At 46.2% G+C, this 85,188-nt stretch carries 81 protein-coding genes, 1 tRNA gene, 1 rRNA gene and 1 pseudogene (1 of these 84 cut by a window edge); 23 read left to right on the plus strand and 61 right to left on the minus strand.

Annotation, left to right across the window (positions count from 1 at the left end):
* Window positions 1-883, plus strand: partial view of a LysR family transcriptional regulator gene (locus A3GW_RS0101085; RefSeq protein WP_018367471.1) — the 3' portion only. Its footprint begins 47 nt before the window's first position; the window shows 883 of its 930 coding nt (coding positions 48-930); its start codon lies off the left edge, out of view; the stop codon is at window positions 881-883.
* Between the two features lie 112 nt (window positions 884-995).
* Here the strand turns inward: A3GW_RS0101085 and A3GW_RS0101090 are convergent, their stop codons facing one another.
* From A3GW_RS0101090 to rpiA, 8 genes are all read right to left on the minus strand, one after another.
* The gene (locus A3GW_RS0101090) at window positions 996-1,511 is read right to left on the minus strand and encodes a hypothetical protein (protein ID WP_018367472.1); all 516 of its coding nucleotides are present in this window, start codon (window positions 1,509-1,511) and stop codon (window positions 996-998) included.
* 351 nt (window positions 1,512-1,862) lie between these two features.
* Window positions 1,863-2,636, minus strand: coding sequence for a hypothetical protein (locus A3GW_RS0101095; RefSeq protein WP_018367473.1), 774 nt, complete (start codon window positions 2,634-2,636; stop codon window positions 1,863-1,865).
* Window positions 2,626-3,336 (minus strand): purine-nucleoside phosphorylase, encoded by a 711-nt coding sequence (gene deoD, locus A3GW_RS0101100; RefSeq protein ID WP_018367474.1) that lies wholly within the window; start codon window positions 3,334-3,336, stop codon window positions 2,626-2,628. Before deoD ends, A3GW_RS0101095 begins: the two co-directional genes overlap by 11 nt.
* 390 nt (window positions 3,337-3,726) lie before the next feature.
* Window positions 3,727-4,536: a purine-nucleoside phosphorylase gene (locus A3GW_RS0101110; RefSeq protein ID WP_018367476.1), complete on the minus strand. Its 810-nt coding sequence runs from the start codon at window positions 4,534-4,536 to the stop codon at window positions 3,727-3,729.
* A 21-nt stretch (window positions 4,537-4,557) separates the two neighbouring features.
* Window positions 4,558-4,923 (minus strand): MmcQ/YjbR family DNA-binding protein, encoded by a 366-nt coding sequence (locus A3GW_RS0101115; RefSeq protein ID WP_018367477.1) that lies wholly within the window; start codon window positions 4,921-4,923, stop codon window positions 4,558-4,560.
* 12 nt (window positions 4,924-4,935) lie between these two features.
* Window positions 4,936-5,280 (minus strand): ArsC/Spx/MgsR family protein, encoded by a 345-nt coding sequence (locus A3GW_RS0101120; RefSeq protein ID WP_018367478.1) that lies wholly within the window; start codon window positions 5,278-5,280, stop codon window positions 4,936-4,938.
* Complete coding sequence (locus A3GW_RS0101125) at window positions 5,280-6,491, minus strand: phosphopentomutase (RefSeq protein ID WP_018367479.1); 1,212 nt, start codon at window positions 6,489-6,491, stop codon at window positions 5,280-5,282. Before A3GW_RS0101125 ends, A3GW_RS0101120 begins: the two co-directional genes overlap by 1 nt.
* A gap of 10 nt (window positions 6,492-6,501) precedes the next feature.
* Entirely contained in the window at window positions 6,502-7,173 is a 672-nt protein-coding gene (gene rpiA / locus A3GW_RS0101130) for a ribose-5-phosphate isomerase RpiA (RefSeq protein WP_018367480.1), read from the minus strand.
* A gap of 151 nt (window positions 7,174-7,324) precedes the next feature.
* On the opposite strand from rpiA, the gene A3GW_RS0101135 reads away from it, so the two are divergent.
* Window positions 7,325-8,167 carry a DUF368 domain-containing protein gene (locus A3GW_RS0101135; protein ID WP_018367481.1) on the plus strand — a complete coding sequence of 281 codons (843 nt, stop codon included), beginning with the start codon at window positions 7,325-7,327 and terminating at the stop codon, window positions 8,165-8,167.
* Complete coding sequence (locus A3GW_RS0101140) at window positions 8,164-8,634, plus strand: aminoacyl-tRNA deacylase (protein WP_018367482.1); 471 nt, start codon at window positions 8,164-8,166, stop codon at window positions 8,632-8,634. The genes A3GW_RS0101135 and A3GW_RS0101140 overlap by 4 nt, the downstream gene beginning before the upstream one ends.
* A 516-nt stretch (window positions 8,635-9,150) precedes the next feature.
* Here A3GW_RS0101140 and mraY read toward each other — a convergent pair.
* The 20 genes from mraY to A3GW_RS0101245 form a co-directional block, all read right to left on the minus strand.
* Window positions 9,151-10,161, minus strand: coding sequence for a phospho-N-acetylmuramoyl-pentapeptide-transferase (mraY, locus tag A3GW_RS0101145; RefSeq protein WP_018367483.1), 1,011 nt, complete (start codon window positions 10,159-10,161; stop codon window positions 9,151-9,153).
* 15 nt (window positions 10,162-10,176) lie between these two features.
* Complete coding sequence (pbp2x, locus tag A3GW_RS0101150) at window positions 10,177-12,429, minus strand: penicillin-binding protein PBP2X (RefSeq protein WP_018367484.1); 2,253 nt, start codon at window positions 12,427-12,429, stop codon at window positions 10,177-10,179.
* A 2-nt stretch (window positions 12,430-12,431) separates the two neighbouring features.
* The gene (gene ftsL, locus A3GW_RS0101155) at window positions 12,432-12,755 is read right to left on the minus strand and encodes a cell division protein FtsL (protein ID WP_018367485.1); all 324 of its coding nucleotides are present in this window, start codon (window positions 12,753-12,755) and stop codon (window positions 12,432-12,434) included.
* Window positions 12,756-12,760: 5 nt separating this feature from the next.
* Window positions 12,761-13,711: a 16S rRNA (cytosine(1402)-N(4))-methyltransferase RsmH gene (gene rsmH, locus A3GW_RS0101160; protein ID WP_026216530.1), complete on the minus strand. Its 951-nt coding sequence runs from the start codon at window positions 13,709-13,711 to the stop codon at window positions 12,761-12,763.
* Window positions 13,712-13,975: 264 nt separating this feature from the next.
* Window positions 13,976-14,800, minus strand: a complete 825-nt coding sequence (gene nadE / locus A3GW_RS0101170; protein ID WP_018367488.1) for an ammonia-dependent NAD(+) synthetase — start codon at window positions 14,798-14,800, stop codon at window positions 13,976-13,978.
* Window positions 14,797-16,266, minus strand: coding sequence for a nicotinate phosphoribosyltransferase (locus tag A3GW_RS0101175; RefSeq protein WP_018367489.1), 1,470 nt, complete (start codon window positions 16,264-16,266; stop codon window positions 14,797-14,799). The genes nadE and A3GW_RS0101175 overlap by 4 nt, the downstream gene beginning before the upstream one ends.
* Before the next feature lie 113 nt (window positions 16,267-16,379).
* Window positions 16,380-17,294 (minus strand): thioredoxin-disulfide reductase, encoded by a 915-nt coding sequence (trxB, locus tag A3GW_RS0101180; RefSeq protein ID WP_018367490.1) that lies wholly within the window; start codon window positions 17,292-17,294, stop codon window positions 16,380-16,382.
* 23 nt (window positions 17,295-17,317) lie between these two features.
* On the minus strand, window positions 17,318-17,542 hold the full coding sequence (locus A3GW_RS0101185; RefSeq protein WP_018367491.1) for a DUF4059 family protein: 225 nt from the start codon (window positions 17,540-17,542) through the stop codon (window positions 17,318-17,320).
* Between the two features lie 77 nt (window positions 17,543-17,619).
* Window positions 17,620-18,363: an amino acid ABC transporter ATP-binding protein gene (locus A3GW_RS0101190; protein ID WP_018367492.1), complete on the minus strand. Its 744-nt coding sequence runs from the start codon at window positions 18,361-18,363 to the stop codon at window positions 17,620-17,622.
* Complete coding sequence (locus A3GW_RS0101195) at window positions 18,356-19,144, minus strand: amino acid ABC transporter permease (protein ID WP_018367493.1); 789 nt, start codon at window positions 19,142-19,144, stop codon at window positions 18,356-18,358. Before A3GW_RS0101195 ends, A3GW_RS0101190 begins: the two co-directional genes overlap by 8 nt.
* Window positions 19,145-19,319: 175 nt before the next feature.
* The gene (locus A3GW_RS0101200) at window positions 19,320-19,529 is read right to left on the minus strand and encodes a hypothetical protein (protein WP_018367494.1); all 210 of its coding nucleotides are present in this window, start codon (window positions 19,527-19,529) and stop codon (window positions 19,320-19,322) included.
* 14 nt (window positions 19,530-19,543) lie between these two features.
* Complete coding sequence (locus A3GW_RS11760; protein WP_169333167.1) at window positions 19,544-19,690, minus strand: hypothetical protein; 147 nt, start codon at window positions 19,688-19,690, stop codon at window positions 19,544-19,546.
* Window positions 19,691-19,705: 15 nt separating this feature from the next.
* Window positions 19,706-19,939: a hypothetical protein gene (locus A3GW_RS0101210; RefSeq protein WP_169333168.1), complete on the minus strand. Its 234-nt coding sequence runs from the start codon at window positions 19,937-19,939 to the stop codon at window positions 19,706-19,708.
* A gap of 200 nt (window positions 19,940-20,139) precedes the next feature.
* Complete coding sequence (locus A3GW_RS0101215; protein ID WP_018367497.1) at window positions 20,140-21,483, minus strand: DEAD/DEAH box helicase; 1,344 nt, start codon at window positions 21,481-21,483, stop codon at window positions 20,140-20,142.
* 681 nt (window positions 21,484-22,164) lie between these two features.
* The gene (gene alaS, locus A3GW_RS0101220; protein ID WP_018367498.1) at window positions 22,165-24,783 is read right to left on the minus strand and encodes an alanine--tRNA ligase; all 2,619 of its coding nucleotides are present in this window, start codon (window positions 24,781-24,783) and stop codon (window positions 22,165-22,167) included.
* A 14-nt stretch (window positions 24,784-24,797) separates the two neighbouring features.
* A complete protein-coding gene (locus tag A3GW_RS0101225) occupies window positions 24,798-25,298 on the minus strand; it encodes an LURP-one-related/scramblase family protein (protein ID WP_018367499.1) in 501 nt (166 codons plus the stop codon).
* 193 nt (window positions 25,299-25,491) lie between these two features.
* Window positions 25,492-26,460 carry a peptidyl-prolyl cis-trans isomerase gene (locus A3GW_RS0101230; protein WP_018367500.1) on the minus strand — a complete coding sequence of 323 codons (969 nt, stop codon included), beginning with the start codon at window positions 26,458-26,460 and terminating at the stop codon, window positions 25,492-25,494.
* A 60-nt stretch (window positions 26,461-26,520) separates the two neighbouring features.
* Window positions 26,521-27,228: an O-methyltransferase gene (locus tag A3GW_RS0101235; RefSeq protein ID WP_026216531.1), complete on the minus strand. Its 708-nt coding sequence runs from the start codon at window positions 27,226-27,228 to the stop codon at window positions 26,521-26,523.
* Between the two features lie 21 nt (window positions 27,229-27,249).
* Complete coding sequence (locus A3GW_RS0101240; protein ID WP_018367502.1) at window positions 27,250-27,873, minus strand: HAD-IA family hydrolase; 624 nt, start codon at window positions 27,871-27,873, stop codon at window positions 27,250-27,252.
* Between the two features lies 1 nt (window position 27,874).
* Window positions 27,875-28,201, minus strand: a complete 327-nt coding sequence (locus A3GW_RS0101245; protein ID WP_018367503.1) for a winged helix-turn-helix transcriptional regulator — start codon at window positions 28,199-28,201, stop codon at window positions 27,875-27,877.
* Window positions 28,202-28,345: 144 nt separating this feature from the next.
* Here A3GW_RS0101245 and A3GW_RS0101250 point away from each other — a divergent pair, with 144 nt between their 5' ends.
* A complete protein-coding gene (locus tag A3GW_RS0101250; protein WP_018367504.1) occupies window positions 28,346-28,978 on the plus strand; it encodes an NAD(P)-dependent oxidoreductase in 633 nt (210 codons plus the stop codon).
* A gap of 42 nt (window positions 28,979-29,020) precedes the next feature.
* Here the strand turns inward: A3GW_RS0101250 and A3GW_RS0101255 are convergent, their stop codons facing one another.
* From A3GW_RS0101255 to A3GW_RS0101270, 4 genes are all read right to left on the minus strand, one after another.
* Complete coding sequence (locus tag A3GW_RS0101255) at window positions 29,021-29,530, minus strand: GNAT family N-acetyltransferase (RefSeq protein ID WP_018367505.1); 510 nt, start codon at window positions 29,528-29,530, stop codon at window positions 29,021-29,023.
* Window positions 29,531-29,578: 48 nt separating this feature from the next.
* Window positions 29,579-31,381, minus strand: coding sequence for an oligoendopeptidase F (pepF, locus tag A3GW_RS0101260; protein ID WP_018367506.1), 1,803 nt, complete (start codon window positions 31,379-31,381; stop codon window positions 29,579-29,581).
* 3 nt (window positions 31,382-31,384) lie between these two features.
* A complete protein-coding gene (locus tag A3GW_RS0101265; RefSeq protein WP_026216532.1) occupies window positions 31,385-32,335 on the minus strand; it encodes a competence protein CoiA in 951 nt (316 codons plus the stop codon).
* A gap of 169 nt (window positions 32,336-32,504) precedes the next feature.
* Window positions 32,505-33,209, minus strand: coding sequence for a glucosamine-6-phosphate deaminase (locus A3GW_RS0101270; RefSeq protein ID WP_018367508.1), 705 nt, complete (start codon window positions 33,207-33,209; stop codon window positions 32,505-32,507).
* Window positions 33,210-33,319: 110 nt separating this feature from the next.
* Between A3GW_RS0101270 and queA the strand changes: the two genes are divergently transcribed.
* From queA to A3GW_RS0101295, 6 genes and pseudogenes are all read left to right on the plus strand, one after another.
* A complete protein-coding gene (gene queA / locus A3GW_RS0101275; RefSeq protein ID WP_026216533.1) occupies window positions 33,320-34,348 on the plus strand; it encodes a tRNA preQ1(34) S-adenosylmethionine ribosyltransferase-isomerase QueA in 1,029 nt (342 codons plus the stop codon).
* A gap of 55 nt (window positions 34,349-34,403) precedes the next feature.
* Window positions 34,404-34,982, plus strand: coding sequence for a TetR/AcrR family transcriptional regulator (locus A3GW_RS0101280; RefSeq protein ID WP_018367510.1), 579 nt, complete (start codon window positions 34,404-34,406; stop codon window positions 34,980-34,982).
* Between the two features lie 110 nt (window positions 34,983-35,092).
* Entirely contained in the window at window positions 35,093-35,467 is a 375-nt protein-coding gene (locus A3GW_RS0101285) for a nuclear transport factor 2 family protein (RefSeq protein ID WP_018367511.1), read from the plus strand.
* Window positions 35,468-35,898: 431 nt separating this feature from the next.
* Window positions 35,899-36,135: a nuclear transport factor 2 family protein gene (locus A3GW_RS12145; protein WP_018367512.1), complete on the plus strand. Its 237-nt coding sequence runs from the start codon at window positions 35,899-35,901 to the stop codon at window positions 36,133-36,135.
* A 15-nt stretch (window positions 36,136-36,150) separates the two neighbouring features.
* Window positions 36,151-36,327: pseudogene (locus A3GW_RS12150) on the plus strand (nuclear transport factor 2 family protein); the annotation flags it as partial.
* Between the two features lie 29 nt (window positions 36,328-36,356).
* Window positions 36,357-37,214 (plus strand): aldo/keto reductase, encoded by an 858-nt coding sequence (locus A3GW_RS0101295; protein ID WP_018367514.1) that lies wholly within the window; start codon window positions 36,357-36,359, stop codon window positions 37,212-37,214.
* A gap of 203 nt (window positions 37,215-37,417) precedes the next feature.
* Here the strand turns inward: A3GW_RS0101295 and pepV are convergent, their stop codons facing one another.
* The 3 genes from pepV to uvrC form a co-directional block, all read right to left on the minus strand.
* The gene (pepV, locus tag A3GW_RS0101300) at window positions 37,418-38,821 is read right to left on the minus strand and encodes a dipeptidase PepV (RefSeq protein ID WP_018367515.1); all 1,404 of its coding nucleotides are present in this window, start codon (window positions 38,819-38,821) and stop codon (window positions 37,418-37,420) included.
* A gap of 142 nt (window positions 38,822-38,963) precedes the next feature.
* A complete protein-coding gene (locus tag A3GW_RS0101305; protein ID WP_018367516.1) occupies window positions 38,964-39,566 on the minus strand; it encodes a nitroreductase family protein in 603 nt (200 codons plus the stop codon).
* Window positions 39,567-39,789: 223 nt separating this feature from the next.
* Complete coding sequence (uvrC, locus tag A3GW_RS0101310; protein WP_026216534.1) at window positions 39,790-41,571, minus strand: excinuclease ABC subunit UvrC; 1,782 nt, start codon at window positions 41,569-41,571, stop codon at window positions 39,790-39,792.
* Window positions 41,572-41,818: 247 nt separating this feature from the next.
* On the opposite strand from uvrC, the gene A3GW_RS0101315 reads away from it, so the two are divergent.
* The 8 genes from A3GW_RS0101315 to A3GW_RS0101350 all read left to right on the plus strand — a co-directional run bounded on the left by A3GW_RS0101315 (window position 41,819) and on the right by A3GW_RS0101350 (window position 48,235).
* On the plus strand, window positions 41,819-42,019 hold the full coding sequence (locus tag A3GW_RS0101315) for a F0F1 ATP synthase subunit C (protein WP_018367518.1): 201 nt from the start codon (window positions 41,819-41,821) through the stop codon (window positions 42,017-42,019).
* A 33-nt stretch (window positions 42,020-42,052) separates the two neighbouring features.
* Window positions 42,053-42,760, plus strand: coding sequence for a F0F1 ATP synthase subunit A (gene atpB, locus A3GW_RS0101320; RefSeq protein ID WP_018367519.1), 708 nt, complete (start codon window positions 42,053-42,055; stop codon window positions 42,758-42,760).
* Window positions 42,761-42,768: 8 nt separating this feature from the next.
* Window positions 42,769-43,275, plus strand: a complete 507-nt coding sequence (gene atpF / locus A3GW_RS0101325; RefSeq protein ID WP_018367520.1) for a F0F1 ATP synthase subunit B — start codon at window positions 42,769-42,771, stop codon at window positions 43,273-43,275.
* Window positions 43,275-43,814, plus strand: a complete 540-nt coding sequence (locus A3GW_RS0101330; RefSeq protein ID WP_018367521.1) for a F0F1 ATP synthase subunit delta — start codon at window positions 43,275-43,277, stop codon at window positions 43,812-43,814. The genes atpF and A3GW_RS0101330 overlap by 1 nt, the downstream gene beginning before the upstream one ends.
* 57 nt (window positions 43,815-43,871) lie before the next feature.
* Complete coding sequence (atpA, locus tag A3GW_RS0101335) at window positions 43,872-45,380, plus strand: F0F1 ATP synthase subunit alpha (RefSeq protein WP_026216536.1); 1,509 nt, start codon at window positions 43,872-43,874, stop codon at window positions 45,378-45,380.
* A gap of 12 nt (window positions 45,381-45,392) precedes the next feature.
* Window positions 45,393-46,271 (plus strand): F0F1 ATP synthase subunit gamma, encoded by an 879-nt coding sequence (locus A3GW_RS0101340; protein WP_018367523.1) that lies wholly within the window; start codon window positions 45,393-45,395, stop codon window positions 46,269-46,271.
* 120 nt (window positions 46,272-46,391) lie between these two features.
* Window positions 46,392-47,798 (plus strand): F0F1 ATP synthase subunit beta, encoded by a 1,407-nt coding sequence (atpD, locus tag A3GW_RS0101345; protein ID WP_018367524.1) that lies wholly within the window; start codon window positions 46,392-46,394, stop codon window positions 47,796-47,798.
* Window positions 47,799-47,809: 11 nt separating this feature from the next.
* Window positions 47,810-48,235 carry a F0F1 ATP synthase subunit epsilon gene (locus tag A3GW_RS0101350; protein ID WP_018367525.1) on the plus strand — a complete coding sequence of 142 codons (426 nt, stop codon included), beginning with the start codon at window positions 47,810-47,812 and terminating at the stop codon, window positions 48,233-48,235.
* A gap of 37 nt (window positions 48,236-48,272) precedes the next feature.
* On the opposite strand, the gene A3GW_RS0101355 is transcribed toward A3GW_RS0101350, so the two are convergent.
* The 6 genes from A3GW_RS0101355 to trmL form a co-directional block, all read right to left on the minus strand.
* Entirely contained in the window at window positions 48,273-48,530 is a 258-nt protein-coding gene (locus A3GW_RS0101355) for a DUF896 family protein (protein WP_018367526.1), read from the minus strand.
* A 276-nt stretch (window positions 48,531-48,806) separates the two neighbouring features.
* Window positions 48,807-50,846 (minus strand): glycine--tRNA ligase subunit beta, encoded by a 2,040-nt coding sequence (glyS, locus tag A3GW_RS0101360; protein ID WP_018367527.1) that lies wholly within the window; start codon window positions 50,844-50,846, stop codon window positions 48,807-48,809.
* A 351-nt stretch (window positions 50,847-51,197) separates the two neighbouring features.
* Window positions 51,198-52,112: a glycine--tRNA ligase subunit alpha gene (glyQ, locus tag A3GW_RS0101365; protein ID WP_018367528.1), complete on the minus strand. Its 915-nt coding sequence runs from the start codon at window positions 52,110-52,112 to the stop codon at window positions 51,198-51,200.
* A 75-nt stretch (window positions 52,113-52,187) separates the two neighbouring features.
* On the minus strand, window positions 52,188-52,454 hold the full coding sequence (locus A3GW_RS0101370; protein ID WP_018367529.1) for a hypothetical protein: 267 nt from the start codon (window positions 52,452-52,454) through the stop codon (window positions 52,188-52,190).
* Window positions 52,455-52,878: 424 nt separating this feature from the next.
* Entirely contained in the window at window positions 52,879-54,027 is a 1,149-nt protein-coding gene (gene nagA / locus A3GW_RS0101375; RefSeq protein WP_026216537.1) for an N-acetylglucosamine-6-phosphate deacetylase, read from the minus strand.
* 134 nt (window positions 54,028-54,161) lie between these two features.
* The gene (gene trmL, locus A3GW_RS0101380) at window positions 54,162-54,671 is read right to left on the minus strand and encodes a tRNA (uridine(34)/cytosine(34)/5-carboxymethylaminomethyluridine(34)-2'-O)-methyltransferase TrmL (RefSeq protein ID WP_018367531.1); all 510 of its coding nucleotides are present in this window, start codon (window positions 54,669-54,671) and stop codon (window positions 54,162-54,164) included.
* A gap of 294 nt (window positions 54,672-54,965) precedes the next feature.
* On the opposite strand from trmL, the gene lysS reads away from it, so the two are divergent.
* Complete coding sequence (gene lysS, locus A3GW_RS0101385; protein WP_018367532.1) at window positions 54,966-56,456, plus strand: lysine--tRNA ligase; 1,491 nt, start codon at window positions 54,966-54,968, stop codon at window positions 56,454-56,456.
* 306 nt (window positions 56,457-56,762) lie between these two features.
* Here lysS and A3GW_RS0101390 read toward each other — a convergent pair whose 3' ends face one another.
* The 18 genes from A3GW_RS0101390 to pbp1b form a co-directional block, all read right to left on the minus strand.
* Window positions 56,763-57,038 carry a PspC domain-containing protein gene (locus A3GW_RS0101390; RefSeq protein ID WP_018367533.1) on the minus strand — a complete coding sequence of 92 codons (276 nt, stop codon included), beginning with the start codon at window positions 57,036-57,038 and terminating at the stop codon, window positions 56,763-56,765.
* Between the two features lie 75 nt (window positions 57,039-57,113).
* Window positions 57,114-57,539, minus strand: a complete 426-nt coding sequence (locus A3GW_RS0101395) for a SprT family protein (RefSeq protein WP_018367534.1) — start codon at window positions 57,537-57,539, stop codon at window positions 57,114-57,116.
* Complete coding sequence (locus A3GW_RS0101400; RefSeq protein ID WP_018367535.1) at window positions 57,526-59,652, minus strand: Tex family protein; 2,127 nt, start codon at window positions 59,650-59,652, stop codon at window positions 57,526-57,528. Before A3GW_RS0101400 ends, A3GW_RS0101395 begins: the two co-directional genes overlap by 14 nt.
* Before the next feature lie 214 nt (window positions 59,653-59,866).
* Window positions 59,867-60,919 carry an LLM class flavin-dependent oxidoreductase gene (locus tag A3GW_RS0101405; protein WP_018367536.1) on the minus strand — a complete coding sequence of 351 codons (1,053 nt, stop codon included), beginning with the start codon at window positions 60,917-60,919 and terminating at the stop codon, window positions 59,867-59,869.
* Between the two features lie 414 nt (window positions 60,920-61,333).
* Entirely contained in the window at window positions 61,334-62,137 is an 804-nt protein-coding gene (locus tag A3GW_RS0101410) for an ABC transporter ATP-binding protein (RefSeq protein ID WP_018367537.1), read from the minus strand.
* Between the two features lie 9 nt (window positions 62,138-62,146).
* Window positions 62,147-63,031, minus strand: a complete 885-nt coding sequence (locus A3GW_RS0101415) for an ABC transporter permease (RefSeq protein ID WP_018367538.1) — start codon at window positions 63,029-63,031, stop codon at window positions 62,147-62,149.
* Between the two features lie 22 nt (window positions 63,032-63,053).
* The gene (locus tag A3GW_RS0101420) at window positions 63,054-64,001 is read right to left on the minus strand and encodes an ABC transporter substrate-binding protein (protein WP_018367539.1); all 948 of its coding nucleotides are present in this window, start codon (window positions 63,999-64,001) and stop codon (window positions 63,054-63,056) included.
* Complete coding sequence (locus A3GW_RS0101425; protein ID WP_018367540.1) at window positions 64,001-64,960, minus strand: ABC transporter substrate-binding protein; 960 nt, start codon at window positions 64,958-64,960, stop codon at window positions 64,001-64,003. The genes A3GW_RS0101420 and A3GW_RS0101425 overlap by 1 nt, the downstream gene beginning before the upstream one ends.
* 391 nt (window positions 64,961-65,351) lie before the next feature.
* Complete coding sequence (gene ldcB / locus A3GW_RS0101430; RefSeq protein ID WP_018367541.1) at window positions 65,352-66,158, minus strand: LD-carboxypeptidase LdcB/DacB; 807 nt, start codon at window positions 66,156-66,158, stop codon at window positions 65,352-65,354.
* A gap of 18 nt (window positions 66,159-66,176) precedes the next feature.
* Window positions 66,177-67,487, minus strand: a complete 1,311-nt coding sequence (gene der, locus A3GW_RS0101435; protein ID WP_018367542.1) for a ribosome biogenesis GTPase Der — start codon at window positions 67,485-67,487, stop codon at window positions 66,177-66,179.
* Window positions 67,488-67,500: 13 nt separating this feature from the next.
* On the minus strand, window positions 67,501-68,400 hold the full coding sequence (dnaI, locus tag A3GW_RS0101440) for a primosomal protein DnaI (protein ID WP_018367543.1): 900 nt from the start codon (window positions 68,398-68,400) through the stop codon (window positions 67,501-67,503).
* Window position 68,401: 1 nt separating this feature from the next.
* On the minus strand, window positions 68,402-69,559 hold the full coding sequence (locus tag A3GW_RS0101445) for a DnaD domain protein (protein ID WP_018367544.1): 1,158 nt from the start codon (window positions 69,557-69,559) through the stop codon (window positions 68,402-68,404).
* Window positions 69,549-70,037 (minus strand): transcriptional regulator NrdR, encoded by a 489-nt coding sequence (gene nrdR / locus A3GW_RS0101450; RefSeq protein ID WP_018367545.1) that lies wholly within the window; start codon window positions 70,035-70,037, stop codon window positions 69,549-69,551. Before nrdR ends, A3GW_RS0101445 begins: the two co-directional genes overlap by 11 nt.
* Window positions 70,038-70,142: 105 nt before the next feature.
* Entirely contained in the window at window positions 70,143-73,778 is a 3,636-nt protein-coding gene (rpoC, locus tag A3GW_RS0101455) for a DNA-directed RNA polymerase subunit beta' (RefSeq protein ID WP_018367546.1), read from the minus strand.
* Window positions 73,779-73,826: 48 nt separating this feature from the next.
* Window positions 73,827-74,120 (minus strand): DUF2500 domain-containing protein, encoded by a 294-nt coding sequence (locus A3GW_RS0101460; RefSeq protein ID WP_018367547.1) that lies wholly within the window; start codon window positions 74,118-74,120, stop codon window positions 73,827-73,829.
* A 69-nt stretch (window positions 74,121-74,189) separates the two neighbouring features.
* Window positions 74,190-77,819, minus strand: a complete 3,630-nt coding sequence (gene rpoB / locus A3GW_RS0101465; RefSeq protein ID WP_018367548.1) for a DNA-directed RNA polymerase subunit beta — start codon at window positions 77,817-77,819, stop codon at window positions 74,190-74,192.
* Between the two features lies 1 nt (window position 77,820).
* Window positions 77,821-77,964 (minus strand): hypothetical protein, encoded by a 144-nt coding sequence (locus tag A3GW_RS11765; protein WP_211205387.1) that lies wholly within the window; start codon window positions 77,962-77,964, stop codon window positions 77,821-77,823.
* A 153-nt stretch (window positions 77,965-78,117) separates the two neighbouring features.
* On the minus strand, window positions 78,118-80,508 hold the full coding sequence (pbp1b, locus tag A3GW_RS0101475) for a penicillin-binding protein PBP1B (protein ID WP_018367550.1): 2,391 nt from the start codon (window positions 80,506-80,508) through the stop codon (window positions 78,118-78,120).
* A 377-nt stretch (window positions 80,509-80,885) separates the two neighbouring features.
* Here pbp1b and A3GW_RS0101480 point away from each other — a divergent pair, with 377 nt between their 5' ends.
* The 4 genes from A3GW_RS0101480 (at window position 80,886) to A3GW_RS0101495 (ending at window position 84,641) form a co-directional block, all read left to right on the plus strand.
* Entirely contained in the window at window positions 80,886-81,788 is a 903-nt protein-coding gene (locus A3GW_RS0101480) for an HAD family hydrolase (RefSeq protein WP_018367551.1), read from the plus strand.
* 357 nt (window positions 81,789-82,145) lie between these two features.
* Window positions 82,146-82,877 carry a metal ABC transporter ATP-binding protein gene (locus tag A3GW_RS0101485; RefSeq protein ID WP_018367552.1) on the plus strand — a complete coding sequence of 244 codons (732 nt, stop codon included), beginning with the start codon at window positions 82,146-82,148 and terminating at the stop codon, window positions 82,875-82,877.
* The gene (locus A3GW_RS0101490; RefSeq protein WP_018367553.1) at window positions 82,870-83,712 is read left to right on the plus strand and encodes a metal ABC transporter permease; all 843 of its coding nucleotides are present in this window, start codon (window positions 82,870-82,872) and stop codon (window positions 83,710-83,712) included. The genes A3GW_RS0101485 and A3GW_RS0101490 overlap by 8 nt, the downstream gene beginning before the upstream one ends.
* On the plus strand, window positions 83,709-84,641 hold the full coding sequence (locus A3GW_RS0101495) for a metal ABC transporter substrate-binding protein (protein ID WP_018367554.1): 933 nt from the start codon (window positions 83,709-83,711) through the stop codon (window positions 84,639-84,641). The genes A3GW_RS0101490 and A3GW_RS0101495 overlap by 4 nt, the downstream gene beginning before the upstream one ends.
* 193 nt (window positions 84,642-84,834) lie before the next feature.
* Here the strand turns inward: A3GW_RS0101495 and A3GW_RS0101500 are convergent.
* A tRNA-Asn gene (locus A3GW_RS0101500) sits at window positions 84,835-84,907 on the minus strand.
* Window positions 84,908-84,912: 5 nt separating this feature from the next.
* Window positions 84,913-85,028, minus strand: a 5S ribosomal RNA gene (rrf, locus tag A3GW_RS0101505).
* Between the last annotated feature and the right edge of the window lie 160 nt (window positions 85,029-85,188).

The raw sequence follows: 85,188 nt of genomic DNA on the forward strand, positions 1-85,188 counted from the left end.
GTCAATGAACGAGGCGGCTAAGCAACTCTTTATCACTCAGCCGAGTCTATCCAATGCCGTCAGAGAGCTCGAGAAGGAATTGGGGATTACTGTTTTTATCAGAAATTCCAAAGGCATCAAACTGACCAAGGATGGCGTCGAGTTTCTGTCCTATGCCCGTCAAGTCGTCGAACAAACAGTTTTGCTCGAAGAGCGTTACAAGGGTAAAAATAAGCACCGCAAGCTCTTTAGTGTCTCTGCCCAGCACTATGCTTTTGTAGTCAACGCCTTTGTCTCTCTTCTCAAACAGACCGATATGAGTCAGTACGAACTTTTCCTGAGAGAGACCAAGACTTGGGATATTATCGACGATGTCAAACATTTTCGCAGTGAAATCGGTGTGCTGTTTCTGAGCGCCTATAACCGAGATGTGTTGAGTAAATTGCTTGAAGACAATCGACTTTCCGTTATCCCCTTGTTTAAAGCACATCCTCATATCTTTGTCAGTCGTCATCACCCTTTGGCTGGTCGAAAAAAGGTGACCTTAGAAGACCTTGTAGACTTCCCTTATCTCAGTTATGACCAAGGCATCCATAACTCCTTTTACTTTGCTGAAGAAATCCTCTCTCAGCTTGAGCACAAAAAGTCCATCGTGGTCAGCGACCGTGCTACTTTATTCAATCTTCTGATTGGTCTAGATGGTTACACTATTGCCACTGGTATTTTGAATAGCAATCTTAACGGCGACAATATCGTCTCAATTCCGCTTGACAGCACGGACGAGATCGACCTTGTTTACATCAAACACGAACAGGCCAATTTATCAAAAATGGGCGAACAATTTATCCAGTATCTCCTAGACGAGGTGCAGCCCGAAAAGATTACTCCCAAATATGACTATTGATACCGACTACTTTTTTAGGAATAATCAAGAAGAGAATCACATCAAATTAGACATAGAAAAATAGAGACTCACGCAAAAGGTGAATCTCTATTTTTCTTAGGCCAGATTTCTTTTATCTATTTTTTTGATATGAAATATGACAATCATCCTGTCCGCACATTTTACGATTGTAAATTTTATTTATCTTTCCCTCCCAATGATAGCCACAACTTTGGCAACAAAAATACCCCTTAGACTTATTATTTGGAACACGCCCAAGAAAGATAATATTCTGCAAGATTTCATCCATTTTAGCTTGGATAGCTTTTTCTTCCTCTGAAAGGGAAGCCCCAGTCGCTTTTGCCTGTTCAATCTTCTGTTGTAATATTTTGTATTTTTGACGAGCTTGGCGGCTGTCTTCTATAAATTTAAAGAAAGCCCACCAGAGAACGATCGAGGAGAGAATCAGGAAATAGTTATTAGTCCCACCATGACTTAAGTCATAATGGATAAGTCCACCTTTAGCTTCAATAGTGTCTTTGATGACAAAAAAGGGAACAATCAATAAAACGATAATCGAAACAAGAATTAAGAAAGTGCTCCCCACTATTGCACCAAGTAGCTCTTTGAAAGTTTTTTTGTACTTCAAACATTCTCCTCCATTTGTTTTTCAGCCAGATGTATTGTAAAAACGGATACTCTTGCAAATCAAGGTGGTTTCAATAGCACTTTGAAAGAAGGTACTCTGAAAAAAACTGCAACAAAAGGTCTAAGCTTTTTAACAAGTGCTCATCATCTGTCCGATAGGCAACTATCTTGTTTTTATTTCTTCACTTTTTCAACGTTTGGACTACATTTTTAGTAAGACTTATGAGGATGGGAGTGAAACAGGTTTGGAGACGATTTCAGCCCAATCCCTAGAAGTAGGGTAGGTGAGGAGAACTCTCTTTCCATCTATCGAGTTTTTGTCTGGCTCCCTTTCATTCTCTTTTATCATATTCTAATCCTGATTCTGGATGAGTTTTAAGATGGCTAAATTAGCTCGGTCAAAGTAAAAAACTGCCCTGTCATAGGTTAGGTCACAAGCTTCTGCAAGAGCGATGATGTGATCAAGAAAAACTTGTGACGAAAAACCTGTTGTCCGATGTAACTCTTCTTCGTCAAATGGTTTAATCAGATGTGCCAAGGGGTTTCGAACATTTTTTTCAAATTGTCGCAAGAGTTGAACCGTTTGTTTTGTGTCCTGTGGCAAGTTCGTTTCCATAATTAAGTCAACTAAACTACTGGACATGACCCGACTGTCTCGTCTACGCTGGATAAAAGATTGAATGGCTGGATGAGGACTGTTACTCATCTGATCAAAACGCCATCTGTCATACTGGTCACTTTTTGAGTTATGAATATAGTCATCCAAGTCTGGAATAAGCTGATAAAGCAAGCGACGATAGAGCCTGTAAATGATTGGGCTGACGGCTCGAACAAAGTCAATCAACTGACCTGTTTTAACCTTGGCTTCGAGGTCATAAAGGTAATTGATGAGTTGCTCAGCTTCTTGAGTAGGGGCTAACGGAGGGAGACTAAACCGCTCTGACAGCTCTGCTATTTTCCCTGAATGCCTATAAAGATAGGCAACGTTCAACTCCCTGCGCTCCACTAAGGTCGTCAATAATAAGTGAGCATCTGCCGGTAGGTCAGTTGCAAGTAGCAAAGCCTGACGATAGGCATAGGTTGCAAGCAGACCTTCAAATGCTGTATACGCAGGCTTAATCGGCAATCAAGGTCTCCAATCCTACCGCCATCATATCGGTGAACGTATTTTGACGCTCTTCAGCGGTCGTGTCCTCATCTGGGTTGACGAGACTGTCCGAAATCGTCATGATACCAAGTGCTTTTACCCCATGCTGCGCTGCCAAATAGTAAAGAGCTGCCGCTTCCATCTCGATGGCTTTAACACCAAGCTCACCCAATTTCATGTTGCGTTCGGGCATGTTTGAGTAGAAAACATCAGAAGACAAAACAGAGCCCACATGGGTTATCAACCCCATGTTTTTGGCGATATGATAGGCCTTATCAAGAAGACCAAAATCCGCGATTTGAGGGAAGTCAAATTCTGGGAAATCGTTGCGAATGATATTGGAGTTTGTTGCCGCAGCTTGAGCTAAGACCAATTCGCGGACATGAACATTGGGGTCGATCGACCCTGCTGTTCCCACACGAATCAGTTTTTTCACGCCGTAGTCGACAATGAGCTCACGCGCATAAATAGAGATGGACGGCATGCCCATCCCTGTCCCCATGACAGAGACACGGTGCCCCTTGTAAGTCCCTGTGTAGCCAAACATGTTGCGCACTTCGTTGAAGCAGACGGCGTCCTCAAGGAAGTTTTCTGCAATAAATTTAGCGCGGAGTGGGTCTCCAGGAAGTAAAATTTTATCGGCGATATCGCCTGGTTTTGCTGAAATATGGATGGACATAATAATATGTTCCTTTCTTTATATAAAAAATATACTACTAATAATATTGTGTCACCAAATGACTAATTTTTTCTTTTTCCAAAAGCTAGATTGAGGAAAAAAGAAGGTAAAGAAGATAGCAAGCCAAGGGACGTCCCCTTGAAACAGCCCAAAGAGAACTTGGACAAAACTCGCACCAGCTAATCCTACAAAAAGATACTTCAAAAACGGGTTCATACTCTTTTTTCTTTCTTATTTTTTCTTACCGTCTTGAGCAGCTAAAGTGATAAAAATCATACCTGAACTCATAAAAAGGAGGCCAGAAGTCTTATTATTACTTGTAAGAAATATAAACAAACCCACTAGCATCTGTATCAGACCACTAAAAAGGGAGATCTTTTTTTATCCATCCTACAACTCCGCCAAGATCGCCTTGACCAAACCTTTGAAATTACCCTTGATTTGCTGGGTGACTTCGACCACTTCTTCGTGGTTGAGTTCGGCTTGGAAACCTGCCGCCTTATTGGTGATGGCAGAGATACCGAGGACTTTTAGCCCTGAATGGACAGCGACGATGACTTCTGGCACAGTTGACATGCCGACCGCATCTGCTCCCATGCCCTTAAAGGCGCGGATTTCAGCTGGGGTCTCATAGTTTGGTCCAGCGTAGCCACAGTACACACCTTCATCCAGTTTAAGGCCCTGCTCTTCTGCCACTCGGTGAGCAATCTCGCGCCAAGCTTTGGTGTAAGCATCTGACATATCTGGGAAGCGCGGACCAAAGTCATCTAAGTTTGGACCAAATAGGGGGTTGTGCCCTGTCATGTTGATGTGGTCAGAAATAGCCATCAAGGTTCCTGGTCCAAAGTTAATGCCACCTGCGGCATTGGTGACGAGAACTCCCTCACAACCCAGAGCCTTCATGACACGGACAGGGAAAGTTACTAACTCAAGGCTATTGCCCTCGTAAAAATGAAAGCGTCCTTGAAGAGCCAAGACCTTGCGGCCTGCGAGATCTCCGTAGACCAGCTTGCCTGCGTGTCCAACGACATGCGACTGCCCCCAGTTGGGAATATCTGCATAGTCAAGGATGATGCTGTTTTCGATTTCGTCTGCCAGCTCACCCAGACCAGAGCCCAAGATGAGACCAAATTCTGGCTTAATCATGCCTTTTTCTTCTAAAAAAGCTTGCGTTTCTCTAATTTTTTCTAGTAATGACATACCTATTCCTTTCAACATTTATTATATAGTATCCCTAATTTTCTTAGGAAGCTTAGCAACAACCAACTGATAAGAGGTCTCTATTAAAGCAGCCAACATGTCTTGACTCACCTCATCAGTTGTGACATCAATAGAGTTCCAATGGGCTTTGTTTGTATAATATCCTGGCACAATGGACTTATAGGTTGATCGTAGTACTTCATTCCTTCCAGGGAGATTTTTTAGGGTGATAAAACTCCCTTTTTCTGAATGGTTTGAGAGGAGCCCAAAAAATTTTCCGGCAACATCAAAATAGTAACATTCCCAATCCTCTCGATAATAAACCCGAGCACCTGTTAGCTTCTCGCCTTCAGCAATGCAAAAATCTATTTTATCTTGAATCGACATTGTTTTCTTCCTCTATGTCTTTTCAACCAACTCCCAAACTCTTTCAGGTGGGCGACAGATGAGGGCTTGCCCTTTGTAAACTACGATAGGACGCTCAATGAGACTCGGATGCTCTGCCAAGAGGGCAAAAATCTCTTGGTCAGATAAATCTTCTGGTAGCTCCAAGTCTGTGTAGAGCTGATCTGTGCTTCGCAGCAAGTCTTTGGCATTCAAGCCTAGGCTAGCGAGTTCTGCTTGTGATGGTGTTTTGGTTAAATAATTAATCACCCTTGGTTCGTAGCCTGCCTCTCTCAGCAACTCAAGGACAGCTAAGGACTTGCTGCAAGTCTGGTTGTGGTAGATGGTTAGCTCTGCCATTAGACCAAAGCCTCCAAGAAGCTTTCGCCAATCATGGCTGTATCAACACCAAAGTTTTCAGCAACTGTGGCTGAGATGTCGGCAAAATGCCCTTGTGGGATGACACCGTTGCCCTTGAAAGCAGGACTGTAAGCCAAGAGTGGGATATACTCACGGGTATGGTCTGTCCCAGCGTAGGTCGGGTCATTGCCATGGTCAGCTGTGATCAACAGCAAATCATTCTCACGCATGGCGGCGATGATTTCTGGTAGACGTTCATCAAATTCATGCAAACAATCACGGTAGCCGTGGGCATTGCGACGGTGACCATAAAGGGCATCAAAGTCAACCAAATTGGTAAAGGAGAAGCCTTTCTCAAACTCAGGCAAGCCCATGGTCTTGATTAAGGTATCCACACCGTGGTTGTTGTCCTTATTGTGTCCCATGTCATTGGTGATGCCTGAACCATTGAAAATATCGTTGATTTTCCCAACGGAATAAGTCGGCACGCCTGCGACTGCTAGCTTGTTCAAGACAGTATCTTCAAATGGCGATACTGCATAGTCGTGGCGGTTAGCCGTACGGGTAAAGTTGCCAGGAGTGCCCACATAAGGACGAGCGATAATCCGACCAAGCAGTGCAGGGCGCTCCAGCGTAATGGAACGTGCATACTCACAAATGCGGTAGAGCTCCTCCAGCGGAATGATGTCTTCATGGGCAGCGATTTGAAGGACTGGGTCTGCCGAAGTGTAAATAATCAGCTCGCCTGTTTCCATCTGACGCGGTCCAAAATCATCAATAACAGCTGTTCCAGAATATGGCTTGTTGGCTTCACGAATAACCTTGCGACCAGAAAATTCTTCAATCTTGGTCAGAATTTCCTCAGGGAAGCCATCCCAGAAGGTATCAAATGGCTCGGTGATATTGAGCCCCATGATTTCCCAGTGACCTGTCATGGTATCTTTACCGAGTGAGACTTCTTCCAACTTAGTCACATAACCAGTTGGATGTTCCTCAGCAGGGACCGTTTTCAGAGCTTGTGGACGGGGGATATTCCCCAGACCAATTTTTGCCATGTTAGGCACATCTAGCCCCACTGTTTTGGAAATATGCCCCAGCGTATCAGACGCGCCATCTGGCACACCGGCATTGACAAAGTTATTAGCATCGGGTTGCGCCCCAATCCCTACTGAATCTAGTACCACTAGATGAATTCGATCAAATGTTGGCATAACACCCTCCTTATTTTTCTAAAATCCTAATACCGTCCTTGCCCGCTGCAATCACGGTATCGACCATGCCATTAAAGAGCCCGTGCTCCACGACACCGACCGTTGTATCCAGCTCCAGCGCCAAAGCCACAGGATCAGCAATCACTTTGAGGTCGAGGTCAATGATAAAGTTCCCCATATCCGTGACATAGCGCTCACCATCTGCCTCACGAAAAGCTGGCGAGTAGCCTTTTTGGGCAAAATGACGCAGCAGTCGCTCAGCGCCGTAGGGAACCACCTCGACAGGGAGCTTGAACGCTCCTAGTTGGCTGACGAGCTTGGTCTCATCGACCACCCAGATATAGTGCTGGGTCGGAACGGCGACGACCTTTTCCATGAGGAGGGCACCGCCCCCACCCTTGATGCCATTAAAAGCTGGGTCAACCTCATCCGCCCCATCGACCGTCACATCAATGCGGTCAATCTTATCTATCGAGGCCAGCGGAATCCCAAGGCTTTCTGCCTGAGCCGTCGTGCGACTGGAGGTCGTCACCCCCACCATCTGCAAGCCCTCTTCCTTGACCCTGCGCCCCAACTCCTCGACAAAATAATAAGCTGTCGAGCCTGTCCCGAGACCTACCGTCATGCCATCTGTGACATACTGGGCAGCCCTGACGCCAGCCTGTTTTTTCAGTTCTTCCATACTTGCCTCCATTCACTCATTTGTTATTTCCAGTATACCATATTTTCAAGAAATTTGAAAGCGGTCTTAAATCTAGCAACAACACCATTCGCCCGAAATTGATAAAACTATGCTATAATATTAGAGTTATAAAATACAGAATGGAGTATCTATGATTTCTTGGATTAGTCGCCTGATTAAAGGCATCATCATCGCACTAGGCTTTATTCTGCCAGGGGTTTCTGGTGGCGTTTTGGCTTCCATCTTGGGGCTCTATGAGCGTCTAATTGGCTTTTTGGCCAATATCCGAAAGGATTTTGTTCAAAATGTCCTCTTTTTCCTACCTGTTGGTATCGGTGGGATTTTGGGGATTGCCCTCTTTTCAGCCCCTTTAGAATACTTGCTTGAACACTACCAAGTCCCCGTTCTTTGGGCGTTTACAGGAACCATCGTCGGAACATTTCCAACTCTCTGGGCAGAAAGCACACAAAACAGGCAACGTGATTTGGCCGACTGGCTTTGGCTTGTAGTGACTTTTGTCGTTTCAGGACTCTTGCTCTTTTTCCTCAGCGACTTGGTCGGTACTATTCCTGCTAATTTCCTAGGCTTCGTGCTGGCAGGTAGCCTGATTGCCTTGGGTATTCTCGTCCCTGGTCTCAGTCCGTCCAACCTCCTGCTCATCATGGGGCTCTACACACCTATGCTGACAGGCTTCAAAAAACTGGATTTACTGGGTGTCTTCCTGCCTATCGCCATCGGCGGTGCGCTTGCCATGGTGCTCTTTTCAAAAGCCATGGACTACGCCCTCAAAACCTATCACTCTCGCGTCTACCACTTTATCATGGGGTTGGTTTTAGCCAGCACACTCCTCATCGTGCTACCTAACCCACGCAGCGCTGAGTCCATCAGCTATGCCGGTTTAGGCTTTGGGACAATAGCTAGCGCAGCTCTGCTATTTCTGGCAGGTATCGCCCTAGGAGCATGGATGACCAAGCTGGAGGAAACCTACAAATGAGCCGAGCTAAAAAGTTGAAAAAGACTCTAGTAGAGCAGATATTAGATAAAGCTGGTATTGCTCACGAGGGACTTGCGCTCAATGCTCTTGAAGGAAAGCTAGATGACCTTCCTAGAGAGCACATCTTTAAAACTCTTGCCCTCAACGGTGATAAGACTGGACCACTGATTGGTATCGTCCCTATCACCAGCCACCTGTCTGAGAAAAAACTGGCTCAGGTCTCTGGCAATAAAAAAGTGACCATGATTCCCCAGAAAGACCTTCAGCAAACGACAGGCTATGTCCATGGCGCTAACAATCCTGTCGGCATCCGCCAAAAGCACCGTTACCCTATCTACATTGATCAAGTAGCACTCGAGATGGGGGAAATGATTGTGTCAGCAGGCGAGATTGGACGTTCTGTCAGACTCAACAGCCAGCAACTAGCTAGTTTTGTCGGTGCTGATTTTGCTGATTTGATGGAGTAACTCATGGTGATTTAAGGACTAGATGACTAACCACAGACTTCTTAGCAGTGGTTGGTCTTATAAAACTCTTCCTACCTGGCGGTAGGGAGAGTTTTTATATAGAAATCAGAGGTAGTCTCTTGTACAATATGCTATATTTAATCAAGACGATTCTACTGGGCTTTGTGAGGATAGTAGCGGATAGCTCTAGTTTCTTCATCAATAGGATGATGGCGTCAGCTGAGTATAAGCCCTGCTCAAATTTTCAGGGGTGGGAGTGAAACAGTCTGAGAAACGGTTTTAGCCCGAGCCCTAGAAAGTTGACAGGTGAGGGAAAATCGAATGCTACAAATTGCCAACTGAGACCCACTCTCCTTAAGATGATTCAACTCTGTATCGGCAACTTTAACAGAGCAACTTAGAACGACAACGTATGCTCACTGGCGAAAATCAAAAAACGAAGCGACCTCTCTAGGCATCTAGAGAAATCACCTCGCTATGAAACCATAATCGTCTGTCTCAGTCATCTGTTTTTACTCAAAAGAGATAGAGACCTGCTAGCACAAGGAGACTTGACAGCGCCCCCAGTGACCAGAGGAAGGCATCAACCTGCCATTCACTCCACTTATCCCCTTTGCCTGACAAACCACCGAGTTCTAGGTGATGATGAAAGGGGGTCATGCGGAAAATACGTCGCCCTTCACCATATTTTTTCTTGGTGTACTTGAAGTAGGTAACCTGTAACATGACCGAAAGAGTTTCAATCACATAGACAAGACCAATCAGTAGCAAGGTCCACTCTTGGCGCAAGGTAATGGAAATAGACGCTAATAAGGCACCCAGAGCAAGGCTCCCCACATCTCCCATGAAAACCTTGGCTGGCTTTTTATTAAAGACAAAGAAGCCCAGAAGACCACCTACCACAGTCAGATTGAGCAAAAGAATATCAAACTGCTTTTGCTGCACAGCGATAACACTATAAGCCAGAAGACTAATCACCACCGAAATTGACGAAAGACCATCGATGCCATCTGTCAGGTTAACCGCATTTGAAAAACCGACCAACCAAAACAAGAGAAATGCCAGATAAAAGATGCCAAGATGGAGCTCAATCCCCAAAATATTGAGACTATCTGTACCGCTTGGTAGCACATGCACCAGATAAAACACGAGACCACCAAAAATCTGTAAGGCTAACTTTTGCTTCGGTGTCAGGCCTTCGTTGATTTTTTTGAAAATTTTCAGAAAATCGTCCAAAAACCCGATAGTGCCGTAAATGAAAAGCACCAGCAGATTGCCAAAAATCGCCCCCAGCTGAGGTGTTCCCTTATAAAGAAGCACACCAAAAATACCTGCCACCAAGAGAGAAACGAGGATAAAGACAGTGCCTCCCATAGTAGGGGTCCCAGCTTTTTCAAGATGCTGTTTCACATCGGCGTGCATCTGCTGACCACCGATTTTTTTGAGCTTGTAAAACCTCATAAACGAGGGCATAAGGAGAACTACTAGCCCAAAAGCTACTAGTCCTGCCACAATACCTGCAATCATCATTATTCCTTTCATCTAATCATCATCAAGTGTAACGGTTAATTTTTTCACCGTTGACAAGGTCGTCCCTAAGGCCTGATTTTGTTTAACCACACGACCAGTTCCCTTGATTTCTAGTTCAATCCCTGTCCACTCTGCAAACAGCTTGACATTTTCTTCGGTCCAGCCATAAAGATCTGGCATGGTGTCGAATTTGTTGGTCAAGAGCAAAATCTGATGACCTGGTGCCAAGTCTGTTCCTTCCTGAGCTGACACCTTACTAATTTTATTACCATTTCCTAAAATAACCGGGTGTAGCAAGTGACGCCGCAATTCATCTTCTGTATCCCCTGGGTTTTCTCCTTTTAGTTTGGGCAGTTTGTAGGCTGTCACGCCTGTCTCGTCCGAGTGGTCAGTTGTATCGAGACTGTCTTTAATAAACATGGCTTCTTCCAAGATTGGATTTATCAGGTTTTGCCAGTAGATACCTGACCATTTTTCTCGTGGCTGCTGAACAGTCGTATACATGATAAACTCTGGGTCTTCAGCAGGCAACATGGCAACCACTGAATGGATATAGTCGTTTTCCCCGGTCAAATACCCACCGCCATCTGGGTTAGCTATCTCAGCTGTCCCCGACTTAACCGCAATCGAATAACCATTGACCTGAATCAAAGGTCCACCTGCACTCGGGTAGAACATGGTACCAAAGTAAGGGTCGGTTCCGACCTGTACCATGTATTCGAGGGTTTTATCTGTTGATTCCTTGGATACTGGATTCCCCATCACTTCAGTTGTTGCAACACGGTTGGTGTCGGTATTAGGATCGTACAGACGTTTGATAAACTGTGGTTGCACCATCACACCATCGTTTGAGATAGCTGTAAATGCGCGTAGCATCTGAAGCTGCGTTACCGAAATTCCATGACCAAACGAACTCATGGCATAGGTCACAATGTTATCTTCCGGAAGCAAGCCTGTCGCTTCGCCTCCAATTCCGATTCTTGCTGGCAAGCCAAAGCGAAATTTCTCAAGGTAATTCAACCAGCGGGCATCTCCTAGTTTTTGTTGCAACAGGGTCATTCCGATATTACTTGAAAATGGCAGAGCGTTGGCCATCGTCATGTATCGCCCTTCACTGATACCCGAATTGACATCCCAGTCCTTAATGATGGCATCTGCAATCTGGATTTGATTGTTAAAATAAGCTTGGTTGGGGTCAAAAACTCCTGCGTCAATGGCTGATGCTGTCGTTATGGTCTTAAGTGTAGAACCTGGTTCGTAATTGGTCTGGTAAAGGACGTTATTCCACGAGAAGCCCTCTGCATCCAGACCTTCCTTGGTGTCCGAATTAAAGCTAGGGCGTTGAGTTGTTGCCAAAATTTGCCCTGTTTTAGCATGGATTAAGGTTGCACTGGCAAAAACACCATTGGCTTTGGATTGAAACTCATCCATAGCTGTTTCAAGGTTAATCTGTAAAGGTGCTGATAAGGTTGTATAAACATCTTGCCCATCTTTGACTTGCCGTTTAACCTGACCTGAACCCAACTGAGGTAAACCAGCTCGGTCCTTTTCATAAATAACGATACCGTCTTGCCCCGCTAGAATACTGTTGAGCGAAGCCTCCATGCCTGTTGTACCGATAAGGCTTTTACTGCCGTCTTTATTTTCTTGTTGCTGTGCCAAGCCGATAAACTGCGAAGCAAAAGCACCGTTTGGGTACATTCGATTAGCACTGCCTGTAAAATGAACTCCCTGAATCTCACGTTCTTTCAGAGCGTCGGTAATGGCTTTCATATTACTGTAGGAGATGTTGCTCCCTCCGACACCAAAAGAAACCTGAACGAGCCCATCTTGACTGAGCTGGCTGATGGTGTAGTCTTTTTCGATGCCTAGAACATCATGAAAAACATCTGCAACAGCCTGAAAATGTTTACCTTCAACATACAGAGGCTTTTCATCAATATCTATGTGCTTTTTATCAATCACGGCATGGACAGTATAGGTCGTTGAGGCTTCTGCAATCGGCACTCCATTACGGTCATAAATTGTTCCTCGCTTAGCAGGAATGAGTTGCTCAACTTGATGAACCTGTTTAGCAGGTTCAGATAACTTGACCCCAAACTTACTGTCTGTTCCGATGATCACTGCAAAATTGATAATGAAGACAAAGAAAATCACAATGGTCAACATCATCAGATTTTGTGCGACACGTTGCCTGTTTTCTTTTGGCGTTTGGCGACGATCCGTCAAGACAAAACTCAAGAACCATTTCTTAAATCTATTCATGCTTAATCCACTTTCTGTAAATTACCACTTTGTGTTTTTATATCTGATTTGGTCACAATGTCGGTAATGCGTTCCAGCCGTGTTAATTCGTTAACCTCTTGCTTGGCATCGTTCAACTCATCCTGCTGGTCATTGATCTTGTTGTTGAGGACAGTAATATCTTGTTGTAGTTGCTGATGTCGAATTTGCATGTAGACCACACTCACTGCCATAATAATCCCAGTGATCACCAGACACAGGTAAAAGGTCTTCTCAATTCTTGAAAAGGTTCTAATCTTATCCCCCAGCACTCGTCTGAGGTCCTCAGTATACTTTTCCTTAGCCATTTGCTTTACTTCCTTATTTTTTCAGCCACCCGTAATTTTGCGGAATGGGCTCGATTGTTTGTCATCAATTCAGCCTCAGATGGTAATATCGGTTTTCTATTGACCAAACGAACCATGGGCTGGAGGTCTTCTGGGATAAAGGGGAGGCCTTTTGGTACTTCAACAGTTGAAGCCTCCTTAAACAACTGTTTGGTCAGTCGATCTTCTAAGGAGTGGAAGGTGATGACGGAAATTCTTCCCCCAACAGCTAGCAGTTCCAAGGCCTGCTGAATAGAGGCGTCCGCTGCACCTAATTCATCATTGACCTCGATTCGAATAGCCTGAAAAATTTGCTTGGCAGGATGCCCTTTTTTCTTGAGTTCTTTGGCTGGTTTGGCAGATTTGATGATATCCGCCAGTTCTGTTGTGGTCTCGATTGGTTTGACTTGCCTGATTTGCTCGATTTTTCTAGCAATCTGTTTGGCAAATTTATCCTCACCATACTTGAAAAAAATCCTTACTAAATCATGGTAGTCATAACCATTAACCACATCATAGGCAGAAAAAGCTTGGTCGCGGTTCATCCGCATATCCAACGGCGCATCTTTTTTATAGGAAAATCCTCGCTCCCGCTCATCCAACTGCGGACTAGATACCCCTAAATCATAGATAATGCCATCAATTTCTGCCACACCATGTGCTGCTAAAGCCTGCTTCAACTGGCGAAAATTGGCTCGGATAAAGGTCACCTGCCCTTTTTCAACGTATGGCTTAAGCCTTATCTTTGCATGGTCGATTGCTGTCTGATCTTGATCGAAACAATACAAATGCCCCTTATCGCTCAGTTGAGATAAGAGGTAACTGGAATGCCCAGCGCCACCCAAGGTCGCATCAACATAGATACCGTCAGGCTTAATAGCAAGACTATCCACAGTCTCTTTTAGAAGTACTGTCACATGATGAAATTCTACTGTCATAACCTTTATTGTACCATATTTCCAATTTTTTATAAAAGGAAAGGCTGAGTTTTTGACGTAGCAATGAATTTGTTATGTTTTCGATAAGGCATTGTCATCACAGCCAATGTCAGTTTTGACCAGCGACTCTACGAAAGCCTCTGAATCTGCTGACAAACTTTTCACCACAACACTAAAAAATTTGGCTTTAGACAATCAAAGCCAAATCTCTTTATATATTTGTTACTTCATCATATTAGACTAAGACACCGAGAGGCCGCTCAGCTATTTCCAAAACTCATCAAAAATTGTAATCGGCAGATGGCGTTTGTGCTGGGTCTTATGCCACCAACTTTCAATAATCTGGCGGTCTTGCTCTGCGATGGTCTTGCCTTCAAGATAGTCGTCAATAGCCGTGTAGGTGACACCGAGCGCTACTTCGTCAGCCTGCTGAGGTTTGTTTTCCTCAAGATCTGCAATTGGGACTTTGTTGTAAAGGGCAGGGTCTGCTCCTAGTTCCTGCAAGAGTTGCTTCCCTTGGCGTTTGTTGAGACGAAACAGGGGCAGAATGTCTGCGCCGCCATCACCAAACTTGGTAAAGAAACCTGTGATATTCTCAGCAGCATGATCCGTTCCGATGACAGCACCCTTGTTATCCCCTGCAATAGCGTACTGGGCAATCATGCGCATTCTGGCCTTGATATTGCCCTTATTGAAGTCAGAGATGGACTGTCCAGCTGCTGCTAAACCAGCAACCATGCCATCAACACCTTCTTTGATATTGACCGTCAGGGTTTGGTCCGGTTGGATAAAGGCTAAGGCTTTTTGGGCATCGGCTTCATCTGCCTGGACACCATAAGGCAAGCGCACAGCGATGAACTGATAACTGTCATCACCGGTCTCCTGACGGAGCTCTGCGATGGCGAGCTGGGCCAGGCGCCCAGCGAGGGTCGAATCCTGCCCACCTGAAATGCCCAATACCAAACTTTTAAGAAAGGGGTGTTTGCGCAGATAAGCCTTTAGAAAGTCGATGGAGAGGCGAATTTCTGTTGCTGGGTCAATGATGGGTTTGACCCCCAGTTGGTTGATGATGTCATCTTGTAAACTCATTGCCCGTTCTCCTTTGCTTGTTCTTGTGCTTTCTTGCGGAGGTCATCGATAATCTTCATCTTGTTATCCCAGACGTCTTGAGCGAGGTCAACTGGATAAGGCTGCGGGTTGAGAATCCGCTTGTACTCGTCCCAGAGTTGGTCGTACTGCTGGCGGCTGTACTCTTTAATCTCCTCAAGGATCGGCAGGTCATAGACCAGCTCGCCGTCTCTGAAAATGTCAATCAAGAGCGGCCTGGCTTCGAACTCACGCACCGTCTTATTGATGTAGGTGTAGACGGGATGGAACATAAAAATCTCATCCATACTGGTCACATCAACATCAGCATAGGTGATGTAATCCCCTTCTGACTTGCCTTTGGCACAGCTGGTGATGCGCCAGACTTGTTTCTTACCTGGTGTGGAGACTTTTTCGGCGTTGCTGGAGAGCTTGATGGTATCAACCATGCGCCCTTCGTCGTTTTCGATGGAGACAATCTTATAAACCGCACCAAGAGCTGGCTGGTCATAGGCAGTAATCAGTTTGGTGCCGACGCCCCAGACATCAATTTTGGCCTTTTGCATCTTGAGGTTGAGGATGGTATTCTCATCGAGGTCGTTTGAGGCGTAGATTTTGGCATTTGGGAAGCCAGCATCGTCTAGCTGTTGACGGACTTTCTTAGACAGGTAGGCCATATCACCCGAATCCAGTCTCACTCCTTTAAAGTTAATCCTATCCCCGAACTCTTTAGCGACAGCGATGGCCGCAGGCACCCCAACTCGAAGGGTATCATAGGTGTCAACGAGGAAAACACAGTCGTAGTGGGTCTCGGCATAGGCCTTAAAGGCCTTGTAATCATCACCATAGGTCTGAACCAAAGCGTGAGCATGGGTTCCAAGGACAGGAATGCCAAAAATCTTGCCTGCCCGCACATTGCTGGTGCCGTCAGCCCCACCGATAACAGCTGCTCGTGTTCCCCAGATGGCAGCGTCCATCTCCTGAGCCCGACGTGTTCCAAATTCCAATAAAGGCTCGTCCTCGATAACAGCCTTAATCCGAGCTGCCTTGGTCGCAATCAAGGTCTGGAAGTTTACGATGTTGAGCAGGGCGGTTTCAATCAACTGGCAATGGGCTAGCGGTCCTTCAATCTGCACCAAGGGCTCATTGGCAAAGACCAAGTCCCCCTCACGCGCCGACCGAACCGTTAGCTGGAGCTTGAAGTCCGCTAGATAAGCTAGATAGTCCTCATCATAGCCCATCTCCCGCAGGTAAGCGATGTCTGTCTCCGTAAAACGCAAATTCTGCAGATACTTGACCAAGCGCTCCAAGCCCGCAAACACGGCATAACCATTGTTAAAGGGGAGCTTTCGGAAGTAAGCCTCAAAGACCGCATGCTTGTTGTGAATACCTTGCTTAAAATAGACTTGCATCATGTTAATCTGGTACAGATCCGTATGCAGGGTTAAACTGTCATCTGGGTATAGCATATTTTCTCCTTTTCTGGACATAGCAGAGCTAGTTTTCACCTCACCATTATACCAAAAATAGCCCAAGAGGGCTATTTTTGTGAACTTTTACTCAATAACAAGAACAGGCTCTTTTATCCGTGTTCCACAATGTACTGATAAGCCTGCTGACCAGCAATGGCGCCATCACCCACAGCAGTTGTAATCTGACGCAGGTGTTTTTGACGAACATCACCGATGGCAAAAATTCCAGGTACCACTGTACGCATCAGCTCATCTGTCACAATCCACCCTTGCTCATCTGTAATGCCAAGACCATCAACCATACCTGAAACTGGGTCTAGACCAACATAAATAAAGACCCCGCCAAAGGCATGTTCAGACAGCTCACCAGTTTTGACATTCTCCACCAAAACACTATCAACCTTGATGTCACTGCCCTTAATTTCCTTAACGACACTGTCCCAGATAAACTTAATCTTATCGTTAGCAAAGGCTCTGTCTTGCAAAACTTTTTGGGCACGAAGTTCATCACGTCGGTGAATAATGGTGACACTAGAAGCAAATCGTGTCAGAAAGAGGGCTTCTTCAACAGCAGAGTCTCCGCCACCGACAACCAAGAGGTCTTGTCCTCGGAAGAATGCCCCATCGCAGACCGCACAGTAGGAGACCCCACGGCTAGTATAGGTAGCCTCACCAGGTGCTCCCAAGAGACGGTGCTTGGCTCCTGTCGCCACAATGACTGTCTTCGTCTCATAGGTCGTGTCAGCTGTTTTCACCAATTTATGGTCACCCTTGTCCTCAATACCAGTGACAATGCCATAAAGGTTTTCAACTCCCATTTTTTCTAAGGGTTCGTGCATTTTCATGGACAACTCTGGTCCTGTAATCAGGTCAAAACCTGGGTAGTTTTCAATGTCCAAGGTGTTGTTCATCTGACCACCAGGTGCCCCCTGCTCAATCAGTGCCGTTTTTAAGTTACTACGTGCCGCATAGAGGGCAGCAGTCATCCCCGCAGGGCCACTACCAATAATAATCGTATCGTACATATCGTTTACTTCCTTATTTATTTTTAAGATTTCACCATTAACAAAATAGCCATAAAGGCGAAGGCCATGACCGGAATCGTCATCAGCATCATAAGAGACAGCTCATAAAGCACTCGACGGCGTTGTTTTTGACTATCGTCCAATCCCCTAGCCGCGCGGTAGAGTAACCATAGCCCTCCCAGAACAACTGCTGTTACCGCCGAAAGCCCCAGCCCTTGTAAATAAAAACCAAAAATCTCTGCCAGCATGTCCTTGTCTCCACATCATAAAAATACTCACTAAAAAGGAGTATTCTCATTATATCAAAACTTCTTGCTTTTTTCGACTAATTAAAATTCTTCTTATAGTTAGCGAAAAACTCTCTTGTTCGCTCATGTTTCGGCTGGTTAAAAATCTGATCTGGCGTGCCTTCTTCCAAAATTTTCCCTTTTTCAAGGAAAAGTACCTTATCTGCCACTTCGTAGACAAAGCCCATGTCGTGACTGACCAAAATCATGGTTTGACCGTTCTTGGCTGCTGCTGCGATGGATTTTTCAACCTCACCGACCAGCTCAGGGTCAAGGGCTGATGTGGGCTCGTCCAGAAGCAAGACATCAGGTTTCATAGCCAGTGCCCGAGCAATCGCAACCCGCTGTTTCTGACCGCCAGAGAGATGTTTGGGGTAGTGCCCCATACGGTCGGCTAGTCCGACTTTTGCCAACTCTTCTTTGGCAATAGCTGTCGCTTCTTCGTCGGAGAGTTTCTTGACCAGTTTAAGGCCTTCTTTGACATTATCAAGGGCCGTCCGACGTTCAAAGAGGTTGAATTGCTGGAACACCATGGCCAATTTGCGACGCAAGGTCAACACCTGTTCCTTACTAATCTTGTCGAAATCAACGATAAAACCGTCAATGTCAATGCTGCCTGAGTCAGGCTTTTCCAAGTAATTGAGCGACCGTAAAAAGGTCGACTTACCCGCCCCTGAGGCACCGACCAGGGCGATAACCTGCCCTTTCTCGATGGTCAAATTGAGGTTATCCAAGACAGTTTGTCCAGAAAATTCCTTTGAGAGGTTGCTGATTTTAATCATGTGCTCGTCCTCCTTCCACACGGTCTGGTGACTGAATCTCCATCTTCTTCTCGAGCAAACGACCGATATTTTCGATAATAATGCTAATCCCCCAGTAAATCAGAGCAACAGAGATGAAGCGCTCGAAATAACGGTAGTCACTCCCACCCAGAATCTGAGCTTGAGCAAACATTTCGACAATCCCAGCGTTAAAAGCTAACGATGTGCCCTTGGTCAAACCAATCAAGGTATTGATGAGTGTGGGTGTTGCGACCACCGCCGCATGGGGAATGATGACCCGGCGATAGACTTGAGCCTCGGTCATCCCAAGGCTCCTTGCCGCCTCAATCTCACCAGGATTGACCGATAAAATTGCTGCCCGAAGCGTCTCACTAGTATAAGCTGCTTCATTAAAAGCAAAGGCAGTGATGGCAAAAACCTGTGCAGGAATATCGTTAATATTAAAGTTAAACCCATACTTTGTATTGATGGCTTTGAGCACCAGCGGAATCCCATAGTAGGTCAGCATAAGTTGCACCAGAACGGGCGTCCCCCGCAAAAAACTCACAAAAACCGCTTGGATTGGGTAAAGCACTTTGACCCGATTGATTTTGACGATGGCAAATAGCAGAGCTAGTACCAAGCCAAAACATGCTCCTGCAAGCGTCAACCCCAAGGTCACAGGGAGACGTTCTAAAATCTTTGGCAGGGCATCAAATACCGCTCGCCAGCTAAATAATTTACCAGCTGGAATCCATTCTAAAAACTCCTGATACCATGCTGGTACGGCTACTAAAAACATAGGATAGGTCCCTTTCTAACGTTCCAAAAGTTTACGTGGAACTGCTACTAATTATACTAGTCTATCACATTCTTCCTCTATTTCCTAATAGTTAGTTCTAATAGACACGATAGGAAAATCTTATGAAGAAAAAACCAGATGCCACCGCATCTGGCTTGTAAAGATAAACAAGTGATCACCTAAATCCATGAAAAGCACTGGCTAAATAGCCTAACATGCCATTCTTAGTAGTCTGATTGCCCTCTCTTTCCTTGACATTTTCCCAGACTTGTCGCTCCTCAGGGGTCAAGCGAATGACCTTTTTAATCACCAAATCAGCAAAACTCTGACGAGCCTTTCCAAGTCTTGTTGCTAGGACCAGTCCGTGATACTTCTCTTGTTTCACGATGCAATGGTCTCTTATAAGAACTGAGTAACCTGATCAACCACCTCTTGATTGTCGACTGTCCGCATTGACAGGACAATAGCTGTCAATCGCTCCAAATTTAATCGTACCGATTCTTTGGTCATTTTATCACCTTTTCTAGGGAATGTCTGTTCTGTCATAAGCAACTGCTATCATTATTCCACATCTTTAGCAACTGCCTTAGCAATTTTTACCGAATTGGCCAGTCCAACGGCATATTGTTGATTGATTTTTTTGATACGATCAGCCTCTGAATCAGTTTTTAATTGGCGTAAAAACCTCTCCTCCGCCCCAGGTTCTAAGAGTAAATGGGTCAACTGATTTGCCGAATGACTTTTTTGCTTATTCAACAATATGATCATCATAAGTTGAATAATTGCAATTCCCATCCAGACCAAGTACCGTTCCATAGTAAATCCCTGCCTTTCTATTGCAATAGCTTGCTTTTTTATTTTGTTATATCATAAAGAGACTGGTTTGCAATGATTGTGTTCCCACTTTCCATCATCAACAACAAAAAGATTGAAGAATAGGCTCAAACGCCACCTCTTCAATCTTTATTTGTTTTCTTCACATTCAGGAAAACAGCTTAAAAACTTTGCTTTTTAGCTTTGCGCTCGGCTCTGCCTTTGGCACGGGCTTCAATGCGTTTTTCCTTACGGCGTTTTTCTTTGACCGCCCACTGAATTTTTTTCTTGTAACCTGGTTTGATTTTCTTTTTTTTCTTTTTAACCAAGCCAATCATCTCGATGTCAAGTTTCTCATGAGATTTTTCCCGATTGACTCGACGATCACGGTCGTAGGTATCAATGATTTCGCCATCTTTGATGGTTTTTGGTGTAAACGTCACGCCAAGTTTCTCTAGCTCACGAATATCGCTGTCATCACTCGGTTGATAGAGGGTGATAGCTGTGCCGCGCAAGCCATTGCGACCCGTTCGCCCCACTCGGTGCACAAAAAAGGACAAATCTTGAGGAATAGCATCATTGATGACGTGACTGACCCCTTCAATGTCGATACCACGCGCTGCCAAATCGGTCGCTACGATGTACTCGTAGTCTAGGTGCTTGACCTGCGCCATGATACGCTTACGCTCGCGGGGCTGGATGCCGCCGTGGATTTTAGCTACCTTGAGCCCATTGGCGACCAGATAGCCGTGGAGGTCGTCTGCTCGCTCCTTGGTGTTGACGAAAATCATGGCCAAGTAAGGCTGTAGGGTCTTAGCGATCGCCAAAATCTGAGCGTTCTTATCTCGTCCTTTGGTGGAGACCAGCCAGTTGTCAATGGTGTCTGCGATGACTGTTTTGGTCTTGATTTGCTCCATGACAGGGTTAGTCAGGTATTTTTTGAGAAATGGCTGGAGCTTCTGCGGAATCGTCGCTGAGAAGACCAAGATTTGCACCTGCTTAGGCAGGCTAGCCGCAATCTTATCCACCGTGTCCAAAAAGCCCATGTCTAATGTCATATCGGCTTCGTCAACGACAAAGGTATGTGCCTTATGGATACCCAAATCACCTGATTTGACCAAGTCATAAATCCGACCAGGTGTCCCGATGACGATATGGGGCTGACTGCTTTTTAGCTTGTCAATCTGGCGGAGCTTGTCTGTACCACCGACATAGTTGACCACCCGAATCTCCTTAGCTGAGTGAGCGGCAATCTGGCGGGTCGCTTGGTAAATCTGAGTCGCCAGCTCCCGAGACGGGGCTGTGATGACCGCCTGCACATGATCCGCCTCTGGATCAATCTTTTCAAAAATAGGCAAGAGGAAGGTGTGGGTCTTACCGGAACCGGTCTTTGACTCGCCGACCAAGTCGCGACCCGAACGCACCACAGGAATCAGCTTTTGCTGCACCTCTGTCGGCTGAATAAAGTTCACCTCGTCCAACGCTACTTGGATAAAGGGCTTAAAATTAAAATCCTTAAATGACATGATAACCTCGTTTCTTTGTCTTCTCATTATACCATACTTTGCATGAGAAAGATACGGACGTAGGTTTGAGTTCCAAAGACTTGCTGGAATATCGCTTGCCATATCATGAGTTAGGGTATCGTTTTTCTGAAATCAAAAGAAACATCACATCGCTACCTGCTAAAAACGATTCCTACTTTTATAGCTATTCACCAATGAGGCAAGCCTACTATCACTTTCTCACGAGTAGTTATCCTGCACAACTGAACAGCAAAAAAGACTGAAGAAAACAGTCTAAACGACTTTTTCTCAAGTCTGAGAGCGGGACTCAATCGTTCATTGATTAGTAGTTGATGCCTCCCCACCTGTCAAATATCTAGGATTCGGGCTAAAACGGTCTCTCCCAGACCGTTTTTGACACTTGCTCAGCAAGTGTCATTTCCCGATAAAAAGGCATCCTGACCTTTTTATCCCACCTCCGCATGGCTTCAACAGTTAAGAAGTGGCGATTTGAGGTTTGAAATTTGGGAAATATTGCTTTCCTCATTCGTTAGGGCTGCTCAGGTGATGACACCAGAACATTAGAGAGTAGAGTTGCCACCTTCAAGGCACAGGCAGCTTGAAGCACTCAACCGCTGCGTCTAACGTCGTTAGCAATAACAAAAAGGAGAGACTAGGACATTTGTCCCAGCCTCTGCACTACTATAAATTCTCACCAACAGCTGCCAGTAAGTCCGCTATCTTGCTAGCGTCAGCTCCTCCTGCCATGGCCATGTCTGGCTTGCCGCCACCACGACCGTTGATGATTGGAGCGAGAGTTTTAACCAGATTGCCAGCGTGAGCGTTTGCTGACTTGCTAGCGACAAGGAGGTTGACCTTGTCACCGATAGCCGCCACCAGAACCAAGACATCTGAGTAGTCTGCCTGCTTCCAGTTGTCTGCAAAGGTGCGAAGAGCCCCTGCATCAGCAACATCAACTTGACTAGCAATATAGCGAAGACCGTTTGCCTCTTTGACCTCCTTAAAGAGGTCGCCAGCCGCTGCTGCTGCAGCTTTTTCTTTCAGACTAGCATTTTCTTTTTGGAGGTCACGGTAGTCAGCCTGCAGGCTGGCCACCTTGTTTGGCACTTCTTTGAGTTGCGGTGCCTTAAGAGTCGCCGCAATCTGCTTGAGAGCATCCTCTTGCTCACGGTAAGCCAAGAAGGCTTCACGACCTGTCACCGCTAGGAGACGACGAGTGCCAGAGCCGATTCCCTCTTCTTTGACAATCTTGAAGAGGCCGATTTCAGCGGTATTGCCGACATGGGTTCCCCCACAAAGCTCGATGGAATAGTCGCCAATGGTCACGACACGCACAACCTTGCCATACTTTTCTCCAAAGAGAGCCATGGCTCCCATGCCTTTTGCCGTCTCCACATCCGTTTCAACAGTCACAACAGGAAGGGCCTCCCAAATTTTCTCATTGACCTGCTCCTCGATGCGGCGGAGCTCTTCTGCGGTCACCGCCTCAAAGTGGGTAAAGTCAAAGCGAAGGAAACCAGCTTCGTTGAGGGAGCCTGCTTGGGTCGCATGCTCACCGATAATGTCATGGAGAGCTGCATGAAGCAAGTGCGTCGCAGTGTGGTTTTTCTCCACCGCCTGACGGCGTGCCTTATCAATCTCCAGCACATAGCTTGTGCCAACAGACAGGCTAGCCAAGACTTCTACGGTGTGGAGCGGCTGTCCATTCGGTGCCTTTTGGACATCAATGACCTTCGCCACCGTGTCGCCCTTGTCATTTTTAATCACACCGTGGTCAGCCACCTGACCACCCATCTCCGCATAAAACGGTGTTTGCTCAAAGAGCAACAGAGCTTGTCCTTCAGAGATAGCTTCTGTCCGCTCATTGTCAGCGATGATGACAGAGAGCGGGCTCGTCAAACTGGTCTCTCCGTAGACAAAGGTGGATGGCTCAACCAGAGCAGCCAGCGTCTCGTTTTGCATGCCCATAGAGCCACCTTTTACCACGCTAGCACGAGCACGTTCTTGCTGCTCTTTCATGGCTGCCTTGAATCCTTCATGGTCAATGGCAAAGCCAGCATCTTCTGCCAATTCTTCGGTCAACTCGACAGGGAAACCATAGGTATCGTAGAGTTTGAAAATGTCCTGACCAGATACGGTAGTCTCACCAGCTTCTTTCAAGACTGCCAAGAGCTCATCCAAGTGGACAGACCCTGCATCTATGGTGCGGGCAAAGGTCTCTTCTTCTCGCTTGACAATTTTCTCAATAAAGTCACGTTTTTCAAGGATTTCTGGGTAGTAGCTCTTCATGATCTCGCCCACTGTCACGACCAGCTCGTAAAGGAAGGGCTTGTCAATGCCGAGACGGCGACCATGCATGACCGCACGACGGAGGAGGCGACGAAGAACGTAGCCACGCCCTTCGTTTCCAGGCAGAGCCCCATCACCGATGGCAAAACTGAGGGCACGGATATGGTCGGCGATAACCTTGAAGCTCATGTTGTCGCCATCTGGGTCATAGGTCTTACCAGACATGGCGGCCACTCGCTCGATAATCGGCAGGAAGAGATCGGTCTCAAAGTTGGTCTTAGCCCCTTGGAAAATAGAGACCAGACGCTCCAGACCAGCTCCCGTATCGATGTTTTTGTTTGGCAGTTCCTTGTACTCGCTGCGTGGAACCGCAGGATCAGCGTTGAACTGGGACAGCACCACATTCCAAATCTCGATGTAGCGGTCGTTTTCGATGTCCTCTTCCAGCAGGCGAATCCCGATGTTTTCTGGGTCAAAGTCTGTGCCACGGTCAAAGAAAATCTCTGTGTCTGGTCCTGATGGTCCAGCACCGATTTCCCAGAAATTATCCTCCAGCGGAATCAGATGGCTAGGGTCAACCCCCAGCTCAATCCAACGATTGTAAGAATCCGTATCTGCAGGATAATAAGTCATGTAGAGCTTGTCCAAAGGCATGGCAAACCAGTCTGGGCTGGTCAAGAGCTCAAAGGCAAAAGCAATCGCTTCATCACGGAAATAGTCCCCGATAGAAAAGTTGCCCAACATTTCAAACATGGTGTGGTGACGAGCGGTCTTACCGACATTTTCAATGTCATTGGTACGGATGGATTTTTGAGCATTGGTAATCCGTGGATTTTCAGGAATCACTGTCCCGTCAAAATATTTTTTCAAGGTCGCTACCCCAGAATTGATCCAAAGCAGGGTTGGGTCGTTGACCGGTACCAAATTGGCTGATGGCTCAACGCTGTGGCCTTTTGAGGCAAAGAAGTCCAGCCACATTTGGCGTACTTCAGCTGATGTCATGTATCTCATTATCAATATCTCCTTTAATTGGCGGTTGAGCTAGCGCTAGCTGCCGCTTCTGTTTCTTTAACGTAGTCAATCGCAATGACAAGGGCAATTACCAAATCGCTGTAGGCTTCCTCATGAACCGTCACTTGGTAGGTTGAGGTGAGACGAAACCATTCTTGATTGATGTCTGCAACCTTGCGACCGTCCTTTTTCAGGGTGAAGTCCATGTCCCAGAAATCACCCTGAACAACCATATCTAATCCCTCAATCCGATAGCGTGGACGAAACCAGCTAAACTCCTTTTGCAGGGCAAACTGCTCCCCACTGGCTAAGGTAATGGTAAACCGCGGCAAAAACCATGTCCACTGCCGCTTAATCCGAGCGACCTCCTGACCAGCCATATCAGTGATGGTAAATTCTTTGAGCCACTTGAGCAAGGAACCGGCTACCTCATAGTGCGGCTGATTATGCTGGTCTTTGACCTGAAACTTGCCTGCCAAGGACCAAAATTTTTGCTTAATATAGAACTTCTTCATCTTGCACAATTCCTCGAAAAATGACAAAACCACCAAACGAGGGGCGAAAAACCGCGGTACCACCCTCATTCAATGACCTTGTCATCCTCTTCTTTATTTGATTTTCTTAGTAAGTAGCAGACATGTTAATCAATGACTGGCTCACAACAGCCGCCAGCTTTCTGAACATTGATGGTTAACACTCATTCTTACCTTATTCTGATTTTTCCTCTGAACTAGAGGTCTCTGCTGAACTATTGCTGGTTTCAGCGCTTGATGACGCTACAGCATCTGTTGCCGCATAAGCTGATAAAATATTGGCGAAAGCATCATCTTTGATTTTAACATTTGCCTTCTCCAAAGCTGCCGCAACCACTTGACGTTGGAAATTGCTGTCAGCCTTTTTCTCAGCAAGAAGCATCAATTCCAAACGATCTTTATAGGTCTTCCAATCAGAAGCCTTCTCTGTCTTAGCCGTTGTCTTGATAATGTAGTAGCCTGTTGTAAAGGTCTGCTGGTTAGTGACAGGGACAATCTCTGAAATACCGTTAACATCAAGCTTCGCAGCTGCTGCACGCACTTCTGCAGGAAGATTGTTTTCTGCACTATCAAACTTATACTCCGTCTCAGAAGCCTTGGTTTTTTCCTTAGCAATCGCTGCAAAGTCAGCACCTTGAGCCTTAACTTGCTCTAAAACAGCTTTTGCTTCATCCTCTGTTTGGAGGAGAATAACTTGTGCTGTAATTTCTGGGGTATAAGTTTCAAAGGCCTTGGCATAGGTTTCGTCAGTGATTTCTTTTTTGGCAGCTTCTTCTACCGCATATTCCAGCAGTAAATTTTTGCGCAATTCTTGCTTATAAGTCTCTGTTGTCAAGCCGACTTGAGCCAGAGCATTAGCAAAGTTGTCGCCGTACTGCTCTGCTGTCTTGTTATAGGCTTCAGTAACTTTTTCCTCGGACACTTTATCACCATATTGTTCCTCAAAAACTCGTGATAAAATCAAGGTCAGCATAGCTTGTTGAGCAGCAGATGTTTTCTTGACCTCTGCATAGAAATCAGAAACTGTAATCGTGTCACCTTTCATTGTGACCAATTTCGTCTCTTCTGTTGCCCCCTTGGCACAAGCTGCCAGCGTTGTTACCGACAGAAGCGTCAAAGCTCCCATCACAAAGCGTTTTTTCATGATTAGTTACTCCTTTTCAATCTTAACCCTATCATTATAGCACATTTTCTTAAAAATAACTTAGTCTGGAAGGACAATATTTTCTGCGTTTTTACGAATCATCAAAAGCCCGTCACCTAGTGGCAGTAAAGTTGCTGTCAAATCAGGGTGATTCAGGGTCGCTTCAAAGAGCTTGTGAAGTCCCTTGTAGATAGCCCGTTGTCCACGGTGGATTTGGTCAAATGGCAGAGCAACGTCACCGCCTTGGAAGACGTCGTCAATGACGACGACACCGCCGACCCTTAATCGCTTGAGGATTTCAGGGAGAAAGACGATGTACTTGGATTTAGCAGAATCCATAAAAGCAAGGTCATAAGTTTCCGTCAGTCCACCCAAAAGATCCACCGCATCGCCCTCCAAGAGGGTAATTTGCTGGCGATGATCATACTGGGCAAAGTTAGCCTTGGCCAGCTCAATCATCTCAGGATTGCGGTCGATGGTCGTGATTTGAGCAGACGGGGCATTGTCAGCCATAAGCAGGGCTGAAAAACCGATAGCCGTTCCGACTTCTAAAATCTGCTTGGGTTGCAAGGTCTGCAAGAGAAAGCGGAAATAAGCCACCGTCTCATGAGGAATCACAGGGACATTGTGTGCCTTGGCAAAAGCCTCAAGCTCCGCCAGATGACCAGTAACCGGCGCCTGCTGGTTTCGCATAAAATCAACAATTTCAGGCTTGACCACGGGGCGTCTCATGTTGTGATTGGAGTGTTCATTATATGTTTTTACCATAAGACGATTGTACCATATTTGCTAGAAAATCGGTAGTGCTAAAATATCCAATAAATGTTCAATGTTGGTATTGGTTGGACTGTCTGGCTGGGTCAGGTTAATGGAGTGAATCCCTGCTCGCTCGGCAGCTTCCCTATCCAGAGAACGGTCACCGATATAGTAGGTCTTGGTGTTGTCCAGTCCATACTTGTCCAAAAGATAGAAAAGAGCATCCGGCTCTGGTTTTCTGGCAAAACCGTGGGTGCTGTTAATCACCTCAGTGAAATAATCGGCAATGCCCAGGCGTTTGAGGACTACGTCAGTTGTCGCTCCCTTGTGGGTATAGATAAAGTGACGAACGCCAGCCGAGGCTGTCTGAGCCAGAACGTCTAGAGCACCTGGCATCAGGATAATCTGGTCATCTAACTGCTCCTGCCCTGCCATAAAACTAGCCATCAGTTGGAGGTCATCCCCTTCGAGATTAGCCTTCTTTGCTTGGGTCTCCAACAAGTGTTTAACGGAAGTCTGAAGGATAAACTCCCCAACCTCCGTCTCATCAAAAGCCCAGCCATGCTGCGCGTAGAGTTGTTTTAGCACAGTCATAATGGCTGGATAGGAATCTGCTAGAGTGCCGTCAAAATCCCAAATAAACGCGGTATTTGTCATTCTAATTTCCCTCTTTGAGTGTTCTAATATACTTCCCACCCCAGACCTCGATTTGCTCCAAGACAGCGTGAAATTCCTGCCCAATCGCTGTTAAGCTGTACTCAACCCGAGGCGGGACTTCTGGGTAAACCGTTCGTGTAATCAAGCCCTCGTCTTCTAGATAGCGTAATTGCTTGGTCAGGGTGGATTGGGTAATTTCTCCCAGATCTCGTTGGAGTTCCCCAAATCGCTTGGTCTGTCCATCCAAATGATGCAAAATCAAAATCGCCCATTTCCCTGAAATGAGTTTTTGCGTGGTTACAAAGGGGCACTTGCCAAATAATTCCATCTTTTTCTCCTTGATATCATCCATTTCTACCCAAAAAGATACTAACTATCTATAAAAAACCTACTTGCTATTTTCTACTAACTTGTTAAAATAGTGGTGTAATCGATTATAACACAATTTTGTCAAAAAAGGTAGGTAGACTCTATGAAAATTGCCATTATCGGTGCCAACGGCAAAGCTGGCAAACGCATTGCTCAAGAAGCCCTCAAGCGCGGTCATGAGGTCACAGCCATCGTCCGCGATGCTCAAAAAACGGATCTCCTCTCTGTGATTGAAAAATCTATTCACCAGTTGACAATAGATGATTTAGCTCCATTTGACGCTGTCGTTTCCGCCGTTGGTTATTGGACCCCAGAAACGTTTCCACTTTTTTCGGAAGATATTCGTCATCTAGGACAACTCTTATCCACTAGCACTACACGCCTGATTATCGTCGGTGGTGCAGGTAGCCTCTATGTAGATGATAAACACACTCTTCAACTGCTCGACACCCCCGATTTCCCAGCAGAATTCTACCCCTTAGCTAAGGCTATGACTGACGCTCTCGCTATCTTACGAACATTCTCTGGCCTTGCTTGGACCTTCTTTAGCCCAGCAGGAGATTTTGATGACAATGGCAGAGCAACTGGTCAATATCAGCTAGGTGGCGAAGAACTCATTCTCAACGCTGCTGGCGAGAGCTACATCAGCTATGCCGACTACGCCTTGGCCATGGTTGATGAGCTGGAAAACGCCCGTTTCATCCGCCAACGGTTTACAGCTGTATCTGAGCGCTAAAATCAACCCCACTCTCGATAGATAGTTGAGAGTGGGGTTTTCTTATCTCGTCACCCAATAGCGGGCTAAGGTTTTTCCGTCCTTAAGAGTGATAATGTCCTGCAACACACCGCCGACACTCTCAATCGTCTTGCAACTGGGCAGATTGTCCGCCAAAGCAGTGATAAAGATACGGTTAATTCCTCTTTCCTCGTAGCGGTCAAGGGCATAGCGGAGCAGAGTCCTCATAACCCCCTGCTGACGAAACTTGGGTGAGGTAACATAGCCGATATGCCCACCCACAGTCGCTAAATCCCCCTTATCTAACTCCCAACGACAACCGATTCGTCCAGCTATCTCATTATCGATAAAGGCGTAGTAATTAGTTGACGTTGACCAGTCAGGGTTGGCAGTTGTTGTTTCCTCTCGTCTGGTCTTTTCGTAGAAAGTCTTGAAGTCCTCGACTAATTGAGTTTCCACAAAAACATTTCCAGCCTCACGTTCCGCCACCAAAAGGCGGTTAAAATCGAGAAAAGCAACCTCATCAGTTATTGCTAATCGTCTAATGTCCATCGGTTATCCCTCCTTAACGAAAAGGGCATTCAGCCGCCCTTTTATCATCTATTTGTGTGCACCTTTTGCAACCAACTCTTCCAACTCGATCAAGCGTTTCTCAAAAACAGCGAAGGCTGCTTCAAGATAGTCCACTTCTTCCATATCAACACCAGCTTTTTTGATGACGTTGAGTGGGTAATCTGAGTTACCAGCCTTGAGGTAGTCCAGATACTTATCCTTATCCTCTTGTGTGCCATAGACAATCTTGTCTGCCAAGAAGTTAGCAGCCGCAAAGCCTGTTGCATACTGATAAACATAGTAGTTATAGTAGAAGTGCGGAATACGCGCCCACTCATACTGAATTTGCGGATTGTCCTCAGCCGAGAGACCGTAGTACTTCTCATTGATATCCGCATAGAGCTTGTTGAGGTAGTCACTGGTCAACACTTCACCAGCCTGATCAGCCTTGTGGATAGCATCTTCAAACTCTGCAAACTGAGTTTGACGGAAGATGGTGCTACGGAAGCCGTCAAGGTAGTTGTTGAGAATAGCAAAGCGAACTTTCTCATCAGTGACTTCTTGCAGAAGGGCTTCCGTCAGGATGTTTTCATTAGTCGTTGAGGCAATCTCTGCTAAGAAAATAGAGTAATCACCGTACACATACGGCTGGTTCTCACGGGTGTACATGGAGTGCATGCTGTGACCCGTCTCGTGGAGTAAGGTGTAGAAGTTGTTGAGGTTGTCCTGCCAGTTGAGGAGCATAAAGGCGTTGGTGTCGTAAGACCCACCAGAATAGGCACCAGAGCGCTTGCCCTTGTTCTCGTGAACATCAATCCAACGGTTCTCAAACGCCTCCTTAACCCGACGGGCATAATCCTCTCCAAAAATAGACAAGACTTCTTGTCCCTTGGTCAACGCTTCCTCATAGGTCATTGAGAGGTCAGTTTCTGACAGCGGGGTTAGAAGATCATACATCTTGAGGTCAGGCAAATCAAGGATATCCTGACGGAGCTTGATGTAGCGATGAAGCAAGGGCAGGTGTTTGTTAACTGTTTCCACCAAGGTCTCATAAACTGACTCTGGGATAAAGTTTGCTGCTAAAGCTGCTTGACGGGCAGAAGCGTATTTTCTAACCTTAGCTTTATAATTGTGGACTTTGACATTGGTTTGTAACGTCTTGGCATAGGTGTGTTGGAACTGCTCATAGACACTATACAAGCCTTCATAGGCCTCACGGCGAACGTCACGATCCTTGTTTTCCAACAATTTGATGTAAGTCCCATGAGTCAACTCGACTACACCACCCTCACCATCTGGTACTGTTGGGAAAAGAATATCCGCATTATCTAAAATGGAGAAGGTCTCGGATGCGGAACTAAAAATCTCACTAGCGCCAGCCAGTAGCTCTTCTTCTGCCTGTGATAGAACATGCTCTTTTTGTTGGAATAAGCGCTCAAAATAGTGCTTATAAAGCGCAAGTCCTGCTTCTTCTGACAGAAACTCCTGGTACTGCTCATCTGTGATGGTCATAAACTCTGGTTCATAGAAAGCAAACGTTCCACTGAATGCCGCATAAACTGACAGTGCTTTAGCTTGGAACTCCTGATACTTCGCAACCGTCGTGTCCTCGTCATTTTTCATGGAAGCATAGACATAGAGTTTTTCGATGCGACGCGCTAAGCCTAACTGAGCCTCCGTAATGGCCAAAAGACTGGCTGCCGAGTCCAGCAAATGCCCTTGATACGCTACTGCTGATTCAACATCAGTCTGTAAAGCTTCAAACTCTGCCTCCCACGCCTCATCTGTTGGGAAAATAGTGGTCAAGTCCCAAGTGTGCTTGACATCAAGATGTGTCCGATTTTCTGACATAAATCATTGTTCCTTTCCTATCGTTCTGTTCTCCATTATAGCATAAAATCGCGGAGGATAAAGGGTTTGTCTGCTCGTTGCCCCATTTTTCTCATAAAAAGCTGTAAATTGCGCCAAATATCGCCCCAAATCAAGCCCCTCCACAGCCATAGGCTGCACCTGAGGGTAAAAAGCTGCCGCTGACCAGGTTAAAAGATTATCCCCTCGCGTGTAAGCTTGCGCCTGACGCTCCAGCCATCTGGTATTTTTCTGAACAAGCTGCCGCTGAACATAGGTGGCGGGGTCCGCTAACACATCTACCGTCAGCTGAGCAGACCGCTGACTGGCAAAAGGCTGCCGCAGAAAATCCATCACATCACCGCTTAAGGGGCGGCTCATCACCAGCCCTTGCAGGCGACCAGTTAAGTCTTCGTGCAACAAATACCGCAACCGTAATTCCTGCTTAACGGCATCCAACTCCCAGAGATAAATTCCCATATTTTGTGAAAAATTAGCCATCTGACGATGAAGTTGGCTGGCTGTTTGCCCTAGCCAGAGCTTTTTTCCCAATAGCCAGATAACTTGGTAGCCTGCCTGCTGATAGGCTACTGTTCGCTCTCTTAAACGCACAAGGCTCAATCGACTGCACTGAACTTCCAAAACCAAGCTGCCATTAACCAATAAATCTGCCACCTGTCCCAACTCAGGCAAAACTGCCTCAATCTCCACTGAAATCCCGTGGGCCGATAAACTGCGATAGAGAGCGGCTTTTAATTCCAAGTGCTCTGCGGATTCATTTTCATGGAAAAATTGACAATCTGCCAAGCGAATGTGGGCAAAATGTGGTCGCATGACCTTCCCCTGCTTGAAACAGACAGGTGCCTGACAAGCAGGGCACCGATAAGTCTCTTTTTTGGAACAAGCCTCCTCCAAAACATTGACCAGACGACCATCTGAACGCATAGCGACTAACACCTCTTCACCTCCTATTTTCTTATTCGTCAAAAAATAAGAAAAAGAAGTGCCATAACACTTATAAATAAGCAGACCACCTTTTAACTGGTTATTTCTCTTGTTCAATCTGGAACAGCTCATAAGCCTTGTTAAAAAGACCAGGACTTTCGTCCCAGCCTCATTACTACTCTTAATCTAACTTGCTAGCCGCTGCGTCATCGACAATGACATAGACTTCTGGATGGTTTTGCAGGCTGCTGGCAGGCAGGTCCGTTGTCGGCTGACCATTGACCATTCCAGCAATCGCGTCAGCTTTTGCCGCCCCATAAGCCATCAAAATGATACTCTTAGCTGCTAAAATGCTACTGATGCCCATGGAAATGGCTTGGCGTGGAACCTCGCTTTCATCATCAAAGAAGCGAGCATTAGCCTTGATGGTGTCCTCAGCCAAGTCAACCACCTGTGTTTTAGCTTCAAAAGGCGTTCCTGGTTCGTTGAAGCCAATATGACCGTTGTTGCCAATCCCTAAAATCTGCAAATCCACAGGGTACTGCTCAAGAAGCGCATCGTAGCGCTTGGTTTCAGCGTCCAAGTCTTCCGCTAAGCCGTTAGGCAAAAAGCTCTGCTTGAATGGTTTAGCATGAAAGAGATTTTGGTGCATAAAGTGATGATAAGATTGGTCGTTGTCAGCAGACAGTCCGACATACTCATCCAAGTTAATGCTACGTAACCCCGATAAATCAAGGTCACTGGCAACGATTTGCTTGTAAAACTCGATTGGCGTGCTGCCTGTTGCAAGTCCTAATGTTTGAGCTCCAGCTGCTAATTTTTCCTTGAGCAGTTCAAAAGCAACCTTGCCGCCTTCAACGCTATCCTTCACACGAATGATTTTCATGATGTCTCCTTTTGGTCTATACCGATTGATACCTCTATTATATGGTATAGACCAATTTTTGTCAAGGCTTTCATCTTATTTTTAGGCTAAAATGTGCTATAATGAAAACCATGAATACGAAAGACTTTGATTTTTACTTACCCGAGCACTTGATTGCTCAGACACCGCTGGAACAACGTGATGCCTCACGCCTCCTCGTCATCAACCGTGCTAGCAAGGAGATGACCGATACCAGCTTTGACCACATCATCGACCAACTCAACCCTGGTGACGCTCTGGTCATGAACAACACCCGCGTTTTGCCTGCCCGCCTCTACGGGCAAAAGCCTGACACAGGAGGCCATGTCGAGCTTTTGCTCCTCAAAAACACGGAAGGGGACTGCTGGGAGGTGCTGGCCAAACCAGCTAAACGCCTCAAGACTGGGGCAAGGGTTAGCTTTGGGGACGGTCGCTTGGTTGCGACCATCATAGCAGAGCTGGAGCACGGTGGACGGATTGTCGAGTTTAGCTACGATGGGATTTTTCTTGAGGTGCTGGAAAGCCTCGGTGAAATGCCTTTACCTCCCTATATCCATGAAAAGCTAGCAGATAAAGATCGCTACCAAACCGTTTACGCCAAGGAAAACGGCTCTGCGGCAGCCCCAACTGCAGGACTGCACTTTACACCAGAGCTGCTGACAGCCATTAAAGCCAAGGGGGTTCATCTGGTCGAGCTGACCCTACACGTCGGACTGGGAACCTTTCGCCCTGTCTCTGTGGAAAATCTGGACGACCATGATATGCACTCGGAGTTCTACCAGCTGACAGCAGAAGCAGCCAATACCCTCAATCAGGTCAAAGCTGCTGGTGGTCGTATCGTTGCCGTCGGCACAACCTCCATTCGTACCCTAGAGACCATCGGACAAAAATATGGTGGCAAGCTCCAAGCTGACAGCGGTTGGACCAATATCTTTATCAAACCAGGCTATACATTTACCGTTGTGGATTCTTTTTCGACTAATTTTCACCTGCCCATGTCAACCTTAGTCATGCTGGTGTCTGCTTTTGCAGGACGGGAATTTGTCCTCGATGCCTACAAGCACGCGGTCGACGAAGGCTATCGTTTCTTTAGCTTCGGTGATGCCATGTTTGTCCAGTAGGGACGTTCCTTCTGCCTAATCAAAAGCATCTGCGAAACTATTGGAAAGGAGTCTTATGCAACTAACAGGAAACGAAGATTTACGGGTGAAACGAACCATTTCAGCTATTTATCAAGCCTTTGAAGAACTGATTTGTCAAAAGGACTATGACAAAATCACGGTAACTGAACTAGCTAAATTAGCCCTAATCAACAAGAAAACCTTTTACCGCTATTATCCAACCCTAGATGATTTATTAGCGGAAATGCAGGAAACCTATGCCCAGTCCTATATCCAGCTCATTCGAGATTTCAAGCTCCCAGATGATTTAGAGAACATCCAGCGAGCATTCTTTGAATTCTCAGCCCAACAAGGTCCGGCCTACGACAAGATTACCATCAGTCACTCCACCTATTCAGACATTCGGCAGGACATGATTGATATGGTGATGGCAAAGACTTGGTCGCAGTCCCCCCAAGTTCAAGCCTTATCTCCTTTTCAAAAAATCAGCCTACTCAACTTTATCCAGCAAACCACCCTGTCCATCTACCGCCAATGGGTAGAAGAGGGCAAAGTGACGCCTTTAGAGGAGGTTATCCAAACGTCTGTTTTACTGACTGAAACAGGAATTTCTGCTCTCTTGCATCAAGATTAGTCCACTAATTTTCAAAAAGTGTGGCATAAGCCTCAACATCAAAACAATCGCCCATTGTCCTAACAGCAATGGGCTTTTATAATAAAATCATCAAAACTAAGGAGGTTCTGATGACACAAACAGACCAAGAGGCCATCATCGCCTTGCAACACCAAATTTGGGAGGCTTACATCACTAAAAACATCCCTCTCCTAGAGATGATCTATCCTGAAAATCATTACTTTCGCCATACAGGTGGTCGCTACCAAGCAAGAGATGAGTTTTTGGCAGACATTAAATCGGGAGTTTTCCGCTATTATAGTTACCTGCCTGAGTCTGAAACGGTGACCTTTTTGTCCGACAGCACTGCCATATTGCACACCAAGGCTAAAACAGATGCCCGTATCTATGGCTTTCGCAAGGTCTGGCGGATGGATTTTGACCTAGCCTTCGAAAAAATAGATGGAAGATGGCGACCAGCAGATGACCGGAAAATCAGGGGCTAGATAGATCGGAAGTCGTAGGCTATCTGAATACGGCTAGAGACCCTCACAGTACCCAAGATTTTAACAATAACCAACCGAAACAGGACAATTTAGGGGTTATTGTCCCCCTCTATAACCAGAGAAAGTTGCTCATGATAGCTATCTGAGCCAACTAAAAAGACCGATGAGAACTGGCTGACAGATATGGCGAGCCGTCAGCTAATCTGCCTTGCTTTTGATATTAGGAGTTCTCATTGTCATGAGGAAAAAGAGAGTATTGCCCTTGTCATGCGGCTAATTAGAGAGTCTGTAGCTAGCAAAAGCTTATTCCAAAGATAAAGTGGTCAGTGGTAGCTGGTTGGTTAGAGAACTTCAACATAAGCTGACATATTTTTACCAAGATAATACGAGACGTCAATACAGACGAACATTATATATAAAGGAGTAAATTGATGACAAACACAGAAATTGCCAACCGATTGGCTTTAAAAGAATTAGTAGATACCTTTTCAAATCTAGCAGACACCAAAGACGTGTGTGCTCAGATGAAGCTGTTCAAAGAAGATGCTAAGGTTGTCTCCATCAATGGCGACCAAAAATTTGTCTCAGAAGGTAAGGAGGCAATCGGCAAGGCCTTTAGCGACTACCTTGACCTTTTCCATAGCGTTTACCACCTCAATGGTCAGTAAACGGTTAGTTTTCAAGATAACAATCATGCCCAAGGTATCTCCTATTGTCAGGTCGTTTTGATCACAAATCAAGATGGCAAAGAGGTCACAAGGACATCAGGTGTCCGCTACCAAGATTATTATGAAAAAATTGATGGTAACTGGTTGATCGCTAGTCGTGAGTCCCACTTTATGTGGACCAAAGTTGACTAAGCAGATAGACTAGGAAAGGAGACTGACAAATGACTACACCGCTATATAAAACATTAAATACTGGGTATCACATGCCACAAATGGGTCTGGGCGTCTACCTCATGGCTCCAGGTCAGGAAACTTATGAGGCTGTTCGGACAGCTCTACATTTAGGTTATCGCCACATCGACACAGCTCACGCCTATCAAAATGAGGCAAGCGTCGGACAAGCTATCGCTGACAGCGGACTGAACCGCGAGGAGATCTTTATCACCACCAAATTATGGCCGACAGAATACGGTGAGCAAGAAAGTCAGACTGCAATTGATAAAATGCTCAATCGTTTGCAAACTGACTACATCGACCTCCTGCTACTGCATCAGTCTATCGGCGATTACATAGGCGCCTATAAAGGCATGGAAGCCGCAGTCAAGACTGGAAAAGTACGCTCTATCGGTCTCTCTAATTTTGAAGATGAGCGTCTAGATGAGGTGTTGACTAAAGCTGACATCAAGCCTGCTGCCTTACAAGTGGAAGCTCATCCCTATTTCCCTCAGGATGATTTAGCCGCTCACATTGCCCCTTATGGGACAGTCCTTGAGAGCTGGTACCCTCTTGGACACGGAGATCCTGCCTTACTCAATGAAGCAGTTGTTTTAAAAATTGCTGAACGCTTAAACAAAACACCGGCTCAAGTCATTCTCAGATGGCATCTGCAAAAAGGTTATATTGTCTTTCCTAAAACAACTAATCCTGTTCACATGGCGGAAAATTTTAACATTTTTGACATAACATTAACCGCAGAGGACATGGCTGCTATCGCCACATTGAATTCCGGTAAACGCTACTTCACCATGTCCATGGCAGATCGAGAAAAGAATTTTATGGCTTATGTCCCAGCAGATTAGAGGTAGGCGAGTTCTTTACACCCCTAGTTTACCCCCAAACTTTGTTGCACACAACACTCATCTTGGTCATTGACGAGAATACAAAAACGAGATTAGGATGCTTGTCCCAGTCTCGTTTTTGTGTTCTTATTCCCACATTCGACTAAAATCACTGCTCATAGGCGCAGAAATTAGTGTTTAATGTTTGGCAACAACTGATGATTTTATTTGATTAACTCATAGATAGCTTCTGCGTAGATGGCTGCTGAGCGGAAGATATCATCCAACGCCATAAACTCGTTCGCTTGGTGCATGGTGTTGATGGAATCTGGGAACATGGCCCCATAAGCGACCCCACGCTTGAGCAGACGACCAAAAGTTCCGCCTCCGATAACCATTTCATGCCCCTTGAGACCAGTTTGCTTCTCGTAAACAGACAACAGAGTCTGCACCAGCGGGTCTTCCAGAGGGGTATAGTGTGGCACATGACCGTGGTCTGACAAGGTCACTTTCTCAACAGTTGCCAGCTGTTCCAGCTGAGCCTTAATGGTTTCTGGATCAGTTCCTTTTGGATAGCGGAAGTTGAGGGCGATGGTGTTGTCTGCTTTGTCAGCTTCAAAACTAAAGACACCAGCGTTCATGCTCAAGTCACCCATGCGCTCATCGCTATGAGCGACTCCTAAATTGACCGCCAAGAAATCTTGATGAAGTTTATCAGCAATGATAGTGATGTAGTCTTTAGCGGCACCTGCCAAGTCAAACTGGGTCAGGAATTTAGCCAAATAGGTCGCACCGTTAACACCCTCTTCTGGGGTTGAGCCGTGGGCTGATTTGCCATGGATAGTGATGGTCAGCTGATCATCACCTGTAACCTCACCACGAACCTCTGGGTGGGCAGACAGGAAGTCTGCAAGGGCCGCCTGAGCTCTTGCCAAGTCAAGACCTGTCAGCTCTGCGGTGGCTGACTCAGGCACCATGTTCTCCCGAAGACCGCCTTGGAAACTGAGCAAGGTCACTGCTCCGCCATTGCTCCCAGCATAGTGAAGATAGGCCGTAATGTTGCCTTTTTCACCGTTGATAATCGGAAACTCCGCGTCAGGTGAAAAGCCAAAATCAGGCAGAGGCAGACCGACGTGCTCGAAATAGTAATCCATATCCTGCCAGCCAGACTCTTCATCAGTACCAACGATAAAGCGGACTTTTTTAGAGGTTGGCAAGCCCAGTTCCTTGATGATTTTGAGACCGTAGTAGCAGGCCATAGTTGGTCCCTTGTCATCAGACGAGCCCCGAGCATAGAGGCGACCGTCCTTAATCACTGGCGTGTAAGGGTCAGTGTCCCAACCCGAACCTGCAGGCACCACATCCAAGTGTCCAAAGATGCCCAGCACCTCATCTCCCTCGCCAAACTCGAAGTGTCCAGCATAATTGTCAACATTGGTGATCGGATAACCGTCACGCTCCGCCATGGCCAGGAAATGCTCCAGCGCACGGACTGGACCAGGTCCAAAAGGGTGCTCCGGCGAGATTTTGTCGTCTTCACGCTCAGACTTGATGCTGAGGATAGCGGTCAAATCCGCCAAAAGATCGTCTTTACGTTTTTCTACTTCTGCTTGAAAGTTAATTGTCATGTTTTCTCCTTTTATCTAAATTATCCGCATAAGCCTGCCTATTTGCCTGACTTATCTTTTTTTACTGTTTTTTTTGGGGGAAAATGGCAGAGCTATTCACTGGATGTGACCAAGAGACACAGGAACTGCCTCACTTATCCTCCTAACGGTGCTCAATCACCTCATCAACAGGTAAGCGGTAGCTCGGCTCTGGCTTGTCGTCGCTGTAACCAACCGTGATCAAGAGTTCTGGACGGAAACGGCTGTCGATATCTAGCACTTCATTGATGGCTGATTTATCAAAACCAAGCAACATATTTGAGGCAAAACCTTGATCCGTCAGCGCCATGACCAGGTTCATGGCAACTAGACCGCTGTTAAAGGCCAGATAGTCGCTGGTTGTTGCCTGATCGTACTGTTCAAAAAGCTTAGGATAGGATTGAGCAAATCTAGCCAGTTGCTCATCCCCCAAACTATGAACGCCAATCCGTGCAATCTTGCGGGCACGCTTAGGCAAATCGGTATCACTAAAAAGAGCGATAACCACCTTAGCCTGACGGATTTGCTCACCGTTGGCTCTGAACCCCAGAGTTGCCAGTTGGTCTTTCTTATCCGTCACAATGACGAATTTCCATGGCTGCATATTATGGGCCGACGGAGCCAAGGTCGCAATTTCGATAGCTGTGCGAATATCTTTAAGATCGACAGGCTTATCGTTAAAGGTCTTGTAAGCATGCCGCTTTTTATTCAATTCTAAAAATTTCAAGGAATGTCCTCCGAAGGTGATATGACCATTATAGCATAACATCAGCATAAAAAGCCAACATTTCAATGACTACTATCCAAAATTGAAAGAATACAATATCCCAGCAAGATAGGCAATAACAGCAGTATGGCAAGGTAGAGCAACCATCCCAAGCGATGTCGAGGCTTGAGGCGAACACCCACTCCAGTGATAAACAAGGATTCCCAGTCCTAAAAAGATCTACTTATTTTTCATGTTTTTCTCCTAATTTCTCCAACACCCTCTCCGCCACTTGCTCTGGAATGCCTAGCTGGCGGATATCTTCGACAGTGGCTTCTTTGATAGCGGTGATACTTTTGAAGTGCTTGAGGAGAAGCTGCTTGCGTTTGGGACCCAGCCCTTCGATGCCGTCGAGTTGTGAAGAGAAGCTGTTTTTGCTGCGAACTTGGCGATGGAAGGTGATGGCAAAGCGGTGCACTTCGTCTTGGATACGGTGGAGGAGGAAAAATTCCTGTGAATTGCGGGGCAAATCCACTACCTCTAAGGGCTGTCCAAAGAGCAATTCATGGGTCTGGTGGCGGTCATTTTTTTGCAGGCCTGCGATGGGAATGGACAAACCTAGCTTATCCAGGCTAGCCTTAGCTGCATTGACCTGTCCTTGCCCACCGTCGATGATGATGAGGTCAGGCAATACCGTCCCCTCTCGCACCGCTCGACTATAGCGCCGCTCGATGACCTCTCGCATGGAAGCATAGTCATCTGGTCCAGCAACGGTCTTAATCTTGTACTTGCGGTAATCGGACTTTTTGGCTCTGCCATTTTCAAAAACGACCATGGCAGAAACAGGTGAGGTTCCCATGATATTGGAGTTGTCGAAAGCCTCGATGCGATAGGGCGTGGCAATTCCAAGAAGTTTGCCTAAGTTTTCAATCGCCCCTTGGGTCTTGAGCAAGTCTTTTTCCGCTAGGTCAAATTGTTGCTGAAGGCTGACGGTCGCATTTTTGACAGCGAGGTTCACCAGCTGCTTTTTTTCCCCTTTTTGAGGGGTGATGATTTTGGTCGGGACGATAGCACGTACCAGCTCCTCGTCAATCCCCTGCGGGATAAAGATTTCCTTAGGCAGAAAGTGCCGCTTGTCCTGATAAAACTGCCCCATATAGGTCAGAAAGTCCTCGTCTGGGTCATTGTAGTAGGGAAAAAGCTGGCTATCGCGCTCGATGAGCTTGCCCTGACGGACAAAGAAGACCTGCACGCTCATCCATCCCTTGTCCACCGCATAGCCGAAAATATCACGGTCTTGCATGTCGGCACTCATGACCCGCTGCTTGGTGCGCAATAGCGCAATGCTGGACAGCAAGTCCCTGTACTCTGCCGCCCGCTCAAACTCAAGCGAACTGGCAGCGTCAGCCATCTTGCGCCGCAAGTCCTCCAAAATCTTGTCGTCTCGACCATTGAGGAAGCCTTTGACATCCTCTGCCATCTGGGTAAAATAGCTGCGCGTCACCCCACAAATCGTATGGGCATGGCATTGCCCGATATGGTAGTAAAAACAAACCTTTTCAGGTGGGTTGGTGCACTTCCTAAACGGAAAAATCCGATCTAAGAGTTTTTTAATCTCATTGGCTGCACCGCTGTCTGGATATGGACCAAAATAAATCCCCCCATCTCGCTTGACCTGACGGGTGATGAGCAAACGCGGATAGGTTTCGTTGGTGATTTTGATGAAAGGATAGGACTTATCATCTTTGAGCTTGATGTTGAACTTGGGCTTGTTTTCTTGAATCAGGTTGATTTCGAGGAGCAGGGCCTCTGTATTTGACCCTGTCACGATAAACTCAAAATCCGCAATCTCTGACACTAAGAGCTCGGTCTTGGTGTCATGGCTACCACGGAAATAAGAGCGGACACGGTTTTTCAAATTTTTAGCCTTGCCGACATAGATAATCTGCCCCTGCTTGTCCTTGTGGAGGTAACAGCCTGGACTATCTGGCAGGAGCTCGAGCTTATGTTTAATCAGTTGGTTCATGACACTATTATAACACGATTTTAAAGCTTTTCCCCAAGAAAACCCTGCCTGCATGACCTCCCTGTCTCCTAAACGTTAGCATACAAGTTAAAATGTGGTTTAATTTAATAGGAAGACAGTTTGAAAATACTTTTCCTAAAGGTCAGTAATGGTTAAAAAAACCTGAAAAAGCATGTGTTTTTCATTGACAAACCTTGAAAATAGGACTAGACTAGATAAGTAAAAAATGTTTAAGGAGAATTCTATCATGAATCTTGGTATTTTGGCACTCGGTTTGGGCTGTTTGGGCGTAAGCCTTGGTGAGGGCTTCCTCGTTGGTTCCTTGATGAAGGCGGCGTCTCGTCAGCCAGAGATTATTGACCAATTGCGTGGGATTATGATGTTGGGTGTCGCCTTCATTGAAGGAACATTCTTTGTCACTTTGGCTATGGCCTTCTTCCTCAAGTAAGCCAGTTAACAATTAAAAAATGAGGTGAATGAGATGGGAACACATGACTCCCCGACCCTGACCCTGGGGCCAGTCAGTTTTGATCTGGTCTTGTTAACCATGTCTTTGGTGATTGTTGTCGCCATTTTTGGCTGGGTCTTTTGGTCAAGTCGTCAGATGCAACTGCGTCCGACAGGAAAACAAAATCTGCTGGAGTACTGCTACGAGTTTGTTTTTAATATCGCTGAGAAAAACCTAGGACCTGTTTACAGTCGGCAGTATAGCCTCCTGCTGTTTACGGTCTTTACCTTTTTAGCTCTGGCCAACAATATCGGTCTCTTGACCAAGGTGCAAACCTCTCACGGGACTAACTTTGTCACCTCGCCAACGGCCAACATCTATTATGACCTTGGTTTGGCAGTGTTGATGACCATTATTATCCACGTGGAGGCTATTCGGCAACGCGGTCTTAAGGCTTATCTGAAAGAATTTGTGACGCCACCAGCCATGACACCGATGAATATCCTTGAAGAGGTAACCAATGTCGCTTCATTGGCTTTGCGTCTCTACGGTAACATCTTTGCTGGTGAGGTGGTCATGGATTTGATTTTGATGTTGGGTGATGCCCACTTGGCTCTCTGGCCAGTCGCTATTCTGCTCAACATGCTGTGGACAGCTTTCTCAGTCTTTATTTCCTTTATCCAAGCCTATGTCTTTACCCTCTTGGTATCCATTTACTTGGGTAAAAAGCTCAATAGTTAGGAGTATCTATGTTTTTGTTGTCAACTAACCCGATGAGCTTGCTCTGGGGTAACTTTATCATCGTGACTGGCTCGGTCGCTCTGCTATTTTTCCTGATTAGAACCTTCGCTTGGAAGCAATTGACCAGTACCTTGGATAATCGTGCGGCTAAGATTTCTGGCGATTTGGATAAGGCAAAAAGCTTGCGCGACCAATCTGAAAACTTGGTTAAAGAGCGCGAGGAAGCGCTACGTGACGCTCGAATCGAAGCCAGCCGTATCGTGTCAGAAGCCAAAACCCTAAGCCAGTCTCAGGCAGATCGTATCTTGCGTGACGCCAAGATTGATGCCCAGCAAGTTAAGGAAAAAGCGCGTCTAGATATTGCGGCTGAACGCCAAAAAGCAGTCAGCGAGTCTCGTCAGGAAATTAGTCAATTGTCGCTTGACGTGGCTAAAAAAATTCTCGGACAGGAGTTGGACGACAGTGCCCAGCATGACCTGATCAACCGCTATTTAGATGAATTAGGAGAAGGCTAATGGCAAATCAAGTGGAAGCCTTGGTGGATCGGCACGCTAAAAATCTCCTCCGTTTGGCTAGGTCTCGTCAAGAGGTCGGTCAGCTCAACCAGCAAGTCAGTCTCTTATTACAAATTTTTGAAGAGCACCAGTTGCAGGCTTACTTTTCTGATCTGTCACTCAGCCATGAGGACAAGTTGCAGTTAGCACGGACGCTTGGGGAGTCTAGTCTGGATATTCTAAACAGCCTCTTTGAGCAGATTTTATCCGCCTCTCAGGAGGCCTATCTCTATCCGATTTTAACTCGAGTTTATGAACTCTTGGGTTATGAGCAAGAAGAGGTTGAGGTTTATGTCACTGCTGCAGTGAGCTTGACGGACCAAGAAAAAGAGCGTTTTATGTCCCTGGCAAAACGCCGTCTGGGTGTGATCCGGGGGCGTTTGGTGGAAAAGGTTGAACCTGCTATTATTGGTGGCTTTATCCTAGAAGCCAATCACCAGGTGATTGACACCAGTATCCGCCACCAATTACAAGAATTGAGAGAAGAAACTAGACGCTAATGTGCGACGGGTTCAACAAGCGAAAGAACTAATCTAAGAAGAAAAGGTGGTATGACCTTGTCTATTAACACACAAGAAATCAGCCAATTAATTCGTCAACAGATTCAGCAATTCCAGCCACGGTTTAACATTACCGAGACTGGGGTTGTGACCTATGTAGGGGACGGGGTTGCCCGTGCCCACGGGCTGAACGAAGCCATGAGTGGGGAACTGTTGGAATTTGAGAACGGTGTCTATGGCATGGCACAAAATTTAGAGAGCAACGATGTCGGCATCATTATTTTGGGGCCTTTTTCAGGTATTCGTGAGGGCGACATGGTTAAACGAACAGGTAAAATTATGGAAGTACCTGTCGGCGAGGCTTTAATTGGTCGGGTAGTAAATCCCTTGGGGCAACCGGTCGATGGTCTAGGCGAGATTGCAACAACAGGTACTCGTCCTGTCGAAGTGCCTGCTCCTGGTGTTATGGAGCGCAAATCTGTTTCTGAGCCCCTTCAGACAGGGATTAAGGCGATTGATGCCTTGGTGCCAATCGGTCGTGGGCAACGGGAGCTGATTATCGGTGACCGTCAAACAGGTAAAACATCCGTGGCGATTGACGCTATCCTCAACCAAAAAGGGCAGGATATGGTCTGCATTTACGTTGCCATCGGACAAAAAGAGTCAACCGTTCGAACTCAAGTCGAAACTCTTCGGAAATACGGCGCACTGGACTACACAATTGTCGTGACCGCTTCAGCGTCACAGCCATCACCACTCCTTTACATTGCGCCTTACGCTGGAGTTGCCATGGCTGAAGAGCTCATGTATCAAGGCAAGCATGTCCTCATCGTCTACGATGATTTGTCAAAACAGGCCGTAGCCTATCGTGAGCTGTCGCTCTTACTTCGTCGTCCGCCAGGACGTGAAGCTTATCCAGGGGATGTCTTCTATTTGCATAGTCGTCTTTTGGAGCGCTCAGCCAAACTATCTGATGAACTGGGCGGTGGCTCTATCACTGCTCTGCCATTTATCGAAACTCAGGCAGGCGACATCTCGGCCTATATCGCCACTAACGTCATTTCAATCACAGACGGTCAGATTTTCTTACAAGAAAACCTCTTCAACTCTGGTATCCGACCAGCCATTGATGCAGGGTCGTCCGTATCTCGGGTCGGTGGCTCTGCTCAAACCAAGGCCATGAAAAAAGTAGCCGGTACCCTGCGTTTAGATTTGGCTTCCTATCGTGAACTTGAGGCTTTTACTCAGTTTGGTAGTGACCTTGATGCAGCGACTCAGGCTAAGCTCAACCGCGGTCGTCGAACAGTTGAAGTGCTCAAACAGCCTCTGCATAAGCCACTCCCTATGGAGAAGCAAGTCCTTATCCTCTATGCACTCACTCATGGTTTCTTGGATGATGTGCCAGTAAATCATATTTCAGCCTTTGAAGAGGACTTGTACGCTTATTTTGATACCCATTTTGACCATATTTTGAATAATATTAAAACCAGTAAGGACTTGCCAGATGAGGCAGTGCTGGATGATGCCATCTCAGCCTTTAAAGCACAGTCCATTTATCAAGCCTAGTAGGAGGATAGCATGACCGCATCGCTTAGTGACATTAAGGCGAAAATCCAGTCAACGGAAAAGACCAGTAAGATTACCTCAGCGATGAAAATGGTCTCTTCTGCTAAGCTGGTCAAAGCAGAGGCTGCTGCCCGTGATTTCCAACTCTACGCCAGCAAAATTCGCCAAATTACAACAGACTTGTTGCAAACCGAGTTGGTGACTGGGTCCGACAACCCCATGCTGGCTTCTCGTGAGATTAAAAAGTCTGGCTACATCGTGATCACCTCAGACCGTGGTCTAGTCGGTGGCTACAATGCCAAAATCCTTAAGGCCATGATGGACTTGATTCGGGATTACCATCCAGATGGTCAGGACTACAGCCTGATTGCGATTGGCAGTGTCGGTGCTGATTTTTTCAAGGCTAGAAACATGCCGGTTGCTTTTGAATTGCGTGGTTTGGCTGACCAACCTAGTTTTGAAGAGGTTGGACGGATCATCTCTCGTTCGGTCGATATGTATGTCAATGGGCTCTTTGATGAGCTCTACGTCTGCTACAACCACCATGTCAACAGCTTGACCAGTCAAGTTCGGGTACAGCAGATGTTGCCCATCACGGACTTGGATGCCAACGAGGCCGACAGTGAACGGCTCAATAGTTTTGACCTTGAGCCAAATCGTGAGGCGATTTTGGAGCAACTCTTGCCCCAGTACACAGAGAGCATGATTTATGGAGCCATCGTTGATGCCAAAACCGCTGAGCATGCGGCAGGCATGACGGCCATGCAGACTGCAACTGACAATGCCAAGCAGATTATCACGGACTTGACTATCCAGTATAACCGTGCCAGACAGGCCAATATCACTCAGGAAATCACTGAAATCGTCGCAGGAGCTAACGCTCTGGAATAAGTAGCTGTTGAGAAATGGCAGAGCAGATAATCAGTTGGTGGTCAGCTCTGCTATTTTCCAAAGAACATCAGTAACAGCTTTGTGACAGACGAGAAGACTTAGTAAAATTGAGGAAAAAATATGAGTTCAGGTAAAATTGCTCAGGTAGTTGGTCCAGTAGTGGACGTGGTGTTCGCCGCAGGCGATAAGCTACCTGAAATAAACCACGCTCTTGTGGTTTATAAAGATGGCGATAAAAAGCAGAAAATCGTTCTGGAGGTTGCTCTGGAGCTTGGGGATGGTGTGGTGCGCACCATCGCTATGGAATCGACAGACGGTCTAAAGCGAGGGCTCGAGGTGCTAGACACTGGTCGCCCTATCAGCGTACCCGTTGGTCCGGAGACACTCGGCCGAGTCTTTAACGTTTTGGGAGATACCATTGATTTGGAAGCGCCCTTTGGAGAAAACACCAAGCGCGAGCCCATTCATAAAAAAGCCCCAGCCTTTGATGAGCTGGCGACCTCTTCAGAGATTTTGGAGACAGGCATCAAGGTCATCGACCTTTTAGCCCCCTACCTGAAAGGTGGTAAGGTAGGTCTCTTTGGTGGTGCTGGTGTTGGTAAAACCGTTCTAATTCAGGAGCTAATTAACAATATTGCCCAAGAACATGGAGGTATCTCTGTCTTTACAGGTGTTGGTGAACGTACCCGTGAGGGAAATGACCTTTATTGGGAGATGAAAGAATCTGGTGTTATTGAGAAAACTGCCATGGTCTTTGGTCAGATGAACGAGCCACCAGGCGCTCGGATGCGGGTTGCCCTGACAGGTCTGACCATTGCTGAATACTTCCGTGATGTAGAAGGGCAGGATGTGTTGCTTTTCATTGATAACATCTTCCGCTTTACACAGGCAGGGTCAGAAGTTTCTGCCCTCCTAGGACGGATGCCGTCTGCGGTGGGTTACCAACCAACCCTTGCGACCGAGATGGGGCAACTGCAAGAACGGATTACTTCTACCAAGAAAGGTTCTGTAACCTCCATTCAGGCCATCTACGTCCCTGCGGATGACTACACTGACCCAGCGCCAGCAACTGCTTTTGCGCACTTGGACTCAACAACCAACTTGGAGCGTCGTCTGACACAGATGGGGATTTACCCAGCGGTTGACCCGTTAGCTTCCAGCTCACGTGCCCTCTCTCCTGAAATTGTTGGAGAAGAGCATTACGCGGTTGCCACTGAGGTGCAACGTGTACTCCAACGCTACCGTGAGTTACAGGATATTATTGCTATCCTTGGTATGGACGAGTTATCAGAAGATGAGAAAATTTTGGTTGGGCGTGCGCGTCGGATTCAATTCTTCTTGTCACAAAACTTCCACGTCGCCGAGCAATTCACTGGACAGCCTGGTTCTTACGTCCCAGTAGCAGAGACCGTCAGAGGCTTCAAGGCTATCCTTGATGGAGAATACGACCATCTACCAGAAGATGCCTTTAGAAACGTTGGCCCAATCGAAGATGTGGTCAAAAAAGCTGCTAAAATGGGCTACTAGGGAGACCGTTTATGGAAAAAGAACCAATGACCGTTCAGATTGTCACACCAGACGGGCTCAAATATGATCATCATGCCAATTTTATCACTATCCGTACGCGGTCAGGTGAGATGGGGATTTTACCAAATCACGCCAATACAATTGCGCCCCTAGAGGTACATGAGGTTAAGATTCGGCGAATTGATGATGATAGCCATGTAGACTGGGTAGCCGTTAACGGTGGGATTATCGAAATCAAGAATAATCTGATTACCATTGTTGCTGATTCAGCTGAGCGTGACCGTGATATTGATGTTAGTCGTGCAGAACGAGCCAAACTTCGTGCAGAACGAGCACTCGCCGAAGCCGAGTTGCGTCATCAGACTCATGAGATTGAACGCGCTAAAGTCGCCTTGCAACGAGCTCTTAATCGCATTAGCGTTGGGGAAAAAGAATAAAATCAACCGTGGGTAAACTTGCCCACGGTTTTTATGCTTATGAATTTGGATCGTCAAGACTTCTGCCATGCAAGCCCTTCTCACGCTGCACTTGCCGTAGGCGCTCTGGGGTGATATCATTGCCAGCCTCATCGACAATCTTAATCCCCTCCACATGGGTACGCACGCTGCGTCGGTAGCCTTCGATGTACTCCTCACGCAGGGCAGCCTGCTCAGCCAGCTCGCTTTCCGTCAAGCCTTCGGCTTTTTTCTTTCGAGCCAATTCATTGATTCGATCAATTTTTGCTTGTTCCACTGAAAGTCCCTTTCTTTTTCTTTATTTGATTATCGCCTAGGGTGGTGAGGCACGCAAGGCAAATCATCCCGCCAAATTCTATGGAACTTTGGCTATGATTTGCACTAGCTTGATTGGTCATGTAGTATCGACACGACCAATCAAGCGTCGCGACGGTTCCATTGCTAAATCTGGAACCGAAAATCTCCAGATTTGCCTGTCAGATGTCTGACAATCAGACATCTGATTTTCACCACAGTGGCGATAATCGGTTTCTGTGCTCGCTTCGCTCGCCTTTTACTTGGTATTGAGCTGATTAAATACCGCCACTTGACCTGCCTTCTCCGCCAAAGCATTGAGCAGGGCCAAGCGATTGTTGCGAACCGCCATGTCGTCCGCCATGACCATAGTGTTGTCAAAGAAAGCGTCAATGACTGGGCTAAGAGCAAAGAGCTTGGCTAGGTTATCAGCCATGTCCTCACTCAAACTCAAGCCCTCGACAGCCGCTGCTAAAGCTTTTTCCGCCTCGTTTTCAAAGAGATCGGCTGACAGGTTGACACCTGCTTCTGCTTTCTCCGCCAAGTTAAAGACCCGAGCCAAGCTTTCCACGGCTGACTTGTAGCCGTCCGTCTTAGAGGCTTGGAAAATAGCTGAGCTGGCAGCCAGAAGATCCTTGACCACAAAGGTAGAGCTAGAGAGAACTGCTTCACGGATGTCTTTAGGAATGCTGCTGTCCATCATCTTCTCGATACGGGCAGCAATAAAGCTCATGACATCCGCTTGGTTGGCATAGGTCAGACTATCAAAGTTGAGAGCATACAGCTCTGCTACCAGCTTGTCCAAAGGAACGGTCCAACCAAACTTATCCAAAATCCGCACGATACCAGCGGTCGCCCGACGCAGGGCATACGGGTCGTTTGACCCAGACGGAATCAAGCCCACTGAGAAGAAGGACAGGAGTGTATCCAGCTTGTCAGAAAGCGCCAAGACCGCACCGACTTTTGTCTCAGGCAGCTCACCTTCGGCAGAATTTGGCAGGTAATGCTCACGGATAGCTACTGCCACACCAGCGGTCTCGCCAGCCAAGAGAGCGTATTTCTCCCCCATGATGCCTTGGAGCTCGTCAAATTCACCAACCATGCCGGTCAAGAGGTCGAACTTGTAGATGCTGGCTGCACGGTCAAGGTCTGCCCGCTCCTCGTCAGACAGCTCTGCCATTGCCGCCAAATAATGTGCAATAGTCCTAGTCCGTGCCATGTGCTCGGAAAGACTGCCGATTTTTTCATGGAAGGTGACATTAGCAAGCTTGGCCACCAAGTCCGCAATCGCCAATTTCTGGTCCTCTTTCCAGAAAAATTCGCCGTCTTCCAAGCGTGCCACGAGGACTTTTTCGTTGCCCTTGATGACATTTTCAAGGTGCTGGTCGTTGCCGTTGCGGACAGAGATGAAATTCGGAAGGAGCTTGCCGCTCTTATCCCGCACGACAAAGTAGCGCTGGTGGTTCTTCATGGAGGTCACCAAAACTTCTTCTGGCACGTCCAGATACTTGGCATCAAAGCTCCCCATAAAGGCAGTCGGGTACTCGACGAGGTTGAGCACCTCGCTCAAGAGCTCCTCATCAATATCCACAACCACCCCTTGTGCTGCCTCGATAGCTCTGATTTGACTGACAATCATGCTTTGACGTTCCGCTGGGTCTGCGATGACAAACTGCTCCCGCAGGTCGGCTTCGTAACTGTCAGCAGTCATAATCTCTGTCTCTTTCCCCAAAAAGCGGTGTCCACGACTGATGCGACCAGATGTGATGTCAAGGAAATCCATGTCCAAGGCCACATCATCCACCAAGACCGTCAAGGTGTGGACAGGGCGGATGTATTTGAAAGTGTTTGAGCCCCAAGCCATGCTGACAGGGAAGGTTAAGGATTTGAGTACCTCTGGAATACCTGCCAAGACCGTTTCAGCAGGTTGACCCGCTTCATTTTTGGTCACGTAGACATACTCCTCACCCTTCATCTCCTCAAAGCGAATGTCAGCTGTAGTCAAGCCCTTGCCACGGACAAAGCCTTCGGCAGCCTTGGTAAAGTTGCCATCCGCATCCAAGGCGATTTTCTTAGCAGGTCCTTTGAAGTCTTCAGTCAGGTCAGTCTGCTGGTCTGCCAAGCCACGGATTCGAACCGCCAAACGACGAGGCGTTGAAAAACCTTCGATGGTCTCAAAAGCCAACCGATTCTCCGTCAAGAAATGAGCTACCTTATCACGTAGCTGGTTCATGGCAGGCGTTACGATGTAGGCAGGGATTTCCTCCAAGCCCAGTTCAATCAATACAGTTTTTGTCATGTTTTACCTCAAAAATTCTTTTTGAAATGTCTTTTGGGATAGATTCTGAAGTGGTGGGGGACGCCGGTAAACCGTTGGTTTTGTGGCTAATTTTGGAGCCTAAGGTCTCCAAAATCCCCTCGGACAGAGAGTGGTACAAAGTCTCGCTCTCTCCACCTTATTATCATCAAATAAGCAAGACGCAGTGGCTGAGTGGGCTCTAATACGCTGATTTCATCAGCTTTTATAGCCATACTCAACTGTGCGGAGGTGGGACAACGAAATCGAATTCTGACGAATCAACGATTTCTGTCCCACTCTCTGTCCTGTCACCACGGCGAATCTATCCCAGGATGCTCGCTAGCGCTCGCTCTATTCCTCGTCCGCCAAGAGTTTGGCACGAGTTGCCTCATCTAAAAGCGGATAGCCCAAGCGTTTGCGTTCTGCGACAAAGGTTTTGGCGACCACACGCGCCAAGTTTCGGATACGAGCGATGTAGCCTGCCCGCTCCGTCACCGATACTGCCCCACGCGCATCTAAAAGGTTGAAGGTATGCGAGCACTTGAGTACATAGTCAAAGGCCGGGTGCACCAGATGCTCATCTAGGCAACGTTTCGCTTCGGCTTCAAATTTGTCAAAATTGCTGAGCAACAAGTCTTGGTCACTGACTTCAAAACTGTATTTGGAATGCTCGTACTCTGGCTGGGTGAAGATTTCGCCGTACTTGACCCCACGTGCCCACTCGATATCATAGACCGACTCAACTTCTTGGATATAGGACGCCAAGCGCTCCAAGCCGTAAGTAACTTCAGCAGTGACAGGACCTGTCTCAAGCCCCCCCACCTGCTGGAAGTAGGTGAATTGGGTGATTTCCATACCATCAAGCCAGACTTCCCAGCCCAGACCCGCAGAACCCGTTGATGGATTTTCCCAGTTGTCCTCCACAAAGCGAATGTCATGCTCCAAAGGATTGATGCCTAATTTTTCCAAGGATTGCAAATAAAGCTCTTGGATATTGCTCGGCGATGGTTTCATGACCACCTGAAACTGGTGGTGCTGGTAAAGACGGTTGGGGTTTTCCCCATAGCGACCATCTGCTGGACGGCGAGACGGCTCTACATAAGCCGCATTCCACGGCTCAGGACCGATGGCACGCAAGAAGGTATATGGCGACATGGTCCCCGCCCCTTTTTCCGTATCGTAGGCCTGCATGAGCATACACCCCTGCTCATTCCAAAATTGTTGTAAGGTCAGGATAATCTCCTGGAAAGTCAATTTTTTAGACATAATATTCTCCTTAAAAATAATGTTTAGGACTTGCGATACTCTCATCACTCAACCGATAATGTTTAGTAATTAGAGCTAGCAGAGGGGCTCCGACGGCTCATAGCAGTCCAGCTGTTTCAGATATAAATCCCTCCATACTCGACTATCTGGCGTCAGTACGAGACGAACAGCATTGGTATAGGCTGGGATGAGGCAATCTCTGATAATATGGCTAGCCGCATGAGCAGTCGCCCAAAGAACTGCTTGCGGCAGATCTCTGACCGCATAGGCCTCGGATAGAAACTGAATGTAGTCGACTATGGTCTTATCATACTTAGCCACAAAGGCTTGATAAGATGCCAACTGTTCCTAGCTATCAACAAGATAGAGATAATCCATCGCTCTCCTCTCTAAAGCAAAGAACCCCATCCCACACACTCCTAGCTTAACGCATAGGGGCGTGCGAGACGCGGTTCCACCCTAATTTATGACTTGATTGGTTATCAAATTGTGAACAGAAAGTGCCGACCCAACACCTGTTTCACTTGGCTCTCACCCCCCCAAGCTCGCTTCAGAAACCCTATGATGGTTCTCTTTCCAGTAATTAGTCTATCAAAAAATCTCAATCTTGTCCAGTAACGATTGTTTTCTGCCTTCTTACATACACTCTTTCAATGACAGAACAGTTACACCATGAATCTAAGGTTAATTTTTCCTTCAATCAAAAGACTTCTTAACTTCTCCAAATGGATTAAGACAGATTCAGCCTGATAAACAGGTTAGCAAATTATGCCTGATAAACTTTTTGACCGTCAATATATGTGGCAACCAGATCAAGGTCCTTGGTCAAAACAATGAAATCAGCATCGCGACCGCTCTTAATCTGACCACATTTGTCATCAATCTTGCAGGAAATGGCTGGGATGAGACTGGCCATACGAACGGCTTCGACACGGCTGGCAATGCCCCAATCAGCCACATTTTTGAGCCCTTGGTAAAGTTTGAGGATAGAACCTGCTAAACTAGCTGTGTTATCCTTGAGTCGTGCTGTGCCATTTTCCACGATAACAGGGAAATCACCTAGCATGTAATCACCCTCTGGCATACCGCCAGCTCTCATACAGTCTGTGATTAGCGCCACATGGTCATGGCTTTTTTGTTTAATAAGAATTTCGCAAGCTTTTGGATTGACGTGGTGCCCATCACAAATCAACTCCGCATAGGTGTTTGGAATATCGTAAACTGCACCAACCATACCTGGCTCACGGTGGTTGAGACCGCGCATGCCATTATAGGCATGCACCCAGACACTAGCACCAGCGTAGACCGCTTCCTGAGCTTGAGCAAAGGTCGCATTAGAATGCCCTAGAGCAACAACGACACCTTGATCCGTCACGTGGCGGACAAAGTCTGCAACACCGTTGCGCTCAGGTGCAAGGGCGATTTTAGAAATCAACCCTTGGGCAGAAGCCTGCCACGTTTCAAACTGTTCGATAGATGGGTCGCCCATGTAAGCTGGGTTCTGAGCCCCCTTGAACTCCTCGGTAAAGTAAGGTCCTTCAAAATAAAGCCCTTGAATCTTAGCTCCTTTAGCATGTTTGGCTTGAGCAACCTTGTCACAAACCTCATTGAGAATCTCAAAGGTTGACGTCAAAGTTGTTGGCAAATAGCTAGTCACCCCAGTTGATGGCAAACCTGCTGAAATCGTCTCGATGGCTTCGACACTGTTGTCCATCACATCTGCACCACCAAAGCCATGGATGTGGGTATCCACCAGACCAGGTGCAATGCTATAGCCTGTATAATCTAAAATTTCAGCATCAGCAGGTACTTGAGCTGTCCAGTCTCCAAACACGCCGTCTGTTACTGCGAGATAGCCTCCACGCCGCTCTTCGTAAGGGTAAAAGAAGGAATCTGCTTTTATGTAGTAAGTCATTGAAATCGCCTCCATGTACTTGATATTTCTATTATACTCCTCTTTTTTAGATTTGTAAATGGTCTATACCAAATTTTGAACACTTAAATCCCTATATACCTGCTTTCACACCTAAGATTTGGTTAAATACTTTTCTATTTTAGCTTATCCTGCTCGTAAGTATGAACCAAGTCCAGTCCAGTAAACTGTTGTTGTCTAAGTGCCTCATAGACTAGCAAGCACACAGTATTAGACACATTGAGGCTTCGAACATGATCATCATTCATCGGAATGCGAAGTGCCTTGTCCTCATGTTGTCGCATAAATGCCTCTGGCAGACCCGTATCTTCTCTTCCAAACATAAGGTAGTGATCACCTGATAAGGCAAAATCAGCTTGGTCATAGGTTTTTTGAGCAAATTTACTAATTAAGTACAGGCTGCCTTGACAAGCATCTAGAAACTCTTCTAAACTATCGTAATAATGCACCTCTAGCTTATCCCAATAATCTAGACCAGCTCGCTTCATCTTTTTATCATCAATAGGAAACCCCATGGGCTTGATGATGTGCAGGGGAGAATTAGTTGCAGCACAGGTTCTGGCGATGTTGCCTGTATTTTGTGGAATCTGGGGCTGATAAAGCACAATATGATTACGATAGGTCATCATGTCTCCTTCACAATACAAAAATAGTCACACCGTCCGGAATAACTCAGCAGACAGCGTGACTGGCGGTGCTTCATTAACTTAACTCATAACAGGGAAGAGCTAAATCAACGAATGCTTACTACAAGTATAGACCATCTGACATCATTTGTCAAGACTTCTGCTTACACATGACACAACATATTGCTCAGGAGATATCGAGTTGCATCAGCTCTACTATTTTTCATCAAAAATCGTGCTATCCGGCTAAATTTGTGTTAAAATTAAAGGTAAAGACAATTTTTGGAGGACACTATGTCACATTTGGAAGAATTAAACGACCAGCAGTTGGTTCGTCGTGAGAAATTGCAGGCCTTGATTGAGGCAGGAATTGATCCATTTGGGAAACGCTTTGAACGCACGGCTAATTCCGCAGAGTTGAAGGCTGAGTTTGACGAGAAGAGCAAGGAAGAATTAGAGGAACTCGGTGCAACAGCGGTGATCGCTGGCCGTCTCATGACCAAGCGCGGTAAAGGTAAGGCTGGTTTTGCCCATCTCCAAGACCGCGAGGGACAAATTCAGATTTATGTCCGTAAGGACGATGTCGGCGAAGAGGCCTATGAGATTTTCAAAAAAGCTGACTTGGGCGACTTCCTTGGCATTGAAGGAACTGTCTTCAAAACCAACGTTGGTGAGCTGTCGCTCCATGCGACCAAACTAACCCACCTGTCTAAAGCCCTGCGTCCTCTGCCTGAGAAATTCCACGGCTTGACCGATATTGAAACGATCTACCGTAAACGCCATCTGGACTTGATTTCTAATCGTGAGAGCTTTGACCGCTTCATCACCCGCTCAAAAGTCATTTCTGAAATCCGCCGTTATCTGGACGGTCTGGGCTTTCTCGAAGTGGAAACCCCTGTCCTCCACAATGAGGCAGGTGGGGCGGCTGCTCGGCCATTTATCACTCACCATAACGCCCAAGGCATCGACATGGTACTCCGAATTGCGACTGAGCTCCACCTCAAACGCTTGATTGTCGGCGGTATGGAGAAGGTCTATGAAATCGGTCGGATTTTCCGTAACGAGGGCATGGATGCGACCCACAACCCTGAGTTTACCTCGATTGAAGTCTATGAAGCCTACGCAGACTATGAGGACATCATGAACCTGACCGAGGGCATTATCCAACATGTGGCGAAGAGTGTCAAAGGTGATGCGCCTGTCATCTATCAGGGGACGGAAATCAAGCTCCACGAACCCTTCAAACGAGTACACATGGTGGATGCCATCAAGGAGCAAACAGGCGTGGACTTCTGGCAGGACATGACCTTGGAAGAGGCAACAGCTATTGCTAAGGAAAAACACGTCCCAGTTGAGAAACACTACACGGAGGTTGGGCATATCATCAACGCCTTCTTTGAAGAATTTGTCGAAGATACCCTAATCCAGCCAACCTTTGTTTACGGTCACCCCGTCGCTGTATCACCATTGGCCAAGAAAAATGACGAGGATCCTCGTTTCACTGACCGCTTTGAGCTCTTTATCATGACCAAGGAATACGGCAACGCCTTTACCGAGCTCAATGACCCGATTGACCAGCTGGAGCGCTTCAAAGCGCAGGCAGCAGCTAAGGATCTAGGTGATGATGAGGCAACAGGCATTGACTACGACTACGTTGAGGCTCTGGAATACGGTATGCCACCAACAGGTGGACTCGGTATCGGCATCGACCGCCTCTGCATGCTCTTGACAGACACGACAACTATCCGTGATGTGCTCTTATTCCCTACAATGAAGAACTTGTAGGGTGAATAACAGTTCAGGCACCACAGCAAGTTCATCCCTCGCTTTTGGATTTCCAAGCGAGGGGTTTTTGTTTAATAGTCGGATAAAATATTCACAGTGAAGATGCTGTAAGGCGAGATATTGTTGTCAAAGTAATATTCTTCATTCATGGCTTGGCTTGCTTTGACAACTCGACAGCTGAGTTGATTTTTGCGATGATGGTATTCTGAAAAAGCAACAAAACCACCAATTAGTCATTTTAACTAATCGGTGGTTTCTTGATATCGGCTATCCTGTTATTAGCCTGATTAGCATTAGCCAAAAATTTTACCAAAACCAGCCGTCGTTGTCATCTTTGACAGGCTTGGCTTGTTTGACTTTGCGAGGACCTGTGCCATACTGCTCTTCAAGCAAGTCTTCTTTATATGGCAGAACAAATGCTAGGATGAGATAAATCAGAATTCCCGGTATATGCGTAAAGAAAATAGCTAACATAAACAGCACACGTACCAAGGACAAATCCCAACCAAAACGATCAGACAGACCGGCTAGGACTCCCGAAACGGCTTTTTGCCGACGAAGTTTATAAAATTCTGTTGTCATGACTGACCTCCTCATGTGATGATAAGTCTAGTATAACCGAGGTTTGTCGAAAAAACATCGGTCATAAGACTGATTTTACAAATTCAAGTCTAGCTGACCTAAACATTTGCCACAACGGTACTTGGCTAGATTGATTCGTCGCTGCCTTGAGTAAATCGTCCCGCAAGCTCGGCAACTATAATGATAAGTTGCTTGCCTGCTTGATGGAACAAATCTTAGCCCGTCTACCTGCTTGAGCAAGTCCTTAAAATCTTTATCTCTATGCCGATAGCCCTTCTTTGCGTTATAAAGGTGATAATGGCAGAGCTCGTGCCTGACGATTTTCCGAAAAACAGCTTCGCCATGCTCTTTTAGAACCTTGGGATTGAAGTCCAAATGCCCATCATTTGGAAAGAAGCGACCACCTGTGCTCCTCAATCGGTTATTCCACACAGCCTTGTGGCGAAAAGGAAGACCGAAGTCTTCTAGCGACACTTGCCGAACATAATCATCTAAGTTCATCGAGTGGCACCAAGGACAGATTAACCTTTTGACGATCCTGATCAATCTTAGAAACCCATACCGTCACAATGTCTCCCACCGAGACCTCCTCACTCGGATGCTTGATAAACTGACGGCTCATTTGTGAAATATGAATGAGTCCATCCTCATGAAGACCAATATCAACAAACGCACCAAAGTCGACCACATTTCGAACCGTGCCTTCAAGCTCTTGTCCAATAGTCAAGTCAGAGAGTTCTAAGACATCTTGACGGAGAATTGGTGCTGCAAATTCCTCGCGTAAATCGCGACCTGGCTTGAGCAGATCAGCGATAATGTCCGTTAGCGTCGCTTCACCGATGCCCAATTCATGGGCAGTCTCTGCAATCGGTAAACGCTTGAGTTTCTCTTGAGCAAGCTCATCCAGCTGGGAAATCCCTAGCTTATCAAGCAAGGCTTTCACAGCAGGGTAGCTTTCTGGGTGAACGCCAGTATTATCCAAAATATTATTACTCTCTGGAATACGCAAAAAGCCAGCGGCCTGTTCAAAGGCTTTTGCACCCAAACGGGGCACTTTCTTCAACTCAGTCCGGCTCCTGATGAGCCCGTTTTCTTCACGGTAAGCAACAATGTTATCTGAAATCGTCTTGCTCAGACCAGAGACATGCGATAACAAGGCACTGCTTGCCGTGTTGACATTAACACCGACTTGGTTAACCACCGTCTCGACCACAAAATCCAGATGGTCTGCTAATTTCTTCTGGCTGACATCATGCTGGTACTGGCCGACGCCGATGGATTTAGGGTCGATTTTAACTAGCTCGGCCAACGGGTCTTGGAGCCGTCTGGCGATGGAAATAGCCGAGCGCTTCTCCACAGTCAAGTCTGGAAACTCTGCTCGCGCTTGTTCAGAAGCAGAGTAGACAGAGGCACCGCTCTCGTTGACGATGACATAGGAAACCTCAGGATAATCTGTCAGCACTTCAGCCACAAAAGCTTCACTTTCTCGACTAGCTGTGCCATTTCCAATCGCGATAATCTCTATCGCAAACGCCTCGATAAGCTGCCTCAAATCAGCTTTTGCCCCTTCAATCTGTGCTTTGCTAGCAGGCTTAACTGGATAAATCACCTGAGTCTGTAGGAGCTTACCTGTCTGGTCCACTACTGCTAATTTTGCCCCTGTCCGAAAAGCAGGGTCAAAGCCCAAAACCATTTTCCCTTTGAGAGGAGGAATTAAAAGCAACTGACGGAGATTGGTTGAAAAGAGCTGGATAGCCCCATCTTCTGCCATTTCGAGGAGTTCTGACCAGATGCGTCGTTCAATAGCAGGTAGAATTTTTTTCTTGAGGGCTGATTGGATAATCTGGTCAATGTACTGGTTCTTCTCTTTGAAGCGAGCTGCTAAAAATCGGGTCATTTTGTCCACGTTATGGACAAAACTGAGTTTGAGGATTCCTAGTTTGTCAGCCCTATTGAGCGCTAGAACCCGATACCCCTGCAATTTATTGACAGGTTCTATAAAATCATAATAAATTTGAAAGACTTTTTTCTCATCAGCTTTTTCGTCTTTAAGCTCTGAGGTTAATTGTCCATAGCGCCAAACCTCGTTGTAAACCCATGACCTAACCTTGTGATCATCAGCCAACGCTTCAATTAAAATGTCACTAGCACCTGCTATAGCTTCTTTAGCTGTTGGGTATTGTTCGCTGACAAAAGTTGCCGCCTGTTGACTCAAATCATCAACATTCTGCAAGATGAGACGCGCCAAGGGGAATAGACCTGCTTCCCTGGCTTGTGTTGCCTTGGTACGGCGCTTTTCTTTATAAGGAGCATAAAGTTCCTCGACTTCTGATAACTTTGTCGCCTGCTCGATGGCAGCTTTTAGCTCTTCTGTTAATTTTCCTTGCTCAGCTATTTTACCTAGTACAGTTGCTTGGCGTTCCGCCAATGCCGTCAAACTCTTGTCTAAATCCACAATAGCCTTGATGGCAACTTCATCGAGGTTACCTGTTGCTTCCTTGCGGTAACGAGCAATAAAAGGAATGGTGTTGCCCTCTGCCGTCAAGGCAAGGACTGTTTCAACTTGTGTTGGGCTCACACTCAGGGTGTGAGCAATTTTTTCTTTCTGTTCCATAGGACTATTATATCACATTAAAAGGTAAAAGAAAAAAGCATCAGGTGATGACGAGTGGCAACTAAAAAACACTCGTCACGTCAGTTGTCACAAGTGTTTTATGCATTGACTAAAATTTAACGATTGACTGTCAATGATGCTGAAATCCTGATGCCGTTAAATGATAAGGGTTGACTATTAGTTCCTCCATGCTCATTTGTACTGGCAGATTCATTTACGCTTTCCCAGCAAAATAAGCACGTACCTTTGGTGCAACCTGTTCACCATAAATCCTGATTGCCTTTAGGGTCTCAGCATGTGGCATAGAGCCAATCGGCAAGTGTAGCATAAAGCGATCTAGGTCTAAATCCTCAATCAGGCGAATCATCTTTTCAGCCACGGTATCGGCATCACCGACAAACATGGCGCCATCTGGTCCAACTGCACTGTCATAATACTCACGAGTCAGTGGTCGCCAGTAAGGGCGTGTCCGCCCAATATTATCGGAAGCAATTTTAGTCGGTAGGAAATAATCTTCGACAGCTTGCTCTGTTGTTTCAGCCAACCATCCCCACGAATGGGCAGCAATTTTTAACCGATCACTATCATGCCCTGCTTGCTGACCAATCTCTCGATAAGCTTTGGTTAGTTGTTTGAAGGCTCTGGGATTGCCACCGATAATGGCGTAAGCAATCGGTAAACCTTTTTCTGCAATCTTGACAGTCGAAGCCGCATTACCGCCAGTCGCTACCCAAATCGGAAAGTCTTTTTGCACAGCACGAGGTAAAACTGGCTTGTTATCAACGGTTTGGGTATGCTTTCCTGTCCAATTCAGATAGGTAGAGTCTTTAATCGCTAAAAGCATCTCCAATTTTTCATCGAACAGTTCTTCATAATCTTTCAAATCATAGCCAAATAGCGGAAAACTTTCTGTAAATGATCCTCGACCAGCCATAATCTCTGCTCTGCCATTTGACAAGGCATCAATGGTGGCATACTGCTGGTAAAGGCGAACTGGATCAATAGAGGACAAAACGGTCACCGCAGAACTCAAGCGAATGTGCTTGGTCTTAACCGCACCAGCAGCAAGGACAATCTCTGGTGCAGAAACCGCAAAATCTTCTCGATGATGCTCCCCAATGCCATAAAAATCAAGACCAACCTGATCCGCTAATTCAATCTCCTCAACCAAATCACGCAGGCGCTGGTCATGAGCCAAGGGCTTTCCTGTGCCAACCAGTTCAGACGTGTCACCAAATGTTGAAATACCTAACTCGATCTGTTTCATGCATAAACTCCTTAGTTATATGATGGGTATTATTTTATCACTATGTAGTGATTAAGTCAATTCATTTGCTCAGTTCTGATGGCCGAAAATAAAAAGTGGAAAGCAACCGTTCATTCAATAAGGTGTATTCCAGACCGACACAGTTGAATAAGTTAACGAACTCAGCACATCAGAGGTACTCAGCCACTGCTCCCTGATTAATTAACTGGAATAAAACGAAGAGACTAGGATTTCCCCAGCCTCTCCTAATCCTATCTGACGAGTGACTCACGCGCAGTCACTCCGTTGGAAATACGCTATCAAAGCTTTACAGACTAGCGGTTAAAGCTGTGCTTGATTTGCATGACCTCCCTTTGACCAACACCAGACGGCTGCTCAAAAGATAATCCAACACGCTTGTTCACACTTTTCCGCTTAACTTAAAACGAGCTCATCGCTAGCCAAACGTTCACCACTATTTTTGTGGAAAAGCTCCAGCAAATCTGAAACTGTCAGCTTCTCTTTTTCCTGACCAGAAATATCCACCACAATATTCCCTTGATGAAGCATGATCAAGCGATTGCCATAGCGAATAGCGTGTTCCATGTTATGGGTAATCATCAGGGTCGTCAATCGGTGGCCTGTCACAATCTTATCCGTCAGTTGCATCACCATATCGCTGGTCTTAGGATCAAGGGCAGCTGTGTGCTCATCCAGCAAAAGGAGCTGTGGTTTAACCAAGGCAGCCATCACCAGAGTGAGCGCTTGCCGCTGACCGCCTGATAGAAATGCCGTGTCGACCTTGAGGCGATCTTCTAACCCTAGACCTAACTCTGCTAATTCTTGGCGAAATAGCTCGCGCTGGCTCTGTTTAACTCCCTTAGTCAGCCCTCTAGCTTGACCGCGTTTGTAGGCGATAGCCATATTCTCCTCAATGGTTAGACGAGAAGCTGTCCCCATCTTAGGGTCTTGAAAGACCCGACTAATCATCTTTGCCCGCTTAGCGACAGGCAAATCCTTAATGCTTTTACCACCAAGTAGGATATCCCCCTGATCAATGGGTAATGTGCCTGCTAAACAGTTCATCAAGGTCGACTTGCCTGCCCCATTCCCTCCAATTACGGTGATAAAATCGCCCTCTTCTGCGATCAAATTAAGGCCTCTCAAGACATGGTTTTCATTGATTGTTCCTGCTTCAAAGGTTTTATGGATTGCTCTTAATTCTACAAGTTGTGTCATCTCATTCTCCTATCTTACACGAGGCTGTCTCAGTTTTAGCTTATCTTGGACTTCTGGCACATAGAGCACCACCGCTAGTAAGCCCGCTGAAAAGAGTTTGACCATATCTGCATCAACACCTGGCAAAGAGAGAATAGCCAGCAAAATTAGACGATAAATCACCGCACCAACAACGATAGAAACCAGACGCCAACCCAAGGTTAAATGACGAATCAACACTTCTGCGATGATAATAGAGGCTAGACCGATAACAATCGTCCCAACACCTGAATTGATGTCTGCATAGCCATTATTCTGTGCCAACAGCGCACCACATAAGGCAATCAAGCCATTTGACAGGGCATAAGCAATAATTTTCATATTATCCGTATTGATGCCATTGGCCGCACTCATGGGAATATTGTCCCCTGTCGACCGTAGGGCTAAACCAAGTTCTGTATGAAGCAAACCAATAAGACCTGCTAGGATAATGCTTAGGGTCATCAAGCCAATCACCATCACTGCTCCTGTCTTGTCTAGACCAAATTCTCGCAGGCGACTGACCAACGTTTCCTGCTGAAGAAGAGCTAGATTAGCCTTGCCTAGAACCTTGAGATTAACCGAATACAGACCAGTCAGGACGACAATCCCTGTCAAAAGACTAGGTAGCTTCATCTTGGTATGTAATAAACCTGCTACCACACCAGCTAATGCACCGCCAACCGCAGCGAGCAAGGTGGCCAGAATAGGGTCGACACCATTGACAATCGCAATGGCACAAATTGCGCCGCCAAGTGGGTAAGTTCCCTCAGCAGTCAAATCCGCGATGTCCAAGATGCGAAAGGTCAGATAAACACCAATAACCATAACCGCCCAGAGTAATCCCTGTGAAATTGTTGATAAGATAAGTGACATCAAAAAGCCTTCTTTCTAAGATTTAGTTAGTCGTAAGAGCTGAAAGGTCAAGGTCCAGCTTGTCTGCCATATCCTGATTGACATAGAGTTCTAAATGCTCAGGTAACTCAACTGACAGACGAGCAGGTTGTTCCCCAGATAGGATTTTAACCGCTTGACGAGCGGTTTGAGCACCTAGTTTTTGGTAATCCGTTCCGTAGGTGAGAAGTCCACCGACTTTCACCATATCAATAGAACCCCCAACAATCGGTACCTTCTTCTCAATGGATAATTGCCCCAACAGCGCCATGGTTGATGCAATGGTGTTATCTGTCGGCACAAAAACCACATCAACTGTTGACATTAAGCTACTCGCTGCATCTTGAACATCATTGGTGCTTGAAATGCCTTTTTTATCGACGGTGTAACCTGCTGCTTTAAGGGCTTCTTCTGCCTGTTTGACCTGAACTTCCGAATTGGATTCATTGGTGGTATAGAGGATACCGACTTTTTTGGCAGATGGCAGAGCTTGTTTGATGAGCTCAACTTGCTTACCAATCGGTGCTTGGTCACTCGTGCCAGTCAAGAGACCGCCAGGTTTTTCCAAACTCTCAACTAAGTCTGCCGATGCAGGATCCGTCACAGCTGTAAACAAAATCGGCGTCTCTGTGCTTGCTAGAGCCAAAGACTGAGCCGCAGGAGTTGCGATACCAAGTACCAAATCACTATCTGCAACCAGTCGCTCAGATATGGTCTGAAGTTGTGATTGATCCCCTTGGGCATTTTGATAATCCCACTCGATCGTGTAACCCTGCTGTTCTAATTCTGTTTCAAATCCCTGACGGGCTGCTGTCAAAGACTCATGCTCGACATATTGGAGAATGCCGACTTTAACAGTCTTTCCTGATGAGGAACCACTATCCGTCTGCTGACAAGCTGCCAGGGTCACTGCTAACAAACCAACGCTCAAATACTTAACTAAATCTTTCATTATTTTTCTTTTCCTATCTGTTTAATTGTTTCTGGGTTAAGCCCAAGTAATTTTGCCATATCTTCATTAACTGCAATACTAGTAGCATCTGGGCTTTTAACGCTTAACTCAGAGGGCTTTTCCCCTTTTAAAATCTGCACCGCTAATTCTCCAGCTTGTTTTCCAACGGCTTTAAAATCAACTCCTGAGGTCAATAAAACACCTTCTAACACCGCTTCATCACTACCAAGAGCAGGAACCTTTGCTTCTCTTAAGACATCACCTATCGTAGCAATGGTTGAAGCAACTGTATTATCTGTTGGGAGGTAGATGGCATCAACTTGAGTTGCCAGCTGACTCATCACCTGTTGCACATCATTGGTGCTGGTCACGGTTTTTTCAATAATTTCTAAACCTTGTTGTTCTAAGGCTTTTTTTGCCACCTTAGCCTGCGATTCTGAGTTCACCTCACTGGAATTATAAAAGATGCCAATTTTTTTGGCTGTTGGAAACAGTTTGGTGAGTAGTTCAACTTGTTTAGCCACATCTAGAGCATCTGTCGACCCCGTCATATTGCCGCCAGGTTGCTCCAAACTCTTGACCAAACCAGCTGCTACAGGGTCAGTGACTGCGGTAAATAGAGCAGGTGTGCTATCATCGACAGTCAACAGACTTTGAGCAGCAGGCGTGGCAATGGCAAGATGGAGATCATTTTGCCCAGCCAGTTTCTCAACCATCGTTTGGAGATTACTCTGATCAGCCTGAGCATTTTGCAAGGTTACCTTGAGGTTATCTCCTTCTGTGTAACCAGCTTCTTGTAGGGCTTCTAAAAAGCCTTCACGCGCCGCATCGAGGGCAGGATGTTCAGCATACTGGATAATCCCCAGCTTCACTTGATCATCTGTCATTTTCCCACAAGCAGCTAAGACAACCGCTCCAAAACTCATAACGACGAGCATTTTTAAGGACTTCAAAAACATCATTTTCCTCTTTCTATTCATTAAAGCACAACAGAAAACCACTTAGAAAATTCTAAGTGGTTAACCGAGGATTGTATAAAACATACAAAACAGGTAGGCCTGTCCACTTAGATTTTTTCATCTATGTGGACAAACAACTCAAATAGCCATGACCCCATAGATACAAACAACTGTTTGGTCTGTTTGCATCTATGCCTGGCATAAACACAAACACTATCTAAAGTAGCCATAGTAAAATGCTGCTGCGACGGTGATCGTGCGGTTGGTTAGCATACCTTTTTCCTCCTTGATTTATTTTTTATTATTCTATGCCTTTTTTTCTCGTTTGTCAAGCTTTTTTGACATTTTTTTATGTTGAGGTGATTGCCAAGTGGTCGACAGCAACAATGACTTAATAGTCACCGCCTTCAACTCCGTAATACTCTTCTAGGGTGAGGCCTGATTGGTAAATCGCAGTGGCTTCCTGACCGATGTAGCGAACATGCCAGCTCTCAGCCATATAACCCGTGATATTCTCCTTGCCTGGCAAGTAGCGCACCACAAAACCATAGTGGTGAGCATTGTTTGCCAACCATTGACTGGCAGCAGGCTCTTCCAGAAGCTGCCCTGAAGCATCTAAAACATCAAAAGCCAAACCTGTCTGGTGTTCACTGTAGCCTGGTCTGGCCGAATAACGGTCAGCAGCGGCTTGTCCATCTTGATTAACATAGCTCTGATAGAGACTGGCTTGATAATCATAACTTCTAAATCCGCTGTAATTGTCCGACACACTAAAACCTGCTGCTCGCATGGCGCCCAAAAGCTCCCTAAAGGCAGCCCCAGCTACCCCATCTTCACCAGGATTATAATCGGCTGCCAAAGGGTGTTTCTTATTGACAATAATCACATCGCCATATTTGCCACGAACACTGTGGTAAGAACCCGTTGATGGAGTGCTTGCTGCTTGAGAAGCAGCTGTTTCAGTCTCAGGCTTGTCTTCAGAGACAGGGGTATTTTCTTGAGAACTTTTTGGGCTCTCTTGGGACATGGCAGAGCTGTTAGACGATGATTGGCCCTGAGCTTTTTGACTGTCTGCTACTTTAGACACTGTGGCTGACGAGGCTGACGATTTAGCTGTTGACATCGTTTCCGCTTGCTTTTTCCCACAGGCAGTCAACAAAATCAAGCCACAAGCCAAAATGATAACCTTACTTTTCATCAGATTTCCCTTTCTCTGCTACTGCCGCTTACGTGCAATCAGATGGATTGGGGTTCCTTCAAACTTGAAAGCGGCGCGGATTTGGTTTTCTAAGAAGCGCATATAAGAGAAGTGCATGAGTTCTTCCTCGTTGACAAAAACAACGAAGGTCGGTGGCTTGATCGCCACTTGGGTGGCGTAAAAGATTTTCAGTCGTTTGCCCTTGTCGGTCGGTGTCGGATTGATCGCAACAGCATCCATGATGACGTCGTTGAGCACTGCAGATGGGATACGCGTGTTTTGGCTTTCAGAAATCCGCTTAATCAGCTCTGGTAACTTGTGCAGGCGTTGCTTGGTCACAGCTGACACAAAGATAATCGGTGCATAAGACAGGAACTGGAAGTTATCTCGAATATCGGCCTCCCACTGACTAACGGTGTGGTTGTCTTTTTCCAAGGTGTCCCACTTGTTCACCACGATGATGAGACCTTTTCCGGCCTCATGGGCAAAGCCAGCAATCCGCTTATCGTACTCACGAATGCCTTCTTCGGCATTGATGACGAGCAAGACCACATCTGAGCGGTCAATGGCCCGCATGGAGCGCATGACAGAGTATTTCTCCGTATTCTCGTAGACCTTACCAGATTTGCGCAGGCCTGCGGTATCAATCATGATGTACTCTTGCCCCTCGCTATCGGTAAAGCTAGTGTCGATAGCATCGCGCGTTGTCCCTGCAATCGGGCTAGCAATCACACGGTCTTCTCCCAAAATGGCGTTAATTAGGCTTGACTTGCCGACATTTGGACGACCAATCAGGCTGAATTTGATGATGTCTGGGTTTTCTTCGGCTTCTTCTGTTGGCAGATTGTCCACGATGGCATCCAAGACGTCACCTGTCCCAATCCCGTGGACAGACGACACAGGGTAGGGATCACCCAGCCCCAGTGAGTAGAAATCGTAAATTTCGCTTCGCATCTCGGGGTTGTCAACCTTGTTAACTGCTAAGATAACAGGCTTATTGGTCTTGTAGAGGATCCGTGCCACATACTCATCGGCATCAGTCACACCTTCTTTACCTGACACAACAAAGACGATAACATCAGCCTCCGTCATAGCAATGTCTGCTTGGTGCTTGATTTGCTCCATGAATGGCGCATCAACATCGTCAATACCGCCTGTATCAATAATGGAAAATTTGCGGTTGAGCCAGTCAGCTGTCGTGTAAATACGGTCACGCGTCACACCTTCCACGTCTTCAACGATGGAAATTCGCTCCCCTGCGATACGATTAAATAACGTCGATTTTCCTACATTAGGGCGCCCGACGATGGCGACGGTTGGTAAAGCCATGTGTTCTCACTTTCTAGCGTCGATTTTTCCCCAAAAGATGGAGCTCGTTAGCCACGGCACGAATTCGTTCCAAAACTCGTTTGGCCTGCCAAGTTTCATCCCCTTGCTTGCTTTGAGCTAATTTTTTCTCTAAATCCTCTAAACTGTAATTGGACGTGAAAAAAGTAGGCAATTCCTCCAGCATACGGTATTGCAAAATGACCTGTAAGACGTCATCACGCACCCAGCTGGTTGAAGTTTCCGCACCGATATCATCTAATATCAGAACGGGAGCAGCCTTGACATCATCAATTTTCTCCTTGACAGAGCTTGTCGAGATGGCATTTTTGACATCAACCACAAAGGTCGGGTAGTGAAGCATGGTCACTGCCACACCTTTTTGGACGGACAGTTCTCTAGCTAAACCAGCTAGCAAGAAGGATTTCCCTACTCCCATATTCCCGTAAAGATAAATGCCTTTTTGAACATTTGGATAAGCTTGCAAAAACTGACTCAGCTCTGCCAATAACGTAATACGGTTAGGATCACTAAAATCAATATCTGAAAAACTGATGTGCTGATAGGATTTTGGGAGATTGATCAGCTTGATACGGTCTGTTGCCTCTACTTGTTGCTGACGATTGATCAGTTCTTTTGTTTCACGATAGGCCACATCAGCATAGCCCTCATTCATCACCAAAATTGGCTCATAACCTTTGGCTAAATAGTCTGATGATTGGCTGATGAAACGCTCTTTTTCTTGGCGGTACTGGTTGAATTTGGGCAGGCTTCGTTCAATCGTTGCCCGATCCAGCTGATGAGTCACGATAAAGTTAGCGACATCAGGATGGGCCAGAACATCCTGCAAGACCTGTTCTTGGTCTTGCAAAAATTTTGGCATCTTACTTGATAAGGTGTCTCCAATTTTTTTCATCTTATTCCTCCCTTCCTGATTGTCCCAACATCTGACGTTTTAGCTCTTCTAGTTGCTCTTGCTCTTCTTGACTGGACTCCGTTTTATAGTCTTGATGACTCCAGCTTGGCACATTGGTTTGATGGTTGCTGCCGGCCTTTGGTTTAGCGGATGACTGTGGCTTTTGTTGCCAATAAAGCAGAGCTTGCTCTCCTGTTTTGATGCCCTTATAGGAAAAATCATTGGCAATCTTCATCAAATAAACCTTGTTAAGATTAGCAGACTTGGTGCGTTGTAAGGTGTAGAGCACCATGAGATTGATCACGTCATCTAAAAAGCCCATCTGTGCCAATTCGCGTAGCAACTGGCGCTCCTGATCGGTGACCATCGCCTTTCTCATTTTTTTCAAGGTAGACAGGTAAACTTCTGGAACATGGTTTTGCGCCGTTTTTAGAGCAGCTTGTTCCTCACGAGTTAGACCAGTACTCTGACTCGGTTGCTCTTGCTGTTCCTGCTTAGCACGCAAGCGAACCAGTGATAGTTGACCCTTAACTGCTGTGGCTTTGGCTAACTGATAAGTATCAAACCAGGTCAGACCATTCTCCTCAGCAAAATGATAAAGACCTAAGACATCCGTTTGTTCATTGTCAAAATAGAGACCATCTCGTCTCATCAGCTGCTTGAAATGCTCGAGATCAAAGTTAATATCAGCTTGTTTGGGATGATGGTAGACCTCTCCGCGATCAGAAAATACTTCTGAAAAGCGTTTGGTCTGATCAACGGCCTCGACTGGCAAGGCCATTTGTAAATCTTCCACAGCAACTTCCCCAATATAGCTGCTTAGCAGGCTACGATAAACAGCATTATTCAGAAAACTTTCCCTATCCAAGGGGCTGTTAAGCTTGATCAAATAGGTTTGATGGTGTTGATAAAACTTGATTAAGCCTAAAGCCCCCAGTTTATCAAAAGCAGTCCGTAAACGGTCAAATCCAAACTGCAAGTGGTTAAGCAGTTCGGTAAAAGGGTGCAATGCTCTGCCATTATCAAAAAAATGAACCAGATAATTGTACACCAAATAAGCGTCTGCACCCATAAGCGGCTGATAAAGTTGTAACAAACTAGCCTGATCAGGGTAGACACAGTTATTTTTTAGATAGGAGAAGGTATCGTTAGGCTTCATCGGAACGCCGTCCCTTCTTGCTACGAACCCTCTTGGTAATCTGTTGCAATAATTCCTCAATCTCGTCAACGTCCTTAAAGCTCCGATAAACAGAGGCGAAACGAACGTAGGTGATTTCGTCTAATTCTGCCAGCTCATCCATAACAAGATTGCCGATATGGGTCGAGGGGACCTCACGTTCAAAGGTCTGACGCAAAGACTGTTCGATGCGGTCAACAACGCCCTCTAGGTCATCGCTAGAGACAGGGCGTTTCTGGGCACTACGCAAAATACCGTTAAAAATCTTATCCCGAGAAAACTCTTCTCGCGTCCCATCTTTTTTTATCACCAACAAGGGTATTTCTTCCAATCGCTCAAAAGTTGTGAACCGATTTTGACACTCATCGCAAGACCTGCGACGACGGATGGCTGTGCCTTCTTCCGCTTGACGACTATCGACAACACTTGATTTGGTGCAATGGCATTTCGGACAACGCATAGTCCCCTCCTTGATGGCTTTATTTGTTTTATTATAACATAAAATACCCCTAAATACTAGAAAACAAAAACCTATCTTGCCTAAGCAAGATAAGTTTTGTCAGAACTATTCTGAAACAGTTTCGGTAACCTCAACTGGTGCAATATCTTCTAAGATTTCGATATCGTTGACTGCTTGAGGTTCAATGTTGCGATAACGGAACATACCAGTACCAGCTGGAATGGTCTTACCGATGATAACATTCTCCTTGAGACCCAGCAAGTGGTCACGTTTACCACGGATAGCGGCATCAGTGAGGACACGAGTTGTCTCTTGGAAGGATGCGGCAGAAAGGAAGGAATTAGTCTCCAGAGAGGCTTTGGTAATTCCCATCAGCACAGGACGAGCGGTTGCTGGGATTTGTCCAGCAATCACGTACTCCGCATTGGCATCAGTAAAGTCTGCGATGTCCATTAGAGTACCAGGCAGAAGGTCTGTATCCCCTGGATCCATGACACGTACTTTGCGGAGCATTTGACGCACCATCACCTCAACGTGTTTGTCACCGATTTCTACCCCTTGGCTGCGGTAAACTTTTTGTACTTCCGCAAGGAGATAGGTCTCTACAGAAAGGGTATCACGGACTTCTAACAAGCGTTTTGGCTGGATAGACCCTTCTGTCAGCGCTTGACCACGGTTGACAAAGTCACCTTCGTTGACTGTCAGACGAGCGGTGAACGGTACTTGGTACTCACCCATGCCAGTCTGGCCTTTGACGTAGACCTTCTTGGTCCGAGTGCTAGCGTCTTCGTCGATTTGTACCACTTCACCTTTAACTTCGGTGATGACCGCTTCCCCTTTAGGGTTACGGGCTTCAAAGATTTCTTGGATACGTGGCAAACCTTGGGTGATGTCGGTATTTGAGGCCACACCACCCGTGTGGAAGGTCCGCATGGTCAACTGGGTACCAGGCTCACCGATGGATTGAGCGGCGATAGTACCAACTGCTTCACCAACTTCAACCGCATCACCAGTCGCCAAGTTGATACCGTAACAATGACGGCAGACACCGTGACGGGTGTTACATGTAAAGACGGAACGGATGGTGACTTCTTCAACACCAGCTTGGCTGATTTCAGCCGCCTTAGCTTCCGTAATCAACTGATTAGGACCGATGATAACCGCACCTGTTTCAGGATGCTTAACTGTTTTCTTGGTGTAACGACCAGCCAAGCGCTCCTCGAGGGTCTCGGTCACTTCCTTACCGTTGGTAATAGCTGTGATGGTCAAGCCACGATCAGTTCCACAGTCATCCTCACGAATGATAACATCCTGCGCCACATCAACCAGACGGCGAGTCAGGTAACCTGAGTCCGCAGTCTTGAGGGCTGTATCGGTCATCCCCTTACGAGCACCGTGGGTGGAGAAGAACATCTCGAGTACCGATAGACCCTCACGGAAGTTAGACAGGATTGGCAATTCCATGATACGACCGTTTGGCGCCGCCATCAGACCACGCATACCGGCCAGCTGGGAGAAGTTTGAGATGTTACCACGAGCTCCAGAGTCCATCATCATAACGATTGGGTTCTTCGGATCTTGGGTTTCAACCAAGCGTTTTTCCAGAGCTTCCTTGGCCTCACGCCAAGTAGTCGTAACAGCGATATAACGATCCGTATCGGTCATCAAACCACGACGGAAGGCCAGATTAAGCTGCTCCACTCGGTCGTGCGCTTGTTCGATAATCTCTTGCTTGTTGTCAATGACAGGAATATCCGCCACACCAACCGTCAAGCCAGCAAGGGTAGAATGATGGTAACCCAAGTCTTTCAAGCGGTCAAGGAAGGCAGACGTTTCTGTCGTTCTCAAGCGTTTGAAAGTCTCTGCAATGATATGCCCTAGATTTTTCTTTTTAAATGGTTGGTTCAATGGCAGAGCTTTAATGACAGCTTTAATATCTTGACCAGATTCCAGGAAGTACTTATCTGGTGTCCCGTCAGTCAGATTAGCCATCGTTGGCTCTTGCAGATAAGGCAGGTCATCTGGGATAACTTTGTTAAAGATGATTTTCCCAACCGTTGTCATCAAAATCTTATGACGCTGGTCATCTGTCCAAGGCTTATCAGGCATACTATCAACAGCGATACCAACACGGCTGTGCAGGTGAACAACACCATTTCGCCAAGCCATAACAGCCTCATCATAGTCCTTGAAGACCATGCCTTCACCTTCGCGACCCTCGTCTTCCATGGTCAAGTAATAGTTACCAAGAACCATGTCCTGAGATGGCGTTACAACTGGTTTACCATCTTTAGGGTTGAGGATGTGTTCCGCCGCCAACATCAGGAGACGAGCTTCTGCCTGTGCTTCTTCAGATAATGGCACGTGAATAGCCATCTGGTCACCGTCAAAGTCGGCGTTGTAGGCCTCACACACCAACGGGTGTAGACGAAGCGCACGTCCGTCGATTAGGACAGGCTCAAAGGCCTGAATTCCCAAACGGTGAAGGGTCGGTGCGCGGTTAAGGAGCACTGGGTGTTCTTTGATAACCTCTTCCAAAATATCCCAGATGCGCTCATCGCCACGTTCCACCATACGTTTTGCCGCCTTGACGTTTCCAGCCAAGTCACGAGCAACGATTTCTCGCATGACGAATGGTTTGAAGAGTTCAATCGCCATCTCACGTGGGACACCACATTGGTACATCTTCAAGTTTGGTCCAACAGCGATAACGGAACGCCCTGAAAAGTCAACCCGCTTACCAAGTAGGTTTTGACGGAAACGCCCTTGTTTACCTTTGAGCATGTGGCTGAGGGATTTTAGAGGACGGCTACCAGGTCCTGTGATCGGACGACCACGTCGACCGTTATCAATCAAAGCATCAACCGCCTCTTGCAACATCCGTTTTTCGTTCTGCACAATGATGCCTGGGGCATGAAGCTCCAAAAGACGAGCCAAGCGGTTGTTACGGTTGATCACACGACGGTAGAGGTCATTGAGGTCAGAGGCCGCGAAACGACCACCATCCAGCTGCACCATTGGGCGCAAATCTGGTGGAATAACTGGCAGGATGTTAAGGATCATCCATTCTGGCTTGTTACCAGACTTGTGGAAAGCATCCAGCACATCCAAACGACGAACGATTTTCACACGTTTTTGCCCTGTTGCTGATTTTAGCTCTTCCTTTAGAGCAGCAATTTCAGTTGGCAAATCCACTTGCTTGAGCAAGTCTTGGATGGCTTCTGCCCCCATTTTGGCCACGAAAGAGCCGTGACCGTACTCCATGAGTTTTTCACGGTATTCGCGTTCGGTCAAAAGAGATTTGTGCTCAAGCGGTGTTTCCATCGGATCGATAACCACGTAGGCCGCAAAATAGATCACCTCTTCCAACGCACGTGGGCTCATATCCAAGGTCAAGCCCATCCGAGATGGGATACCTTTAAAATACCAGATGTGAGAAATCGGCGCCTTGAGTTCAATGTGTCCCATGCGTTCACGACGGACCTTGGCACGAGTGACTTCAACACCACAGCGGTCACAGACAATGCCCTTGTAACGAATACGTTTGTATTTGCCACACGCACACTCCCAGTCTTTGGTCGGTCCAAAAATGACCTCATCAAAGAGACCTTCGCGCTCTGGTTTTAGGGTTCGGTAGTTGATAGTTTCTGGCTTTTTCACTTCACCATAGGACCATGAACGAACCTTGCTGGGTGATGCCAGAGTGATTTGCATACTTTTAAAACGATTTACGTCAACCACTACATTTTACCTTTCTTAATTTCTGCTATACAAAAGAATAAGGAACATTTATCTTGTTTCAAAGGATATTAGCTGAGAGCCCTTGGTGATTAACAAACCTTGTTGTCCCTCGACAAACTGGTCATAGAGCCCTTTTGAAACATCGCGAGTCAACTGGTGACCCCTGCTATCTTCAAGAACCAAAAAGCAACGTGAACGTGGGAACAAGGTGAGGAGGTTATACTTTTTGAACTTCCTCACCACCCTGACCTCTCGTTGATGAATCGATGCTTTTTTGTCTTTCAAATACAACAAGACCTGCAATAAGATACAAACAGCTAATGGTAATACAACTCTTTCCATACACTAATGTCCTTCTCAACTCGCAAGAAGTTTGGACTAGGCGAGGACCGCCTAGTCAGCTTCTTATTATTAATCTTCTAATGCTGCCTCATCTTCTTCAGCTTCTTCGTCAACCTGTTCCGTTGTCTTACCTTCTTGCTCTGCCAATTCACGAGCAAAGGCTTCTGCTTCACGTGCTTGACGCTCACGAGCTTTTTCAAGGTCATCAACGTGCATCACGTCATCATCTTCACCCTCGTCCAAATCACGAAGTTCGACTTCGTTGTCATCCTCATCAAGGACACGCATGTCAAGACCAAGTGACTGCAATTCTTTAACAAGAACGCGGAAGGATTCTGGCACACCTGGTTTTGGAATTGGCTTACCTTTAGTGATGGCTTCATAGGCTTTGAGACGCCCCGTCACATCATCTGACTTGTAGGTCAAAATTTCTTGCAAGACATTTGATGCACCATAGGCTTCAAGCGCCCAAACTTCCATCTCACCAAAACGCTGACCACCGAACTGAGCTTTACCTCCGAGCGGCTGCTGGGTAACCAGTGAGTATGGACCAACTGAACGGGCATGGAGTTTGTCGTCAACCATGTGGTGGAGTTTGATCATGTACATGACCCCAACAGAGACACGGTTGTCAAACGGCTCACCTGTCCGTCCGTCGTAGAGAACAGTCTTAGCATCGCTATCCATGCCAGCTTCTTTAACGGTTGACCAGAGATCTTCTGAAGTCGCTCCGTCAAAGACTGGGGTCGCAATGTGGATACCTAGGTTTTTAGCCGCCATTCCGAGGTGAAGTTCCATAACCTGACCGATATTCATCCGTGATGGTACCCCGAGCGGGTTGAGCATGATATCAACTGGTGTGCCATCTGGCAGGTATGGCATATCCTCAACTGGAACAATACGCGATACGACACCTTTGTTCCCGTGACGTCCCGCCATCTTATCACCCACCTTGATTTTACGCTTCTGAGCGATGTAGACACGTACTAGTTTATTAACGCCAGATGGCAGTTCATCACCGTTGGCACGAGTAAAGATTTTAACATCACGAACAACACCATCACCACCGTGTGGTACACGTAGAGAGGTATCGCGCACTTCACGTGACTTGTCTCCAAAGATAGCATGGAGGAGACGCTCCTCAGCTGAGAGGTCTTTTTCACCTTTCGGTGTTACCTTACCAACGAGAATATCGCCCTCTTTAACTTCAGCACCAATACGAATAATCCCGACTTCATCAAGATCACGAAGAGCATCTTCACCGACGTTTGGAATCTCGCGAGTAATCTCTTCAGGGCCTAACTTGGTATCACGAGTTTCACTTTCATATTCTTCCAAATGGACAGAGGTATAAACATCCTCTTTGACCAAGCGTTCACTCATGATGACCGCATCTTCGAAGTTATAACCTTCCCAGGTCATGTAGGCAACGATTGGGTTTTGACCAAGCGCCATCTCACCATTTTCCATAGAAGGACCATCAGCGATGAAGTCCCCTTTTTCAACCAAGTCACCCACCTTAACCAAGGTTCGTTGGTTATAGGCTGTTCCTGAGTTTGAACGGCGGAATTTGGTAATTTTGTAAACGTCAAGGCTACCATCGTTACGACGAACCTCAACCTTATCTGCATCAGAATAGACAACTTTACCATCATGTTGGGCGATGACAGCTGCCCCAGAGTCGTGGGCTGCCTGGTATTCCATCCCTGTTCCCACATAAGGGGCTTTAGGGTCAATCAGAGGAACGGCCTGACGTTGCATGTTAGCTCCCATCAGAGCACGGTTGGAGTCATCGTTTTCAAGGAACGGAATACATGCTGTCGCCACAGCAACAACCTGCTTCGGAGACACATCAACGAAGTCAACAATGTCTGCTGGGAATTCTTGGTTGTTACCTTGATGACGTCCCATGACAACTTCTTCTGCAAAAGTATTGTCGTCATTGAGACGAGAATTAGCCTGCGCAACAGTGAACTCATCTTCTTCATCAGCTGTCAGCCAGAAGATATCATTGGTGACCTGACCAGTTGCACGGTCAACCTTACGATACGGTGTTTGGATAAAACCATAACGGTTAAGACGTCCAAACGAAGACAAGTTGTTGATCAACCCAATGTTTGGACCTTCTGGCGTCTCAATCGGACACATCCGACCATAGTGGGTGTAGTGTACGTCCCGTACCTCGTAACCCGCGCGGTCACGCGTCAAACCACCAGGACCAAGGGCTGATAGACGGCGTTTGTGGGAAAGTTCAGACAGCGGGTTATGCTGATCCATGAACTGTGAGAGCTGGGAAGAACCAAAGAACTCTTTGACCGCAGCGGTCACAGGGCGGATATTAATGATTTGTTGTGGTGTGAGAGCCTCGTTATCCTGAGCAGACATCCGCTCGCGCACATTGCGCTCCATCCGTGATAATCCGACACGGAACTGGTTCGCTAGGAGCTCACCAACCGCACGGATACGACGGTTACCCAAGTGGTCAATGTCGTCCACCTTGCCAATACCTTCTGCCAAGTTGAGGAAGTAACTCATCTCTGCCAAAATGTCTGCTGGGGTCAAGGCACGCACCTTGTCTTCTGGATTGGCGTTGCCGACAATCGTTACCACACGATCTGGATCAATAGGGGACACGACCTTGAATTTCTGTAAGAGGATCGGTTCAGTTAGCACAGCAAAATCATTTGGCGTATAGACAAATTTGTTAAGATCCCCATCCAAGTGTTCTGCGATACCATCAATCACCTCGCGGGTCATCAAGGTACCAGATGCCACCAAAATCTCCCCCGTTTCAGGGTCAACGAGGTTTTCAGCAATGACTTGGTTAAGCAAACGCGTCTTAACATTTAGCTTCTTGTTCATCTTGTAGCGACCAACAGCTGCCAAATCATAACGCTTGTAGTCAAAGAAGCGAGCAATTAAGAGAGCTCTTGAACTTTCAGCCGTTTTTGGTTCACCTGGACGTAGGCGCTCATAAATTTCTTTAAGCGCCTCTTCTGTACGAGCATCGGCTGGATTTTTATGGATATCTTTCTCAATCGTGTTACGAATTAAATCGCTGTCACCGAAAATGTCAATAATTTCATCATCACCAGAGAAGCCCAAAGCACGCACCAAGGTCGTAAATGGAATCTTCCTTGTGCGGTCAATACGCGTATAGGCGATATCTTTAGAGTCAGTTTCCAGCTCCAACCAAGCCCCGCGGTTTGGAATAACTGTTGATCCGTAACCAACTTTCCCATTTTTGTCAACCTTGTCATTAAAGTAAACACCGGGTGACCGCACCAACTGAGAAACGATAATACGCTCTGCACCATTGATGATAAAAGTCCCCATCTCGGTCATCAATGGGAATTCACCAAAGAAGACCTCTTGAGTCTTGATTTCGCCAGTTTCCTTGTTAATCAAACGGAAAGTCACATAGAGTGGTGCTGAATAGTTCGCATCGTGAGAGCGTGCCTCTTCCAAATTATATTTTGGAGTTTTCAGCTCATACCCAACAAACTCAAGCTCCATGGTGTCGGTAAAGTTAGACACTGGAAGCACATCTTCGAAGACTTCCTTCAAGCCCGTGTTTAAGAAATCTTGAAAAGAATCTGTCTGAATTTCGATCAAATTAGGTAAGTCAAGTACTTCCTTGATGCGTGAAAAACTACGACGGGTCCGATGTTTCCCGTACTGAACGTTATGTCCTGCCAAGTTAAACTCCTTTGTACATAAGAATACGATGACCTGAACGGTCAAGTTTAGTTAACTGCATGATGGCGGTTTGACCGCCGCCTACATCGCGTAGGTTATTTGCCGTGGTCGCTGAAATGTCAGAATCTTTAAGTTTTAATGACAAAGCCATTTTCCCCTAAAAATAGGCACAAAAAGAGCAGCTAAATCTTGAAAAGCTCTGATTTAACTGCTGCTAGTCTTGATTGGACAAGATTTCAACCAAAACAAACGACAAATATCTTATGAATTATAACATATTTATCTTTTTTTGGCAAATTTATTGACCTGTAGTTGTTGCCTCAGTTTGCGGTGCTGGTGCTGAACTAGTGGCACTAGAGGATGTGCTTGGGGCACTGCTGCTGGACGCACTGCTAGGGCTCGGTGTCTGAACCCCTACAATAGCCGCCCAAGCCTGCTGGCGGTCGCTAGCTGACCCTCCCACCATAAAATCACTAGTGGTCACAGGTGCGCCGTTTTTAGCCCAGTAAGAAACCGTCGTCGCGCCTCCTATACTAATCTGTCGACCATTGACCGTCACCGTGCCCGCTTGCATACCAGTGGAGGTAAGAACACTAGATGATATGGTCTCAGGCGCTAAATTGAAGCGCTGTTCTAATCCTAAAATTGACGGATCCGCCTGATGGATGGCATTGACCAACCGAGCAACATAAGTATGAGTGTGGCGACCTGAAATATTGCTCATAGGTGAATTATCATCATGACCAGCCCATGTGCCCAGGGTAACTGCCGGTGTACCAACCATTAACCACGAATCCACATTCTCATCACTGGTACCTGTTTTGCCAATCCAGTCTCCGTTTGGCAATTGAGGGTTCAAAGCACCAATTTCACGGATAAATGCCGTTGTCGCACCAGATCTTAGCGGTCCACGTAAAAGATGGGTCATGATCCCTGCTCCAGCAGGGGAGAAAATTCGCTCACCTTTGTCATCGTACTCATAGATTACCGTGCCATCGTTTGCTGTTATTTTTTGGACAACATGTTTCTTATGATAAATACCGCCATTAGCAAGCATCTGATAGCCATTGGTCTGTTGAGCAACACTCATCTCTGCACCACCACCAATCGGCAAACTCTCAATGCTGTAGTCATCAAATTCATAGCCCATCTTGCTCATGTAACCCTCAACATCAACACCCCGTTCTCTCAGAAGCTTATAGGTCCAAAAAGCGGGGATATTGTAAGACATGTCCAGAGCATTTTGTAAAGTGACAGCTGCTGTTCCTCTGCTACCCACATACAAAATCGGTTGACCGCTAGAGAAATTAGCAGGATAGTTGGATAGCACGCTAGCGCTACCAATCAGCCCTTGATCAATAGCGATGCCGTAAGGGAGGAGTGATTTGATGGTTGAACCTGGTGACCGTTTGGTATCAAAGGCGTGATTGTTTTGGTTATCAGCGTAGTTACGACCACCAACAAAACCAAGTACCGCCCCAGTTCGATTGTCCATGAGGACATTGCCTGTTTCTACAAGCCCTGTCCCATCATCCAAGAGGTGTCCAAGATTAGCAACCGTGTCCTGCATGGCCTGATGAACCGTTTTATGAATCGTCGTTGTGACATGGTAGCCTCCTAAAGCCAATTCTTCTTTAGCTTTTTCACGGTAGGCAGTTTGTACAGCATCACTTGTTTTTTCTAAATCAGAAACGTTATCCCGCTTGAGCAAATAGTCGTAAAGCAGATCCTCAGCCTCTTCCATGACCGTATAGTAGAGAAAGCCGTGATTGGTCTCCTCAATCGCCTCTGGCTTCTTGAAATCCTGAGTGATATCGTATGCCACATAATCATCATAAGCCGGTTTATCAATAACACCCGTACGGTACATATTGTAGAGCACATTTTTAGCTCGTTTGATTCCTATCGCCATATCATCGGGTGTCTTAAAATTGCCATCCGATGTGTAAGGGGAATACACAATCGGACTCTGTGGCAAGCCCGCCAAAAATGCCGCCTGAGGAATCGTCAAATCTTTAGCAGACACCCCAAAAATCCCCTGAGCAGCCTCCTCTATACCTGCAATATTTTGACCACGGTTGTTACGACCAAATGGCGACACATTGAGATAATTCGTCAAGATCGTGTCCTTGTCCATATGACGTTCCAACTCTAAGGCATAAATCATTTCTTGCGACTTCCGCTTAAAAGTCGGCACATCGCCCAAGACCTGTTGCTTGATCAACTGCTGGGTCAAGGTTGAGCCACCACTAGTCTCACCGATGCCCAAAATCGTCGTCAGCGCCGCCCTCAAAACTGCCTTTGGCAAAACACCTTTATGAGTTGCGAAATTTTCATCTTCCGTAGAAACAATAGCCTGTTTGATATTGTCAGAAATAGCAGAGCTCTCTACAGGCGTTCGCAGTAAATCCGTATCAATCGCAGCAATCAAGCTACCATCAGAGTAGGTCAACTGCGAAATCCGCGTGAACGTCCCTACTTGCTTGACTAACTGTTGAACCTCTGGTACCTTGGCCTGATCAATCTGACTCGCCAGGTAACCAAATGCCGTACCAATCCCCATCATACCAAACAATAAGGCTATAATGTATAAAAAATGAGATAATATCCTTACGGTCTGTAAAACAACTGAACCGATATCCCAAATGGTCAACTCCGACCAGGCTTTCTTACGATGACTTTTTTTCATAACATACCTCAATTTATATTATAGCAAAAAACTCATCAAACACCAAAAATTTGCTGAACATCTTATCATCATTCAACAATCATGGGACCTACCTACCAAACTTAAAAATTAAATAAATGCCCTGTGCAAACAAATGTTTATATGACTTGCTTCTGTAAATTATTGGCTGATTTGAATATCACATCACGTTAACCATTTTTTGTAAACAGCTGCTTATTGGTTCGTAAAACCAGACTTTTCGATTGATCAAGAGCTGTTGCATTAACAGTGTCCATTACAGTATTTAACAGACACATGACAGAAAAATAGCAGAGCTTGTTTGAATTTTTTTAGGAAAAATAGTATAATGTTTGAAGCATAATTAAAGGGGATAATGAATGATTACAGCGATTGTATTTGATGTAGATGATACCATTTATGACCAGCAGGCTCCTTATCGGATTGCTATGGAAAAATGCTTCCCAAACTTTGATATGAGCCAGATAAAACCTGCTTATATCCGATTTAGGCACTATTCCGATATCGGTTTTCCTCGTGTAATGGCTGGAGAGTGGACTGTCGAATACTTCCGCTTCTGGCGCTGCAAGGAAACACTGTTAGAGTTTGGGCACCCTGAGATTGATGAAGCAACTGGTACACACTTTCAGGAAGTCTATGAGCGGGAGTTAGATAACATCACCATGCTGGACGAGATGCGTCTGACACTAGATTTTCTCAAGTCTAAAGGTGTGCCTATGGGCGTTATCACCAATGGCCCGACAGAACACCAACTGAAAAAAGTTAAGAAACTCGGACTTTATGACTACGTTGAGCCTAAGCGTGTTATCGTGAGTCAGGCGACTGGCTTTCAAAAGCCTGAGCGTGAGATTTTTAACCTAGCTGCTCAGCAATTTGGCTTCAACCCAGCAACCACTCTCTATGTTGGAGACTCCTATGACAATGATGTCATGGGAGCTCATAATGGGGGCTGGCGCTCCATGTGGTTCAACCATCGTGGACGAACGTTAAAAAAGGGGACGACACCCGTTTTCGATTTAGAAATTGACAGTTTTGAACAACTTTATGGGGCAGTCAAAGTGCTGTTTGACTTGCCTGATAACAAATTTATCGTTGATGTCAACGATAAACGCAATCCAATTCTAGAGTTCGGCATCAACAACGGCCTGATGATGGCAGCTGAACGCCTGCTCGACAGCAATATGTCCATTGATAAGGTGGTTATCTTGCTAAGGCTGGACAAAAAGCAGGAGCGAATGCTCCGCATCAAGTACGGTCGATAAACATGAATAGTCTATGCTAACATTAACATGAAGGAGATTGGGACAATAGTCCTGGTCTTTTCGTTTTAAGTTACAAAACACCTCAACCTATTTCAGCTAACAAGTACGACAACTACAGCGAACTTACTTTCCCAATTTACATCCACCAACTGCTATTCTTAGTTTGTTTATAAACTAACAACTCATCAGATTTTATTGTTCTAGCGATTTAGCCCTCTACTATAGTGATACTTTCCAGAAAATCCTTGACTTTTTTGTGAAATTGCGTGATAATAAGGTGATTGTAATTATTGTTAACTGATTAATTTTTGAACGAATGTAACAGCATTCAACCTCTTTTATATAAGGAGATTAGTAATGATAATTATAGAAAATCTCACCGTTACTTACGACGGTGACCAACTGGTCTTAGACGGTCTAACGTGTCAGATTGACCAGCCTGGCATTATTGGGATTATCGGTCCTAATGGTGCCGGCAAATCAACACTGATGAAGGCCATTCTAGGCTTTGTCCCCTTTCAGGGGAATGTGGCGATTGACGGGCAGACAGGGGTAGCTGCACGTGAAAAAATCGCCTATGTCGAACAGAAAAGTCACATTGATGTCACCTTTCCGATGACTGTTCGGGAATGTGTCTCACTGGGATTTTATAAAAAGTTAGGGTTATTCAACAACCTAACGACTTCACACTGGAAGAAAATTGATGACGTCCTCAGTCAAGTCGGTCTCACCGAACTATCAAAGCGTCCTATTTCAGCTTTATCAGGCGGTCAGTTTCAACGAATGCTGATTGCGCGTTGTTTGGTACAGGAAGCAGACTTTATCCTCTTAGATGAACCCTTTGTTGGCATTGATTCAGTGAGCGAAGCCATTATCATCGAGCTCCTCAAAGAACTGAAAAACGCTGGCAAAACCATCTTGGTGGTTCATCATGACTTGAGTAAGGTCAAGCAGTATTTCGACCATCTGCTTATTCTCAACAAAAAACTGGTGGCTTACGGTAAGGTGTCTGATGTATACACACCTGCTAATCTGCAAGCAGCTTATGGCGACCTTTTCTTCAGTCATGAGGAGGTGAGCCATGCTTAGTCGTTTTATCGAAGCTGTCGCTTCCTACCAGTTTTTGCAAAATGCCTTAATCACAGCTGTCATCATAGGAGCTGTGGCAGGTATTGTTGGCTGCTTTATCATCCTACGGTCCATGTCTCTAATGGGGGACGCTATCTCTCATGCCGTTCTGCCTGGAGTAGCCATTTCTTACCTACTAGGACTGAACTATTTAGTCGGAGCTTTAGTGTTTGGCCTTTTAGCTTCCGTGCTCATCACCTTTGTTAAGGAGAATTCAACGCTCAAAGGTGATACAGCGATTGGGATTATCTTTTCAGCTTTTTTGGCTCTTGGAATTATCTTAATCAGCCTAGCACGAAGCTCAACAGATTTATCTCACATCCTATTTGGAAATGTCTTAGCCGTTCAGGATACTGACAAATGGGCAGTTATTATCGTTTCGCTAGCAGTCCTTGCCATCATCGTGGTTTTCTTCAAACCATTGAAATTGACCTCTTTTGACCCTGTTTTGGCGCAGTCTATGGGTATCAAGGTGAGTTTTTATCACTACTTACTCATGATTTGCCTAACCCTAGTGGCTGTGGTCGCCATGCAGAGTGTCGGTACTATTTTGATTGTTGCTTTACTTATTACCCCTGCAGCAACTGCTTATTTATTTACGAACAGTCTCAAAAGCATGTTGCTTTTGTCTTCTATCTTGGGTATGTTCTCTTCTGCCCTAGGTATTTTTCTTGGTTATAGTTTTAACCTACCAGTTGGATCAAGTATTGTGCTAACTGCCACTTTAATTTTCATTACTTCTTTCTTNATATCACCTAAACAAACACTTTTTAGAAAGAAAGGAAAGAACACATGAAAAAATTACTTGGATATCTTAGTCTAGCTTTCACCTTGCTTTTGGTGGCTTGCTCACCAAACACCGGGCAAACTCAATCAACTGATAATGGTAAGCTAAAGGTTGTAGTAACCAATTCAATTTTAGCGGACATGACCAAAAATATCGCTGGAGATTTGGTTGATTTACACAGTATTGTTCCAATTGGACAAGACCCACACGAATACGAGCCTTTGGCAGCTGATATTCAAAAAACAACTGATGCTGATGTCATCTTTTACAACGGTCTAAACCTTGAGACTGGTGGTGATGCGTGGTTTACTAAACTGATCAAAACTGCCAATAAGGTTGAAAATAAAGACTACTTTGCTGTTAGTGACGGCGTTAAGGTCATTTACCTTGAAGGACAAAACCAACAAGGCAAAGAAGACCCACATGCTTGGCTCAATGTTGAAAATGGCATCATCTACGCTCAAAATATTGCTAAAACATTGATGGATAAGGACCCAAACAACAAAGAGACTTATCAAAAGAATCTAGACACTTACGTCGCTAAGCTCTCAGAACTGGATAAGACCGCTAAAGCTGCTTTTGCTGCCATCCCATCAGAAAAAAAACTTATCGTGACCAGCGAAGGCGCCTTTAAATACTTCTCAGCAGCTTACAACGTCCCATCGGCTTATATCTGGGAAATCAATACTGAAGAAGAAGGAACACCAGAACAAATTACAACATTAGTGGAAACTCTTAGAAAATCAAAAGTTCCATCACTCTTTATCGAATCATCCGTTGACCGCCGTCCGATGGAAACTGTTTCTAAAGACACAGGTATCCCTATTCACTCTGAAATCTTCACAGATTCAGTAGCGGAAAAAGGTCAAGAAGGTGATTCTTACTACGCCATGATGAAATGGAATCTGGAAAAAATTGCGGAAGGTTTGGCAAAATAAGCTAGACGACCACAAATGGTTTACCGCAACCAGCAAAAAAAGATTGGGCTTACTTCCCCAATTCTATCTCTTACAACATTATTACAATCCTTTAAGGAGCAGGCTTCGTACCTGCTTTTTTTAGTTCATTAAATAATCATTTTTCGCACAAAAAAGAAACCCTGATAAATCAAGGTTTCTAACCGATTATTTACTCCGCCAACAGGGCTTGAACCTGTGACATCATGATTAACAGTCATGCGCTCTACCAACTGAGCTATGGCGGAATTAAGCTAAGCAACTACCATATCTCACAGGGGGCAACCCCCAACTACTTCAGGCGTTCTAGGGCTTAACTACTGTGTTCGGCATGGGTACAGGTGTATCTCCTAGGCTATCGTCACTTAACTCTCGAATGATTAAAATAAACCACTCACAATTGAATACCTACTCATTGTAACAAATTAACCTAACGCTGTCAATATCTAATTAGACTTCGGATAAGTCCTCGGACGATTAGTATTGGTCCGCTCCATGCCTCGCAGCACTTCCACTCCCAACCTATCTA

The organism is Streptococcus entericus DSM 14446, assembly GCF_000380025.1.
GTDB classification, from domain to species: Bacteria; Bacillota; Bacilli; order Lactobacillales; family Streptococcaceae; genus Streptococcus; species Streptococcus entericus.

Coding starts and splice junctions, on each gene's coding strand:
- nrdR (WP_018367545.1), bottom strand. CDS start 70,037: ATGCGTTGTCCGAAATGCCATTGCACCAAATCAAGTGTTGTCGATAGT.
- pbp1b (WP_018367550.1), bottom strand. CDS start 80,508: ATGAAAAAAAGTCATCGTAAGAAAGCCTGGTCGGAGTTGACCATTTGG.
- atpB (WP_018367519.1), top strand. CDS start 42,053: ATGGGAACACATGACTCCCCGACCCTGACCCTGGGGCCAGTCAGTTTT.
- A3GW_RS0101235 (WP_026216531.1), bottom strand. CDS start 27,228: ATGGTAAAAACATATAATGAACACTCCAATCACAACATGAGACGCCCC.
- ftsL (WP_018367485.1), bottom strand. CDS start 12,755: ATGGCTAAGGAAAAGTATACTGAGGACCTCAGACGAGTGCTGGGGGAT.
- A3GW_RS0101245 (WP_018367503.1), bottom strand. CDS start 28,201: ATGGAATTATTTGGCAAGTGCCCCTTTGTAACCACGCAAAAACTCATT.
- A3GW_RS0101270 (WP_018367508.1), bottom strand. CDS start 33,209: ATGAAAATCATTCGTGTGAAGGATAGCGTTGAAGGCGGCAAGGTTGCT.
- rpiA (WP_018367480.1), bottom strand. CDS start 7,173: ATGGAAGAACTGAAAAAACAGGCTGGCGTCAGGGCTGCCCAGTATGTC.
- A3GW_RS0101125 (WP_018367479.1), bottom strand. CDS start 6,491: ATGCCAACATTTGATCGAATTCATCTAGTGGTACTAGATTCAGTAGGG.
- pepF (WP_018367506.1), bottom strand. CDS start 31,381: ATGTCAGAAAATCGGACACATCTTGATGTCAAGCACACTTGGGACTTG.
- ldcB (WP_018367541.1), bottom strand. CDS start 66,158: ATGAAAAGTAAGGTTATCATTTTGGCTTGTGGCTTGATTTTGTTGACT.
- A3GW_RS0101255 (WP_018367505.1), bottom strand. CDS start 29,530: ATGGACATTAGACGATTAGCAATAACTGATGAGGTTGCTTTTCTCGAT.
- A3GW_RS0101495 (WP_018367554.1), top strand. CDS start 83,709: ATGAAAAAATTACTTGGATATCTTAGTCTAGCTTTCACCTTGCTTTTG.
- queA (WP_026216533.1), top strand. CDS start 33,320: ATGAATACGAAAGACTTTGATTTTTACTTACCCGAGCACTTGATTGCT.
- A3GW_RS0101280 (WP_018367510.1), top strand. CDS start 34,404: ATGCAACTAACAGGAAACGAAGATTTACGGGTGAAACGAACCATTTCA.
- pbp2x (WP_018367484.1), bottom strand. CDS start 12,429: ATGAATAGATTTAAGAAATGGTTCTTGAGTTTTGTCTTGACGGATCGT.
- A3GW_RS0101190 (WP_018367492.1), bottom strand. CDS start 18,363: ATGATTAAAATCAGCAACCTCTCAAAGGAATTTTCTGGACAAACTGTC.
- deoD (WP_018367474.1), bottom strand. CDS start 3,336: ATGTCCATCCATATTTCAGCAAAACCAGGCGATATCGCCGATAAAATT.
- A3GW_RS0101420 (WP_018367539.1), bottom strand. CDS start 64,001: ATGAAAGATTTAGTTAAGTATTTGAGCGTTGGTTTGTTAGCAGTGACC.
- trxB (WP_018367490.1), bottom strand. CDS start 17,294: ATGTACGATACGATTATTATTGGTAGTGGCCCTGCGGGGATGACTGCT.
- glyS (WP_018367527.1), bottom strand. CDS start 50,846: ATGACAAAAACTGTATTGATTGAACTGGGCTTGGAGGAAATCCCTGCC.
- A3GW_RS0101400 (WP_018367535.1), bottom strand. CDS start 59,652: ATGGAACAGAAAGAAAAAATTGCTCACACCCTGAGTGTGAGCCCAACA.
- A3GW_RS0101225 (WP_018367499.1), bottom strand. CDS start 25,298: ATGAAGAAGTTCTATATTAAGCAAAAATTTTGGTCCTTGGCAGGCAAG.
- nadE (WP_018367488.1), bottom strand. CDS start 14,800: ATGAGTTTACAAGATGACATCATCAACCAACTGGGGGTCAAACCCATC.
- A3GW_RS0101480 (WP_018367551.1), top strand. CDS start 80,886: ATGATTACAGCGATTGTATTTGATGTAGATGATACCATTTATGACCAG.
- glyQ (WP_018367528.1), bottom strand. CDS start 52,112: ATGTCTAAAAAATTGACTTTCCAGGAGATTATCCTGACCTTACAACAA.
- A3GW_RS11760 (WP_169333167.1), bottom strand. CDS start 19,690: ATGACAGAACAGACATTCCCTAGAAAAGGTGATAAAATGACCAAAGAA.
- A3GW_RS0101415 (WP_018367538.1), bottom strand. CDS start 63,031: ATGTCACTTATCTTATCAACAATTTCACAGGGATTACTCTGGGCGGTT.
- A3GW_RS0101340 (WP_018367523.1), top strand. CDS start 45,393: ATGACCGCATCGCTTAGTGACATTAAGGCGAAAATCCAGTCAACGGAA.
- A3GW_RS0101315 (WP_018367518.1), top strand. CDS start 41,819: ATGAATCTTGGTATTTTGGCACTCGGTTTGGGCTGTTTGGGCGTAAGC.
- A3GW_RS0101330 (WP_018367521.1), top strand. CDS start 43,275: ATGGCAAATCAAGTGGAAGCCTTGGTGGATCGGCACGCTAAAAATCTC.
- atpF (WP_018367520.1), top strand. CDS start 42,769: ATGTTTTTGTTGTCAACTAACCCGATGAGCTTGCTCTGGGGTAACTTT.
- mraY (WP_018367483.1), bottom strand. CDS start 10,161: ATGATTGCAGGTATTGTGGCAGGACTAGTAGCTTTTGGGCTAGTAGTT.
- A3GW_RS0101175 (WP_018367489.1), bottom strand. CDS start 16,266: ATGCTATACCCAGATGACAGTTTAACCCTGCATACGGATCTGTACCAG.
- pepV (WP_018367515.1), bottom strand. CDS start 38,821: ATGACAATTAACTTTCAAGCAGAAGTAGAAAAACGTAAAGACGATCTT.
- A3GW_RS0101395 (WP_018367534.1), bottom strand. CDS start 57,539: ATGAACTTAGATGATTATGTTCGGCAAGTGTCGCTAGAAGACTTCGGT.
- A3GW_RS0101115 (WP_018367477.1), bottom strand. CDS start 4,923: ATGTCGATTCAAGATAAAATAGATTTTTGCATTGCTGAAGGCGAGAAG.
- rsmH (WP_026216530.1), bottom strand. CDS start 13,711: ATGACAGTAGAATTTCATCATGTGACAGTACTTCTAAAAGAGACTGTG.
- lysS (WP_018367532.1), top strand. CDS start 54,966: ATGTCACATTTGGAAGAATTAAACGACCAGCAGTTGGTTCGTCGTGAG.
- A3GW_RS0101240 (WP_018367502.1), bottom strand. CDS start 27,873: ATGACAAATACCGCGTTTATTTGGGATTTTGACGGCACTCTAGCAGAT.
- der (WP_018367542.1), bottom strand. CDS start 67,487: ATGGCTTTACCAACCGTCGCCATCGTCGGGCGCCCTAATGTAGGAAAA.
- A3GW_RS0101425 (WP_018367540.1), bottom strand. CDS start 64,960: ATGTTTTTGAAGTCCTTAAAAATGCTCGTCGTTATGAGTTTTGGAGCG.
- A3GW_RS0101285 (WP_018367511.1), top strand. CDS start 35,093: ATGACACAAACAGACCAAGAGGCCATCATCGCCTTGCAACACCAAATT.
- A3GW_RS0101110 (WP_018367476.1), bottom strand. CDS start 4,536: ATGTCATTACTAGAAAAAATTAGAGAAACGCAAGCTTTTTTAGAAGAA.
- A3GW_RS0101210 (WP_169333168.1), bottom strand. CDS start 19,939: ATGGGAATTGCAATTATTCAACTTATGATGATCATATTGTTGAATAAG.
- A3GW_RS0101410 (WP_018367537.1), bottom strand. CDS start 62,137: ATGACACAACTTGTAGAATTAAGAGCAATCCATAAAACCTTTGAAGCA.
- A3GW_RS0101460 (WP_018367547.1), bottom strand. CDS start 74,120: ATGGAAAGAGTTGTATTACCATTAGCTGTTTGTATCTTATTGCAGGTC.
- A3GW_RS0101390 (WP_018367533.1), bottom strand. CDS start 57,038: ATGACAACAGAATTTTATAAACTTCGTCGGCAAAAAGCCGTTTCGGGA.
- A3GW_RS0101445 (WP_018367544.1), bottom strand. CDS start 69,559: ATGAAGCCTAACGATACCTTCTCCTATCTAAAAAATAACTGTGTCTAC.
- A3GW_RS0101230 (WP_018367500.1), bottom strand. CDS start 26,460: ATGAAAAAACGCTTTGTGATGGGAGCTTTGACGCTTCTGTCGGTAACA.
- A3GW_RS0101215 (WP_018367497.1), bottom strand. CDS start 21,483: ATGTCATTTAAGGATTTTAATTTTAAGCCCTTTATCCAAGTAGCGTTG.
- dnaI (WP_018367543.1), bottom strand. CDS start 68,400: ATGAAAAAAATTGGAGACACCTTATCAAGTAAGATGCCAAAATTTTTG.
- nagA (WP_026216537.1), bottom strand. CDS start 54,027: ATGACTTACTACATAAAAGCAGATTCCTTCTTTTACCCTTACGAAGAG.
- atpD (WP_018367524.1), top strand. CDS start 46,392: ATGAGTTCAGGTAAAATTGCTCAGGTAGTTGGTCCAGTAGTGGACGTG.
- A3GW_RS0101405 (WP_018367536.1), bottom strand. CDS start 60,919: ATGAAACAGATCGAGTTAGGTATTTCAACATTTGGTGACACGTCTGAA.
- A3GW_RS0101485 (WP_018367552.1), top strand. CDS start 82,146: ATGATAATTATAGAAAATCTCACCGTTACTTACGACGGTGACCAACTG.
- A3GW_RS0101185 (WP_018367491.1), bottom strand. CDS start 17,542: ATGCTGGCAGAGATTTTTGGTTTTTATTTACAAGGGCTGGGGCTTTCG.
- A3GW_RS0101250 (WP_018367504.1), top strand. CDS start 28,346: ATGAAAATTGCCATTATCGGTGCCAACGGCAAAGCTGGCAAACGCATT.
- uvrC (WP_026216534.1), bottom strand. CDS start 41,571: ATGAACCAACTGATTAAACATAAGCTCGAGCTCCTGCCAGATAGTCCA.
- A3GW_RS0101140 (WP_018367482.1), top strand. CDS start 8,164: ATGAGCCGAGCTAAAAAGTTGAAAAAGACTCTAGTAGAGCAGATATTA.
- A3GW_RS0101295 (WP_018367514.1), top strand. CDS start 36,357: ATGACTACACCGCTATATAAAACATTAAATACTGGGTATCACATGCCA.
- A3GW_RS0101120 (WP_018367478.1), bottom strand. CDS start 5,280: ATGGCAGAGCTAACCATCTACCACAACCAGACTTGCAGCAAGTCCTTA.
- A3GW_RS0101350 (WP_018367525.1), top strand. CDS start 47,810: ATGGAAAAAGAACCAATGACCGTTCAGATTGTCACACCAGACGGGCTC.
- alaS (WP_018367498.1), bottom strand. CDS start 24,783: ATGAGATACATGACATCAGCTGAAGTACGCCAAATGTGGCTGGACTTC.
- A3GW_RS0101135 (WP_018367481.1), top strand. CDS start 7,325: ATGATTTCTTGGATTAGTCGCCTGATTAAAGGCATCATCATCGCACTA.
- A3GW_RS0101195 (WP_018367493.1), bottom strand. CDS start 19,144: ATGTTTTTAGTAGCCGTACCAGCATGGTATCAGGAGTTTTTAGAATGG.
- trmL (WP_018367531.1), bottom strand. CDS start 54,671: ATGACCTATCGTAATCATATTGTGCTTTATCAGCCCCAGATTCCACAA.
- A3GW_RS12145 (WP_018367512.1), top strand. CDS start 35,899: ATGACAAACACAGAAATTGCCAACCGATTGGCTTTAAAAGAATTAGTA.